At 38.4% G+C, this 87,388-nt stretch carries 77 protein-coding genes and 2 pseudogenes (1 of these 79 running past the window's edge); 43 read left to right on the forward strand and 36 right to left on the reverse strand.

Going from position 1 to position 87,388, the window contains the following annotated elements; genetic code table 11:
- The 3 genes from NXS10_RS04390 to NXS10_RS04400 all read right to left on the reverse strand — a co-directional run.
- Positions 1-2,332 carry the 5' portion of an HAD-IC family P-type ATPase gene (locus tag NXS10_RS04390; protein ID WP_259138080.1) on the reverse strand. The gene continues 2 nt to the left of window position 1, outside the view, so the window shows 2,332 of its 2,334 coding nt (coding positions 1-2,332); the start codon lies at positions 2,330-2,332; its stop codon straddles the left edge of the window (only 1 of its three bases is visible, at position 1).
- A gap of 74 nt (positions 2,333-2,406) precedes the next feature.
- Positions 2,407-3,081 (reverse strand): DUF1129 domain-containing protein, encoded by a 675-nt coding sequence (locus NXS10_RS04395; protein WP_259138082.1) that lies wholly within the window; start codon positions 3,079-3,081, stop codon positions 2,407-2,409.
- A 25-nt stretch (positions 3,082-3,106) separates the two neighbouring features.
- Positions 3,107-4,051 (reverse strand): magnesium transporter CorA family protein, encoded by a 945-nt coding sequence (locus NXS10_RS04400; RefSeq protein WP_259138084.1) that lies wholly within the window; start codon positions 4,049-4,051, stop codon positions 3,107-3,109.
- A 244-nt stretch (positions 4,052-4,295) separates the two neighbouring features.
- Between NXS10_RS04400 and uvrA the strand changes: the two genes are divergently transcribed.
- The 6 genes from uvrA to nusB all read left to right on the forward strand — a co-directional run bounded on the left by uvrA (position 4,296) and on the right by nusB (position 10,343).
- Positions 4,296-7,124 carry an excinuclease ABC subunit UvrA gene (gene uvrA / locus NXS10_RS04405; RefSeq protein ID WP_259138086.1) on the forward strand — a complete coding sequence of 943 codons (2,829 nt, stop codon included), beginning with the start codon at positions 4,296-4,298 and terminating at the stop codon, positions 7,122-7,124.
- A gap of 152 nt (positions 7,125-7,276) precedes the next feature.
- Positions 7,277-8,344 (forward strand): M24 family metallopeptidase, encoded by a 1,068-nt coding sequence (locus NXS10_RS04410; RefSeq protein ID WP_259138088.1) that lies wholly within the window; start codon positions 7,277-7,279, stop codon positions 8,342-8,344.
- A gap of 12 nt (positions 8,345-8,356) precedes the next feature.
- Positions 8,357-8,821: a deoxycytidylate deaminase gene (locus NXS10_RS04415; RefSeq protein WP_259138090.1), complete on the forward strand. Its 465-nt coding sequence runs from the start codon at positions 8,357-8,359 to the stop codon at positions 8,819-8,821.
- A 109-nt stretch (positions 8,822-8,930) separates the two neighbouring features.
- Entirely contained in the window at positions 8,931-9,491 is a 561-nt protein-coding gene (gene efp / locus NXS10_RS04420; RefSeq protein ID WP_259138092.1) for an elongation factor P, read from the forward strand.
- 32 nt (positions 9,492-9,523) lie between these two features.
- Positions 9,524-9,913: an Asp23/Gls24 family envelope stress response protein gene (locus NXS10_RS04425; protein WP_259138095.1), complete on the forward strand. Its 390-nt coding sequence runs from the start codon at positions 9,524-9,526 to the stop codon at positions 9,911-9,913.
- The gene (nusB, locus tag NXS10_RS04430; RefSeq protein WP_259138097.1) at positions 9,906-10,343 is read left to right on the forward strand and encodes a transcription antitermination factor NusB; all 438 of its coding nucleotides are present in this window, start codon (positions 9,906-9,908) and stop codon (positions 10,341-10,343) included. The genes NXS10_RS04425 and nusB overlap by 8 nt, the downstream gene beginning before the upstream one ends.
- A gap of 76 nt (positions 10,344-10,419) precedes the next feature.
- Here nusB and NXS10_RS04435 read toward each other — a convergent pair whose 3' ends face one another.
- Positions 10,420-11,385 carry a LacI family DNA-binding transcriptional regulator gene (locus tag NXS10_RS04435; protein WP_259138099.1) on the reverse strand — a complete coding sequence of 322 codons (966 nt, stop codon included), beginning with the start codon at positions 11,383-11,385 and terminating at the stop codon, positions 10,420-10,422.
- A gap of 12 nt (positions 11,386-11,397) precedes the next feature.
- Entirely contained in the window at positions 11,398-12,837 is a 1,440-nt protein-coding gene (locus tag NXS10_RS04440; protein ID WP_259138101.1) for a sucrose-6-phosphate hydrolase, read from the reverse strand.
- A 191-nt stretch (positions 12,838-13,028) separates the two neighbouring features.
- Between NXS10_RS04440 and NXS10_RS04445 the strand changes: the two genes are divergently transcribed.
- Together NXS10_RS04445 and scrK are read left to right on the forward strand one after the other, a co-directional pair.
- Positions 13,029-14,957 carry a sucrose-specific PTS transporter subunit IIBC gene (locus NXS10_RS04445; protein WP_259138103.1) on the forward strand — a complete coding sequence of 643 codons (1,929 nt, stop codon included), beginning with the start codon at positions 13,029-13,031 and terminating at the stop codon, positions 14,955-14,957.
- Positions 14,958-15,089: 132 nt separating this feature from the next.
- Positions 15,090-15,971 (forward strand): fructokinase ScrK, encoded by an 882-nt coding sequence (gene scrK, locus NXS10_RS04450; protein ID WP_259138105.1) that lies wholly within the window; start codon positions 15,090-15,092, stop codon positions 15,969-15,971.
- A gap of 40 nt (positions 15,972-16,011) precedes the next feature.
- On the opposite strand, the gene NXS10_RS04455 is transcribed toward scrK, so the two are convergent.
- Entirely contained in the window at positions 16,012-16,974 is a 963-nt protein-coding gene (locus NXS10_RS04455; protein WP_259138107.1) for an asparaginase, read from the reverse strand.
- 199 nt (positions 16,975-17,173) lie between these two features.
- Between NXS10_RS04455 and NXS10_RS04460 the strand changes: the two genes are divergently transcribed.
- Both NXS10_RS04460 and NXS10_RS04465 read left to right on the forward strand, forming a co-directional pair.
- Positions 17,174-18,574: a Cof-type HAD-IIB family hydrolase gene (locus tag NXS10_RS04460; RefSeq protein WP_259138109.1), complete on the forward strand. Its 1,401-nt coding sequence runs from the start codon at positions 17,174-17,176 to the stop codon at positions 18,572-18,574.
- A 178-nt stretch (positions 18,575-18,752) separates the two neighbouring features.
- On the forward strand, positions 18,753-18,947 hold the full coding sequence (locus NXS10_RS04465) for a hypothetical protein (RefSeq protein ID WP_259138111.1): 195 nt from the start codon (positions 18,753-18,755) through the stop codon (positions 18,945-18,947).
- Positions 18,948-19,134: 187 nt separating this feature from the next.
- Here NXS10_RS04465 and NXS10_RS04470 read toward each other — a convergent pair whose 3' ends face one another.
- Positions 19,135-19,446 carry a hypothetical protein gene (locus tag NXS10_RS04470; protein ID WP_259138113.1) on the reverse strand — a complete coding sequence of 104 codons (312 nt, stop codon included), beginning with the start codon at positions 19,444-19,446 and terminating at the stop codon, positions 19,135-19,137.
- A gap of 272 nt (positions 19,447-19,718) precedes the next feature.
- Positions 19,719-20,171, reverse strand: a complete 453-nt coding sequence (locus tag NXS10_RS04475) for a universal stress protein (protein WP_259138116.1) — start codon at positions 20,169-20,171, stop codon at positions 19,719-19,721.
- 171 nt (positions 20,172-20,342) lie between these two features.
- Between NXS10_RS04475 and NXS10_RS04480 the strand changes: the two genes are divergently transcribed.
- The 8 genes from NXS10_RS04480 (at position 20,343) to nagA (ending at position 31,294) form a co-directional block, all read left to right on the forward strand.
- The gene (locus NXS10_RS04480) at positions 20,343-21,557 is read left to right on the forward strand and encodes a pyridoxal phosphate-dependent aminotransferase (protein WP_259138118.1); all 1,215 of its coding nucleotides are present in this window, start codon (positions 20,343-20,345) and stop codon (positions 21,555-21,557) included.
- Between the two features lie 117 nt (positions 21,558-21,674).
- On the forward strand, positions 21,675-24,215 hold the full coding sequence (secA, locus tag NXS10_RS04485) for a preprotein translocase subunit SecA (RefSeq protein WP_259138119.1): 2,541 nt from the start codon (positions 21,675-21,677) through the stop codon (positions 24,213-24,215).
- Between the two features lie 96 nt (positions 24,216-24,311).
- Entirely contained in the window at positions 24,312-25,346 is a 1,035-nt protein-coding gene (locus tag NXS10_RS04490; protein ID WP_259138122.1) for a 3-deoxy-7-phosphoheptulonate synthase, read from the forward strand.
- Between the two features lie 4 nt (positions 25,347-25,350).
- The gene (locus NXS10_RS04495) at positions 25,351-26,397 is read left to right on the forward strand and encodes a 3-deoxy-7-phosphoheptulonate synthase (protein WP_259138123.1); all 1,047 of its coding nucleotides are present in this window, start codon (positions 25,351-25,353) and stop codon (positions 26,395-26,397) included.
- A 106-nt stretch (positions 26,398-26,503) separates the two neighbouring features.
- On the forward strand, positions 26,504-26,863 hold the full coding sequence (gene acpS / locus NXS10_RS04500; RefSeq protein WP_259138125.1) for a holo-ACP synthase: 360 nt from the start codon (positions 26,504-26,506) through the stop codon (positions 26,861-26,863).
- Positions 26,860-27,981 (forward strand): alanine racemase, encoded by a 1,122-nt coding sequence (gene alr / locus NXS10_RS04505; protein WP_259138127.1) that lies wholly within the window; start codon positions 26,860-26,862, stop codon positions 27,979-27,981. Before acpS ends, alr begins: the two co-directional genes overlap by 4 nt.
- Positions 27,971-29,989 (forward strand): ATP-dependent DNA helicase RecG, encoded by a 2,019-nt coding sequence (gene recG, locus NXS10_RS04510; RefSeq protein WP_259138129.1) that lies wholly within the window; start codon positions 27,971-27,973, stop codon positions 29,987-29,989. Before alr ends, recG begins: the two co-directional genes overlap by 11 nt.
- A gap of 156 nt (positions 29,990-30,145) precedes the next feature.
- Positions 30,146-31,294, forward strand: coding sequence for an N-acetylglucosamine-6-phosphate deacetylase (gene nagA, locus NXS10_RS04515; protein ID WP_259138131.1), 1,149 nt, complete (start codon positions 30,146-30,148; stop codon positions 31,292-31,294).
- On the opposite strand, the pseudogene NXS10_RS04520 reads toward nagA, so the two are convergent.
- The 17 genes and pseudogenes from NXS10_RS04520 to NXS10_RS04600 form a co-directional block, all read right to left on the reverse strand.
- Positions 31,282-31,440, reverse strand: a pseudogene (locus tag NXS10_RS04520) (mevalonate kinase); the annotation flags it as partial. The gene nagA and the pseudogene NXS10_RS04520 overlap by 13 nt on opposite strands.
- A 252-nt stretch (positions 31,441-31,692) precedes the next feature.
- Entirely contained in the window at positions 31,693-32,511 is an 819-nt protein-coding gene (locus NXS10_RS04525; RefSeq protein WP_259138133.1) for a transporter substrate-binding domain-containing protein, read from the reverse strand.
- 19 nt (positions 32,512-32,530) lie between these two features.
- A complete protein-coding gene (gene purB / locus NXS10_RS04530; protein WP_259138134.1) occupies positions 32,531-33,880 on the reverse strand; it encodes an adenylosuccinate lyase in 1,350 nt (449 codons plus the stop codon).
- 15 nt (positions 33,881-33,895) lie between these two features.
- Positions 33,896-34,663 carry an amino acid ABC transporter ATP-binding protein gene (locus NXS10_RS04535; protein ID WP_259138135.1) on the reverse strand — a complete coding sequence of 256 codons (768 nt, stop codon included), beginning with the start codon at positions 34,661-34,663 and terminating at the stop codon, positions 33,896-33,898.
- A complete protein-coding gene (locus NXS10_RS04540; RefSeq protein WP_259138138.1) occupies positions 34,650-35,339 on the reverse strand; it encodes an amino acid ABC transporter permease in 690 nt (229 codons plus the stop codon). The genes NXS10_RS04535 and NXS10_RS04540 overlap by 14 nt, the downstream gene beginning before the upstream one ends.
- Entirely contained in the window at positions 35,329-35,880 is a 552-nt protein-coding gene (locus NXS10_RS04545) for a GNAT family N-acetyltransferase (RefSeq protein WP_259138141.1), read from the reverse strand. The genes NXS10_RS04540 and NXS10_RS04545 overlap by 11 nt, the downstream gene beginning before the upstream one ends.
- 13 nt (positions 35,881-35,893) lie before the next feature.
- Complete coding sequence (locus NXS10_RS04550; RefSeq protein ID WP_259138143.1) at positions 35,894-37,219, reverse strand: MmgE/PrpD family protein; 1,326 nt, start codon at positions 37,217-37,219, stop codon at positions 35,894-35,896.
- An 11-nt stretch (positions 37,220-37,230) separates the two neighbouring features.
- Positions 37,231-37,434, reverse strand: a complete 204-nt coding sequence (locus NXS10_RS04555) for a hypothetical protein (protein WP_259138146.1) — start codon at positions 37,432-37,434, stop codon at positions 37,231-37,233.
- Between the two features lie 28 nt (positions 37,435-37,462).
- The gene (locus tag NXS10_RS04560) at positions 37,463-37,672 is read right to left on the reverse strand and encodes an aminotransferase class I/II-fold pyridoxal phosphate-dependent enzyme (protein ID WP_308445757.1); all 210 of its coding nucleotides are present in this window, start codon (positions 37,670-37,672) and stop codon (positions 37,463-37,465) included.
- A 309-nt stretch (positions 37,673-37,981) separates the two neighbouring features.
- On the reverse strand, positions 37,982-38,218 hold the full coding sequence (locus tag NXS10_RS04565) for a dehydroquinate synthase/iron-containing alcohol dehydrogenase family protein (protein WP_259138149.1): 237 nt from the start codon (positions 38,216-38,218) through the stop codon (positions 37,982-37,984).
- The gene (locus NXS10_RS04570; RefSeq protein WP_259138151.1) at positions 38,212-38,754 is read right to left on the reverse strand and encodes an iron-containing alcohol dehydrogenase; all 543 of its coding nucleotides are present in this window, start codon (positions 38,752-38,754) and stop codon (positions 38,212-38,214) included. The genes NXS10_RS04565 and NXS10_RS04570 overlap by 7 nt, the downstream gene beginning before the upstream one ends.
- Before the next feature lie 66 nt (positions 38,755-38,820).
- Complete coding sequence (locus tag NXS10_RS04575; RefSeq protein WP_259138154.1) at positions 38,821-39,966, reverse strand: amidohydrolase; 1,146 nt, start codon at positions 39,964-39,966, stop codon at positions 38,821-38,823.
- Between the two features lie 239 nt (positions 39,967-40,205).
- Complete coding sequence (locus tag NXS10_RS04580) at positions 40,206-40,964, reverse strand: amino acid ABC transporter ATP-binding protein (RefSeq protein ID WP_259138157.1); 759 nt, start codon at positions 40,962-40,964, stop codon at positions 40,206-40,208.
- A 20-nt stretch (positions 40,965-40,984) separates the two neighbouring features.
- Positions 40,985-41,665 carry an amino acid ABC transporter permease gene (locus tag NXS10_RS04585; protein WP_259138159.1) on the reverse strand — a complete coding sequence of 227 codons (681 nt, stop codon included), beginning with the start codon at positions 41,663-41,665 and terminating at the stop codon, positions 40,985-40,987.
- A 10-nt stretch (positions 41,666-41,675) separates the two neighbouring features.
- On the reverse strand, positions 41,676-42,368 hold the full coding sequence (locus tag NXS10_RS04590; protein ID WP_259138161.1) for an amino acid ABC transporter permease: 693 nt from the start codon (positions 42,366-42,368) through the stop codon (positions 41,676-41,678).
- Positions 42,369-42,377: 9 nt separating this feature from the next.
- Positions 42,378-43,253 (reverse strand): transporter substrate-binding domain-containing protein, encoded by an 876-nt coding sequence (locus NXS10_RS04595; protein WP_259138164.1) that lies wholly within the window; start codon positions 43,251-43,253, stop codon positions 42,378-42,380.
- A 24-nt stretch (positions 43,254-43,277) separates the two neighbouring features.
- Positions 43,278-44,279, reverse strand: a complete 1,002-nt coding sequence (locus tag NXS10_RS04600; protein WP_259138167.1) for a uroporphyrinogen decarboxylase family protein — start codon at positions 44,277-44,279, stop codon at positions 43,278-43,280.
- A gap of 473 nt (positions 44,280-44,752) precedes the next feature.
- Between NXS10_RS04600 and NXS10_RS04605 the strand changes: the two genes are divergently transcribed.
- From NXS10_RS04605 to NXS10_RS04625, 5 genes are all read left to right on the forward strand, one after another.
- Positions 44,753-45,658: a LysR family transcriptional regulator gene (locus NXS10_RS04605; RefSeq protein WP_259138170.1), complete on the forward strand. Its 906-nt coding sequence runs from the start codon at positions 44,753-44,755 to the stop codon at positions 45,656-45,658.
- 468 nt (positions 45,659-46,126) lie between these two features.
- Positions 46,127-47,119 (forward strand): PTS sugar transporter subunit IIB, encoded by a 993-nt coding sequence (locus tag NXS10_RS04610; RefSeq protein WP_259138173.1) that lies wholly within the window; start codon positions 46,127-46,129, stop codon positions 47,117-47,119.
- Positions 47,120-47,225: 106 nt separating this feature from the next.
- The gene (locus NXS10_RS04615; RefSeq protein ID WP_259138175.1) at positions 47,226-48,029 is read left to right on the forward strand and encodes a PTS mannose/fructose/sorbose transporter subunit IIC; all 804 of its coding nucleotides are present in this window, start codon (positions 47,226-47,228) and stop codon (positions 48,027-48,029) included.
- Positions 48,030-48,044: 15 nt separating this feature from the next.
- Positions 48,045-48,956 carry a PTS system mannose/fructose/sorbose family transporter subunit IID gene (locus tag NXS10_RS04620; RefSeq protein ID WP_259138178.1) on the forward strand — a complete coding sequence of 304 codons (912 nt, stop codon included), beginning with the start codon at positions 48,045-48,047 and terminating at the stop codon, positions 48,954-48,956.
- 78 nt (positions 48,957-49,034) lie between these two features.
- Positions 49,035-49,397, forward strand: coding sequence for a DUF956 family protein (locus tag NXS10_RS04625; RefSeq protein WP_259138180.1), 363 nt, complete (start codon positions 49,035-49,037; stop codon positions 49,395-49,397).
- Positions 49,398-49,424: 27 nt separating this feature from the next.
- On the opposite strand, the gene NXS10_RS04630 is transcribed toward NXS10_RS04625, so the two are convergent.
- Positions 49,425-51,695, reverse strand: coding sequence for a Xaa-Pro dipeptidyl-peptidase (locus tag NXS10_RS04630; protein WP_259138182.1), 2,271 nt, complete (start codon positions 51,693-51,695; stop codon positions 49,425-49,427).
- 113 nt (positions 51,696-51,808) lie between these two features.
- Between NXS10_RS04630 and gla the strand changes: the two genes are divergently transcribed.
- Positions 51,809-52,660: an aquaglyceroporin Gla gene (gene gla / locus NXS10_RS04635; RefSeq protein WP_259138184.1), complete on the forward strand. Its 852-nt coding sequence runs from the start codon at positions 51,809-51,811 to the stop codon at positions 52,658-52,660.
- Positions 52,661-52,699: 39 nt separating this feature from the next.
- On the opposite strand, the gene NXS10_RS04640 is transcribed toward gla, so the two are convergent.
- Positions 52,700-53,602 carry a sulfite exporter TauE/SafE family protein gene (locus tag NXS10_RS04640; RefSeq protein WP_259138186.1) on the reverse strand — a complete coding sequence of 301 codons (903 nt, stop codon included), beginning with the start codon at positions 53,600-53,602 and terminating at the stop codon, positions 52,700-52,702.
- 185 nt (positions 53,603-53,787) lie between these two features.
- Here NXS10_RS04640 and NXS10_RS04645 point away from each other — a divergent pair, with 185 nt between their 5' ends.
- Together NXS10_RS04645 and NXS10_RS04650 are read left to right on the forward strand one after the other, a co-directional pair.
- Complete coding sequence (locus NXS10_RS04645; protein WP_259138189.1) at positions 53,788-54,540, forward strand: CppA family protein; 753 nt, start codon at positions 53,788-53,790, stop codon at positions 54,538-54,540.
- Positions 54,531-55,454: a serine hydrolase domain-containing protein gene (locus NXS10_RS04650; RefSeq protein WP_259138191.1), complete on the forward strand. Its 924-nt coding sequence runs from the start codon at positions 54,531-54,533 to the stop codon at positions 55,452-55,454. Before NXS10_RS04645 ends, NXS10_RS04650 begins: the two co-directional genes overlap by 10 nt.
- Positions 55,455-55,519: 65 nt before the next feature.
- Here the strand turns inward: NXS10_RS04650 and NXS10_RS04655 are convergent, their stop codons facing one another.
- A complete protein-coding gene (locus NXS10_RS04655) occupies positions 55,520-55,957 on the reverse strand; it encodes a GNAT family N-acetyltransferase (RefSeq protein WP_259138193.1) in 438 nt (145 codons plus the stop codon).
- 51 nt (positions 55,958-56,008) lie between these two features.
- Positions 56,009-58,330: a formate C-acetyltransferase gene (gene pflB / locus NXS10_RS04660; RefSeq protein ID WP_259138194.1), complete on the reverse strand. Its 2,322-nt coding sequence runs from the start codon at positions 58,328-58,330 to the stop codon at positions 56,009-56,011.
- Between the two features lie 216 nt (positions 58,331-58,546).
- Between pflB and dinB the strand changes: the two genes are divergently transcribed.
- Positions 58,547-59,665: a DNA polymerase IV gene (gene dinB / locus NXS10_RS04665; RefSeq protein ID WP_259138197.1), complete on the forward strand. Its 1,119-nt coding sequence runs from the start codon at positions 58,547-58,549 to the stop codon at positions 59,663-59,665.
- A gap of 59 nt (positions 59,666-59,724) precedes the next feature.
- Here dinB and NXS10_RS04670 read toward each other — a convergent pair whose 3' ends face one another.
- From NXS10_RS04670 to rnhC, 4 genes are all read right to left on the reverse strand, one after another.
- A complete protein-coding gene (locus tag NXS10_RS04670; RefSeq protein ID WP_259138200.1) occupies positions 59,725-59,979 on the reverse strand; it encodes a hypothetical protein in 255 nt (84 codons plus the stop codon).
- 233 nt (positions 59,980-60,212) lie between these two features.
- Entirely contained in the window at positions 60,213-62,561 is a 2,349-nt protein-coding gene (gene recD2, locus NXS10_RS04675; protein ID WP_259138202.1) for an SF1B family DNA helicase RecD2, read from the reverse strand.
- Between the two features lie 60 nt (positions 62,562-62,621).
- The gene (gene lepB / locus NXS10_RS04680; RefSeq protein ID WP_259138204.1) at positions 62,622-63,215 is read right to left on the reverse strand and encodes a signal peptidase I; all 594 of its coding nucleotides are present in this window, start codon (positions 63,213-63,215) and stop codon (positions 62,622-62,624) included.
- Between the two features lie 18 nt (positions 63,216-63,233).
- A complete protein-coding gene (gene rnhC, locus NXS10_RS04685) occupies positions 63,234-64,139 on the reverse strand; it encodes a ribonuclease HIII (RefSeq protein ID WP_259138206.1) in 906 nt (301 codons plus the stop codon).
- 114 nt (positions 64,140-64,253) lie between these two features.
- Here rnhC and NXS10_RS04690 point away from each other — a divergent pair, with 114 nt between their 5' ends.
- The 11 genes and pseudogenes from NXS10_RS04690 (at position 64,254) to NXS10_RS04745 (ending at position 79,989) form a co-directional block, all read left to right on the forward strand.
- Positions 64,254-64,556 carry a cell division protein ZapA gene (locus NXS10_RS04690; RefSeq protein WP_259138208.1) on the forward strand — a complete coding sequence of 101 codons (303 nt, stop codon included), beginning with the start codon at positions 64,254-64,256 and terminating at the stop codon, positions 64,554-64,556.
- A gap of 2 nt (positions 64,557-64,558) precedes the next feature.
- Positions 64,559-65,080 carry a CvpA family protein gene (locus NXS10_RS04695; protein WP_259138210.1) on the forward strand — a complete coding sequence of 174 codons (522 nt, stop codon included), beginning with the start codon at positions 64,559-64,561 and terminating at the stop codon, positions 65,078-65,080.
- A 318-nt stretch (positions 65,081-65,398) separates the two neighbouring features.
- Entirely contained in the window at positions 65,399-66,766 is a 1,368-nt protein-coding gene (locus tag NXS10_RS04700) for a S8 family peptidase (protein WP_373317999.1), read from the forward strand.
- A gap of 86 nt (positions 66,767-66,852) precedes the next feature.
- Positions 66,853-68,709: an SH3 domain-containing protein gene (locus tag NXS10_RS04705; RefSeq protein WP_259138213.1), complete on the forward strand. Its 1,857-nt coding sequence runs from the start codon at positions 66,853-66,855 to the stop codon at positions 68,707-68,709.
- A gap of 9 nt (positions 68,710-68,718) precedes the next feature.
- On the forward strand, positions 68,719-69,315 hold the full coding sequence (locus NXS10_RS04710) for a hypothetical protein (RefSeq protein ID WP_259138216.1): 597 nt from the start codon (positions 68,719-68,721) through the stop codon (positions 69,313-69,315).
- A 94-nt stretch (positions 69,316-69,409) separates the two neighbouring features.
- A pseudogene (locus NXS10_RS04720) lies at positions 69,410-71,179 on the forward strand (SH3 domain-containing protein); the annotation flags it as partial.
- A gap of 125 nt (positions 71,180-71,304) precedes the next feature.
- Positions 71,305-73,650, forward strand: a complete 2,346-nt coding sequence (locus tag NXS10_RS04725; RefSeq protein WP_259138217.1) for an endonuclease MutS2 — start codon at positions 71,305-71,307, stop codon at positions 73,648-73,650.
- Positions 73,651-73,674: 24 nt separating this feature from the next.
- The gene (locus tag NXS10_RS04730) at positions 73,675-74,178 is read left to right on the forward strand and encodes a phosphatase PAP2 family protein (RefSeq protein WP_259138219.1); all 504 of its coding nucleotides are present in this window, start codon (positions 73,675-73,677) and stop codon (positions 74,176-74,178) included.
- A gap of 64 nt (positions 74,179-74,242) precedes the next feature.
- The gene (trxA, locus tag NXS10_RS04735) at positions 74,243-74,560 is read left to right on the forward strand and encodes a thioredoxin (RefSeq protein ID WP_259138221.1); all 318 of its coding nucleotides are present in this window, start codon (positions 74,243-74,245) and stop codon (positions 74,558-74,560) included.
- A 371-nt stretch (positions 74,561-74,931) separates the two neighbouring features.
- Positions 74,932-75,606, forward strand: a complete 675-nt coding sequence (locus tag NXS10_RS04740; RefSeq protein WP_259138223.1) for a DNA methyltransferase family protein — start codon at positions 74,932-74,934, stop codon at positions 75,604-75,606.
- Positions 75,607-75,609: 3 nt separating this feature from the next.
- On the forward strand, positions 75,610-79,989 hold the full coding sequence (locus NXS10_RS04745) for an Eco57I restriction-modification methylase domain-containing protein (protein ID WP_259138225.1): 4,380 nt from the start codon (positions 75,610-75,612) through the stop codon (positions 79,987-79,989).
- A 68-nt stretch (positions 79,990-80,057) separates the two neighbouring features.
- Here NXS10_RS04745 and NXS10_RS04750 read toward each other — a convergent pair whose 3' ends face one another.
- Positions 80,058-81,464 carry an amino acid permease gene (locus tag NXS10_RS04750; RefSeq protein ID WP_259138227.1) on the reverse strand — a complete coding sequence of 469 codons (1,407 nt, stop codon included), beginning with the start codon at positions 81,462-81,464 and terminating at the stop codon, positions 80,058-80,060.
- A 146-nt stretch (positions 81,465-81,610) separates the two neighbouring features.
- On the opposite strand from NXS10_RS04750, the gene NXS10_RS04755 reads away from it, so the two are divergent.
- Positions 81,611-82,558, forward strand: coding sequence for an AEC family transporter (locus NXS10_RS04755; RefSeq protein WP_259138230.1), 948 nt, complete (start codon positions 81,611-81,613; stop codon positions 82,556-82,558).
- Between the two features lie 17 nt (positions 82,559-82,575).
- Here the strand turns inward: NXS10_RS04755 and NXS10_RS04760 are convergent, their stop codons facing one another.
- A complete protein-coding gene (locus NXS10_RS04760) occupies positions 82,576-83,040 on the reverse strand; it encodes an ECF transporter S component (protein ID WP_259138233.1) in 465 nt (154 codons plus the stop codon).
- Between the two features lie 88 nt (positions 83,041-83,128).
- On the opposite strand from NXS10_RS04760, the gene NXS10_RS04765 reads away from it, so the two are divergent.
- On the forward strand, positions 83,129-84,394 hold the full coding sequence (locus NXS10_RS04765) for an aminotransferase-like domain-containing protein (RefSeq protein ID WP_259138236.1): 1,266 nt from the start codon (positions 83,129-83,131) through the stop codon (positions 84,392-84,394).
- Here NXS10_RS04765 and mutY read toward each other — a convergent pair.
- Positions 84,375-85,526, reverse strand: coding sequence for an A/G-specific adenine glycosylase (gene mutY / locus NXS10_RS04770; protein WP_259138239.1), 1,152 nt, complete (start codon positions 85,524-85,526; stop codon positions 84,375-84,377). The genes NXS10_RS04765 and mutY overlap by 20 nt on opposite strands.
- A 576-nt stretch (positions 85,527-86,102) precedes the next feature.
- Between mutY and rpsF the strand changes: the two genes are divergently transcribed.
- The 3 genes from rpsF to rpsR are packed head-to-tail and all read left to right on the forward strand — an operon-like array spanning position 86,103 to position 87,154.
- Positions 86,103-86,393, forward strand: a complete 291-nt coding sequence (rpsF, locus tag NXS10_RS04775) for a 30S ribosomal protein S6 (protein WP_259138241.1) — start codon at positions 86,103-86,105, stop codon at positions 86,391-86,393.
- Positions 86,394-86,404: 11 nt separating this feature from the next.
- Complete coding sequence (locus NXS10_RS04780) at positions 86,405-86,893, forward strand: single-stranded DNA-binding protein (RefSeq protein ID WP_259138243.1); 489 nt, start codon at positions 86,405-86,407, stop codon at positions 86,891-86,893.
- A 21-nt stretch (positions 86,894-86,914) separates the two neighbouring features.
- Positions 86,915-87,154 (forward strand): 30S ribosomal protein S18, encoded by a 240-nt coding sequence (rpsR, locus tag NXS10_RS04785; RefSeq protein WP_000068664.1) that lies wholly within the window; start codon positions 86,915-86,917, stop codon positions 87,152-87,154.
- The last annotated feature ends 234 nt before the right edge of the window (positions 87,155-87,388 follow it).

The following is an 87,388-nucleotide window of genomic DNA, read 5'->3' on the forward strand; positions in this document are numbered from 1 at the left end:
AACTTGTGACATGCTTTTTGAGCCATTTATCTGTCCCAAAAAAGATGAGGCTAGCTATCATTATAAAAATGATAAGAGGTGGAAAAATGCGGTTTGTAACTTTAATTTGTAAGAAAGGACTGAAATAATAAGCTGATAAGACAAAACCTAAAAAGGACCAAGAAAAGAGGAGTAAACTACGCCAGAAGTTAAGAGGCAGACTTGCTCTAAGGACAGAAAGTAGCGTTACAAGTCCTAGTATGTAGTAGGATAGTGCAGATTGTTCTGGTAAACTCCAACTACCATAATGCCCTGCAATGCGACTAAATAAGAGTCCAACTGTGATGAGTAATCCACTTGGGATAGCCTTGAGAACAGATAGTTGTAAGAAATCTTTTTCGACGAGTTTGTTGTTTTTTTCAAAGCTGAGTAGAAATGGTGGTAAACCCTCCATGAATTGATCAACTATAGTCACCTGTAGAGGGGTAAAGGGAAAAATCAGCACATCACTAAATAAAGGACTGATAAGGCAGAGGAGTGCTAAAGTAAAGGAATAAACTGTCTTTACGAGAAAAATCGGAGCGACACGTGCGATATTATTGACGACACGGCGACCTTCAAATAAAATCTCAGGGACATCGTTAAAATCTGAATCTAAAAGTACAAGATTTGCTACTTGGCGTGTGGCAGGATCACCTTCTGCCATGGCAATGGAACAATCTGCTTCGCGAAGGGCGAGGATGTCATTGACTCCATCTCCTGTCATGGCAACGGTGTGTTCTTGCTCTTTTAACTCACGAATAATTTGACGTTTTTGCTCAGGTGAGACACGCCCAAAGATAGTTGTTTCAGGAATTTTGGCAGATAAATCAGTCTCTGACAGAGTAGAGCAGTCAATATAGGACTGATAGTTATCAAAACCTGCTTTTTTAGCGATATTGGAAACTGTGATAGGATTGTCTCCAGAAATAATACGTAAATCAACATCTTGGCTTTTGAGGTAGTCAAGAGTAGAAGTCACTCCTTTTCGAATAGGATCAGAAATCATCAAGAGACCGAGTGGCACCAAGTCAGATGCAGGAGATTTACTTTTTGTTTGTAATGGTTTTTGACTAAGGCAGAGAACCAGTGTCCTTGCTCCTTGCTCTTGTGCTTCAAGTAGAGCTTTTGGGTGCGTATTTATCAAAAGATCTGGGGCTCCCAGATAGAGTGATCCGATGTTTGCAAAAGAAATAGCTCCCCATTTTCTTTGGCTGGAGAAGGGAATAGAGGAGATGATGTTGTTGTATTTTGTATCTTTGCCATAGACCTGTCGGATAGCACGAGCAGTTGGATTGTTGTCCTCACTTGCTGTGATGTAGGTGGATAAGTAGTCTTCGAAGAGTTCTAGCGACGTGTCATTTAGAGGGGTGACACGCTCCAGACGCATTTTTCCTTCTGTAATAGTACCTGTCTTGTCAAGACATAGTGTATCAACATGAGCTAAAGTTTCAACGGAATACATCTCTTGCACAAGCACTCTCTTTCGTCCAAGTTTGATGACTGCTGTGAGTAGAGCTGTGATTGTCAAGAGGGCAATGCCTTTTGGGAGCATGCCTAAAAGAGGTGTTGAAGTGTAGATGACAGCGATCTTAGTAGGAAGGTAGCGGAGATAGAGAGCTTCTAGGAGTAGTCCAATTCCAAAAGGAATGATGATTTTTCCTGTAAAGGAAGCCACACGATCCAAAGATTGGATAATACGAGACCCACCAGACTTGTCCTTTTTAGCTTCAATCATGAGTTTACTTGCATAATTGTCATCACCGACCTTTTGGACAATAGCCTGAATGTGTCCACTAATAAGAAAGCTCCCAGCGAGGATTTCGTTATCTACTGTCTTGGGCACTAGATCACTTTCTCCTGTTAGCATAGCCTCGTTGAGTTCGGCAAATCCGCTAACCACTTTGGCATCACTTGGTACTTGATCACCTGTCGATAGGACGATTAAGTCACCGAGTACGAGCTGTTTCGGAGATAGTTTTTCTGTTTGAGCATTTCGTATGACTGTCACTTGATCCTGACTGATGAGGTTTAGTCGATCAATCATTCGCTTGGCACGTATTTCCACGAGAATGCCAGAGAAAGCATTGATGATGATGACACTAAAAAAGATAGTCTCTGACCAAGCTTTAACCGCAAGTAAGGCAATGACGATAAAGAGATTTAAAAGATTAAACAATGTAAAGACGTTGCGTTTAATAATAAGCCAGTAGGTATTTTGTCTTTGTTTTGACATTTGATTGATATGTCCAGCAGCCTTTTGAACCTCGACTTCAGCTGTTGAGAGACCTTCTTTTGACCATGAATTTTTCATACTATTATTATAACACAAGACAATAAAAAAGCTAGAACTAGGAGTGCTTTATCCGTAGTCTAACTCTTAGAAAGCTATTTTAAATGTTGTGTAGGCGCCAAGCTATTTTGGACATTATATTTTTTTTGCATGTAATAGCGCAAACCAAAGGAAGCAAGTGAGATGGTAAAGAGCGCCCAATACGGAAGGTTACTATTGAGGCTAGCAGGGATGAAGGAGTTGATGACTGTGATAAGGGCAATCCAAACAAATATAGTTAGAGCAATCATTGCAGTAGACTTTATCCATCCTGGTCGCTCTTCTTTGGGTTTACCAAGATGACGGTAGACAAAGTGGTAAGTTGCATACATAGCACCCCCACCACCAAAGCCGACTGATAGGATAGAAAAGATACCGGAGTTTGAGGTTTTGGAATTAAAGAGAATCAGTAAGCCATTGATAAGGGCTATGATACCGATAAAAAGAAGTGAAGTGTCTAGCCACATGAGCCAAGGATTGGTATTTTTACGCGACTCTTGCTGTTTTTGATTCTCCTTTGGAGTAAAGCTACTTGCCCAAACTGTCGGTGCTCCTAAAAAGTTTCTAGCTGGGATGCCTTTTTCTTGATGTTCGAGGATACTTGGCACGATATCATCACAGATAGCATCAATTTCTTCTTTGGTTTTCCCATCTTGTGTGAGTTGCTTGACTGCGATGTGGATAAATTCTTGATTTTTTTTCGTGAGTTGAGAGAAGCGTTCTGTATTCATAGGAACTCCTTAAGATTTATAGTATTTAGAACCACTTTTTGCGGATAAAATAGGCCACAACCATCAGACTAAGTCCAGCCGCAATCAAAGCTACATACCAAAAGGCATAGGGCTTATCATTGAGTGGCAACCAGTTGTTTTGAAAGTTCATACCATAAGCGGAAAAGATAACGGTAGGAATGTCCAGCGCCATAGTCATCAGGGCTAGGGTTTTCATGATAGTGTTTTGGTTGTTTGAGATGATAGCCGCAGAGGTTTCAGTCATGGCATTCAAGACATTTTCATAAATGGATGCCATCTCAATCGCTTGCTGAGTCTCAATCAAAGTGTCTTCAAGCAAATCTTCATCTTCAATATACTTTTTCAGACTACTAGCATTGCCAGAAAGTTTTTTGACGATACGCTCGTTCATCTTGAGGGATGCTTTTAGGTAAACGATGGATTTTTCCAACTCCATCATATCAATCAGTTGTTCATTGCGTGTGGCATTTTCCATTTCAGCTTCTAGCTTGTCGCTTTGTCTGTCTATGGAACGCAGAGCGGTCAGGTAAAGTTCAGCATTGCGATAGAGAATTTGAAAAACAAAACGCGTTTTCATAAAAGTATAGAAATTGCGGACACGGTGGTTGAAGAAATGATCAAATAAGGTCAGTTTTTCAATACAAGTTGTAATCACAGCATTGTCAGTGACAATAATACCTAAAGGAATAGTGACATAGTAACTTTTATTGCTACGCTCTTCATAGGTTGGTACGTCTACAATAATTAGAGTATAGTCGTCCTCAACAGCGATACGAGAGGTTTCTTCAACGTCAAGAGGAGCTCTGACATCAGCAATATCAATCCCAAAGCGTTCAGCCACTTGAGCTGATTCTTCCTGCGAGGGGTTCACTAGATTAATCCAAGCGCCAGGCTCGAAGGTATCAATTTTAGTGAAATCTAGTGCGGTTGATAAAAACAGCTGCTTCATAGCGTCCCCCTTTAACCTTTTTTGCATACAAAGACTATTATACTAAAAAGTCGTTCGTTTGGGAACTGCTTTTTAGATGTCTTTTTAGTAAAAGTAGAAGACGTCATTAGGTTAAGACTGCATAGTGTTGGAGTGAGGAAGCTTTGGTAGATTTAACAAGTCATTGTCAGATTTTGCTAGTACTTTTTTAGCACCTTTTTGTTATAATAAAAAGGATAGTAGCAAAAGGTGAAAAGGAAAAATCATGCAAGATAAATTAGTCATTCATGGGGCACGAGCCCACAATTTAAAAAATATTGATGTTGAAATTCCACGAGACAAATTAGTCGTTGTGACAGGTTTGTCTGGTTCGGGAAAATCAAGCCTTGCTTTTGATACGATTTATGCCGAAGGGCAAAGACGCTACGTTGAGAGTTTGTCGGCTTATGCTAGACAGTTCTTGGGAAATATGGAAAAACCAGATGTAGATAGTATCGATGGTCTCTCTCCAGCTATTTCCATTGATCAAAAAACAACGAGCAAAAACCCACGTTCAACGGTTGGAACTGTTACAGAAATCAATGACTATCTGCGCCTTCTCTATGCTAGAATAGGTGTGCCTTATTGTCCAAATGGTCACGGTGCTATTACAGCCTCGTCTGTGGAGCAGATTGTAGATAAGGTTTTGGAGTTGCCTGAGCGTACACGGATGCAAATTCTGGCGCCAGTGGTACGTCGGAAAAAGGGACAACACAAAACGACTTTTGATAAAATTCAATGTGATGGTTATGTGCGGGTGCGTGTAGATGGAGAGATTTACGATATTTCAGAAGTACCTGAGCTATCAAAAAGTAAGCTACATACTATTGAAATTGTCGTTGATCGTCTCGTCAATAAAGATGGCATTCGTAGCCGTCTCTTTGACTCCATTGAGTCATCTTTGCATTTGTCAGATGGTTATGTCATTATTGATACGATGGATGGAAATGAGCTGCTTTTTTCAGAGCATTATTCTTGCCCAGTGTGTGGTTTTACTGTCCCAGAACTTGAGCCTCGCCTCTTTTCTTTCAATGCACCTTTTGGTTCCTGTCCGACCTGTGACGGACTTGGCAATCGTTTAGAGGTGGATCTTGACATGATTGTTCCTGATGAGACTAAGACGTTACGTGAAGGAGCGCTTGCTCCATGGAATCCTATCTCTTCTAACTATTATCCAACCATGCTTGAGCAAGCTATGGCGACTTTTGGTGTGGACATGGATACTTCCTATAAAGACCTGAGTGATGAGGAAAAAGGCCTCATTCTCTATGGTTCTGGAGGACGTGAGTTTCATTTTCATTATGTCAATGATTTTGGCGGTGAGCGTAACATTGATATTCCTTTTGAGGGAGTGGTCACGAATGTCAATCGGCGCTATCACGAGACTAATAGCGATTTCACACGCAATGTCATGCGCGGTTATATGAATGAATTGCCCTGTACGGTTTGTCGTGGCTATCGTCTGAATGAACAAGCTCTCAGTGTGCGCATCGGAGGAGTCGATGGACTAAATATTGGACAGCTCTCTGAACTCTCTATTGTTGATCATCTTGAGTTCATCACTCAGCTCAAACTGAGTGATAATGAAAAAACGATTGCGAGCCCTATTATCAAAGAAATCAAAGATCGTTTAACTTTTTTGAACAACGTGGGGCTCAACTATCTCACTTTATCTCGTAGTGCAGGAACCCTATCTGGTGGTGAGAGCCAGCGTATTCGCCTTGCAACACAGATTGGGTCAAACCTATCAGGTGTGCTTTATGTTCTTGATGAACCTTCCATTGGACTTCATCAGAGAGATAACGATCGTCTAATCACAAGTCTCAAGAAAATGCGTGATCTTGGAAACACCTTGATTGTTGTTGAACATGACGAGGATACTATGATGCAGGCAGATTGGTTGATTGATGTGGGACCTGGTGCGGGAGCCTTTGGTGGTGAGATTGTTGCATCAGGCACACCCAAGCAGGTGGCTCGTAACAGGAAATCGATTACAGGGCAATACTTATCTGGTAAAAAAGTCATTCCAGTTCCAGATGAGCGTCGTAGTGGTAATGGCAAATACATCACTATCAAGGGAGCTGAGGAAAATAATCTTAAAAAACTTGATGTCACATTTCCCTTAGGTAGATTTATAGCAGTGACTGGTGTATCTGGGTCAGGGAAGTCAACGCTAGTGAACGGTATTCTCAAAAAAGCAGTAGCACAAAAGCTCAACCGCAATTCTGATAAGCCTGGCAAATACAAGTCTATCTTTGGAATTGAGCATATTGAGCGTTTGATTGATATTGATCAAAGTCCGATAGGACGAACCCCACGATCCAATCCTGCTACCTATACAGGAGTATTTGATGATATTCGTGATCTCTTTGCCCAGACCAATGAAGCCAAAATACGTGGCTACAAAAAAGGGCGTTTTTCCTTTAACGTCAAAGGTGGACGCTGTGAAGCTTGCTCAGGAGATGGGATTATTAAGATTGAAATGCACTTTTTACCAGATGTTTATGTACCTTGCGAGGTCTGTCATGGAACACGTTACAACAGTGAAACGCTTGAAGTCCATTACAGAGAGAAAAATATCGCTCAAGTCCTTGATATGACCGTCAATGATGCAGTGGAATTTTTTAGTGCGATTCCAAAGATTGCAAGAAAACTTCAAACCATCAAAGATGTGGGGCTTGGTTATGTGACCTTGGGGCAATCAGCGACGACTCTATCAGGTGGTGAGGCGCAACGCATGAAGCTAGCTAGTGAACTCCACAAGCGTTCAACAGGTAAGAGTCTCTATATCCTTGATGAGCCAACAACTGGATTGCATACAGATGATATTGCTCGTCTCTTAACAGTTTTAGAGCGCTTTGTTGATGATGGCAACACAGTGCTTGTCATCGAACATAATCTAGATGTGATTAAGAGTGCGGACTATCTTATCGATCTTGGACCAGAAGGTGGTGTCGGTGGAGGGACTATTGTTGCTACGGGGACACCAGAAGAGGTGGCAAAAAATCTTGATAGTTATACAGGACAATATTTGAAAGAAAAATTACAAAAGTAAAAGAAAATCAAAAAATCGGATTTTTTACTTTATGAAATCTCAATTGCTTGGAAAGTCAAAAAAGACTAATACTGTTAGTTTTTTTTGATTAGCCTTTAGCCCTATTTCATGCTACAATAGAGCTATATGAGCACATCTAAGGAGGTATTGAGATGGTATTTGAGCAACGTGTGGGTAAGTTAGTAAAATCTCTTTCAGAAGCTGGTTGTGATGGTCTTTTAGTAACCAATCTAGCTAATATCTATTATTTGACAGGCTTTCATGGGACATCTGGTGTAGTTTTTATCAGTTCTAAACACCGCTTGTTTGTGACCGATGCCAGATATAGTTTGGTGGCAAAAGAAGTCATCTCTGGTTTTGATATTATTGAGTCGCGAGATGCTTTTGTGGAGATTGAAAAGCGGATTAAAGGAGATAAGATTGAAACACTTGGTTTTGATAGCGAAATCAGCTATAGCCTCTATCAGAGATTATCACAAATATTTAAAGACCATGTCCTAAAGGCGACAAATAATATTATTGAGACTCTACGCATGGTGAAAGATCATCACGAAATAGCTATCATCAAAAAAGCTTGTCAGATTTCAGATCAGGCCTTTCTTGATGTTCTTGATTTCATCAAACCCAATGTTACGACAGAACTAGAAGTTGCAAATTTCCTTGATTTTCGTATGCGTGAATTAGGAGCTTCAGGTCCTTCATTTGAGTTTATTGTTGCTTCTGGCGAGCGCTCAAGTATGCCTCACGGAGTTGCTAGCCATAAGGTTATTGGAAATAATGAGATGTTGACGTTGGATTTTGGCTGTTACTATCAACACTATGTCAGTGATATGACACGTACGATTCATATAGGATCAGCTAGTGATGAGGAAAAATATATCTATGATACAGTCCTTACAAGCAATCAAGCCTTACTAGATGCTGCTAGGAAGGGGATGACCTACCGTGACTATGATAAAGTCGCTCGTCAAGTGATTGATGAAGCAGGCTACGGTGATTACTTTACGCACGGTATTGGACACGGCATTGGCTTAGACATTCATGAGATACCTTACTTTGGGAAATCTGATAAAACCTTGCAAATTGGCATGACTTTGACAGATGAGCCGGGTATCTATATTGATGGAAAGTACGGTGTACGTATTGAGGATGATTTAGTTGTGACAGAAAATGGCTGTGAAGTTTTAACTTTAGCACCAAAAGAGTTACTCATCATCTAGTAGGAGGATATCATGACAGATCGTCTATCATGGCAAGATTATTTTATGGCAAATGCAGAGTTGATTTCAAAACGCTCTACTTGCAATAGAGCGTTTGTCGGTGCAGTATTAGTTAAGGACAATCGTATTATTGCAACAGGCTACAATGGTGGAGTGTCAAGCCTGGAGAATTGTAGTGAAATAGGACATGAGATGGAGGATGGACACTGCATTCGCACGGTTCATGCGGAGATGAATGCACTCATTCAGTGTGCAAAAGAGGGTATTTCAACGAATAATACAGAAATCTACGTGACGCATTTTCCGTGTATCAACTGTACCAAGGCACTTTTACAGGCGGGTATCACAAAAGTAACTTACAAAACTGCTTATCATCCACATCCTTTTGCCATTGAACTTCTTGAGAAGAAAGGTGTTTGCTACACGCAACATGATGTGCCCCATGTGCATTTGGGCAGAAAAGAGGAAAAAGTCTAATTTTAAAACGAGAATAGGTCATTCATCTGGCTTTTTACAAAAACATTTGAGAATAAAGTCTATTTATGGTAGAATGAGATGATTAAGATTTAACAAAGAGGTAATAATAATGATTGAAGCAAGCAAACTTAGATCTGGTATGACTTTTGAGACAGTTGATGGTAAGTTGATTAGAGTGCTTGAAGCTAGCCACCACAAACCAGGTAAGGGGAATACTGTTATGCGCATGAAGTTGCGTGACGTGCGTACAGGCTCAACCTTTGATACAACTTATCGTCCTGAAGAAAAATTTGAACAAGCTATCATAGAAACACGCCCAGCACAGTACCTTTATCAAATGGACGGAACTGCTTATTTCATGGATACTGAAAACTATGAACAGTACGAGATTCCAGTGGCTAATGTAGAGCAAGAATTGCTCTACATTCTTGAAAATGCTGAAGTAAAAATCCAATTTTATGGAACAGAAGTCATCGGTGTGACTGTTCCGACAACTGTTGAGTTGACAGTTACAGAAACACAACCGTCTATCAAGGGTGCTACAGTGACTGGTTCAGGAAAACCTGCAACTCTGGAAACAGGTCTTGTGGTAAATGTTCCAGACTTTATCGAAGTTGGTCAAAAACTCGTGATCAATACCCAAGAGGGTACATACGTTTCACGTGCCTAATGATAAGACAATCATTTTAGAAAGGATAGGCTATGACAACTGAAACTATCGGTGATATTGTTATCTCACCACGTGTCTTAGAAGTTATAACAGGTATTTCAGCTACCAAGGTTGATGGTGTCCATTCACTTCGTAATAAAGGTGTTGCAGATAGTCTTAGCAAATCAACTCTTAGCCGTGGAGTCTATCTCACCACAGATGACACAGGCGCTGTCGTTGCAGATATTTATGTATATCTGCAGTACGGTGTCAATGTTCCTGCTGTATCGATGGCTATTCAACAAGCTGTCAAGTCTGCAGTTCATGATATGGCAGAGGTTGTGATTACAGAGGTTAATATCCATGTTGAGGGTATTGTTCCAGAAAAAACACCCAAACCTGATATGAAATCGCTATTTGACGAGGATTTCTTGGATGACTAAAAGTGGTTTTATTGACTCAAGACGTGATTTACGTGAGCGTGCATTTCAAGCTCTCTTTAGTTTAGAATTTGAGGGAGATGTGCTAGATGCCATTCATTTTGCTTACACTTACGATAAGGCTCTTAGTGAAGAAAAAGAAGTTAATTTACCAGCTTTTCTGATGAATCTCGTCAAGGGTGTTTTAGATGAGTGTTCAGCTATTGATTGCACTATTTCAGAAAGTTTGAAGACTGGTTGGTCACTTGAGCGTTTGAGCTTGGTTGATAAGACACTTTTGCGGCTAGGTTTGTTTGAAATTAGCTATTTTGAAGAAACTCCAGGTCGTGTTGCTGTCAATGAGGTGATTGAGATTGCTAAAAAATATGCTGATGATACCTCCGCTAAGTTCATCAATGGTGTTCTTAGTCAATTTGTAATAGATGAAGCTTAAAAAACTTTAACTTTATAAAACGAAAGATAAGGAAAAAACTTGTCTCATCAAAAAAGCTACCTATTAGGTAGCTTTTTTAGCAGCTAGATCCAGCATGTAGAGTGATAGGCAGGACGTAGTCTTTAGCTGTTTTTTCTTTAGCTATTTTTTTCATCAAGACTTCAACGCAAAGTTCGGCAATTTCTTTGATAGGTTGTTTGATTGTGGTGAGTCTTGGATAATAGTCTTGGATAAATTGTGTTCCATCATAACCGATGATTTTTAAATCTTGTGGTATCCTTAACCCCAGTTGTCTAGCAATCTTTATAATAACCATGGCAGTCAAATCATCTGAAGCAAAGACACCATCTGGTTGGTAATTTGTTAGGGTAGTTTTTAATTGCATTTCTCGTCTAATGGTGGATAAATCATGCGGGATATGGATAATTCTGGCTTGTTTTTTGAGGTGATAGGAAAAACCAAGTTGGCGAAGACTTGTTGGTGAGTCAGAGTTATCATTTCCGGAAATCATGATGATTTTCTGGCAACCATTTTTTTGTAAGGTATTAGCCGCAAGGATACCTCCTCCAAAGTTGTCGGAAGCAACAATAGGGACATTTGGCGCCAGATTACGATCAAAAGCGACAATAGGGGCTTCAACTTGTTCATAGTCGCCAATTCCGAGATTGTGGCTACTGGAGATGATGCCATCAACTTGATTGGCTTCCAGCATTTCTAGGTATTCACGCTCTTTTTTTGGGTCGTTTTCGCTGTTACAAATAATGGTTTTGTACCCTTGTTTGAATAGTTCAATTTCTAAATGTTCAATGAGTTCTGCATAGAAAATATTGCTAATATTTGGAAAGATAAGTCCCACCAGCTGGGCAGATTTTCCTTGTAGACTACGAGCGAGATTGTTAGGCTTATAACCTAACTCTTGCATAGCATTTCGGACCTTTTGGATAGTTTTTTCAGATAAATATCCCTTATTATTGATAACACGTGAGACTGTGGTCGGACTAACTCCGGCCAATTTTGCGACGTCTGTCAATTTTGCAACCATATTTATTCCATCCTACTTATGTAACTCAAAGTATTTTCCAGAAACGTTGCCCCGTATCAAAGTGATTCCTGTTTGATGAGAAAACGGAAAGATACGGCTGGTGAGCACTTTTTCGCCTTTATTGATAAAGATTTCAATAATGGATTTATCGACAAAGATATTGAGAGTGCACTCTTGTTGAGCGATAGGACAGGTGCGAATATTTCCAAATGCTGTGGCGTATTGCTCCCCTGCTTGAGAGCGGTCAAGCTCAAACATTCCTGTTTTGGTGTCGATACAGAGTCGTAATCCTTTTTGATTTTTATCAGCAAAAAGAATGATTTCAGCTTTTGTTTTTGCTGGAACTTGCAATTCAAGTTCGTAGGTATTGTTGGTCGTTTGCTTGTCAGAAAAAGTCTCTTTGCTTTGTCTCAAGTTTGCCATAGTAGAGACTGGGTATTGGTAAAGCTTGCCATCTTTGATAGTCAGTTCTTTCACAAGACTCATAGCGCCTTGATAATCATATTTGTCAGTTGGATAGTCAATATCAGGTAGACCAATCCAGCTGACGATAAACGCACGTCCGTCTGGTGTATTGAAACCTTGTGTAGCATAAGCTTCAAAACCATAATCTAAGTTGTGGATAGTAGAAGGATTGATGAGTTTTGTTTTTTCAGGATCAAAACTGTCAGCTATTTTATATGTGTTAGGGTAGATGTTATCATAAGCGAGTTCTGCTTTATCCAATCCCTGTGGGCTGTAGATAAGAACAGGACGGTCATCTACAAAGATAAGATTTGGACACTCAATCATATACTCGCTGCCTGTGCCAGTAAAATCTAGATTACCGGCAAATATCCAGTTATGAACGTCATTGTTTATAGCCTTATATAATTTGATAAATCCTTTTTTGTCTAAGCTTTGAGCGCCAATGATAGCATAGAGTTGATCTTTATAGTTAAAAATCTGAGGGTCACGGAAATGCTCTGTAACATCAGAGGGTTGCTGGATGAGAACATCTTTGAATTTGGTGATATTGCCCTTCTTATCCATAAAGGCTCCGATTTGAAGAGGGTCACGTACCCAATTTTCATCTCGGACATTGCCAGTATAAAAGAGGAAAAGATTGTCTCCGATAGGATAAGCACTACCTGAGTATGCGCCGTGGCTATCGTGCTCTGTATCTGGTTTGAGTGTGATACCAGTTTCTCTAAAGTGAACCAAATCATCACTTTCAGTGTGTACCCACTGTTTGAGACCGTGGGCAGGACCAAAAGGCCAGTTTTGGTAAAAAAGATGGTACTTTCCATTAAAGTAAGAAAAACCATTTGGGTCGTTTAAAAGCCCTGTCTTAGGCTCAATATGATAAGTAGCATGCCAAGGTGATTTTGCCATATTTTCTTTTATAGCTACTATTTCTTCATCTGTCCAGTCCGCATAAGGGCGATAGCGCACCTCTGTTGGTAAATTCATAAGTTACTCTCCAAAAAATTAAAATCTTATATGCATATGGTAAACGTTTTCTCTTGAAAAATCAACATTTTACTGTTAAAAAAATAAATTTCTGCAAAACGCTTGACATATTGCCAAAAGGTGATAAAATAAAAGAGTGAGTTCGTGAAACGCTTTCACGACGAGAGGAAAAATTTTTAAGGAGATATTAAATGGATTACCCTAAAGTAGCCAAAGAGGTTATCGCTGCCGTTGGTAAGGATAATCTCGTTGCAGCGGCACACTGTGCAACTCGTTTACGCCTTGTTCTAAAAGATGACAGCAAAGTCAATCAAGTTGCTCTTGATGCAGATGATGATGTCAAAGGAACATTTAAAACAGATGGTCAGTACCAAGTTATCATTGGGCCTGGTGATGTTAACTTTGTTTATGCTGAGTTGATAAAAGAAACAGGTCTTAAAGAAGTTTCAACAGATGATTTGAAAAAAATTGCTACCGAAGGTCAAAAGACAAATCTATTGATGGCTTTCATCAAACTTTTGTCTGATATCTTCGTTCCGATTATCCCTGCCCTCGTTGCAGGTGGTCTTTTGATGGCACTTAATAACTTCCTGACTTCTGCAGGCTTGTTTGGTGCTAAGTCTCTTGTTGAGCAGTACCCAGCTATTGAGGGTATCTCAAATATGATTCAAGTCATGTCAGCAGCACCGTTTATCTATCTTCCAGTATTGGTGGGTATTTCAGCGGCTAAGCGCTTTGGAGCTAACCAGTTCCTTGGAGCAGCTATTGGTATGATTATGACAACACGTGACCTTGGTGCTTCTGCCGAATATTGGAACATCTTTGGATTACACGTCAGTCAAACGAATTACGCTTATCAAGTTATCCCAGTTTTAGCAGCTGTTTATATCTTGGCTCATCTTGAGAAGTTCTTCCACAAAAAATTGCCTTCAGCTGTTGATTTTACATTTACACCATTGTTATCAGTAATGATTACAGGATTTTTGACCTTTACTGTGGTGGGACCTGTGATGTTGCTTATTTCAAATGGTATTACAGATGTGATTGTATGGTTGTACAACACAACTGGATTTATCGGTATGGCTATTTTTGGTGGCACTTACTCGCTAATTGTTATGACTGGTCTTCACCAATCGTTTCCTGCTATTGAAACACAATTGCTATCAGCTTGGAGAGAAGGAACAGGTAACGGAGACTTTATTTTTGTTGTTGCTTCAATGGCAAACGTTGCACAAGGTGCAGCTACTTTTGCTATTTACTTCTTGACAAAGAATAAGAAAATGAAAGGTCTGACATCATCTTCAGGGGTATCAGCTCTTTTGGGTATTACAGAGCCTGCTCTTTTTGGGGTTAACTTGAAATACCGCTTCCCATTCTTCTGTGCCCTTGTAGCTTCAGCTGTTGGTGCAGCTTTTGCAGGTTTGACAAAAGTTGCAGCCGTTTCTCTCGGTTCGGCTGGTTTCCTTGGTTTTCTTTCTATCAATGCAAAATCGATTCCAATGTATGTTGTTGCTGAGTTGATTACATTTGTTCTTGCCTTTGCTTTTACTTACTTTTATGGTAAAACAAAAGCTGCAAACGTATTTGTGGCAGAGGTAGCAGACCTAGTTGCGACAGATGCAGCAACTGAACAACCTGTAGTTGTGTCGGTTGAAAAAAAGCTTGTTAAAGCAGAAACAATTGTTAGCCCGCTTGATGGTGAAACAGTTGCCCTGACTTCTGTTAATGATCCAGTCTTTTCATCAGAAGCTATGGGTAAAGGGATTGCTATTAAACCTAGCGGAAACACGGTTTATGCTCCTGTTGACGGTACCGTTCAAATCGCCTTTGAAACAGGTCATGCTTACGGATTGAAATCAGACGACGGCGCTGAAATTCTCATCCACGTTGGTATTGATACGGTATCAATGGACGGTGAAGGTTTTGAACAAAAAGCAAAAGCAGAGCAAAAAGTGAAAAAGGGTGATGTTCTTGGGACCTTTGACTCTGCTAAGATTAAGGCGGCTGGACTTGACGACACGACTATGGTCATCGTGACAAACACAGCTGATTATGAAGAAGTAACTCCACTAGCTAATGGGAAAATAGCTGTAGGAGACAACCTTCTTTCAGTGAAATGATCTTATCAAGAAAAGAGTTTGAGGTATAATATCCCAAACTCTTTTTGGGCTTAGAGAGTTCTTGCTTTATGGTTGTGTTTTCATTATAATAAAGCGTAAGGACAATTAAAATTAGAAGATTTGAGGAATAATATGGCAAAATTATACGGTAGTGTGGAGGCTGGTGGGACAAAGTTCGTCTGTGCTGTAGGAGATGAAGATTTTCAGATTGTCGAAAAAGTGCAATTTCCAACAACAACGCCTTATGAAACGATTGAGCGTACAGTAGCTTTTTTCAAACGTTTTGAGAAGGACTTGGTAGGTGTTGCCATCGGATCGTTTGGTCCGATTGACATTGATCCGAATTCTAGCACTTACGGTTACATCACGAAAACACCAAAAGAACATTGGTCACATGTGGATTTGGTAGGTCTCATTTCAAAAGAATTTAAAGTGCCTTTCTACTTTACAACAGATGTTAATAGTTCTGCTTATGGTGAGTCTATGGTGAGAACAGGTGTTGATAGTCTTGTTTATTATACGATAGGAACTGGGATTGGTGCAGGTGCTATTCAGCATGGTGAGTTTATCGGTGGTACAGGACATACTGAGGCAGGGCACACTTATGTTGCAGTTCATCCGCAAGATCTTGCCAATGACTTTGTTGGAACTTGCCCATTTCACAATGGTTGTCTAGAGGGTTTGGCAGCAGGACCAAGCTTAGAGGCGCGAACAGGTATTCGTGGTGAGTTGATTGATTCACATGCAACGGTTTGGGATATTCAAGCTTACTATATTGCTCAAGCGGCTGTTCAGGCAACACTTCTCTATCGTCCCCAAGTTATAGTATTTGGTGGTGGCGTTATGGCACAAGAACACATGCTCACTCGTGTACGTGCAAAATTTGAAAGCTTGATGAACGGTTATCTTCCTACACCAGATGTTCATGATTATATTGTAACCCCTGCTATTGCAGAAAATGGTTCAGCGACACTTGGTAATTTTGCACTGGCTAAAAAGATTGCAGAGCGCTAGACGGTGTATTAAAAGGACTGGGTTAACTCAGTCCTTTTAATTAGCCTTCAATATAATTTTTGAGCTCTTCTCCTTTGAGACCGACATTGAGAGCAATAAGAAGTTTTAGTCTAGCTTTTGGAGCGTTTAGTTCTTTGACAAACATAACTCCTGCTTTTTGTAGTCTTACGCCACCGCCTTCGTACGCATAAACAGGCTCAGCGATACCATTAAAGCATCGAGAAACCAACACAACGGGCACACCTTGAGCTGTGAGCTCTTCAATCTCAGTAGCAGCTCTAGGTGGCACATTACCTGCACCAAGTGCTTCAATAACTAATCCATCGATATTGTCTGCAGATAAAAAGCTGATGATACCACTATCACCCATACCTGCGTAAGCTTTGATGATAGGAACGGTTCCAGAGATAGCCTCTAAATCGAATCGCATGCGCTCCTCGGTGGATTTGAAAAAGAGGATATCATGTTTCATGATGATACCGAGTGGTCCGTGAATAGGAGTTTGAAAAGTGGAAACGTTTGTCGTATGGGTTTTAGTGACGTATTTAGCTGCATGAATTTCGTCGTTCATGACAACAAGAACACCTTTATGTCGAGCTTTATGATGACTTGCAACACGAAGAGCAGAGAGATAGTTGTAAACTCCATCACTTCCCAGTTCGTTAGCACTTCGCATAGCACCTGTTAGGATGACAGGAACATCAGGAAGAGACATAGTATCTAAAAAGTAAGCTGTTTCTTCTAATGTGTCTGTTCCATGTGTGATGACAACGCCATCGTAATGGTTAGCTACTTTTCTGATTTCATGGTAGAGGGCTAACATGTGTCTTGGTGTGATATGAGGACTGGGTAGATTGAAGAAGTCCTTTGACGTTACTTTGATGTGTTCTAAATGTACTGCAACGTGGTTCATTGGATTGTCATGTTCAGGTGTGACATGTCCATTGGTATCAGTGTGCATTGAAATAGTGCCTCCAGTGTGGAGAACAAGAATGTGTTTCATGATTATTTATCCTTTCATACTGTTTTTTTATTTTACCATAGAAAGAAAGCCTCTAACCACCCATTTGCCAAAAAAGATTTTGCTAGTATAAAAAGCAAAGCTCATAGAAAAGAAAATAAAGATGACAAATGTTACCTGAGTAGGTATAATAGAAAAAGGCAATATATGTTGATACTGATTGGAAAAGGGCAGAACTATTTTGGCAATTAAGGCAGTATTTTTTGATATTGATGGTACTCTTCTCAACGATCGTAAGAATGTGCAAAAATCGACACATCTTGCTATTTCGATTTTAAAAGAGCAAGGAATTATAGTGGGTGTAGCGACAGGTAGAGGGCCTAGTTTTGTGCAACCGTATTTAGAGAATTTAGGGTTAGATATAGCTATCACCTACAATGGTCAGTATATCTATACACGAGATAAGATTATTTTCATAAATCCGATTTCGCGTTCACTTGTTTACCGGGTCATTCGTTATGCTTCTGAAAAGCGATGTGATATTTCACTAGGGACGGCATCTGGGCTTGTTGGATCTGGTATTATTGGACTTGGAACGAGTCGTTTTGGACAATGGGTGAGTAGTCTAATCCCTCGTCGAATGATTAAAACGGTTGGGCGGAGTTTTAAACATTTGCTTAGGCGATTTAAGCCACAAAACACAAAGGCTCTCTTTACGCTACTAAGAGAACCTATTTTTCAGATTGTCATGGTTGCATCAGGAGAGTCTACAAAGAAGATAAAAGGAGAATTTCCCCATCTTCAGGTGACAAGAAGTAGCCCTTATTCGGTGGACTTCATTAGTCAAGGACAGTCTAAGATAAAAGGGATTGTAAAAGCTGGTAGCTACTTTGGCTTTGACCTTTCTGAGGTCATGGCATTTGGTGATTCTGAAAACGATCTTGAGATGCTATCTGGTGTTGGTCTAGGAATTGCGATGGGGAATGCTGATGATAAGATTAAAGCTTTGGCTGATTACACGACAGCTAGCAACAACAGTGATGGTATCGCTAAAGCCCTGTCTCACTATGGACTTATTCAGTTGGGCAATGAAACTCGCTTTGATAGTAAAGATGTAAACTTTAACAAGGTCAAAGATTTCCATGAGTTAGTGGACGGTGACACTAACGAAACACCAAGGATTTACGCTTCTAAAGAAGCAGGGTATAGAGCGGATTTCAAAGTGGAAGAAATCGTTGAGTTTCTCTATGCTGCTAGTCAGGGTGATAAAAAGACCTTTACACAATCTGTTTTAGATTTGCATGTTGCAGTGGATAAAGCAGCTAAGAAAGTGCAAGCAAAAGCACACCCAGAAACACCACTAGTCGGCGAAGTGGATGCTTTGGTTGATTTGCTTTATCTGACTTATGGTTCTTTTGTTCTGATGGGTGTTGATCCTAAACCTTTGTTTGATACTGTCCACGAGGCAAATATGGGAAAAATCTTTCCTGATGGTAAAGCTCATTTTGATCCTGTGACACACAAAGTATTAAAACCTGACGATTGGGAAGAACGCTTTGCACCAGAGCCTAAGATTAAACGAGAGCTTGATCGTCAGTTGCAAAAAGCACTCAATCGTAGCCAAAATCGCTCTTCTAAATAAAACAAATACTATAAAACGCCTCTGCAAGTAGCATAAGCGTTTTTTTGTTGTTCTCTTAATTAGGGTTGTTGACATCCATGACAGTGAGATGAGTATCACTGCTAAACTTGGTAACAAGCCTTGCTAAGTCCCTAAAGTTTATAGCAAAGTCTCAACAAAGACGTCAGTCAGATAAACAATGATAAAGTCTGTTAGAACAGGCATTTCAGACTCTGTCACCTACATCTTGTCAATCACCTATAGAATGTGTGATGATGAAGTGATAGCAATCATCTTTGTCGATATAGCAATCGTAAAAAGTCGCACGGTTAATCACATCTCAATCAGTGCTGTCTTTTACAGTGATTGGATAGTCAAGTTGTCGTCCGTATGAAAAAATAGGATAGTCTTAGATTGCTAAGGTACAAGAGAAAGTAGCTGTTTTCTAAAAGATGAGATGAGCATGAGGTGAGTATTGTTATTACAGGTTCTGGTGGGGTAAAAATGTCTGATGTAGTACATATTCTTTACGCTCGATAAGTTGAGTGTTAAAGAATATGAAGTTTCGTTTTCATGGGTGGTTATGATTTGCTTTTATCAGAAATGTTGCCTTTTTTATTTTTTTCAAATAATCTATTATACAGAAATCTCCCACAAAAAAATAATTGTCCCAAAAGATAAAACAATAATAAGATGGGCATAAAGCCAAGAAGGCATAATAAAAATTTGATATTCCATAGCAACGGTTGAACGATAAAGTTAAGCATAATCACTACTAGCCATCTCTGTCCCCAGGTCATCTTTCTTTTGATAAACCATTCTAAAAAATCCTCTCCAGAATGGATTCTAGTCTCTAAATACTCTTCTCGTATTTTTTTTACCCAAGCTATCATCCTGCCTATCCTCTTACTTTTCTCCGCTAATGCTGTCCTCTTCTGTCTTTAATGAAGAGATAGTACCATAATCAAGGTGAAAAATCAAATCTAGGAACGTGTATTTACTAAGATTAAAGCTTTTTAATGCAAGAGGGAATGGTAGAGTTAGAATTGGAAAACTAGTTTCACAGGAATTATAATCTCTCAAAAAGAAAACAAAAAAGATTCTACAATCCTAAAAGCCCCAGTTGCTAAACGAAACAGCTGGGGTAAAGTGGGAACAAAATGGATTAGAATGTCTTATCGCTATCACGTACAATGAGCAAGTCCACTTTGGCATGTCTGAGGATATACTCAGATGATGAACCGATAAGTAAACGTTCAAACGTATTGAGTCCTGTAGCACCGAGCATGATGAGATCGACATTTTCCTTGTCAGGAATATCATGCGACAATAAGGTTTTGGGATTTCCAAATTCGATGACTTGTTTAATGTTTTCAAGCCCTCTTTTGCGAGCTTGCTGCTCATAATCTGCTAGGACATCCTTAGATTCCTGCTCTAATTTGTCATAGACATAGGTATCAAATGTTGCCACACTTTGCAAGGCACGTGTATCCACGACGTGGGCTAAAATAAGTTCAGCCCCATTTCTAAGCGCGGCATTAACCCCTTTTTCAAAGGCCAATTCAGATTCGTAAGAACCGTCAATGGCAACCATAATATGTTGATAATGATGAGACATATTGTTTCTCCTTAACTTCACTTTGTATGTTTATTATACTCCTTTTTTGAAAAACTTGAAAGCGATTTACTCGATGTTTCTTAAATTTCTAATAAAAATTTTAGCAAGATTATGAAAAATCATTCTCTTTTGAGAAAATTTAGGATATAATAGGGAAAACGAGGTGAAGGTATGAAAGTATTTGATAAATCATCCAAATTAGAACATGTTGCCTACGATATTCGTGGTCCAGTTCTTGAAGAAGCTAATCGGATGCGAGCAAATGGTGAGAAAATTTTGCGTTTAAACACTGGAAATCCCGCTGAGTTTGGCTTTGAAGCGCCAGATGAGGTTATTCGTGATTTGATTAGGAACGCTAGGAATTCTGAGGGCTATTCAGATTCTAAAGGTATTTTTTCAGCTCGTAAGGCAATTATGCAATATTATCAACTTCAGGGTGTTCATGTCGATATTGAAGATATTTACGTTGTCAATGGTGTCAGTGAGGGCATCTCTATGTCTATGCAAGCCCTTCTTGATAACGGCGATGAGGTCTTAGTTCCTATGCCTGACTATCCTTTGTGGACAGCTTGTATCAGTTTAGCTGGTGGTAATGCTGTGCATTATATTTGTGATGAGCAAGCAGGTTGGTTTCCAGATGTGCAAGACATCAAGTCAAAAATCACATCGAATACAAAGGCAATTGTCCTTATCAATCCAAATAATCCAACAGGAGCTGTCTATCCTTGTGAATTATTAGAGGAGATTGTGGCTATTGCACGTCAGCATGATTTGATTATCTTTGCAGATGAGGTTTATGACCGCCTTGTTATGGATGGTAAAAAACATATCACGATTGCTTCTATTGCAGATGATGTCTTTACAGTTACGATGTCAGGCTTATCTAAGTCTCACCGCATTTGTGGTTTTCGTGTAGGCTGGATGACGCTTGCAGGTCCTAAACATCATGTTAAAGGCTACATAGAGGGGCTCAACATGCTCTCAAACATGCGTCTCTGTTCCAATGTTCTAGCTCAGCAAGTCATCCAAACGTCGCTTGGGGGATATCAGTCCTCTGATGAATTGCTCTTGCCTGGAGGACGTTTGTATGAGCAACGTAACTTCATCTATGAAGCGATTAAGGATATTCCAGGTCTATCTGCCATCAAACCTAATGCCGGACTTTATATTTTTCCTAAGATTGATACAAATAGGTATCATGTTGAAGATGATGAGGATTTTGTCCTTAACTTTTTAAAGCAAGAAAAGGTGCTTTTAACACATGGTCGTGGCTTTAATATGACAACACCAGATCACTTTAGAATCGTGTATTTGCCACGTATAGATGAACTCAGTGTCTTACAGGAAAAATTAACACGCTTTTTGCAACATTACAAGCGTTCATAGAAAGATTAAGGTTAGAGAAACTCTAACCTTCTTTTGTAAAGGACTCCACTTTCTTGAAAAGCTGTATCAATTGTGATAAAATGAAATGATTAAGTATAGTTATCGAAAGGAAAAGGAATGGCAAATCTTCTACGAAGTATCGTCGAAAATGATAAGGGCGAGTTGCGTAAACTTGAAAGAACAGCTAAGAAAGTAGAATCTTATGCTGATGCAATGAGCGCTCTTTCAGACGAGGAATTACAGGCAAAAACACCAGAATTTAAGAAACGTTATCAAAATGGAGAAAGTTTAGATGCTCTCTTGCCTGAAGCTTTTGCGGTAGTGCGTGAAGCAGCTAAACGGGTTTTAGGACTTTTTCCTTATCGTGTACAGGTTATGGGAGGGATTGTGCTTCATCATGGAGATATTCCAGAGATGCGTACAGGAGAAGGAAAAACGCTTACGGCGACTATGCCTGTTTATCTAAATGCCTTATCAGGTGAGGGAGTCCATGTTATTACGGTCAATGAGTACCTATCAGAGCGCGATGCAACGGAAATGGGTGAGGTTTATAGTTGGTTAGGTTTATCTGTCGGGATTAACCTTGCAGCTAAGTCACCGTTTGAAAAACGAGAAGCCTATAACTGTGACATCACTTACTCGACCAACTCTGAAATCGGATTTGACTATCTTCGTGATAATATGGTGGTTCGTCAAGAAGATATGGTTCAACGTCCACTTAACTATGCGCTTGTCGATGAGGTGGATTCTGTTTTGATTGATGAAGCAAGGACACCACTTATCGTTTCAGGTCCTGTTAGCTCTGAGACAAATCAACTCTATATCCGAGCAGATAAATTTGTTAAGACTCTCAATAAAGATGACTATGTTATTGATGTTCCGACTAAGACTATCGGTTTATCAGACTCAGGAATTGATAAAGCAGAAGATTATTTTAAGCTTAATAACCTTTATGATATTGATAACGTTGCTTTGACACACTATATTGACAATGCGCTCCGAGCAAACTATATCATGATTTTAGATATTGACTATGTGGTTAGCGAAGAAAAAGAGATTTTAATCGTTGATCAGTTTACAGGGCGTACAATGGAGGGACGTCGTTTCTCTGATGGACTGCACCAAGCTATTGAGGCTAAAGAAGCAGTTCCTATCCAAGAAGAGTCTAAAACAAGCGCTTCTATCACTTATCAAAATATGTTCCGTATGTACCGTAAGTTATCAGGAATGACTGGTACGGGTAAAACAGAGGAAGAAGAATTTCGTGAAATTTACAATATGCGCGTGATTCCAATTCCTACCAACCGCCCTGTTGCTCGTATTGACCATCCAGATCTCCTTTATCCGAGTCTACATGCCAAGTTTAATGCAGTGGTGGAGGATGTTCGTGCTCGTTATCAAAAAGGACAGCCAGTCTTAGTTGGTACAGTTGCGGTTGAGACTAGTGATTTAATTTCTAAAAAATTAGTTCAAGCAGGTATCCCTCACGAAGTACTCAATGCTAAAAACCATTTTAAAGAAGCGCAGATTATCATGAATGCTGGTCAGCGTGGTGCTGTTACTATTGCTACCAATATGGCAGGGCGTGGAACTGATATTAAGCTTGGTGAAGGAGTACGTGAGCTCGGAGGTCTTTGTGTTATCGGAACAGAGCGCCACGAGAGCCGTCGCATTGACAACCAGCTACGTGGACGTTCTGGGCGTCAAGGAGATCCAGGAGAATCTCAATTTTACCTCTCACTTGAGGATGAGCTCATGCGTCGCTTTGGTTCTGACCGTATCAAGGCTGTTCTTGAGCGTATGAATATGAACGATGACGACACTGTTATCAAGTCTCGTATGCTGACACGTCAAGTTGAGTCTGCCCAAAGACGTGTCGAGGGGAATAACTATGATACACGTAAGCAAGTTTTGCAGTATGATGATGTCATGCGTGAACAGCGTGAGATTATCTACGGTGAACGCTACAATGTCATTGTGGCTGACCGTGACTTGACACCAGAAATTCAATCCATGATTCAACGCACTATCAACCGTGCTGTTGATAGCCACAGTCGAGCAAGTAACAGTCGCAATGAAGCGCTTAAAGCTATTGTCAATTTTGCGCGTTCAGCACTTGTGCCAGAGACCTCTATTTCCGTTTCTGACCTACGTAATCTTAAAGATGAAGATATCAAAGAATTGTTATATGAACGTGCAGTGAAAGTCTATGATCAGCAGATTGCGAAATTATCAACTCCAGATGCGATACTGGAATTTCAAAAGGTGCTTATCCTTATGATTGTTGATAATAAGTGGACAGAGCACATTGATGCGCTTGATCAATTACGCAATGCTGTTGGTCTTCGTGGTTATGCTCAAAATAACCCAATTGTTGAGTACCAATCAGAGGGCTTTCGTATGTTCCAAGATATGATTGGGTCAATTGAGTTTGATGTGACACGTACCATGATGAAAGCGCAAATTCATGAGCAAGAGCGCGAGCGTGCAGAAGCGCATGCTACCACAACTGCGGCTTCTAATATCGCTGCTAAGGCACCAAGTGCGGCAAACGTTTCTGGTGAAAAACTTGATTTTACAAATGTGAAACGCAATGATCTATGTCCATGTGGTTCAGGGAAAAAATACAAAAATTGTCATGGGCGTAAGCAATTTTAGGGAGTTGCAGAAAATTCTAACAATTCATCCAAAACTCCTCCTAAAAATGGTATAATAAAAAACACTTTACAAGAGTAATAAATTAGAGGAGTTTCTATGTCATTTAAATCACTCAGTCCTAAAATCGATGTCAATGAGGTGCGAAGCATCTCAAAGTTAAGTCAAGAATCATTAGTTCAAAAAGAAAAGCGTGATCGAGAGTTAGAGGCCATCATCAAAGGTGAGGATGATCGTCTATTGTTGGTCATTGGACCATGTTCATCAGACAATGAAGAGGCTGTTCTTGAGTATGCGAAGCGCCTCGCCCAGTTACAAGAAGAAGTCAAAGATCGTGTGTTTATGGTAATGCGTGTTTACACAGCCAAACCTCGTACTAATGGGGATGGTTACAAAGGTCTTATGCATCAACCAGATACAGACGCTGCTCCTAGTCTCATCAACGGAATCAAAGCAGTTCGCCATCTTCATTACCGTGTCATTACAGAGACAGGGATGACAACAGCCGATGAGATGCTTTATCCAGAAAATTGGCCTTTGGTTGAAGATTTAGTGTCTTACGTAGCAATTGGCGCGCGTTCTGTTGAGGATCAACAGCACCGTTTTGTAGCTTCTGGTTTTGATGTTCCAACAGGAATGAAAAATCCAACATCAGGTAACCTTAAAGTAATGTATAATGGGATTTATGCTGCCCAAAATAAACAGACTTTCCTCTACAATAATGAGGAAGTGGAAACCAGTGGAAATCCTGTAGCGCATGCAATTTTACGTGGAGCTCTTGATGAAAATGGCAAGAACATCCCTAATTATTATTATGACAACCTTTTAGAGGCGATTGATTTATACCATAAACAAGGACTTGAAAATCCCTTTATCGTTATTGATACCAATCATGACAATTCAGGAAAGCAATACCTAGAGCAAATCCGTATCGTTCGTCAAACTCTTATCAATCGTGATTGGAGTGACACTATCAGACGCTATGTTCGTGGCTTTATGATTGAATCTTATCTAGAGGATGGGCGTCAAGATCATCCAGAAGTTTTTGGTAAGTCAATTACAGATCCTTGCCTTGGTTGGGATAAAACAGAAGCCTTAGTTCGTGAAATTTACACAACTTTAGAAAGCAAATAGAGGAATGGGAATACATCGAAAAAGTGCAACTATCAATATTGCACAGGTCAAAGAATTATCAAAACTTGAAGGGGAATTTCTGGTTCGTAAGAAAGCTCGCGATAAAGAGCTTGCAAACATCATTAAAGGACAAGATAATCGTTTGCTTCTCGTTATTGGACCATGTTCGTCAGACAATGAAGAAGCTGTGCTTGAGTATGCCAAGCGCTTAGCTCGTTTGCAAGATGAAGTCAAGGATAAGATTTTCATCGTTATGCGTGTTTATACTGCAAAACCACGTACCAATGGTGATGGCTACAAGGGGCTTATGCATCAGCCAGATACCTCTAAGTTACCTGATCTTATCAATGGTGTGGCTGCTGTCCGTCATCTTCATTATCGTGTGATTACAGAGACTGGCTTGACGACTGCTGACGAGATGCTCTACCCTTCTAACCTTGGTCTTGTGGACGATTTGGTGTCTTACCATGCTATTGGTGCACGTTCTGTTGAGGATCAAGAGCATCGATTTGTGGCGTCAGGGATTGATGTACCGACAGGAATGAAAAATCCAACCTCTGGTAATCTCAATGTCATGTTTAATGCTGTCTATGCTGCACAAAACGCACAGAATTTCATTTACCAAAATGCTGAAGTGGAAACAGATGGTAACCCTTTAGCTCATGTCATTCTACGTGGTGCACTAGATGAACATGGTGATAACATTCCAAATTATTATTACGATGATTTGCTCAAAGCAATCGCAAAGTACGAGGGTATGAGTCTGGAAAATCCATTCATCGTCATTGATACTAATCATGATAACTCTGGGAAACATTATTTAGAGCAAATCCGTATTGTGCGTCAGACTTTAATGAACCGTGACTGGAATGAAAAAATCAATCGCTATGTTCGTGGCTTTATGATTGAGTCTTACTTGGAGGATGGACGTCAAGATCATCCAGAAGTTTTTGGTAAATCGATTACAGATCCTTGCCTTGGCTGGGATAAAACGGAAAAACTCCTCCGTGAAATCTATGCAACGCTGAGTCATGATTCATTTGAAAGCTGATTTTGATGTTTGTGTAAGAGAAAAGGAAAGGCTAAGTCCCTAGTAGAGAGGTGATTTAGCCTTTATTGATTGATGGTGCATTTGTAAAAGCTGATAAGGAAATGTTATGATAGTTGGACATGGTATTGATTTACAGGAGATTAGCACAGTGTGGAAAGCCTATGAGCGTAAAAGAAGCTTTGTTTCAAAGGTTTTGACTTTAAAAGAACAAAAGCGTTTTATGGAGTTGAGTTCACAAAAACGTCAAGCAGAATATCTGGCAGGGCGCTGGGCAGCAAAAGAAGCCTTTGCCAAGGCGATGGGGACAGGTATCGGACAAATGAGTTTTCAAGATATTGAAGTCTTAAATGATGATTTAGGTGCTCCTTATATTGCCAGCTCTCCTTTTTCTGGAAAGTCTTGGCTCTCTATTTCTCACAGCGGCTCTTTCGTACAAGCGAGTGTTATTTTGGAGGAAATAAAATGATTTCAAGCATTCATAGACCAACGCAAGCTGTTATTGATTTGACAGCTATTGCGCATAATATTGATAGTGTTAAAGAGCATATTTCAAATGGGACATTTGTCTATGCTGTGGTCAAGGCAAACGCTTACGGACATGGTGCGGTTGCTGTCGCACGCTCAGTCGAAGCTCGTGTAGATGGTTTTTGCGTGTCCAATATCGATGAAGCAGTGGAGTTGAGGCTAGCAGGCATCACAAAAGAAATCTTAGTGTTAGGTGTTGTCACGCCCAATCAGCTAGACTATGTCAAAGAATACAACATCGTGCTGACTGTAGCCAGCCTTGACTGGATCGCTCTTGCTGAGCATGAGGGAGTATCGCTAGCTGGATTACGTTGCCATATCAAGATTGACTCTGGAATGGGGCGTATCGGTGTGCGTAGCAGTGCGGACGCTAATCGCTTGATAACTTCTCTAAAAGTTGCAGGTGCTTTGGTTGAGGGAGTGTTTACTCATTTTGCTACTGCTGATGAGTCGAATACGCAATACTTTGAACAGCAATTAGCTACTTTTAAACAAATATTATCGGAATTAAGCGATTGCCCTAAGCGCATTCATGCAAGTAATTCAGCGACAAGTCTTTGGCATAGTGAGACTATCTTTAGTGCTGTTCGTCTAGGTGTTGTCATCTATGGGCTCAATCCAAGTGGAAGAGAGTTAGCACTTCCTTATCCCTTGCAGCCTGCATTGGAGTTGACCTCTAGTATTGTACATGTCAAGACGATTGAAAAAAATGCGACGGTTGGCTATGGTGCGACTTATCGCAGTCAAGAAAAAGAAGTGATTGCCACAGTTCCAATCGGCTATGCAGATGGTTGGACGCGTGATATGCAAGGTTTTAAAGTGTTGGTAGATGGGCAATGGTGTGAGATTGTTGGGCGCGTGTCCATGGATCAGATAACGATTCGCTTGCCCAAAGTTTATCCTCTAGGTACTTCGGTCACTTTAATTGGTCAAAATGGTTATAAGGAAATCACAGCAACTGATGTAGCTGATAAACGGCATACGATAAATTACGAGGTATTATGTTTGCTGAGCGACCGCATTCCACGCTTTTATAAGGAACAGACACATGATAAGTGAGACATCTCCTCTGACATCTCTCAAAGGGATTGGATCCAAATCTGCTGAAAAGTTTCAGCAGTTGGGAATTGTTACGATAGAAGATCTTTTGTTGTACTTTCCTTTTCGTTATGAGGACTATAAGGCACGATCTGTCTTTGAGCTGCAAGATGGTGAAAAAGCAGTAGTGACAGGTACTTTAGTGACACCAGCTAATCTTCAGTATTATGGACGTCATAAGAATCGCTTGAGTTTTAAGCTGAAGCAAGGTGAGGCGGTGATAAGCGTTAGCTTTTTCAATCAACCTTATCTCAAAGACAAGTTACACTTGGGAAATGACCTAGCTATTTTTGGTAAATGGGATAGCAAAAAGACAGCTCTGACTGCTATCAAGCTCTTAGCGCAAGTCCAAGAGGACATGCAGCCTGTCTATCGTCTCACGCAAGGAGTCACGCAAGCAACTCTCGTTAAAGCAATCAAAACTGCCTTTGAGAGTGGCGTTTTAGAGGCTTTAGCAGAGACCTTACCTGCTATTCTCATTGATAAATACCGCCTCTTCTCACGCAAAGAAGCTATTACTGCCATGCATTTTCCCAAGGATTTAGCAGAATATAAACAGGCTTTACGACGTGTGAAATTTGAAGAACTTTTTTATTTTCAGATGAATTTGCAAGTCTTAAAAGCCTATCGAAAATCAGAACAGCATGGTTTAACTCTACTTTATAACCAGGATAAGCTAAATGCTAAACAGGCATCCTTATCTTTTTCACTGACAAGTGCGCAGCAACGTAGTTTACAAGAAATTTTATACGATATGCAATCACCTAGCTATATGAATCGTCTACTGCAAGGGGATGTCGGATCGGGGAAAACGATTGTTGCAAGTCTTGCTATGTATGCAGCTTATACAGCTGGTTTTCAGTCGGCTCTTATGGTTCCCACTGAGATTTTAGCAGAGCAACATTATGAGAGTTTGACTCAGTTGTTTCCAGAGCTTTCAATTGCTATTTTGACATCTGGCATGAAAAAGAAAGTTAAAGATACCGCTCTTGAGAAGACTGCAAATGGAAGTGTTCAGATGATTGTTGGTACGCATGCTCTTATTCAAGAGAGTGTTACTTATCATAAGTTAGGACTTGTTATCATAGATGAACAACACCGCTTTGGAGTCAATCAACGTCGCATCTTGAGAGAAAAAGGCGAAAATCCTAATGTTTTGATGATGACAGCGACCCCCATCCCACGGACGCTTGCGATCACTGCTTTTGGGGAGATGGATGTTTCTATTATTGACGAATTGCCAGAAGGACGCAAGCCTGTCATTACACGCTGGGTTACACATCAGCAACTAAGTACGGTTCTTGCCTGGCTCAAAAAAGAGCTAGAAAAAGGAGCGCAAGCCTATGTCATCTCGCCACTGATAGAAGAGTCTGAGTCGCTTGATTTGAAAAATGCAACCGCTCTGTATGAAGAATTGAGCCATTATTTCGAGGACAGCGCCGAGGTTTCTCTCATGCATGGGCGCATGTCAGCTGAGGAAAAGGACAGTATTATGCAGGCATTTAAGGAGCAAAAGAGTCAAGTTCTGGTCTCCACAACAGTCATCGAAGTGGGGGTCAATGTCCCCAATGCTACCATCATGATTATCATGGATGCTGATCGTTTTGGTCTTAGCCAGTTACACCAGCTCAGAGGACGTGTAGGGCGGGGCGATAAGCAGTCCTATACTATTTTGGTCGCCAATCCCAAAACAGATAGTGGAAAAGAGCGCATGAAAATCATGACGAAAAACACGGACGGTTTTGTTCTGGCTGAAGCAGATCTCAAAATGCGAGGCTCAGGTGAGATTTTTGGGACTAGGCAGTCTGGGATCCCAGAGTTTAGAGTAGCAGACATCATGGAAGATTATGCTATCTTGGAGGAAGCTCGGCGAGTGGCTAGTCAAATTGTCAGCCAACCAGACTGGGACAAGGAAAAAGATTGGCAAATAGTCCTTAAAAACCTCAAAGAAAAATCAATTTTTGACTAATCTATTCAAAAGAAATACAAAAAGAGACTACCTGTCTCTTTTTTCTTGTCTCAAAAATGAGAAAAGCGTATAATGAAATGATGTACGTTTTCATAATTTTTTGAAAATGAGAGTGTCAAAAAGTTTGCGATAAATGCTAAAAATGAGAGGTTTTTTATGTATTACGTTAAAGCAGATGCATTTTATTATCCAACGGTTGTCAAACCAGCAGGCTATTTGCAAGTTCAGAATGGCTGTTTTGGCGAGTGGGCTGCAAGTATTGGAGAAAATGAAGAAATCGTTGACTACACAGGGATGAGTATCGCCCCCGGTTTTGTGGATACACATATCCACGGCTTTGACGGATATGATGTCATGGACAATTCGGCTGAAGGACTCAAAAAGATGAGTGAATCGCTGTTGTCCACAGGAGTGACATCGTTTTTGCCGACAGCGCTGACCGCTTCTTTTGAGACACTAGAGGACATTTGCCGTACCATTACTAGTGTCAAAGGGAGTGAAAGAGGGGCTAAGATTCAAGGGATTTTTTTTGAAGGTCCTTTCTTTACAGAAAAGCACAAGGGCGCTCAAAATCCAGACTATATGCGAGATCCTAGTTTAGAGGAGTTTGTTGCTTGGCAAAAAGCAGCTGAGGGGCTCTTGACCAAGATAGCGGTTGCTCCAGAGCGTGAGGGAGTGTCGCACTTTATCAGAGAATTGACCAAGCAAGGTGTAGTAGTTGCCCTTGGTCATTCAAATGCGACCTATGCTGAGGCAAAAGCAGCTGTTGAAGCTGGAGCAAATGTCTGGGTGCATGCTTACAACGGTATGCGTGGGCTCAATCATCGTGAGCCTGGTATGGTTGGTGCTGTGCTTGATTTAGAAGATACTTATGCGGAGCTGATTTGTGATGGGCATCATGTACATCCATCTGCTTGTCATATCCTCATGCAGCACAAGGGTTATGACCATGTCGCCTTGATTACGGATTGCATGAGCGCCGGTGGTAGAGAAAATGGTGACTATATGCTCGGTGAATTTCCTGTTGTTGTCAAAGACGGCACTGTGCGCCTAAAAGATGGCGGTAATCTAGCTGGTTCTATTTTGGAGCTCAAAGACGCTGTTCAAAATATCATCAAATGGGGCATTGCAACTCCACATGAAGCTATTCAGATGGCGACTCAAGTGGCAGCAAAATCGGCTAAGATTGACCAATATTGTGGTTCCTTGAAAAAAGGCAGAGCAGCAGATTTTATCGTACTTGACAAAGACTTTAACCTCAAAGCCACTTACGTTGACGGCACTTGTGGTTACCAATCAAAGTGAATCTTTTCTTCAGCTGGATAAATACGACATTCAACCTCAATTCCTTGAAGCGGAATCGCAATGGCAGGATAGCCATAAGCAACGGAATGTTCACCCATCCAAATAATCTTACTATGCGCCTTACCGACGCTAATTTTCTTAGTCATGTTCTTCTCTTACAATTTTTAGTTTACACTCCGTTTTATCATTGTTCCACAAAAAAAACGACTTTTACTGGAAAATAAATGCCGCTATAAAAAAACAAACGAAGCTGGAAAAGTGCACTCAACTTCGCTTGTTTATGTCAGTATAATTGTAAAATGTAATAAGTCTAAACTTCATTAGTTTGAAAGGGAAAGTTTTAAAGAGTAAGCAACAAGAAATTTTTTATAAAACCATTGATTCAAAGTAAAATTTTATTAATCATTTTGATAACTTGCATCAATTCCTGAGAAAAATTTTTTTGAAAGCGTTGAAATAGTTCCGTCTTTTTGAAGTTCTGCAAGAGCATCATCAATTTTTTCTCGAAGTTTTTCATCTTCGCCCTTATTAAATGCAATGGCAATACTTTCTTCCTCAATTTCTCCATCAAGAATTTTTAAATCAAGACCTTTTTGATCAATTATAGCTGATAAGATTGTTTTTGCATTTGAATAACCATCTACTTGTCCATTTGTTACTGCAGAAAGTGCTGCTTCACGATCATCGTATGTTTGAATTTGAATTGTTGAATTGAAATTCTGGAGAACTTTGATTTGATTAGAACCAACAGTAGCTGCAATAGTAGCATTATCCAAATCATCCACTGATGTCAAATCAGAATCAGATTTTGTCACAACACCATATTGGAAGGTCGCGTAAGGTGTAGAGAAATCATAAGTTTTCTCACGTTCATCAGTGATAGCAATAGAGCTTGCTACAACATCTACTTTATGGCTAGTTAAAAGACCAAAAAGCCCATCAAAACTAGTAGTGGTGAAATCCACATCATAACCAATTTTATCAGCTACCGCTTTAATGACTTCTACGTCGAATCCAGTAAGTTTTCCATCATCGTCTTTATATGAACCAGGGAAACTTACACCTGTTGTTGCAACTTTTAACACAGGTGTATCTGATGAAGAGCTTGATTTAGAAGAACTATTCCCTCTCGAAGCAGTTTGATAACCAAAGTAAGTAATGATAGCAACAATAATAACGACAATAATACCAATAATAGATTTTTTACGCGGCGACATAATAAAACCTCCTTTTAAATTAAATATTTACTTGTGACAAAATGTGATCAACCTTAGATAGACTTTCTCCAATATTATTTTCTGGTATAGTCCAAGAATTAACTTCTTCTCGGCTAAAATTCGAGCTAATTTGTGAATTTTTGTATAGTAGATGAATAAAATCTTCGTGATTTTCTATAGACGTCATTGCTGCTTGATAAACAAGTTCATGAGCGGTCTGCTTCCCAATGACTTTACCTAATTCAAACATAATACGTTCTGAATAGGGAAGAATTCCCTGTATTTCAAGGTTCTTCCGCATTTGCTCAACATTAACATCAAGCTCAGATAGTATGTAAGTTAAGTTAACAATTTGTGCATCCAAATAGCTAGTGATTTCTGGTAAGACCACCCATTCATTACGCCAATGAATAGCATCGCGCTCACCATCAATTAGCATAGATTGTAACATAAGACTTACATCCGAAAAGACAGGTTGAGTTAAACTTGCAAGTCCTTCTATTAGAGCTGGATTGCGTTTTTGAGGCATTGTAGACGAACCAACTTCTCCTTTACGGAAAGGTTCATGAATCTCATTTATCTCAGTTTTCATGAGTGTAAAAAGTTCACGACCAATTTTCCCCAATGTCCCTGAATATATTCCAAGGGCTGTAGCAAATTCTGAAAATCTATCTCGCGAAGGTTGCCATGAAATATTTGGAACAGAGAGATTCAGTTCAGATAATGTCAGTTTTTCAATTTCAATACCTCTACCAGCAAATGCCGCATAAGTACCTACTGCACCACTAATACTACCAACAAATACACCATTATCTAAAAGCTGGTCTAGCCTTCTTTGATTTCGTAATAATTCATCCAGCCAGATTGCCAATTTAAAACCAAAAGTAATTGGAATAGCATGAATACCATGTGTTCGTCCCATCATAATAGTTGAACGATATTCCTTAGTCAGAATCGCTAATGTCCGAATTAACTTTTCAGAATGATTTTTGATAATATTGTACGCTTCTTTAGTTTGCAACATTATGCTAGTGTCAACAATATCTTGAGTTGTAACACCATAATGTACAAATTCTCCCTCTTCAGCTCCTACAGCTGATTGGAGTGCATGAATTAAAGCAATTAAAGAATGACGCTTTTCAGCACTTTCTTTTTGTAAGGATAAAAGATCAAAATTTTCTACTTTAGCTTTTTCAACAATCTTTTTTGCTGCTGTTTCTGGAATGACTCCCAGCTCACCTTCTACTTTGGCAAGAGCCGCTTTAACTTTCAATTGTTTAGAAATCTTATTTTCATCACTCCAAATTGCTCTAATCTCAGGAGTTGAGAAATTATTTTGCATCAATATAGAATCTAAAACACTAGTCACTTTTTCTCCCTCCTTCTACAATGCTGAACTTTCTAATGAACCACGATACAGCGAGCTAACGAAGGAGCGAACTCGATCGTGGCTACTATCATTAGATAACAACAAATTAGCCGGCCCTTGTGTTAAAATTTCACCATTTTCAATAAAAACAACATTATCAGCAATTTTTCTAGCAAACTCCATTTCATGAGTTACCAAAATCATTGAAATCTTCTCCTTTGCTAAGGCTGCAATAACTTGCAATACCCCATCAACCATTTCTGGATCAAGAGCCGAAGTTGGTTCATCAAAAAGAATTATGTCAGGTTTAAGCGCAATAGCTCTGGCAATGCCTACCCGCTGTTGTTGTCCTCCAGATAATGTTACTGGATATTGTGATTCAAATGCTGCTAATCCCACTTTTTCTAAAGATTCATGAGCAACAGCCTCTGCTTCCTTCTTAGAAAAGCGTCCACTTAAAATTAAAGGTTGGACAACATTTTGTAAGACTGTATAATTCTTGAAAAGATTAAACTGTTGAAATACCATGGTAGAGTGACTGCGGATATCATGAATATCACTTTTTGAAATTTTTCCACCAGTCACTTCTGTATTTCCAACTTTCAATTTCCCTGAAGAGGGTAGTTGGAGAAGATTTATAATTCTTAGCAGAGTCGTTTTCCCTGAACCACTCGGTCCAACAAAAGCTGTAACCGTTCCAGCTTCAATAGAAAGATTGATGGATTTAAGAATTTCTTTATTTCCTATCTTAACTTCTAAATTTTTCAACTCAATTAGACTCATCTACTGACCTCCTATATGGTGCTGCTAAATCTTTTTCGAAAATACTTTGCAACCAAGTATAGATGATAATCATAATCCAGTATAAAAGACCAACAGCTAGATATGTTTCAAAGTAACGTAGTGAAGTACCCGCGACCATTTTTGCATGTGCAAATAGTTCTGTTATTCCTAATGTGAATACTAACGATGTTTCTTTTAGTAAACTAACAAATGTATTACCAGTAGCAGGCAGGGCATTTAATGTTGCCTGAGGTAAAATAACATGTAGGAAAATTTTCCACCCAGGAATGTTAAGTGCTTGACCTGCTTCTACTTGCCCTTTATCAACTGAATTTACAGCTGCTCTAAAGATTTCAGCTAAATATGCTGACTGTTTTAAGCCTAGTCCGCCAATAGCTGCAGTAATAGCTGTCATACCTTGGAAAACCGGAAATAGTTGAGGTAGTCCATAAAAAATCAAAAATAATTGAACAAGGGTTGGCATACCACGAAATAAAGAAATATAAGCATTAGCAAAGTATTTCAAAAATTTGTGACCTGATAACTGAAACCATGTCATCAAAGCTCCTACTAAAATTGCCAAAATCATAGAAAAAATAGCAATAAAAATAGTTACTGGTATGTAGGCAGGTAATTTTAGAAATAATTCAAAGAAATATTCCCAACTAAAATTCATTTTTATTCTCCTTTAGTAGAGCTTGCAGATTTTCATTCTTAACTTTTGAAAGAGCATTTCTATTAAAAATTTTAATTAGATAAACTGTTTTATGGTCAGAAAATAGCTGTTTTTCATCTAAGTATTGAAATCCCATTTTTTCATAGGTTTCAATTAACCAAGGATGCTCTAGTGCTGTACCTAGAGTAACAGCAGGAGCCTTTAAATCCTTTATAATATACTCTTCAATAACTTCCGTAATCAAATTCTTAGCATACCCATGTCCCTGCATCTCAGGATCCGTTGCAATCCACCCTAAATGCGGTAGAGAGAATGGACCAGGATTTTCTGACCAAGGCAACCTTACAGAAATAGTTGAAACAATCCGATTATCAACCGTTTTAATAAAAGTTGGAGATGCTTGAATAGCTTGCGAAACTTCGAAAGTGCTGATTGTACCAGCTTTAAAATGAATTCCTAACTTTTCATTTTCAGCATACGCTTTATGGTATAAAGACGTTAGCTCTTCAAAAAAGTTATCAGATAACAATTGATATGTCATACCACATCTCTTTCTAGTAGTTTTTTGACAATCTTTCAAAAATTTCCGATGTATTACTAATTTCACCAGTCGTCACATAACGATAAAGCTCTTCTAAATGTCCTTTTGTTAGCCTTTTAAACTTAAGGTGAAGTTCTTTAGGTGACAAAGGATTATTAGGTGAACCTTTAGGATGTTGTTCTAACTGATCAAACTTGATTTTGTCAGCTTCTCTAATTACTAAACGTACTGGACGGGTAGTATTATCACCCTCTAAATCATTATGTCGTACCACTTTTTTAGCAAAATTAAAAAAATCATCTGAAGTTTCTTCTTCTGTGAAATCTGTCAGATCAACACTCCCTTTTTCTAATGTTAACCATAAGATATATTCAATTGAAAATTTTCCTTCAAGTTTAATATTAGGATATCGATATGTAAGCGCCTTATCTCCAGTAGAAGAAAAATGTACATCCACTTTCGAAATATTTGCCGTTCTTAATCCTAATTTGTGTGCTTTTTGAGCTAAATCAAATCCCCCATTGGCTACTGAACAAAACGGATATTGTTTAAACCACAGACCAGGAGATAAAATTTGTGAAGGCTCTAACCAATTTTCTAACAGCTTATCAACATCTAAGCGCTGTTGATTTATTATTTGAGTCCAACCTTTATCGGAAGAAAAAACATCATCATAAGCCGTCATACCCACTTTCACAAGTTCATAAGCTTGAACAGCATTCCTTGCTGCAAAACCTGCATTTAAAGGCTTACCATTAGTTCCTTCTTGATATAAAAAACCTGTTGCCTGACTAGTGGTTAGAGATAATAGACAAGTAAAGTCATTTATTGAAACTTTTTTATAATAGCCTATTGCAACAGCAGCTGCTATGCAGCCAATAGTTGCAGTCGAATGCCAACCTTGATTAACATGATGAGGATGAAATTGTTGTCCGAGTCTCCCAGCAAATTCGACTCCTTGAATGTAGGACTCTAACATTCTTTTAAAACTATCATTTTTATCGCTTACAGATAGAAGAGCTGAGAAAATAACTGCACTTGGGTGACCTCGGAAATTCGCTTGAACATCATCTAAATCTTCATAATGTGCTAGGTACCCTAAAATTAGTGCTAATTGAACTCTAGATGTGCTGTAGGACGTTAACAAAATTTGTTTAGTATCTTCACTACTTGCCAAATCCTTGACTATTTCTTGATTCTTAGGCGACTGTAATCCCGCAGAATAACTTGCAATATAATCTAAAAAGGCATTTTTGGAAACATCTAACGATTCTTTGTATTGTGAGGACTGACTAACATCCTTTTGAAGCACTTTTATGATTTGTTTAGTTACATTCATTCGTTTACTCCCTAACCATTCTCATTTACAAAATCGATGAGGCGACAAATTTCCTCTTCAATATATCCTAAATCAGAAACTAGACTTAATCGCAAATAGCCTTCTCCATTTTTTCCAAATGTAGAACCAGGAATTAAAGCAACTCGCTTTTCAAATAAAAGTGAATCAACAAAAGAAACATCGTCAGAAAAACGTTTAGGTAATTTAAACCACAAGAAAAAAGTTCCTTCAGAATCAACGACATCAAAACCTGCTTCCTTTAATGGTTACCTCATCTTCTGTGAGTTTTACTCCATATTCATCATCATAAAATTTGATAATTGCTTTCTTTAGGGTTGCTTTTCCGCCATAAGGTGGATATCCTTGATTAGTAACTCCATCTATCGCACTTTTTAAATGATTTATAATCTCTGGAAATGTTTCCTGATCAGGGTTCCCTCTTCCAAGGTTGATAACATTTTTACCTTATTGCTTTAATTTTCTGATTTATTCTTGCTGATAAGATGTAAAATGTTTCGACCTTACTTGAACTCGCTTTGCTCCTTCAATCTTCATAAATTAACCTCGAATTTCTTCTAAAGCCAAATGAGCTCTATTTAATTCCAAATCAGGGAAAACCGACTGAACTCGAACATCAGATTTTCGAGTAATGTAATCTGCAAGCTCATTTAGCTCATTATCCGCAGTTAAATCTAATTCTCTAAGTGTCCAAGGAAGTCCAATAGTCTTATGATAAGACTCAATCTCTTGACGTAAATGTTCTTATTTTTTCCCTTCAATGATAATTTGAAACAAATTTCCAAGAGCTACTGCTTCACCATGGGTCTTTTTATAATGTGGTTGAATTTTAACATAAGCATTATAGAAAGCATGGGCTAAAACACTTCGACCATCAAGATCAGAAATACCATCAACAGAAGCAGCAACGAGGAATATAGTATCAAATAAGTTAATTAAATCCTTTTCGCTAAGTTCCTCTAAATCAGTAATTTTCAGCATTTCTTCACGACATAATTCGATAAAAAACGTCCTATCCTTGAGGTAACACTATCCAGTTTATCATTTGTGATACGCTGTCTCATTTCATAGTATTTCGCTAAAGTATCACCAATTCCAGATAAAATATATTCTTTTGGTGCATTTATCAAGATATCTGGTTCTAGCAGAACAACATCTACAGCTTTTTTATGTCGAATATTAGCTATTTTTTCATGTTCTTTCGAATAAATAATACTTTTAGTAGTCATTGCTGCACAATTAGAAGGTACAGTTTGACTATTAAAAACTAGAATGGTTAAATTATCAGAGACAACTTTGGCGGTGTCAATCAATTGCCCTCCACCAAAAGCAAGTAGTGCATCATCATTTTGAAATTTTTTAGTCAATCTTTCGATTTCTTCAAAGGTACAATATTCACCAAAAAATTCAACTGGATAATGTTTTAAAAAGCCATCTGGTAAATACTCTTCAATAATTGGATAAACTGTTTCATCGGTTAATACAATCGGATTTTTGACACCATGACTTTCTAGCAATTGAGGTAATTGTTTTTAAATTCCTTTTTATTGATGTACTCAGCAGGACTCATGCGGATTGTTTTTTCAGGCATAGCTTTCTCCATAATACTCCAACAAATAAAGAGCACTTTCAACAAAATAATTAACTGCGACTGGCAAAGCTTCATCACGTACGATAAAATCATCATGGTGCCAGTCTGGTGCTTGCTCTGCTCCATTTGATCCTACAAAGGCGAATACCCCAGGGATTTTTTCTTGATAAGTTGCAAAATCTTCACCACCTGTTGATGGTAAGGTTTCAATAACTTCTGCAAACTTTTTAGAATTCTCAAAAATCAATGGTGTGATAGTTGCGTCATTAAAAGTCACTTTAGGTGAATTGCCCCAGATAATATCCACTTCTGCTCCAAATTGCTCCGCGGTTGTTTGAACAACTTTCGTGAATTTATCAATAACAGATAGGCGTACTTCAGGGTCAAATGTTCTAATCGTCCCTTCAAAAAATCCTTTAGCCGGCAAGACATTCCAAGTATTACCAACATCAATGTGGGTAACAGATAGGACTGCTGATTGAAACGGTGAAACTGTCCGAGAAATGATATTTTGAAGGTTATTAATAACGGTCGTGATAACAAGAACTGTGTCAACACCCAAATCAGGTCTTGCAGCATGGGCACTGATGCCTTTTACAGTCACTTCAAACTGTTCAACCCCCGCCATAATAGCGCCTGACCGTAGTCCAAGTTGCCCCGGTTTCAGATGAGGATTATTGTGGTAACCAACAATAGCTGAAACTCCCTCAATACCTCCAGCATCAATTACTTGATGACCACCTTGAAAATTTTCTTCTGCAGGTTGGAAAATCAAGCGGACAGTTCCTTTTATTTCTGCTTCACGCTGTTTTAAAATTTCTGCTGCACCTAATAAACTAGTCTGATGGAAATCATGTCCACATGCGTGCATAGCTCCATTAGTACTAGCATAATCAAGTTTTGTTTTTTCAACAATTGGAAGTGCATCAATATCAGCACGTAGAGCAATAATTGGGTTTCCTGAACCAATTTCAGCAATTACACCTGTCTTTAAAGGATAATTAAGCGGTTTAATGCCTAGTTCTTTTAAATAAGATTTAATATAATCCGTCGTTTCATATTCTTTTTCTGAAACTTCAGGGTGTTGATGAATATAATGGCGAACAGCAATTAATTTTTGATAAAAAACATCTGACAAAATTCTATTCTCCTTTCTCTCTCTAGATTGCTATTATCTTAACATCTCATTTAAAAGTTGCATACTCTATTTTAGTTATAGCATGCTATAATTAAATTTTATACACCCTTTAATCAGCTATAATTATTGGCTTTATTTCATATCAAACTATATAACAATACATTGATATAAATTTTCTATCATCTCTTTATTTTCATCTATTACAAAAAAGCATCGGTACGTTGCCATACCGATGCTTTTTAAATCACAGGATCTATATTAAACTCTGGAATAACACGTGTTAAAAATCGCTTGGTGCGTCCTTGCTTAGGTCTGCTGAAGAATTCTTGCGGACTACCTTCTTCGATGATATGCCCACCCTCCATAAAAACAATGTGTGTTGCCACATCACGTGCAAAGTTCATTTCATGAGTGACCACCACCATGGTGATCCCCTCTTGTGCTAGCTCTTTCATAACACCAAGAACATCTCCGATTAATTCAGGGTCAAGGGCAGACGTCGGCTCATCAAATAAAATGACATCAGGTTTCACAGCGATAGCACGTGCAATCCCAATCCGTTGTTGCTGACCACCAGACAGCTGACTAGGATAATAGTCTTTTTTGTCTAAGAGCCCAACCTTTTTCAGTGCATTTTCGGCAATTGAGAGGGCTTCTTTTTTTGGAATCTTACGAGCAATGACCAACCCTTCCAAAATATTTTCAATAGCTGTTTTGTTAGCAAATAAATTATAATTTTGAAAAACAAAAGCGGTTTTTTGACGAATTTCAAGCACTTCTTTACGACTGACTTTTGCTAAATTGTAGAACTTACCATCCAGCAGCAACTTACCAGAGTCCGCTTTTTCCAGATGATTAAGGGTTCGTAGGAAAGTTGTTTTTCCTGATCCTGATGGTCCCAAGATGACGATAACATCACCTTGATTCACTGTCAAACTAATATCCTCTAAAACGGTTTTATCTCCAAATGATTTTTTAACATTTTTAACTGATAGCATAGAAAACTCCTAACTTCATCTCAAACAATTTGAGCCCGTTTTTCTAAAAATTGAAAACCATATTGAATAAGCCCACAAATCACGATGTAAATAATGAAAATAACAAAATAGGATTCAAAATAATGATAGCCATAAGAAGCTTCAATCTTAGCAATTGCCGTAATATCTTTTACCGTCATCACAAAAACAAGAGAGGTTCCCTTGACGAGATTAATCACCAGATTACAAAGATTTGGTAGAGCTTGGGAAATAGCCTGCGGAAAGACAATTCTTATATAAGCTTGGCTGGTCGAAAGCCCAATTGTCCACGCTGCTTCTAACTGCCCCTTATCAACCGTTAAAATAGCAGAGCGGATAATCTCAGATAAGCTTCCAGTAGTCATAAGCCCAAAGATAATGTAAGCATAATAAATAGGATTAAGATCAAAGATATTAACACCTGTGGCTTTCAATAGCTGGTTAATCAAACTTGGAAAAAGACTATAAAAAAATAAAATCAGTAAAATAGGTGGTGTCGAGCGGATAAAGGCAAGATAAACAACTGAAAAAGCGGTAACACCTTTTATCTTGTAAATCCGTCCTAAAGCTAGAAAAAGAGCTGGAAAGAAGCTCAAAAGAATAGAAACAACCATTATCCCCAAGGTGACTGGAATCCCAGAAAGAGTTTTGACAAATGTTTCTAAAATATAAGAAAAGTCCATAAATCCCTCCTTAACCCTGTGTTGTATCTAATTTATTTTCGACGATATGTGTACAGACAGACAAGATTAATGCTAAAGCCCAGTAAATGATAGCAACCGCTGTATAGGTTTCAAGCGAATAATTGCCCAAATGTCGTGAAATGATTAAATTTCCAGCTCCCATTAAATCAACTAGACCAATCGTATAGGCTAAGGCAATATCTTTTGATAAGTTGATAATGGCAGTTGTGATATTAGGGAGTGCAATCCGAAAAGCTTGAGGCAAAAGAATTCGGATAAATGTCTGATAATCTGTCAAGCCGATACTAATCCCTGCCTCTAGTTGTCCTTTAGGAAGTGCTTGATAAGAAGATTTAAAAACTTCGGAAATACCAGCTGCAAATAGCAAGGTCATAGCTAAAATAACAAATACTGAACGAGACCAGTCATTAACATCGATACCCAACCACCATTCTAAAAAACGAGGGAGACCATAAAAAACTAAAAAAAGAAGAACAATAGGAGGCGTACATCTTAAAATAAAGACATATCCTCTTGCAAAAGAGGATAAGCTTTTTTCACCTGATAACTGCGACCAAGCAAGAAAGAATCCTAATAGACTTCCAAATAAAATCGTTAAGGCTAAAACCCATAAAGTCAGAGGTAGGGCGGACAAAATTTTAGGAAGAAATGTTACCACACGAGATGGGTTGTAAGAAACCATAGACACCTCCTAGTCTGTGACGTAGCTAAAGACATCTTCTCCAAAGTATTTTTTAGAAAGCTTTGCGATGGTACCATCTTTTTTCAATACCTTGATAGCTTTATCATAATCTTTAGCAAAGGCTTGATTAGTAGCATTTCTATGAATCAATGGATAAGTTTCGATACCTTTGTATGGGAACCATGTTAATTGATCAGCATATTGATGGTAGGCACCATTTTCATTTTTTACAGCTTGCTCAAAGGATAGTTTAATGGAGAAGTAGGCATCGTAACGTCCTTCAAGCACCCACGCATAGGCATCAGCAACTGAGAAACTTTCTGATTCTGTCAATTTAATCGGATTTTTGGCTGTTTTATTGTATTCTTGAATCACATTATATTGTCCATTTTGAGGTGAAATAGGAACGAGTTTTCCCCCACTATTAGCAAATGAATCAATATCTTTGTATTTTGTTTCATCCTTTTTACGAATAGCAAAGCCAATCACACTAGCACCGATAGCTTTGTTGGGGATAATAAATTTTTTAGCACGTTCTGGTGTGTACCACGCACCTTTTGTACCAATATCATATTTACCAGATTCAAGTCCGATGAGTAAATCTTCATCACTCGTTCCTGTGTATGTAAACTTATAGTTTTTTAATTTTTTATCAACAGCTTTTAAAACAGCAACTTCAAACCCATCACTCTTACCATTTTTATCAACATAATCATATGGGACATAATTTTGTGTATGGGCAACTTTTAGAGTCGTAACTTTGTTTACATTGCCAGATGCACTTTGTGCCTTTTCTGTTTTCCCTGTTAATTGACGTCCAATAGCAGTTGCTGCGATAATTGCTACGACAACTCCACTTGCAATAATCCATTTTTTCTTACTCATATACTCACTCCTTCTCCTAAAAACTTATAAGCTGACGGCTTCTTTCACCCAATCGATGCGTTCTGATGAAATATCACTTGGCACAGTACAATCTGCACCAATCACAACGCCATAACGTCCAGTATCATCAAGTAACTCTTTGACTCTTTTTTGAATATCTTCCTTACTACCAAGGTACAATAGACCTTTTTCAGTATTGTCAAAACCGCCAAGAACTGTTTTACCACCAAATAATTGTCTTCCTTGTGATAGACTGACACCCTCTAAATCAACCGCCCAGTTAATGACATCGGCAGGATAATCCGTGTAATACGTAATGTCGTTTGTTGCGCCTTCATACCCACATATATGAAGAATATTCGTACCACCAGCAGAAATAGCACGCTTCAAAACATGAAGTTCACCAGGTTTAATCACTTGTCTATATTCTTCTTTAGTTGAACGTTCATCTTGTATATTTTGGACGCTGAGGTAAATACCATCGACACCCGCTTCTTTAATCAAACGTTTTGTCAAAAGACCAATATCGCCAGCAATCACATCCAAAACTTTTTTCGTTAACGCAGCATCTTCTTTGATAAAGTTTTCAATAATTTTATCACCATTGTTTCCCTTTCCTGCTAGGTGCCATTTTAAATAAGTCACAGGGGCAAATATATTATAGAAAGAAGCGATATCTTCTGGGAAATCTTGACGAATTTGTTGAGCTAGCTCAACCTGTCGTGTAATCCAAGGATGATTTTCTCCTATAGAAATGATTCCATCTAATTCTTTGATAGAAGTGATACCTTGATGAATCTGTTCATTAGGGTATATAAAGAACCCATCACTCATAATCTTGACAAAATCTGGATTGACATCTGAGACGAATTTTTTATGCCCAGCAATATTTTTGTTAAAAATTTCGGAATTAAAACCGTCACCTCTTTCGTCATCTGTTGTGAAATGATACCAAAATCCGACAGGGACTTTGTCGACTTTTTCGTTTTTAAATGCTTTTAAAACCCATTCTCTCTTTGTTGTCATTTTCTCTATCTCCTTATGTTTTTTATATTACAGTTATGCGTCATTCATCAGTATTAAGGCAGCTGTGCTAAGAGCCTTAAACAGTTAAAGTATTGAATATCACTTTTTGAAATCGCTGAATTTACATTGTTAGGACTCGACTTTTCAAATAGAGGAATTCTCCAAAGGATAAGACAGGATAGAGTAATGATGAAAAGAATTAGTACTGATAACGAGACATTTCTTAGCTTTTCCTCTGTTAGTGACATAGGCAATTCCCTCCCAAAAATTTTATAAAGCTATATTACCAGTTTCCCTAATGCTTGTATAATCTATATTTTTTATCCCTAGATATAAAGTTCATTTATAGCGATCTGCTTATTTACTTGCTTTAAGTATTACTTTTTACCGTATTTTTAAGATGATCTCTATTGGAGAATGAAATAGGATTTGTTATTATAGTGATAATAATCTTTTTTATAAGGGGAATTTTTATGAAATTGCAACAGTGCCGTTATGTAGAAGCTATCGCTCGCCTAGGCTCTTTTAGCCAAGCTGCTAAGGAGCTATACATGTCTCAACCTAATTTATCCAGTTCCATTAAAAATTTAGAGCAGGAGCTAGGAATTCAACTGTTTATTAGATCCAATACGGGCGTTTATTTGACAGAAGAGGGTCATGATTTTTTGAAATCTATAAAACGTATTATTGGAGAATTGGATTTGCTTGGGTCACGCTATCAAGGGAAAATTAAAAAAAGTTTCACGGTAGCAGCGCATCATTATGATTTTCTATCAATTCCTCTAGCAAAAACTTCCCAAAACTTTAGTGAAGATTACCAAGCATTTCAAACGATTGAAACAACGACGAAAAAAATTTTAGACAGCATTGCTTGTTTTGAAGCTGACCTAGGTATTATCTATTTAGATGATGAAAATAAGCATATCCTAGAATCAATGATGAAACAGAAAGAATTGGAATTTCATTCCTTGGGTGATTTTCCAACACGTATTTTCCTCCGTCGTAATCATCCATTAGCGCATAAGAAAGTCATTTCTGAAGAGGATTTAAAAGGTTACAATCAAATTCGCTTTCGACAAGAACAGTCGGGGTTAAACTTTGACGAAGATGCTTTAAAGATTCATGATGAACAGTGTGTACTCTATAGCAATGATAGAGGAACCGTGATGAATTTACTCTGTGCAACAGATGCATACGCTTCTGGTCTTGGCATTGTAAACAGTTTTATTCGTGATTGTATTGTCTTGATTCCTTTGAAAGATAGCCCTAGGCATACTCTAGGATTTGTGAGAAATAAAAGAAAAAAAATATCTGATATTGAAAAATATTTCATTAGAGAGATTAGAAAAAGCCTTGAAGAATTTTCTAAAAATTTGTAGTTGTCTAGGTTAGTAGTGTGCTAAACCTCATCAGATGGCAACTCAAGTAGCTACAAAATTGGTTAAGATTGCTAGCTATTGCAGTTCTTTGAAAAAGACAGAGTGGCAGATGTTATTGTACTTGATAAGAATTTTAATCCCAAGGCAACTGATATAAACAGTGTTTGTGCTTATCAATCAAACTAAAATAAGGCAGTGTTCATCCCTGTCTTATTCTTTATCAAAAGAAGTATTCTGATTCTATAAATAATCTGACAATCTAATCCTTTAAACACAGAAATGGTGCATCAACTTCCATTAGTAAAATCATCAATAAAAAATAAAAAAAAATTGTAAAAGGGGTTGAAAAAACATTTGAAAAGGGTTACAATATATTTGTTCTAAAAATTTCTTTAAAAACACCTTAATCTTTTCTAAGAGGGAGAGGAATAAAGTGGCTTTTGAGAAAAATATTAAGGAGGAGAACAAATGGGTATTGGTATTATTATTGCCAGCCATGGTAAATTTGCTGAAGGTATTCATCAGTCAGGTTCGATGATTTTCGGTGAGCAAGAGAAAGTTCAAGTCGTTACTTTCATGCCAAACGAAGGTCCAGACGACCTCTATGAACACTTCAACAATGCTATTGCGCAATTTGATGCCGATGATGAGGTTCTTGTATTAGCTGACCTTTGGAGTGGGTCACCATTTAACCAAGCAAGCCGTATTCAAGGAGAAAATCCTGAACGCAAGATAGCTATCATCACCGGTCTTAACTTGCCACTGTTGATTCAAGCTTACACTGAGCGTATGATGGATGCAAACGCTAGTGTTGAAAGCATTGCAGCAAATATCATCAAAGAAGCTAAAGATGGTATAAAAGCATTGCCAGAAGATCTTAATCCTAAGGAAGTTTCTGGTGGAGCTGGCGCAGGGGATAAGACTTTGCGAGGTGCTATTCCAGAGGGTACTGTCATTGGTGATGGTAAATTGAAGATTAACCTTGCTCGTGTTGATACACGCTTGCTTCACGGTCAAGTGGCAACAGCTTGGACACCTGATTCTAAAGCAGATCGTATCATTGTTGCATCTGATACTGTTGCAAAAGATGAATTGCGTAAAGGTTTGATTAAACAGTCAGCTCCTGGTAATGTGAAAGCAAATGTTGTACCAATTGACAAGTTGATTGCAGCATCGAAAGATCCACGTTTTGGAGACACACATGCGCTTGTTCTTTTTGAAACACCTCAAGACGCTCTTCGTGCTGTTGAAGGTGGTGTACCGATTAAAGAACTTAACGTAGGGTCTATGGCACACTCAACAGGTAAGACAATGGTTAACAATGTGTTATCTATGGATAAAGCAGATGTTGAGACCTTTGAAAAGTTGCGTGATTTAGGAGTAACCTTTGATGTACGTAAAGTACCAAATGACTCACCTAAAAACTTGTTTGAATTGATTAAAAAAGCAAACGTACAGTAGAATGTATATACACAAAAGATAAGTACATTCTAGTTTAGCAACATTTCTTATTAGCTTTAATCTAACATACTTTGAATTTAAGTATTTAACGAAAGGATTTAGAATAATGTCAGTTATTTCTATTATTTTGGTGCTCATCGTTGCCTTTCTTGCAGGGCTTGATGGTATCCTTGACCAATTCCAGTTCCATCAACCGCTAGTATCATGTACTTTGATTGGTTTAGCAACTGGTCACCTAGAAGCAGGTCTTATGCTTGGTGGTGGTTTACAGATGATTGCTCTTGGTTGGGCTAACATCGGTGCAGCCGTAGCACCAGATATCGCCTTGGCTGGTACAGCTGCTGCTGTTATCCTTGTTAAGGGTGGTGATTTCACTAAGACAGGTATTGGGGTTGCGCAAGCCGTAGCTATCCCGCTTGCTGTTGCAGGTCTTGCTCTTACAATGATTGTTCGTACAATCTCAGTTGGTATCGTACACGGTGCTGATGCAGCTGCTAAAAAAGGGAATATTCGTGCTGTTGAAACAGCTCACTACACAGCTCTTCTCCTACAAGGGCTTCGTATCACACTTCCAATTGCACTTTTGATTGCTCTTCCTACTGAAACTGTTCAAGCAATGCTTAATGCTATCCCTGCTTGGCTAAAAGACGGTATGACTATAGGTGGTGGTATGGTTGTTGCTGTTGGTTACGCAATGGTTATCAACATGATGGCAACACGCGAAACATGGCCATTCTTCGCCCTTGGTTTTGTCTTCGCAGCTGTTGGAGACTTTACTCTTATCGCTCTTGGTACTATCGGTGTCGCTATCGCTCTTATCTACCTTGAACTTTCAGAAAAAGGTGGTTCAGGTAGTGGTTCAGGTAGTGGTTCAGGAGATCCAATTGGAGATATCTTAGAAGATTACTAGAGAGGGAGAATTATAATGGCTGAAAAGATTAAATTAACACAATCAGATCGTCGTAAAGTATGGTGGCGTTCTACCTTCTTACAAGGGTCTTGGAACTATGAACGTATGCAAAACCTTGGTTGGGCATACTCACTTATCCCAGTAATTAAAAAATTATACACATCTAAAGAAGAACAAGTAGCCGCACTTGAGCGTCACCTTGAGTTTTTCAACACGCACCCATATGTAGCCGCACCTATCTTTGGGGTTACATTGGCACTTGAAGAAGAAAGAGCAAACGGTGCAGAGATTGATGATACGGCTATTCAAGGGGTTAAAGTTGGTATGATGGGACCTCTTGCTGGTATTGGAGACCCAGTCTTCTGGTTTACAGTTCGTCCTATCTTGGGTGCACTTGGTGCTTCTCTTGCCCAAGCTGGAAATATCGTTGGTCCACTTATCTTCTTCTTTGGTTGGAACATTATCCGTATGGCTTTCCTCTGGTACACGCAAGAGTTTGGTTACCGTGCAGGTTCTGAAATCACAAAAGACCTCTCAGGTGGTATCCTTCAAAAGGTTACTAAAGGAGCATCTATCCTTGGTATGTTCATCCTTGCAGCTTTGGTTCAACGCTGGGTTAGCGTACACTTTGCACTAAGCCTTCCATCTACACAACTCTCAAAAGGAGCTTACATTGAGTTTCCAAATGGAGCAGTTACTGGTGGCAAATTGCAAGAAATTCTTGGACAATTCCAAGGTGGTCTTAGCTTGACACAAGAAAAAGCAAATACCCTTCAAGGACAATTGGATTCCTTGATTCCAGGTTTGATGGGTCTTCTTCTGACATTCCTATGTATGTGGTTGCTCAAGAAGAAAGTTTCTCCAATCGTAATGATTATCGGACTTTTCGTTGTGGGTATCGTTGCACACGTGATTGGTTTGATGTAAGGATATACGATGATACTAAAAGAAGGCCAAAAGCCTTCTTTTATGTTATAATAAAAGCATACTGCAAAAGGAGAGATTATGGTCCAATCATTAAATAGTACGGTTGAACTAACGACAACAGGGGTTTCTTATCTCGCTATGGGTAATAAAGTGGGTAAATTTTTATTAGGTAATAAAGGACTTGAGTTTTATAATGATAAAAATGTTAATGATTATATTCAAATCCCATGGAATAGCATTAATAAAATAGGTGCGAATCTTACTGGTCGTAATATTAGTCGCCACTTTGAAGTCTATACAAATCAAGGTAAATTTTTATTTGCCTCGAAAGATTCTGGAAAGATTTTAAAAATTGCCAGACAGCATATTGGCGATGAGAAAGTCATTCGCTTACCAACGCTCATTCAGACAATCGTAGCTAAATTGAGACGTAAAAAATAATACCTTGACATCTGTCAAGGTATTATTTTATTCATAAGGTAGGATAAGTTGAGATTTATCAAGATCAATGCTTAGTTGATAATCGCTGTTGTCACGGATAGTATGCTCAAAATCTGTTGTATAAAGAAGTAGTCTCAATGTGTCTCCTTTTACGAGTTTATAAATGGTTGGTTGTAGAGTAAGCTGTACGCTCATCCATTCATTAGGAACTACAGGTAAGATATCTAACAGTTTTTTTCTATTTTGAAGATTGAGTCTTGCTTTTGTCAACACACGAAAAGGACTTTGTTTGAAAGGAAGCTCACGAAGTGCTTCACGAGAAAAGTTTTGACCGTTATCAAGGCTATGCAGGTTGAGAATAGAAGGGGTATCAGAAAGGCGCTTTTTCATACCAAAATCAAGTAATTGCGCAGATAATATCCCCTTACAATCACTTGATTTTACTGACAATTGTAAGAGACATGTTCCATTTATGAATCTATCTTCTCTGATTGGAATATCGAGGACGATTTGATGGGCTTTGCCAGAAAATAAATCCACTTTAAAGTGATTAAACTGTTTAGCATAGGACTCAAAAGTCGTGTCATCGTAATGATTGTCAATTGTTTGTATACCGCCATTTAGCTGGATAGTGTTTTGTTTGTGACTACCAAAGCTACTCAGTGTTTGCCAGCATTGCTCAACATGGTTATTCTGCCAGATGATGGTATCCAGTGTAAAGTTATTGTTGATCTTGAGCAATTTTTGTGTCAGTAGAGCATTCATACTTTCTCGGAAATCAATAGATTGCCAGTTGTGCATATAAACGTGTTGTCCATGATGCAAGAAGAGGTGTTTCTTGATATGAGATGGTAAGGCATTGAAAATCTGATAAACGTGTTTAGGTGTAACGTTCCAGTCCTGCAAACCATGCGTAAAGACAACCTCGCAGGAAACATGAGAAGCATGAGGGAGATAGTTTCTATCATGCCAAAATTGATTATAGTCACCTGTTTCACGTTCAAGAGCAGTGGATTGCTCTTGAAGAAAGGACTGATAATGTTTGATATGACGGAGATAATCACCGGCTAGGAGATTTTTAGAATAGGTTAGCTCTGTCAAGACATCTAAATCCTCGCCAGGATAACCACCTGGACTAGAGACCAATCCATTTTCTCGATAATAATCATACCAAGATGAGATAGCAGATTCAGCAATGATGACCTCAAGTCCGTCTACTCCTGTAGTGGCAAGACCAGTTGACAAGGTTCCAAGGTAAGATTTTCCAGTAGTTGCAACCAATCCACTCGCCCAATCGGCAAGGATAAGTTGGTCACGACGATGGCTACTATAAGCTTTGGCACGTCCGTTTAACCAATCAATAACAGCCTTGAAAGAGTGAATTTGCATATAATCTCCACTAGTCATAAAGCCGTCAGATCCAGCTGTTCCAATACCAGAAACGTAGATATTGGCAAAACCACGAGCTAAGAAATAATCATTTAGAGTGTAGCTGTCAATATAGGAAAAGGTTTCCTCAGATTTTCCAGTGGGTAAGTCTTCATTACTGCTCTCTACTGGTCGAAATGTGTTCGTTTGAACAGATATAGTGTGTGGTGTCTTGATTGCTAAACTCCCTTCCATTTTATGGAGTTTTTTATCATTTGCAATGTTGTTTGTTCCTTGATGATAAGGGCTTGCTGTCATTATAGTGGGAAGTGTTGTAGGAGCGTTTGGGCGGATGATATGAACTTTGATGAGGTCTAATTGCCCATCTTTATCACTATCAAGAGGAGCTTCTACATAAACGACTTCTCTAATAAGATTGGTTGTGTCAAATGTAGCTAGGCTTTTTCCGTTAAAGAAATGATAGTGATTATCAGCTTTGAGCAATCCTTGGCTGACCAAGTAATCAATCAAGGTATTACCAGACTTAGTGCGACATGCTAGTAGATGATAGAGTGTCTGTATAAGAGTGTCTTCTTCAAATTGTAAGTTAATCGTATTCATAAAATTAAGACTATCTGTAAAGTCAACATTTGGAATAAAACCAAGTAACTGTAAGGCAATCGTTACTAGACGTTCACGATTTAAGTCTAAGTCAGACTCAAAAAACTGTAACAGGTCATGTTCTCTATCTGCAATCATAAGACAAAGAGCATAGTCTGTATCCTGATAGTGAAAAAGAGTTTGTCTGACAAAGTGTTCGAGGTTTTTCTTGTCCCAAAGAGTATCTGAAAGATGAAAACCAATAGTGTTCATTTCATTAAGTGCTGTCTTAGCATCCACAGGAATATAACTAAACTGATTATAGCGCATAGTCTGTCCTTTCTTACAGGAGTATTTTATTTTTAGAATAGCTTTACATTATCTATTATACTTGATAAAATAGTACATGTCTAAATAATAAATGTTGGAGGATACAAAGACGCATGGATGTTACATGGACTGTGAAATATATCACAGAATTTTTAGGAACAGCTTTTCTAGTTATTTTAGGAAATGGGGCTGTTGCTAATGTTGAACTCAAAGGAACGAAAGGTCATGCTAGTGGCTGGTTAACGATTGCTATCGGTTACGGTATGGGGGTTATGATACCTGCATTGATGTTTGGTAATGTCTCAGGTAACCACATCAACCCTGCCTTTACCCTAGGACTTGCAATATCAGGCTACTTTCCTTGGGCACAAGTTCCTTATTATATCATCGCTCAATTACTTGGTGCGATTGCTGGTCAGCTTGTAGTTGTTGCAACACACAGACCATACTACTTGCAAACAGAAAATCCAAATGCTATTTTGGGAACTTTCTCAACAATCGTTAGTGTGGACAATAATAAATCAGAAACACGCAAAGCTGCTCAGATTAATGGCTTTTTAAATGAGTTCTTTGGTTCCTTTGTCCTGTTCTTTGGTGCTCTAGCATTAACAAAGAACTACTTTGGTTCTGAAATTGTGCGTTATGCAACAAGTAATGGTATCGATCTTGAACAAGTTTCTGGTAAAATCCAAATTGGCTCTTACATCAATGCTGGTGAATCTGTGGCACACTTAGCTGTTGGTTTTCTTGTTTTAGCCCTTGTAGCATCACTAGGTGGTCCTACTGGTCCAGCACTAAATCCAGCACGTGACCTTGGACCACGTTTACTGCATTATTTCTTACCAAAATCAATTCTTGGTGAGCACAAAGGGGACTCAAAATGGTGGTATGCTTGGGTGCCTGTTGTTGCTCCTACTTTGGCAGCGATTTGTGCTATAGCTCTTTATAAAATACTTTATAAATAAAAGGAGGCATTCACCTCTTTTTATTTTGCATGTATGAAGTTAATGTTTATGGTGATTAGTGCCTATAGTCTCTTTGAAAGAAGAACGAATGAGCATGCAACCTGTAAAGATAACGATAAAGATAACCAAAAGTTTAAGACTGTTGAGATTGAGATTGGTCAAGAATAAAACAGCAACAATAACTCCTAAGATACCTCCAACGACTAAACCTAAAAACCCTTCCCAATTGACACGTCCACTTTTGATGAATTGACTACTAGAGGCAGTCATAATCATAGCAGCATCTAACATCATAACAGGCATAGCTACCGTTGGACTAAGTCCCATGAGAGAAAAGAAGATGAGCTCTGGAGCATAATTACCAAGACCCATAGTCATTAAAATACCAGTGATAAAGTTAAAGATGATACCTATAAAGAGCCAAACGCCGTGTAAACCATGCGCACTATTTGTAATATCAGCTCCAGGATTTGTTATCATGCGAAAGGCCATAAAAAGAGCTGCGATAATCAGTAGTCCTCCTAATATCCTCTGGACGGTTGGCGCATGCCATTTTTTTGTGATACGACTTCCAAAGAAAGCTCCTATAAAAGCTGCAGATGCCATTGCAATCAGTGTGAGAGGTTCTACTCTAACGACTAAAATAAAACATAACGACTGTAGTAACACTGGTAATACATGAACAACCGTCATAGTAGCAGGCAATTTACGGTCATCGTCAATGAGTTTTGTTAATTTAAATAACGTCGTTGATGTTGCAAAAGAACCAATTCCAACAGTGTCTAGCGCATCTGTGATAAAGCCTATCCATAACCCTGTAAAGAAACGTTTGAGCGGATTGATACGATGTTTTGTAATATAGTAGATAAGGTATAAAGAGATGCTTATCATAGCAATGAGCAAGATAAGTTGAATACTGTGCAATAATAAAGTCTCAGTCATGACATAACTATACAAAAAAATTCAATACCTGTCAATCTTAGTACCTTTTTGAGAATAGGTAGTATCTAGCAAGGAGTAGCAATTTGATAGAGATAATCTGAAACTATACTTTATTGGATAGAAAGCACAAACTTTCTTGTCAAATGCTTTAATTTTTTTTAGAATGTTAAAGGAGGGAATTTGAGATGATAAGTAAAGAACCTGTTTTATTTCACCAACCGATTCTTCGCGTGAATAATCGTCAAGAGAATATTGATTTCTACAAAAAAGTTTTGGGAATGACATGTTTACGCGAGGAAAATGCCCTGACCATTTTTACCGCTCATCAAAATACTAAGGCACGCTTTACGATTGAGGAATCACCTGCGTATCGTACTCGTGCTGTTGAGGGTGCGCATAAGTTGCAAGAGATTGTTTTAAAAGTGCCGAGCGATGACATTTTAGCACTTTTATCTCAAAAGATAGAGGTTGATAGTATCTTAAAGGGAAAGCACTATGCTTTTAGAGCGACCTCTCCAGATGGAGCCCACTTTTTGGTGCATGCTGAGGAGAACATTGCTGATTTAACTCAAGCAACCTATCCCGAATTATCGACCGTTGAGGACTTTGAAGGGGTCAGTGATTTCTCAGTAGAAAGAATTACTCTTGCAGTACCTAATCCAGATGTAGCTCGTGCTTTTTATGAGAACATCTTTGGAGGTCTCTTGTCTTTATCTCTTGTCTTTATAGAGGCAGAAGCTCCAGACTTGAAAGTCAGTCCTGAAACAACTTGGGATTTAGAGATTTTAGAGTTTAGAGTATCAGCATCTTATGATTTAGTGGCACTTTATCAGCACTTGCTAGACTATGATTTAGAAGTCTATCTAGATCCGAAGCAAAAAATCCTAGTAGTGTCTGATTCTAGTCGTATTGAAATTTGGATAAGAAAATGGAGATAATCAAATATATTCATCAGCAGATATCACAAGGTATTTACCGTGGAGCGAGTTTAGCTATCTTTGATAAGGGTGCTTGGTCAGATTTCTATATTGGAACGTTGGATGGAGATAGACCTGTTACTTCTGGTCTTGTGTATGATTTAGCGAGTGTTTCCAAGGTTGTTGGAGTGGGAACTGTTCTGATACAACTTTTATCTCGCAATAAGATAGCACTTGATGATAATCTTGTTGTCTATTATCCTGATTTCCATGATGAGACAGTAACGCTTAGGCAGTTAGTGACCCATACGTCTGGGATTGATCCCTTTATCAAAAATCGCAATCAAATGAGTTCGCCAGATCTAAAAAAAGCTATCAATAAGATTAAAGTGACAAAAGATAAACGCTTTCTCTATACGGATATTAACTTTCTTCTACTGGGTTTTATGCTGGAGAATTATTTTGAAGATAGTTTAGATACCATTTTTACAAGAGAGGTGTTTGTACCTTTTGGGATGACTGAGACATGTTTTGGGCCTGTTGAGCAGGCAGTTCCTACACAAAAAGGAAAAAAAGCAGGTATTGTTCATGATCCTAAGGCGGCTATTTTAGGTGTTCATTCAGGGTCAGCTGGCTTATTTTCAACTGTTTCTGATTTAAAAAAATACGCTGAACATTATCTGGTGGATACTTTTGCAAAAGGCTTGACACGAAATGTTGCTACTGAGGACAAAAAGCGATCTATTGCTTGGGACTTAGATAATGATTGGTTATTGCATACAGGTTATACTGGTACATTTGTGATGATTAATCAAATGAGTCAACAAGCTGTTATCTTTTTATCTAATCGAACTTATGACAAAGATAATCGTAAGCAGTGGATTAAAGATCGCAATCAGCTGATAGAAGTGATTAAAAAAGAATTGAGAAAATGAAAAGAACACTAACGTACGAGTGTTCTTAGAGTGAGAGATGTGAATGTCGACAAAAAGAAACTCATCTAGAGTTTCTTTTTCATATGAAGATGTGTTATCCCAGCTTCTTGAAAACTATCTCCAAAAGGTGTAAAGTTGAGACTCTCATAGAATGGAACTGCTGTCAATTGAGCGTGTAGATATAAATTCTTAAATCCTTGTTTTTGACTAAAGTCAAGAACGTAGGTTAACAGTTTACGACCGATCCCAAGTTGACGGTAATTAGGGAGGACAGCCATACGTTGTAAGATAATCTTTGAATATTTTTCATCAGGTAGCAGGCGACAGGTCGCCACTGCATGATTGCTTTCATTATAGTAGACAAAATGTAGGCAATAAGCTTCCTTGTCGTCAATTTCAACCGTATGAGGTACTTTTTGCTCCTTAACAAAAACAGCTTGTCTGATGCGCAATGCATCAAGGTAAGTCTCTGATAAGGTATTTCGTGTGTATCGTATCGTCATGTCGGTATTATAACAAAAGCCCTTGCTTGAAGCAAGAGCTTTTTGATGGAATTAAACCAAATCTTGAACAGCATCGTCCATAGAAAGAACTTCGTGGAAAACACGTTGAGTGAGTTCTGTTTTTTGTTCAGGAGTTAGGTATTTAGTATTGACACAGTAACCTGATATACGAACAATAACGTCTTCACCACTCATAATCTTATCATAGACATCTTTAAGATCCATAACGTTTAGGTTGACGTGTTGACCACCATTTTCAAAGTAACCATCAAGGATAGTGACAAGGTTAGTGACTTGCTCGTCAAAAGTCTTACCAAGTGCACGTGGAGAAACTTGAGTTGTCAATGAGATACCATCGTTTGCATGAGCAAATTCAAGTTTAGAAAGTGAATTTAAGTTTTGTAGCCATCCACCTTTAGCCTTATTGGAAGGGTTAGCACCAGGTGAGAAGAATTCGAGTTTAGAGAGGTTCACTGTTCCATCTTCGTTAAGGTAAACACCCTTGTGAACTGGGGAATTACCTGTTTGTTTAGAGTAAGCAACGTTTGATGTGATGGTAAGAAGTGAGACAGTTGCTTCAGCATCCTTGTAGAGTTTGTGTCTTGCAAGGCGTCCGTGGAAAGCTTCTAGCAACCATTCAGCGATACTATCGACACGATCATCATCTTCACCATAACGTGGGTAGTCACCAATAGTTTCATAATCGTAGATGTAGCCATCTGCATCACGGATAGGTTTTACCGTAGCATACTTAATCGCTGATAAAGAATCAACTGTATTTGCAAAACCACAGATACCAAATCCCATGTTAGCACGAACGTGCGTTGGTAGGAATGCCATTTGAACAGCTTCGTAGTTATACTTATCTGTCATGTAGTGGATGATATTCATCGCATCAACATAAGTATCTGTCAACCAATCAAGTGACTTTTCAAAATTAGCTTTTACAGTTTCAAAGTCAAGAACTTCATCACGAATCGGATCTACATCAAAGACTTTGTAGTCTTTATGAACATCATCATAACCACCATTGAGACCTGTAAGAAGAGCTTTGAGAACATTGACACGTGCTCCAAAGTATTGAAGATTATGACGTTTTTCCTCATTTTCGGGATCAAGTGGTGATACACAGCATGAAATACATGACATTTCACCGTAACCTTCCTTAGCCATAGTAGTGACTCCTTCATACTGGATAGAGGAGTGTTTGTGACTCATTGCCATACAGTATCTGCGGAAAGCATAAGGCAATTTATCAGACCAAAGAACAGTCAGGTTTGGTTCTGGAGCATTTCCAATATTATCAAGAGTATGAAGGAAACGATAGTCCATCTTAGTTACACGGTGACGGCCATCAGCCCCCATACCGGCCATAGATGTTGTGATGAAAGTAGGATCTCCTGAGTAAAGTTCATCATAAGCTTTAGTACGAGCAAATTTTACAGTACGAAGTTTTAATACGAAATCATCGACAAACTCTTGAATCTCAGACTCTGTGAAAGTGCCTCGAGCAAGGTCGCGTTCAGCAAAGACATCAAGAACAATTGGCACACGTCCAAGAGAAGTAGCAGCACCGTTGACAACACGAGCAGCAGCCATGAAGGCAATGTTAGTCCATTGGATAGCTTCTTTAGTGTCCATGGCAGGTCTACGCACATCGACACCATAAAGGTCACCGAGTTTAACAACTTCGCCCAGTGCTTGATATTGGAGGTTGATTTCTTCACGTAAACGAATCGTTTCTTCGTCAATTTCAGTCAGAGCGTTCCAGTCATTGACTTTTTCTTGCATGAGGTAGTCAGCACCATAAAGAGCAAGGCGAGCATAAACCCCAATGATACGTCCACGAGAGTAAGCATCTGGCAAACCAGTTACAGTGTGTGCGTGACGAGCACGACGAATGTTTGAGGTATAAGCACGAAAGATACCATCATTGACAGTTGTTGTGTATTTTGTAAAGATTTCATGCACTGCTGGGTCTGGTTCATATCCGTGTTCTTTTAGTGCTGTTTCAGCCATACGTATACCACCTTTTGGCATGAAGTTCAATTTGAACAACTCATCATTTTGAATACCGTAGATGAGTTCATTCTCTTTATCAATATACCCAGCTGGAATATCAGCGATTGAAGTAGCTCGTGTATCCATTGGGAAACGTCCCTCTGCTTCGTAGCCAGCTTTTGTTTCTTCGATAATCTTTTTGATGTGCAAAGAACGTTCGGTTGGTCCTGCTAAGAAGCTTTCATCACCATCATAAGGGGTGTAGTTTGCTTGTACAAAACGTGAAACGCTAGCTTTTTCTTTCCAATCGTTTCCTTTGAAGCCTTCCCAAGCTTTTTCAAAGACGTCAGTGTTTGTTTTTACTGTTGCCATAATGTTATGTTCTCCTTATTCTAGTAACACCATCTGTTACATTTACAAGTTTATTGTACCATAAGGTAAGCGTTTCCCAAAACAAAAGAAACGCTTTCTTTAACATTCTTTTATAATACAGTTATATAATCTATGGTCAACTGTATTATAAATATCTCCAAAATAGCCAAGTTATTTGGAAAATTGTATAATAAAAAAGAGAAATGGGAGGTGAGTATGCTTATTTTTCCTTTAGTCAATGATACGACACGAAAGATTATACATGTCGATATGGATGCTTTTTTTGCTGCAGTGGAGATGCGAGATCACCCAAGCTTAAAAGGCAAACCTGTTATTATTGGAGCAGATCCTAGAATGACAGGAGGACGAGGTGTTGTTTCAACGTGCAATTATGAGGCTAGAAAATATGGTATCCATTCTGCTATGTCTTCAAAAGAGGCTTATGAACGCTGTCCGCAAGCTGTATTCATTTCAGGAAATCATCATAAATACCGTTCAGTCGGAAGGCAAGTGCGTGATATTTTTAAGCGCTATACGGATTTGGTAGAACCTATGTCTATTGATGAAGCTTATTTGGATGTCACTCAAAATAAAATTAATAGTAAATCTGCTATCAAAATAGCTAAGCTTATTCAACATGATATTTGGCAAGAGCTCCATTTGACTTGTTCTGCAGGTGTATCGTATAACAAATTTTTAGCAAAACTTGCCTCGGACTATGAAAAACCAAAAGGTCTAACGCTGATTCTACCAGAGGATGCTCAGGATTTTTTAGCAAAATTGCCCATTGAAAAGTTTCATGGAGTAGGTAAAAAGACTGTTGAAAAACTACATGCCCTATCTGTTTATACAGGAGCGGATTTGCTAAGAATACCTGAAATGGAACTGATTGATCGCTTTGGTCGTTTCGGATATGATCTCTATCGTAAAGCACGTGGTATTAGCAATTCTCCGGTCAAACCTAATCGCAAGCGCAAGTCCATCGGTAGTGAGCGTACCTACGGGAAACTCTTATATGCTGATGAGGACATTAAAGTGGAGATTAGTCATAATGCTAGGCGTGTTGCAGAGATACTTGATAAAAATCACAAGTTAGGGCGTACGATTGTTTTAAAAGTACGTTATGCAGATTTTTCAACATTAACGAAACGAGTGAGTTTGGATGATTTGACAGCTGACTTTGAGGTGATTGAGCAGACAGCGCAGACGATTTATGATAGTCTGGAGGAAAATAATACTGGCATTCGATTACTTGGAGTGACGGTGACAGGACTTGACGACGCTTATCAGCGATTACAATTATTTGATTATGATGAAAAGCACCCCAATCGTTAGATGTTTTTAACAACTGGAGTGCTTTTTCTTAGTTTTCTGCATGAAGTAATGTTTGAGCTTTACGATAGATATATTATTAAGGAAATAATCGGCATAATAAGAGATATAATATTAAAGGAACTACCTAGGATAAGACTACTAACAACGAGAGCGATGACGTGCAATAGTGTAGGCGATACGATACTATAGGGCGACAAGTCAGGTGCATTATCGTCAATTAGAGAACGATTGCGAAATGCTAAATAAGTAATTGTGACATTAGTAACTAAACCTATCATCGTTAAAATAAGCAATCCGATATGTGTCGAAGCCAACACCGTTTGGTACTGACTAGCAAAAAGTGTTTTTAAAATTTAACTAGATTATGTAAGAGAAAAAAGTAGCTCACGATGAGATAGACCTTAAGGAAAGGATCAAGTGTGTTTATCCATGCGACAAAATTGTCTCCTGACTTGAGTGATTGGCGGATTTTTTCATATGAAATCATAAGAAAGCTCTTAAAAATATGACATATCCATTATAATTGAGCGAAAAATCAACATTTTCTTCAAGGTTTGAAAAAGAAAGCAATATCTTCTTGAGTCAGTCCAATCATAGGATCTATTATGGTAATATTTTCTTCAGTCAATCGGTACTGCGCTATTTTACTACTCTCAGACAAGTCATTTGACGGTTTGTCTTCTATGGATAATTCATCACCTAAGAAATGTTCAGCAAGATAGGTCTGTCTCTTGGTGCCTTGTGTACGAACAGCTGTATCAAAAGCTCTCAACTCACCCAGTAAAACGAGCTTACTTTTGGCGCGTGTGATTGCTGTATAGATGAGATTGCGCTCTAGCATGCGTCTGCTCTGATGTGTAATGGGGAGGATAACAACAGGAAATTCACTTCCTTGTGATTTATGGATAGACATTGCATAAGCTAGAGTGATTCTCGTCCAGTCTTTTCGTGCATAGATGACTTCCTGTCCATCAAAGTCAATGAAAAGTTCATCTTGTTTGGATTCTGTATACTTTTCAGGGATAAGGTCTGTGATATAGCCAATATCTCCATTAAAAACATTGTGCTCAGTATCATTAATGAGGTGGAGAACCTTATCGCCTTTACGGAAAGTTATTTCGTTAAAGGTAAAGGATGGAGTAGTAGCAGGGTTTAGCAAGTCCTGAAGCAATGTGTTTAGGTTATTGATACCAGCCTGTCCACGGTACATAGGAGCTAAGATTTGGATGTCTTGAGCGTCTATACCGTTTCTAAGCGCAGATTCTACAATCTTAATAACCATATTGGGAATATAGTCAGCCTGTGCTTCAAAGTAAGAACGGTCAGGCTTTTTAGCGGTAAAATCAGATGGCAAAAAGCCTTGTCGTATATGACTTGCTAACGTGATTATAGTGGAGTTTTCAGATTGTCGAAAGATTTTTTCAAGACGTACTTTTGGAAGTTCGGGAACTTTTAGCAAATCAGCTAAGACCTGTCCAGGTCCTACAGACGGAAGTTGGTCGCTATCACCTACAATAATAACCTGAGCATGTGATGGCAATGCTGAAAATAGCTTGTTGGCAAGCCAAGTATCAACCATCGAAAACTCATCAACGATGATTAAATTACAGTCTAGCTCTTCGTCTAGAAGTTGAAACTCTTGATCTCGATTTAAGCCAAGGTGACGGTGGATAGTAGCACTAGGAAGCTCGGTCAATTCAGTCATCCTTCGACTAGCTCTTCCAGTGGGTGCTGCTAAAATAATGGGTAAATCTTTTGGTTTATTTAAGTTAAGGTTATGGAGTTTGGCATAGGTTTGGATGATACCATTAATGATAGTTGTTTTACCTGTTCCAGGTCCACCTGTTAGTATAAAAACTTTAGAGCGTAGGGCATCGCCAATGGCTTGTTTTTGCATGCTATCATAGTTGATTCTCAACTCTTTTTCAACTTGTTGGAGATGCTTTTTAATGGTTTTATTATTTGCTGGTTCTTTGAGTTCAACGTTTAAAATACGTTTTAGTTGTCTTGTGATACCAACTTCTGAAAAATAAAGGCTGTTATCAAATATCTTTGTATCTATGTTCTGAATTTTGTCGTCATTGATTAATTGTGTCAACTCCTGAGCGACTAGGGTAGGGTCAATCTCAATATTGCGTGATTGCTCAAGAAGAGCTAATGTCTCATCAAGCAAAGCACGTGCTTCAACGTAGGTATCCCCTGTATTCAGACATATGCTTAGTAAGCAATGCAAGAGAGCTGCACGAAAGCGTTTTGGAGAATCATCTTCAATACCTACTTGCTTTGCTAACTGATCGGCTATTTTAAAACCAATACCCTGAATATCTTCGACGATTTGATAAGGATTTTTCATGATGACATCCAGAGCTGTCTCCTTGTAGTGGTCAAAAATCTGCATAGCATAGCGGTTGGAAATACCATATTCAGCTAATTTTGAGAGAATCTGTTCACTACCGTAATGACGTCTTAGTTGAGCGATAAATTGGTCTTTTTTCGCTTTTGATAGACCTGAGATAGACTCTAGTTTGTCTGGTTCTTCTAAAATAGCGTCAATAGGGTTACTACCATACAGAGAGACAATTTTTTCAGCTGTTTTTTTGCCAATTCCCTTAAATTGTTTACTTGAAAAGTAGTTAATCAGTCCTGAAGTGCTTGGTTTTTTCCGCTCATATCGACTAACATTCAATTGTTCACCGTACTTGGGATGGCGGACAAGGTCACCCCAAAAAGTATAAGTCTCTCCTTCCATAATTTCTGCCATGATGCCAGTGATGATAATCTCACCATCATCAAATAGACTATCGGTCTCTTCGATATTGAGGAGTAAAATCTTGAAAAAATTATGGGAGTTTTCAAAGATAATACGCTCGATGTTGCCTGTGAAAAAGTATTCCATGATATTTTCCTATTTTTAAATGCGAAATAAGAGGTCGACAATATCTCTCTCTTAGTCTTATTATTTAACGGTGCCTATGCGATTAAAAGGCCAGATACGAAACTTAACTTCTCCGATGATATTTTTCTTCGTAAATGTTCCAACTTCACGGCTATCTTTAGAGACGATACGATCATCTCCAAGAAGGTAATACTGCCCTTTTGGGACTGTTACAGTAAAGTCAGCACTGCCACTAGTATCTGTGGTAAAAGCTGTAGATTTTTCAGCTAAGCCTTGAAATAGAGCATTGTAAGAATAAGTACTTTGTAATTTATCCTTTTGAAATAGTCTTTGATAGGTCTTAAGATAGGGTTCTTTGACGATTTTACCATTGACTTTTAAAACATCATTTTGATAGCTGATGGTGTCTCCAGGAAGTCCAATAACGCGTTTTACAATAATCTTTTTTTGACCATTTTCAACTTCGGAAGCAACTACAATGTCAGAGCGATTGATGGATGTGTGTGATAACACCAAAAGTCTTTCATTGTTAGCAAGAGTAGGATCCATTGAGTGTCCGTCAACTCGGACAAACTGCCATAAGAAAAGTCTACTAAATCCAATAACAACAAAAATGAAGATAAAAACTCCCCATTCCTTTATAAATTTTTTCATAAATGATGTTCCCTTTTTCTAAGAATGTAGTAGTTGGATAGCTTTTTTAGTGTTAGCAAAGTGTAATTTAGCAGTTTCTTCTAATGCAAGCATACCCTGTTCTTTCAAAAGCTTACTAGCTATCTTATCTGATTTTGTGCTAGCACCACTTGGTAGAGATATCCCTACTGTTTGACTGAGTTGGCTGAGGTTCTCTAAAAAAAGCTGACGGGCTATAATAGAACTAACAGCAACAGCTAAAAACTGACTCTCGGCTTTTTCAATTAATGAAACGGTTTTATCAAAGTGATTTTTTTCCTGCTTTAAATAGCTGAGATAATTTTTTTGACTAGTAAAAGCATCAACGATGATGCCATCAGGTTGCAGTCCTTCTTGTAGAAGTAAAAAAATGGCTTGATTATGCAGTGCGACTTTGACAGACACAGCATTATAAGGTTTATTATCTCCCACGATTTCATTGTACTTGCGAGGAGATAAGAGTAGACTCTTGTGAGGTATCTTTTGCTTTAGTAGAGGTGCTATTTGGCAGATGGTATTATCTGGTAGTGTTTTAGAGTCAGCCACACCTAGTTCCCTCAAAAAAGGAAAATCATCTGGTGTCACAAAAGAAGCTACAACAGCTAGTCCGCCAAAGTAAGAACCGTTTCCAACTTCGTCAGAACCAATCAAGGATTGCGATTGTTGTTTGAAGTGTGATGATGTGTCTTCATTCAACTCTTCATGATAACCAAAAGCTTTTGCTAGTCTTACAGCATTTTTCCCTTGAAAAACAAGCTTTCCAGAGTGATAAAGTGATACACTACTGCCATCCACCCTTGCAAAAAAGGAGAGGTGTGGATTTTTATTAGGTAACTGATAGTCTTTTAGTTGCTTTATCACTTCTTGCTGTAAAGTCAAATCAGAAAGCATAACGACTGTATTCATAACTAGTATTATATCACAAAAAAAGAAGCCTGTAATGAGAAAAAGACACTTCTTATTATGAGAATAATTTACGAATACGTTGTTTTAGGGTATAATGGATAGGAGGTAATGACTATGACAGGTAAACAAACAGGAAAAAATCGTTATAAATTTGTTTTTGGGGATAAGCCACTCACCCTAACCACCGAAAAAGATAACCTTTTTATGGAAGAAGTTGAGCATTTAGCTCACGAAAAGTATGAAGACATTAAGCAAAAACTTCCATCAGCAGATGACAATACCATTGCGATTTTAATGGCTATCAATTCTTTATCTACGCAACTTGAGCGTGAAGTTGCATACGATGCCCTGAAGACTGAAAATGAAGAACTTCGTAAAGAATTGCTTGAAAAGTCAAAAGAAACTATCGGAGAATAGACATGTTAACAATGTTTCTTTTTTTGATTTTAGTATGGGCTTTTTACATTGGCTATAGTCGAGGTTTTGGGTTGCAAGTTTTTTACACTCTTTCAAGTTTATTAGCGCTTGTTGTAGCTAATTTGATGTTCAAAGAATTAGCAACTCATTTGACCTTATGGATTCCTTATTCAAATCCGACTCAAGAGTCTAGTGTTTCTTTTTTTCAGTCTGTTAATCTATTTGACCTAGATCGGGTTTATTACGCTGGTGTTGCTTTTGTAGGAGTATATGTGCTGGTTTACGGCATCGGGCGTTTACTTGGAATTTTTGCACATCTTCTTTCTTTTGAGCGATTTGATAGTAGATTTTTTGCTATCATAGGAGGTATGCTATCTGTAGGTGTCAGCGGTTTAAGTTTGGGACTTTTACTTTCTGTCTTGGCGACAGTTCCTATAGTTGGTTTACAACATTTCCTCTCAACCAGCATCTTAGCACGCTTTTTTATCTATATAGTTTCTTTTATAACCAATAGTTGGATATGATTTTCAAAGTTGAACATTAACGACTTAGCTCTTATAAAGTAGAGCTAAGTCGTTTTTTAGTCTTCATGAAAATTGAGTATACGTAGAAAGTATTAGATCGAGTCTATTTCGTGGAGATTAGATACTAAACAAAAAAAGTTGTAAAAAAATCGACAGTTTTTATTTCTTTTACGAATAAATAAATGAAGCAGAAAAATATCATATAGATTAAAAATGTTTCATAAAAATTACAAAAATAGTTGACATATGTTACAAAGAAAGGTAAAATAACTATGAAAGGGTTTTCACTTGATGGTCTAACTGAGATATAAGGTGACTATGATGAAAAAAAGATATTTAGCGTTAGCTAGCACAACGTTATCAATAGCGTTTTTCATGAGCAGTTCATCTGTTCAGACTCAGGCGGATGACGTTAAGTTAAATAAATACAATATTTTACTAAAGACAGAAGTATCAATGGATAATGTGGAAAAAGAGCTTGAAAAAGGAGGAATTGCAGTTGTCAACAAGATACCTGAGATAGGTTTTATGACAATTTCGACAGAGAAAAGTAAGCAGAATATTAAAGAAACAAATGATTACTGCATTGAAGAAATTGCAGAGGATGACACACGAACTGTAAAACCCAACATCTGCTATTCCTATAAAGGTCAAGTCTATACGAATAACTATTTTGATTTTTGGAAAAATCAATGGGATATGCAAAAAAGCATTAGTAATGGAGTCAAGTTTATTCACAAATCTACGGGAAAAGCAACGATTGGTGTTATTGATTCGGGGGTTACATATGACAACCCAGATATTTATTCTAACATTATTTCGGTAAAGAATTTTACGACAGATACCTCTACTGGGATTGTCGATGAACAAAATGTTTTAGATAAAACAGGTCATGCAACATCCGTTGTTGGTCAAATATCATCGAGTGGTAGCTACAGTGGGATTGCTCCTGGAATGAAGGTGAGAATGTACCGTGTCTTTGATGAGGAAAATGCGCAAGAGCAGTGGATTTTAAAAGCGCTAGTTCAAGCAGCAAAAGATGATGTTGACGTCATTAACCTAAGTTTTGGAGAATATCTACTAGAAAATTCTATGGACGAAAGTGATAGAACAGCCCTGATTAATATTTATCAGCGAGCAGTAAACTTTGCTTATAATCAAGGTTCAGTAGTGGTGGCTTCAGCAGGAAATGAAGGGATAAACTTAGATAATCAAACTGAATTGAAGTATCACTTCAGCAGTTTGAATGGCAAACATTATACTCAAATTGATGGTTCAGTTAAGGATGTACCGGCCGAATTAGATCATGTTGTTACAGTAGGCTCAGTAGATGCTAGTGACCATATTTCTAGTTTCTCAAATCGAGGTTCTAAGGTTGATATCTATGCAGCTGGCGGAGGGACTGGAGAATTGTCATCAGTAGGGTATGACAAATGGATAGCAGAAAGGTTATTTGAAAGGGATTGGGTAATTGTACCGACCTTAGAGGGAAAGTACACATATGCTTATGGGACCTCCATAGCAGCGCCCAAGGTATCCGCTGCTATAGGCTTAATTATAGAGAAATATCATTTAAAAAATCAACCAGATGAAGCTATCAAAATTTTGTATGACAATAGTCGGTTAAGTGATGACGAAAACGGTAATCAATTTAGAATGCTAAACATTACAAATTTTGTTCAATAATGAGTTGTTCTGGATTTGCTTTATGCGAGATTTCTGAATAAACTCTAAATTCGTTAGTTTAAACATATAAAATGGAGTACAAACCTATGAAAAAATTATTTAATATGACACAAGGACAGCGATTCTCAATCAGAAAATATTCTGTCGGAGTAACTTCCGTGCTCATTGGGCTGTTCTTATTGGGAATACCTAAGGGGGCATCTGCAGATGAGTTGACAAACACCAATGATGTAACGATTACAAAAGCGGTTGAAAGTTTGATTAATGAGAACAGTGGCACGACAACAGAAGTAGTTTCTATTGTTCAAGAATCACCAGCTGTTAATAAAGAAGTAGCACAAACTGCCAAAGAAACAGAGGGTAGTTCAAACAGTTCTGCTGTATCTGAGGACTCGCATGTAAATGCTGAAGCAACTAAGACCAACGAAGCTACAAACCTCTCAAATATGGTTACAAAAGAACAGACTACAAAAGAGATTGCTCCATCTGCACCATCAGTTGAACAATCTAGTCAAGAAATCAAAATAGAAAATAATAAGGACAAGCCATCTGATGTTGTAGAAACTCCAGCTTCTTATACAGACAATCAAAATACAGATGTAGCTACTGTAAAGGTAGATGATGGGGCAAATCTAGATGATAATTTAGCAGCTGTTGAAGATTTTTTAAACCAAAATCAAGATAATAAATTATCTGATGGTGTTAACACGAGAGCGGGACGAGTTATTGGTGATGATTATCCGGCTGCTTGGAGAAATAGTCCAAATTCTGTTGATTCTTGGGGGTATTATACAGGAAATTGTACTTCTTTTGTGGCTCATCGCTTGCATAATGTTAATCATTTTGAAATACCGAGAGCTATGGGGAATGGAGCGCAATGGGGTACGAGTGCAAGTCGTTTAGGATATAGGGTTGACAATACTCCAGCTGTAGGGTCAGTAGCCTACTATACTGACGGTGGCTATGGGCACGTTGCTTGGGTTGCTGATGTGATTGGAAGCAATATTCTTGTTGAAGAATATAATCGGTATTTAAATGGGCGGATGGATTATAGCTATCATACGCAAACACAGCCTATTTCTAGTGCAGCAGGGTTCATTCATTTCAAAGATTTAGGCGGTAGTGTTCCGACTCCAACAAGTACATCTCCTTCAACAGCACCGACAACTAGTGGTACATCTTTACCAAGTTCAGGCACTTACAGATTTACTAGTCGTAAGAGTATAAAATCTGAGCCTAAAATTTCTAGTGCAGAGATTGCTTACTATGATAGTGGAAGTTCGGTCAATTATGATAAAACATTAGTGTCGGATAATTACGAGTGGATTTCTTATATCTCTTACTCAGGTGCTCGCAGATACATTGCTATCAATCAGATAGCAACACAGCCGACTGCTCCAGCCACTCCAACCCCTGCAAATACAGCTGCTCCAGCAGGACACATTTCGATTACAAATAAAAACGACCAAACGGGTACATTTGATGTCATTGTTTCAAATGTTTCTAGTCCTAACGGTGTCAAAGAAGTCAAAGTTCCTACTTGGTCGAGTGAGAACGGACAGGATGATCTCATCTGGTATACTGCTGCTAAGCAAGGCGATGGAACGTACAAGTTGACTGTAAACCCAAGTAATCATAAAAATTCTCTAGGGGAATACAACATTCACTTGTATTATATTCAAAATGATGACAAGATGATTGGAATAGGAACGGCAACTACTATGGTAAAAGCAGTTGTGAGACCACCTATTCCTGATCAGGGGAGATATACCTTCTCAGGACGTGCTAGTGTAAAGGCTGAACCAAAAACATCATCGCCAGAATTGGCTTATTATGATGCTGGAAATAGTGTCAATTATGATAAAGTACTTTTATCTGATGGTCATTACTGGATTAGCTATATTGCAGTTTCAGGGAATAGACGCTATATTAGCGTATCATAGGAGATAATAATGAAAAAAGCACCTAAAATTGTTACGGGTTTGATATTAGCCTTAGTGATTCTCTTTTTTGCCTTTGTACTACTGATGGCATGTGGAAGTAAAAAAGTGGATAAAAGAGCTTCCTATGATAAGACAACGCAGACTAGTACATCCTCAATGAAGAGTACTAAAAAGAGTCATAAAGCAAAGGGTTCTTCAAAAACATCAGGTAGTTCCTCTGGTTCTTTGCAAGCCTCTTCTAGCGATGAATCAACAAATAACGATCTTAGTTCTGACTCCAGTGTGGGCACCACACCAGCGCAGACACCATCACAGTCTACTCCAAACCAAGGAGGTAATGACTCTCAAGAAAATGCTACTACACCTTCTAATCAAGGAGGAGCAGGATATTGGGAAGCTACTTCTGGTACTCTGACGTTAACGAAAGACACACCTGTCTATATAGAACCTGACAAGAATAGTAGTATTGCTTATGTTCAACCTCAAGGTGATATACAGTGGGACAACTATTCTTATGCTAATGGTGAATATTGGTATAGTTTTGTTCAAAAAAATCGTGATCAAGAAATCAGATTTTACATTGCTTACTCAGATGTAGGCCATTGATTAAGAAGGAAACTGAGATGTTCTATTCTTTTCTGAATATATTTAAAGTAAAACAGCTATACTTATCTTGAAAGGTGTAAGAGGTATATACATTATGAACAAAGTTTATTTTAAGCATGAAAAACAACGTTACTCAATTCGTAAATATGCATTTGGTGCGGCATCTGTATTGATTGGATGTGCTTTTATCACAAACGGTCAAATAGTACATGCTGATCAACAATTACAAAATGACTCAGTTGCTACAAAGACTGTCATTGATACAGCTACTAAAACAGACAACTTGACGACTGAGAAGTCTGAGTGGGAAAATACTAAAGTTGCTAACAATACGCAATCTCAATCTGCTGAAAGTATCTCAGCAACATCACCTACGGCTGGTATCATCAAGGAAGCGACTATTATTGTCACTTATCCAGATGGCTCAACAGATGAAGTTAAGGTTAACTACACTGTAGCTGAAACAGATGCGGATAAAAATGAGCCAACTGTTCGTACGCAAACAGTAAGACCGGGTCAAGTTCCGACGGCAGATTCTTTTATTACCAATAAAGATAGCCTACCAGCTGGAACAACCTTTAGTTATAAAGGAGAGGTATCAGAAGAAGCGACAGTAACATCATCTGAAAGCACGTCAACAATTGCTCAGCCAAATACATCTGAGACAGTTACAGAACCTGTAAAGTCGACTGAAGAAGCACCAGCGATTGCTACAACAGCCACTCAACAAAGTGCATCTGAGGCAGTAAAAGTGTCTGAAAAGACACCTACTAAACTGGATACTTCTGAAACAGCAAAAGTACCTGAAAAATCTGAAAAAACACCGATAACGACAACCAAAGCCGATTTCTCTAAGAAAGACAGTAAATCAACTGGAGAATCAGCAAAAAATAAAGTAGTCAAAGAAGTCATCACTGGGCCAGAGTTACCAGATCGTGGTCGCTACACTTTCACTGCAAAGACAGCGGTTTATACCACTCCAAGTACTAATAGTAGCGTTTCTTTTTACTTCGATAAAGGTAATGCGGTGAATTACGACAAGGTTTTAGATGCTGAGAATGCTCGTTGGATTTCCTATATCAGCTACAGTGGTATCCGTCGTTATGCTAAAGTTGGTGAACTGACTAAAGTCCTCGAAGAAACAACTGAATCTGAGAATGCAAAAGATAAGAAAACCACTCCAGTCCTTGCAGCTAGAGGGACTTACACTTTCACAGATACAGCAGAGGTGCGTAATGAAGCGAAGCTGTCAAGCCCAGTTCAATTTGAATTTAGAAAAGGTGAGAGTGTCAACTATGATAAGGTATTGACATCAGATGATTATAACTGGATTTCCTATATTAGCTATAGTGGTGTGCGTCGCTACGTTGCATTGAATAAGATTGAAAAGGCTACAGTAGAAACACCACAAAAAGAAGTAGCTCAATCTACTGCTCCAGTTGAGGTTGAAAGTGTAGCAGCAACGATTCCTACTTCAGGGATTTATCGCTTTACGGAACGTGTGGCTATCAAAAATGAACCAAAATCTTCTAGTCCAGCGGTTTACTACTATAACGCCGGTGATTCGGTTCGTTACGACAAAACGTTGATAGCAGATAACCAACGTTGGATTTCTTATATTAGCTATAGTGGTAGTCGTCGCTACGTTCCTATTGGGGAGGTAAAATCGGCTCCTACGACTCAAGTAGATCTCCCAGCTTCAGGAACTTATACTTTCAATAAGCGTGTCAATGTGAAGAATGATCCGAAAGCGACTAGTTCTGTTGTTTTTTACCTTGACAAAGGCTACACACTGAACTATGATAGACTTTTAACAGCAGATGGTCGTCGCTGGATGAGCTATATCAGTCGTAGTGGACAACGCCGTTATGTTGACTTGGATTAATTAAAAAGTAGTTTAGAGCTATTTTAAAGTGCTACAAGTAATCTTGTAGCACTTTTGTTAGTTTAGAGACCCAATTTATAATGATTTGCGGTATAATAGAACACATGAATGATAAGATTTTAGAACAGTTAGAATTTTATAAAGTTACAGACTTGCTGACACCGTATTTACAGACTATGCAAGGAAAGATGGAGCTGGATCAGATAAGACCAATGACAGATTATCGCCGTATCACAGCTAGTCTGGCTGAAGTGGAAGATATGTCACGGATTTTTATCCAATCCCATAGTTTTTCTTTGGGAGAATTGCAAGATGTATCAGAGAGTTTGAAGCGTCTAGAGCTATCTGCTGATTTAAATGTGGCAGAGTTGCAAGCGATAAAACGTATATTGTTAGTATCAAGTGAGTGCAAACGTTTTTATGATGAGCTTGAGAACGTAACAGTAGACTTCTTACAACCTTTATTTGAAAAATTAGATGTTTTTCCACAGTTGCAAGGTGCTTTACAAGCCATCAGCGATAGTGGTTTTGTCGAAGATTTTGCTAGTTCTGATTTGACTCGTATTCGCCGAAAGATTGCTGATAGTGAGCGTGCAGTTCGTGAGACATTGCAGGATATTTTGAAAAAGCATGGTGATATGCTTTCTGAACATTTGATTGTTAGTCGTGCTGGTCGTAGCGTTTTGCCTGTCAAAAATACTTATCGCAACCGTATTTCTGGAATTGTTCACGATATTTCTGCTTCGGGAAATACTGTTTATATTGAACCGCGTTCAATCGTTTCTCTAAATGAGTCGATTACGCAATTGCGTGCAGATGAGCGATATGAAGTGACTCGTATTCTTCATGAATTATCTGATTTATTGCGCCCACAGACAAATCATATTCGCAATAATGCTTGGATTTTGGGGCATTTAGATTTTGTCCGAGCAAAGTATCTTTTTATGAGAGAACATGATGCTATTATCCCAAATCTATCAGAAAACAAGGTTATCCAACTGTTAAATGTTCGTCATCCATTGTTAGAGCATCCTGTTCCTAATAGTCTTTACTTTGGGGAGCAGTTAACGAGTATTGTCATCACTGGACCAAACACTGGTGGTAAGACAATCATGCTTAAGACGCTTGGTTTGGCTCAACTGATGGCACAGTCTGGTTTACCGATACTGGCAGATGCTGGTAGTTGGGTGTCTATTTTTACAGAGATTTTTGCCGATATTGGCGATGAGCAGTCTATCGAGCAAAGCTTATCCACTTTTTCTAGTCATATGACACAGATTGTTTCTATTTTGGATAATGCTAACGAAAATAGTTTAGTGCTTTTTGATGAGCTTGGAGCTGGAACAGATCCCAAAGAGGGAGCGAGTCTGGCTATGGCAATACTTGAGCATTTGCGTTTAAGTGGTATTAAAAATATGGTAACTACCCATTATCCAGAACTTAAGGCTTATGGTATTGAGACAGCTTTTGTTGAAAATGCCAGCATGGAGTTTGATGCAACGACGCTTAGCCCCACCTATCGTTTTTTGCAAGGTGTTCCTGGGCGCTCAAATGCTTTTGAGATTGCAAGACGTTTAGGCTTACCAGAGATTATTGTCACGGATGCTGAAAATCAGACGGATAAAGAGAGTGATGTCAATCGTGTGATTGAACGTTTAGAAGAGCAGACTATTGAGAGTCGTAAACGTTTGGAGCGTATTCGTGAAGTAGAACAAGAAAACTTGAAATTTAACCGAGCTGTTAAGAAACTATATAATGAATTTTCACATGCTCGAGATAAAGAACTTGATAAGGTTTACCGTGATGCAAAAACAATTGTGGAGAAAGCAAAAGAAGAAAGTGACCGCATTTTAAAACAGCTCAATGCTAAGAGTCAGCTCAAACCACATGAGGTGATTGAGGCGAAAAAAGAACTTGATCAACTGGTAAAAGATCCTAGTTTATCACAAAATAAGGTCCTGAAAAAAGCTAAGAAAGCCAAGGCGCAAAGAGTAGCTCGCATCGGAGATGACATCATCGTAACGAGTTATGGTCAACGTGGTACAATCATCCGTCAACTCAAAGATGGACGTTTTGAGGCACAGGTTGGTTTGATTAAGATGACACTCAATTCAGATGAATTTACCCTAGTGCATTCTCAAAAAGAAACGTCAAAACCAATACAGAGAAAACAAGTTAAGGTTATCAAAAAAGCTAATCAAAAAGCTCCACGAGCACGTCTTGATCTAAGAGGTATGCGCTATGAAGAAGCTATGCAAGAGCTAGATCGCTTTATTGATCAAGCTCTTCTCAATAATATGGCACAAGTAGATATTATTCATGGCATTGGTACGGGCGTTATTCGTGAGGGAGTTACAAAGTATCTGCGTCGCAATAAACATGTTAGAAACTTTAGCTATGCTCCCCAAAATGCTGGTGGTTCAGGAGCAACTATTGTTACCTTAGGTTAAGTCAACTGATAAGAAGGAGTTTGTATGTTTGATTATCAAAGATGTTATGATAGTTGGACGATGCCTTTTAGGCGTCATCCTATGCTCATCTCCCTATTGCGTCTGTCCAATTTTCTTTTGACGCACTTGATGTACGTCATCTATCCCCTTTTGTTGCTACTTATTTATATTACTCAAGGATTTTCACAGTTATTTGGGATTATTGTCATTGTTCCAGCTATTAGCTTTAGCTTAGTATCTCTGTTTCGTCATTTTTATAACCAACCTCGTCCATATGAAACGTGGAACTTTAGTCCGCTAATCGCTAAGACTAGTCAAGGAAAATCAATGCCAAGTCGCCATGTTTTTTCAGCTAGTATGATTAGCATGTGCGTACTGCGCTTGTCTATTCCTTTAGGGCTTATATTGTTGAGTCTTTCTCTTGTTTTAGCATTTTGCCGTGTGATTGGTGGTGTTCACTATCCTAAGGATGTTTTAGTTGGTTATGTTTTAGGATTTTCTGTAGGCTTTCTTCTTTTTTTGGTGTAGCAATTAGTGGAAAAACCTCTTATTTTTGTGTAGAATAGGAGAATGATAAGATGGGAGGATTATTATGACTTACGAAATTACAGATGCAACGTTTGAACAGGAGACAAAAGAGGGTCTTGTCCTTATTGATTTTTGGGCAACGTGGTGTGGTCCTTGTCGCATGCAGGCGCCTATTCTTGAACAGCTAGAGACTGAATTTGACGAGGATGAACTCAAAATTGTTAAAATAGACGTTGATGAAAATCCAGAGACGGCACGTGCATTTGGCGTTATGTCAATTCCGACATTGGTATTTAAAAAAGAAGGTCAAGTCGTTAAGCAAGTTGCAGGTGTGCATACCAAAGAGCAACTTAAAACGATTATCGCAGAGATAATAGAATAAAAAGATCGCTAAAACGAGCTTAAGACTAAAGACAAATCTGTTAGCATTTTCTTTCTAGCAGATTTTTTCATTTTAGAAATAGAATAGAAATAGAGAAATAGCGTGTGAGCGCAAGCGATGTTTCATAAAAGAGTCTCTCAATATAGTCGCTATCAAGTAAGTGTTTACAGTTTAGATGATTTGGTTCAAAGAGTGACTTCTTTATCAAAATCATGACAAAAAGTTTTCTTATTTTGCCTAAAAAGAGTTTTTAGAATGGATAGGAGATAAAATAAATAAGGATAAGCTGTGGCTTATCCTTATTTTCTATGTTTTTTGAGTCTTGTTTGGTATAATGAGGGTACTACCGAAACGTTTATAAGGAGAGAAGATTGGAGACACTGATAAGATCAAAACTTCGTGTGCAAAAGCACGGCGAAGTATTCACTCCAGCATGGATGGTACAAAAAATGTTGGATACACCTGGAGTGAGGGAAGCTTGTGAAAATGTTTCGGCTACTTTTTTAGAACCTGCAGCTGGTGATGGGAATTTTCTACTTGCACTATTAGAGAGAAAACTACAGGCTGTCATTGACCAATACGACAAGCGAAATTGGAAAACAAAGTCATTGCTTGCGCTGTCATCAATCTATGGGATTGAGTTTTTAGAAGACAATTTAGAAGTAGCTCGCTCAAGAATGTTTTTATATTACCTTGACTGGTACGAAAAAAACTTTGGAACAAGGTTGAGCAGTAAGAGTGATATGTATCAATCAGCTCACTATCTCATTCACAAAAATATCATTAGAGGTAATACGCTTACTAAAAAACATCCTGTAACGGGTGAGTCGATAATGTTTAATGAATGGCAAATGGTTAAAGGACACCCGAGTACCGTGAGAAAAATTCCATTTGCATTTGCTGAACTCTTTGGTGAAGAAGTGGAACATGATAGTAGCGTTGTAGAAGGACAACTAAGCTTGTTTGACTTTGATGACGAAGATGATGAATCTAAAGAAGAGATTAAAGAAATAAACATTCAGAAAGTATATCTATTAGGAGATTAAGATATGATTTCAAATTTTGAGTTTTTAACGATTGATTTGGATACTGCAGAATTTTATACAACTGCTAAGACGGCTGAGGAGAATTATATTCAGGAAGATTATGAAACGACTTTGTTTAAGATAAGAAAAATCGCTGAAAATACAGCGTGGTTAATTGCTGATCGAGAATATAGAGATATTCCTGAAAGAACCAACTTCAACGGTGTATTGAAAATTGTCAAAGAATATATTAAAAATGATAAAGTTGTTGTTGATAATTTTTACAAGATAAAACAACTTGGAAACGATTCGTCCCACAATATCAATCCCAAAGATGCAACGAAAGAAAATGCACTAGATGCTTTACATAGACTCTTTTACATTTTAGTTTGGTTTATGATAAAGTATGTTGATCCTAAAGTTAGTTCGGACTTGTATGACCAATTCTTAGAGCCAAGGGCACAAGAAATGTATCAAACTGCTGAGAGGAAATTTATTTATATTCAGACGGTTGATAATCACAGTGGGTTGTTCAATGCTTATGAAGGGACACAAAAAATCGGAGAAAGTTCTATTTCAGAAAAAGATTTAGAAGCGGACTGGTCACCAAACAGTGATTTCTTACGAGGAGAAGCCTCAAAGCGTATCAAACAATACATGACAACCGCAGGTCTTTCTTTCACACTTGGTTGGGTAGAACTTGCCTTTAAAAAGTCAACAAAATCTTGGTTCCATGACTACGATGTGCATAATGTTTTAAAGCGTTCTGGAATTAACCATCCTGAACATCTTGAAGAAGGAAAAGAATGGTTTGAAACGGATTTAGAGACTGCTAAAGAAGCTATTAAGGCTGTAAAAGAAGGTCGTGAATACCTTCAACAGATTGTCAAAGAAACACCAGAAGCCAAAACCAAAATTGAACTTCGTCCTGAACAAAAAGAAGCCGTTGCTAAAACACGAAAAGTCTTTAAAAAGAAAAAAGGAAAGAGAATGCTTTGGAATGCCAAAATGCGTTTTGGTAAAACCATAGCTTCTTTACAATTGATTAAGGAAGAACAGTTCCAAAAAGTACTTATCATGACACACCGTCCTGTTGTATCCGATTCTTGGTTTAAGGATTATCGTAAATTAAAAATGGACGAAGAAGGATATGAGTATGGTTCTGTTAACGAAGGTGCTCACATCACTTCTTTGAAAAAAGGTGACAAGCCATTTATCTATTTTGCTTCGATTCAGTTGCTGCGTCACAACAATGGCGAAACAAACCTAAAAGATTTCACAGATGTGGATTGGGATTTGATTATTATCGATGAAGCGCACGAGGGAACTCAGACAGAACTTAGCGAAAATGTTCTTAAACAACTTGTTAAAGAACAGACTAAGATTTTAAATCTTTCTGGAACCCCCTTTAACCTTATAGACGAATTTGATGACGATCAAGTTTATACATGGGATTACACCATGGAACAACAAGCTAAGGTGAAGTGGGCATATGAACACCCTGATGAGCCTAATCCATACGACGCATTGCCAAAAGTATTGATGTATACTTTTGAAATGAAGAATAAGGCGAGATTTATGGATGAGAGCAAGTCCTTTAATTTCCGAGAATTTTTTAGAACAGATGGCAAAGATCATCTTGTCTATGAAAAAGAGGTCAGGGCTTTCCTAGATAATATCACAAATAGAGATAGCAAGACCAACTATCCATTTTCAACCCCTACTTATCGCAATGAGCTTCGTCACACACTCTGGATTATGCCAGGTATCAAAGAAGCCACTGCTTTTGAAGATCTACTGAGAGAACATCCTATCTTTGGTAAAGAGTATAAGATTGTCAACGTTGTTCGTGGAAGCTCTACAGATAACGGTGTGACAAATGAAGCTGATATTGAAAAAGTGAGAAATGCGATCACAGATGATCCTTCAAAAACAAAAACCATTACATTAACCGTTCGCAAATTAACAGTAGGGGTCAATGTACCAGAGTGGACAGCAGTTATGTTCCTATCTAATACGAGTAGCGCCATAAACTATCTCCAAGCTGCTTTTCGTGCCCAAACGCCTTATTCGCATGAAAAACTAGGTAAAAAAGAACGCTGTTATATCTTTGACTTTGCCCCAGATCGTGCTTTGACAGTTATGGCAGAAAGTGCTCAAATCAGTACAGGTGTCGGCAAGAAAAACACTTCTGATCAAAAACAAGCCATGACAAATCTTTTGAACTTCTTGCCAATTCTTGGAAGTTCAGAAACGGGTATGAAAAATTACAACGTTGATAGCATGCTGACACAGCTGAAAAAAGTTTACGCTGAAAAAGCAGTACGTTCAGGCTTTGATGACGATAGTTTGTATAATGATAATCTACTAACTTTAACGGCTGAAGATGCTAGCATGTTTAATAAATTAAATGCTATCGTTGGAAAAACACAAAAACAAAATAAAGATAAGATCACTATTAATGAAAACGGCTTGACTGATGAAGAGTATGAAGCTGGCGAAAAAGCGAAGAAAAAACCAGCCAAAGAGCGTACAGAAGAAGAGAAAGCTCTTATCAAAAAAATCAAAGAAGCTAAGGATAACAGGAAAAAACTTATCTCCATTCTTCGTGGGGTATCAATCCGTATCCCTATGATGATTTACGGAATGACAGTTGATTTTGATGAAGATATCACTATTAAAGATTTCATTGATAAAGTCGATGATGAGTCTTGGAAAGAATTCATGCCAAAAGGCTTCACCAAGAAAATGTTTAGTGAAATTACGAAGTATTATGATGCTGAAGTCTTTATCGAGGCAGGGCGCATTATTCGCAGACGTGCCAAATCTTTTGATGCGCTAGACTTTATCGAGCGTGCTGAAAACATTGCTGACTTGTTTGCTTCCTTTAAAAATCCAGATAAAGAAACCGTTTTGACACCGTGGCGCGTGGTGAATATGCAGACAACAAAAAGTGTTGGTGGACTTAATTTCTACGATGATGATTTCATATCAACGACTGATGGAGCAAGATCAAATCTCCATTGGGTCGAAAAAGAGAACACAAGTGAGATTTATCACCCAGATACCAAAATCCTAGATATCAACTCAAAAACAGGACTCTATCCGCTCCATGCAGCGATTAGCCTTTATTATCAAAAAGTCAAGGCAAACGATGATAACCGCTTTGAAGCAGATCAAGTCTATCAAGATATCCTAGCTAATAATGTCTATGCTATTGCGAAAACACCCATGGCAAAAACGATTACCGAACGAACATTAGCTGGTTATAAAAACTACAAGACAAATGTCGTCTATATTGAAAACTTGACAGACATTCTAAAAGCAGATATTGAAAAAGGTAAAGAAAAAGTAGAGGAGGCATTCAACCAAGTGAAATTTGACGTCGTGATCGGAAACCCACCGTATCAGGAGAGTGATGGGGGAGCACAGGCGAGTGCAACTCCTATTTATCATAAATTTGTTGAATTGGCTAAAAAACTGGAACCAAGTCATATTAGTCTTATTATGCCGAGTCGTTGGTACACTGGTGGTAAGGGTCTAGATAATTTTAGAGCAAATATGTTGTCAGATATAACTATTCGTGATTTATTTGATTTTCCAAATCCTGATGATGTTTTTCCAAATACAAATATTCGTGGTGGAGTTTGCGTAGTGCATTGGGATAGCAACTGGGATAATCGAACTGATTTAACCCGAGTAGTGACTATGGAAAATGGTCAAGTAATGGTAGAAGTACAGAGGAGCATTGCTATAGAAGATGTTGATGTATTCATTCGTGATTCTCGTGTTTTAAAAATTCTTTCTAAAATAAAAGCGGTACATCAGCATAAAGGCGATATTTCTGAAATCGCGTCGCCGCTGAAGCCGTACGGCTTCCGCGGCTTCTTTATCAGAGATAAGAGGTTTTATGCTGAACCTACCAATTTGGCAGACCCTATTGTGTGTTATGGGAAAGGGGTGGTGGGCTTTGTGGAGCGGGCGGAAGTCACCACTAAGCCTGAATGGATTGATTGCTGGAAAGTATTTACCGCTCGTGCAAATAATATTGGTACAGAACTTAATGATGATAATTTTAACACGATTATTGCAGGTCCGGGAACGATTTGTACGGAGACCTATATTGTATTGGGGGCTGATTTAAACTTAACAGAGCAGGAGGCACATAATTTATCAAATTATTTGAAGACTAAATTTTCTAGATTGTTACATGCTACAGCTAAATCAAGTCAAGATGCTGCTAGAACTACTTATAAATTTATCCCATTACAAGATTTCACATCTAACTCGGACATTGATTGGACACAATCGGTATCTGATATTGACCAGCAACTATACAAAAAATACGGACTTTCTGATGAAGAAATCCAATTTATCGAAAGCAAAGTGAAAGAGATGGAGTAGAACCCTTATCGATTTCAAAAAGAGCGTCCGATTTTCGGACGCTCTTTTTGAAATCATTTTTACCCTGTCTATACCTTTTTAAATCGCAATTGACTATAAATACCGAAGAGGACAATCCAGATAAGAGAACCAATCGCCCCGACAATGGTGTCTGTTTGTAAAAACAGAATCGTATAGACAAAGAGCATAAAGGCGATTGTTAGAGGGTTTAGAAACTTATAAGCTGGCATGAGGTAACCATCTGCCATAAAGTCACTAGACTCACGGTATTTGAGATGGGCAATCATCGTTAGAATGTAGATAGCGATATAGACTCCTGATGAAGAGGCGGTGATGAGAGTAAAGGTGTTTTTAATAGCAGGTATCATGCTGATAAGAGCAGACGCTGCGATAACAACAGCTGAGAAGATAATCGCCTTACTTGGGACGCCTGCCTGTGATAGCCTGTTGATTTTTGTCTGATTCATCCATTTGGCTGGTGATTCAGTGGCTAGCTGATAGAGGTGGCGACCAGTTGAGTAGAGCGTTGAATTGAGAGCAGAAGCTGCTGAGGTGAGGACGACAAAATTAATCAGAGCAGCCGCCCATTTGAAACCAACTAACTGAAAGACCATGACAAATGGTGAGTTTTCTAAACCACTAGTTCCACTAGAAAAAGCACGCCAAGGGATGATGGTCATAATCGCAATCAAGGCTCCCACATAGAAAATGACAATGCGCATGGGAATCTCCTGAATCGCCTTTGGCAGAACCTTTCGTGGATTGGCAGTTTCAGAGACGGTAATACCGACAAACTCGATTGCCTGATAGGCAAAGAAAACCATTTGGAAAGAAACGAGAAATTTCATCCAGCCGTTGGGGAACCACTCAAAATGATGGAAAATATTGTTTAGACTGACAGCACCTTCAGGCGTTTGAAATCCAGTCACTAGCATGATAATAGCTGTGGCGATTAAGGCTAAAATAGCGGTAATCTTAATCATAGCAAACCAAAACTCCGTTTCCCCAAAAACCTTCACAGCGATGAGGTTGACGGCAGTTAGGAGTGCTAAAAAGACAACCTGAATGATCCAAGAAGGCCAAGTAGGAAACCAGTATTGCATATACTTGGCAACAGCAGTAATCTCAGCCATTCCTAAAAAGATAAGAGAAACCCAGTAAGACCAACCTGCAAAATAGCCCCATCCCTGTCCTAAATAACGTGTAACAAAGTTGATAAAGGTATGCTGATCAGGATCTTGATAGAGCATCTCTCCCATGGCTCGCATCATAAAGAACATGAAAGCACCGGTAATGAGATAAACCAATAAAATAGACGGACCAGTGAGGGAAATGGAGCTACCTGCTCCTAGGAAAAGCCCAGTTCCAATTGTACCTCCGATGGCAATGAGTTGGACGTGACGGCTTTGGAGACCACGAACCATCCCATTTTTCAAATGTTCAGTATCCGTGTTTGTTCTTTGTTTGTTTGACATGAGTATTCCTTTTCTATATATTTTAGCCTCTATTATACTAAATATTGTGGGTAATTTCAATTTCACGCAAGAACGGTTTTGATTGACATCATAAAAATTTACGGTACAATAGAATGGTTACAATAATGTGAAAAGAAGGTTATGAGATGATTTTACTAACATCCGTTGAAAGTATTATTCCGATAGTCTTTTTAATTGCTCTTGGATTTTATCTTTATCAAAAAAACTGGTTTGGAGAGACTTTTGCGGCAAATATTTCAAGATTGATTATGAATGTCGCTCTGCCAGCCTCTATATTTGTATCGGTACTTAAGTATCTGACTTTTTCTAAGCTTATCCAAGTAGCGCCAGGTCTCCTCTATACTTTTGGTTCTGTTATTATCGGCTATATCATTGCCTTTATAGCAGTCAAGCTTTTTAAGGTTCGCTCAGGACGTCGCGGAGTGTTTATCAATACGGTTGCAAATGCTAACACTATTTTCATCGGGCTTCCCCTTAATGTCGCTCTTTTTGGTGATAAAGCTCTCCCCTATTTTTTGGTTTACTATATCACAAATACGGTCTCAACATGGGCGTTCGGTGCTTTACTGATTGCGCGTGATAGCAAAGAGGGTTATAGCAAGCAATCAGGTGGTTTTGATTGGAAAAAACTCCTACCTGCACCTCTGATTGGATTTTTAGTGGCACTCGTTTTCTTGCTGTTTAGCATTCCAGTGCCTGACTTTGCGACCAACACGCTGACTTATCTGGGCAATCTAGTCACACCACTATCTTTGATTTACATTGGGATTGTGCTCGCTAAAGCTGGATTATCCAGTATTACCTTTAATCGTGATACGATTTTAGCTCTGATTGGACGCTACCTTGTCTTGCCTCTTGTGACTGTTGTTATTTTAGGGTTGTTTGGTAAAGGGCTTCCAGCAGATGAGTACAAAACTTACGTTGTCCAAGCCTCCGTCCCAGCACTCGCTGTTTTGCCGATTCTTGCCAATGAAGCAGGCGGAGATGTTGAATATGCAACTAACATTGTTACCACCTCAACACTCTTATTTGTTGTCGTGATTCCAATTGTCGTAGCTCTCTTAGGTGTTTAAAAAGGATAAGCTCTTGCCTATCCTTTTTTTACTAAAAACTGATAAGCTAAATAACCAACAAGCATGCCAAAGAAATTTTGAGCAAGGTTTCCCCATATGCCAAAAAGAGCAGCACCCAACCCTTGTCCAAGAATTAAAGAGCCTATCACATACCAACCAACCATGACAAAACTTGCTAAACCTAGCCCTAAAAAGCGTTTCTTTCCAGTCCAGCCAGCAAAGTACCCTTGCAAACCATGAGCAATCAGGCTATGAACCATCCATTGAGGATAACCTGCTAAAAGGTCAATAAGAAAACCAGATAAACCACCGACAATAGCACCAGATTTACTTCCAAGGTAAAAGCTTGTAAAGTAAATGCCTGCATCAAGTAATGTGAGAAAGCCTGTTGGTGTTGGTATCATGACAAATCGCCCTAAAACTACAGATAAAGCAGTTAAAATAGCAAGTAAAGTCAATGTTCGTGTACGATTAGACGTCATAAATATCTCCTACAATTTTTAATGACTTGATTGTAAATGAAATCTAAATAAAGTACAATAGACAAAAAAAGAAAGTGTGTGGGGACAGATGACAAAATCTGATGCGATAAAATCCTATATCATAGGGGAAATTAAAAAAGGAAATTTAACAGCAGGTGACAAACTCCCCTCTATACGTCAGCTAGCTAAGCAGTTCATGTGTAACAAAGATACGGTACAAAAGGCTCTCTTAGATTTACGTTATGAGCATTACATTCATGCGATTGAAAAGTCTGGTTATTATGTTTTTGAAAATCCCTATCAAAAAGTTGAGCCCCTAGATTTACCTGATTCTGAAATTGCTAATATAGCTTACGAAGATTTTAGGATTTGCCTCAATGAAACCCTGATTGGACGTGAAAGTTACCTTTTCAACTATTTTCATAAACAAGAAGGGCTTTCCGAATTGATAAATGCAACGCATCAATTATTTCTTGAGGGAGACGTTTATACTAAGCGTGAGCAGATTGTTATTACAGCTGGAACACAACAAGCGCTCTATATTTTAACCCAGATAGCTTTTCCAAATGGCAAAATGGATATTTTACTAGAGCAACCGACCTATGATAGGATGGTTGACTTAGTAGGTCAACTGTCGCTTTCTTATCAGACGATTTCAAGGACGCTAGGAGGCGTGGACTTTGAGCGCTTGGAAGCCTTATTTAAAACAAAGTCTATTAAGTTTTTTTATCTCATGCCGAGACTACAAAATCCCCTAGGGACATCTTATACACCTGAGGATATGGAGCGCTTGATTTTTTTAGCAGAGAAATATGATGTATACTTAGTTGAGGATGACTATATGTCTGACTTTGCTGAAAAGGCACCACTTCATTATTATGATACATTTGATCGTGTCATTTACCTTAAATCGTTTTCTAATACCATTTTTCCAGCACTTCGATTGGCAGTTGTTTGCCTTCCGACTTGTTTAAAGAAAGCTTTTATTAATTACAAGAAACTGATGGACTATGATACTAACTTGATTTTACAAAAAGCGCTAGCTCTTTATATTAATAATGGCATGTATGCTAAAAACACCCATTATCTCAAGGAACGGTATCACAATCAGATTGAAGAAGGAAAAGCGTTAGTGAGTTTTAGGGAAAATCTTCCTGCACACTGTGTCCGTTATAACCATGTTTTATTAGATATATCAGCTGTGCAACAAAAAAGTAAGAAAACAAAACTCATCAGTTTGTCAGACTCTTTAGTAGATTTTTATATCAACCCAAAGGAACAGTGTGTTGTGCAAATCTCTAGTGCTGATAAGTTAGAACAAGTCTTAGATTTAATCAGAGATGACTTGTCTTAAAATAGCTTGCCATTAGTTTTTTCTGTGGTGTTGCAAGGGGATAGTTTTTTAAATCTTTTTGTGGCACCCAAACTAGCGTTTTGTTATCAGCTAGTTTATCATTAGTGACAGTACCTGTGATGATTTCCATCAGCCAACGTCTATGGCTAAAGGTATGTGTGATTAGTGGAAATTTTTGCTCTAACCAGTTGGGCTGCAAGTGATAGTCTTTTTCAAACAGCGTTTTTTGGGATAAAGTAGACGATTCTTTATTTTCTATTTCAAATAAAGAAAGTTGCTGTGCGACTATTTGTGTTTCTAAAAGTGGAAAGGACCAAAAGCCAGCTAAGAGACGATTACTCTCGTTTTTTTCGAGTAAATATTCTCCCTTATTGTTTGTGATGACAAAAGCTTGAATCTGTATAGGTTTAGGTTTTTTCTTAGGTTCTTTGATAGGGTATTTTTTCATAGTACCATGGAGATAGGCTGCACTGAAAAAGCGAACAGGGCTTTCCTCTGGACGAGGGTTTTTAGCAGATTCAATGTCAGCACCTAAGTCCATGAGAGCTTGATTAAAATCTCCAGGTCTTTTGGGGTCAATCAATGTCTCGGTAATAGCTTGAAAGATTTTTCGATTTTTAGGATTACCAATATCATAATTGACTTCAAATAGACGTGCTATTACACGCATAACATTACCATCCACAGCTGGTTCGACTAGGTCAAAAGCGATACTAGCAATTGCACCAGCTGTGTAAGGACCAATGCCTTTTAGTTTAGCGATATCTTCATAAGTGTCAGGAAAACATCCGTCAAAGTCAGTCATGATTTGTTGCGCTGCTGTCTGCATATTACGAACACGAGAGTAGTAACCTAAACCTTCCCAAGCTTTGAGGAGTTTCTCCTCGTTGGCAACTGCCAAATCAGATATGGTTGGAAACCATTCTAAAAAGCGTTTATAATAAGGAATAACTGTGGCTACTTGTGTTTGTTGGAGCATGACTTCAGAAATCCAAATATGATAGGGATTTTTTGTGTGTCGCCAAGGCAGATCACGTTTTTCTCTATCATACCAAGCAAGCAAATTTTTTCGAAAACTTTCAATCTTTTGATTATCCCACATTTCGATATTATATTTTTTAAAATCAATCATACTTTTATTATAGCAAATATCTCAGGTAACAAGGTTTTGGGACTTTTTCAAAGAAAATCCTTGACAAAAGAAAACGCTTACTTTATAATTGAAGTATGAAGTAAGGGTAGGCACAGGAGATGTTCATATGATGAATCAAAATAAATCTCGGTATAAAAATGGTGATTTTATTTGAGGTAGGCAAAATGGGAAAGCTTTACAAATGCTGATAAGGTAGGGAATATGTAGATTGATGTTTTGTTATAGGAGGTGGTGCATATGTTGATGCTAAACAAAGGGCGCTATCGTAACGGTGATAAGTGGATTTCCTCCTTATGATAATATTTTTAAAGTTCATGGTTAAGTATAGCTGTGGGCTTTTTAGTGTGATAATGTGCAAACTCTTGAAGTACCTTCTATGTAACATCTCAAAATAAATAACGCTATTAGGTTTTTAAAAAAGCAAATATTCGCTAATGTAGATATAAAAATACTTGCATTTATCCTTAAAAAAAGATATAATACCAAATTGTGAGTAAACCTCACTTACCCCTAGCTTGACTTGGGGTCATTAGACCAAAAGGAGGAAAACTATCAATGGCTAAATACGAAATTCTTTATATTATTCGTCCAAACATTGAAGAAGAAGCTAAAAATGCTTTAGTAGCACGCTTTGATGCTATCTTGACAGACAATGGTGCAACTATTGTTGAATCAAAAGACTGGGAAAAACGTCGTCTTGCTTACGAGATTCAAGATTTCCGTGAAGGTCTTTACCATATCATTAACGTTGAAGCTGATAACGCTGTAGCTCTCAATGAATTTGACCGTCTGTCAAAAATCAATACTGATATTCTTCGTCATATGATTGTTAAACTTGACGCATAAGAGGTGTCCTCATGATAAATAATGTAGTACTGGTAGGTCGTATGACACGTGATGCAGAGCTTCGCTACACACCTAGTAACCAAGCTGTAGCAACATTTACTCTGGCGGTTAATCGTAATTTTAAGAATCACAATGGTGAACGTGAAGCAGATTTTATCAATATTGTGATTTGGCGTCAGCAGGCTGAAAATCTTGCAAATTGGGCTAAAAAAGGTGCATTAATCGGTGTGACTGGTCGTATCCAAACTCGAAATTATGAAAATCAGCAAGGTCAGCGTGTTTATGTCACGGAGGTTGTGGCTGATAATTTTCAGATTTTGGAAAGTCGTGCAGTACGTGAAGGCAATGCCGGTGGCTACAATGGTGGCTTAGATAATGCTTCTTCATCATCTAACTACTCAAATCCATCTCAAAGTACACCAAATTTTGCTAGAGATAGCAATGCACCATTTGGCAACTCGAGTCCGTTAGACATATCTGACGATGATTTACCATTTTAATAATATAAAGGAGAAAAAGATATGGCTCAACAACGTCGTGGCGGTTTTAAACGCCGTAAAAAAGTTGATTATATAGCAGCTAATAAAATTGAATATGTTGATTATAAAGATACTGAATTGCTTAGTCGTTTTGTATCAGAGCGTGGAAAAATTTTACCACGCCGTGTAACAGGTACTTCAGCTAAAAATCAACGTAAAGTAACGACTGCTATCAAGCGTGCACGTGTTATGGCATTGATGCCTTTCGTGAATGAAGATTAACTTTGACCAACGGTCTTTCCGTTGGTTTTTATGTATCTGATTATTAACTATACCACCAGCTAGTAGATTTGTTACATTCTGTTGTGCATAGAGGATGTTATCAAGTCTAAAAAACATTTCCCATTTTCATTGACAGGTATATCAAAATTTGATAGACTAATGGAGCTGTCGGACGTCCTGTATTTTGTTACTTTTTTTGGAAAAAGTTTCAAAAAAGGGTTGACAAGGCTTAGG

The organism is Streptococcus sciuri (genome assembly GCF_024814375.1).
Classification (GTDB): domain Bacteria; phylum Bacillota; class Bacilli; order Lactobacillales; family Streptococcaceae; genus Streptococcus; species Streptococcus sciuri.

What these genes read in the sequence shown, in the direction of transcription:
- uvrA (WP_259138086.1), top strand. Translation starts at nt 4,296, where the DNA reads ATGCAAGATAAATTAGTCATTCATGGGGCACGAGCCCACAATTTAAAA.
- NXS10_RS04415 (WP_259138090.1), top strand. Translation starts at nt 8,357, where the DNA reads ATGACAGATCGTCTATCATGGCAAGATTATTTTATGGCAAATGCAGAG.
- NXS10_RS04620 (WP_259138178.1), top strand. Translation starts at nt 48,045, where the DNA reads ATGGCTGAAAAGATTAAATTAACACAATCAGATCGTCGTAAAGTATGG.
- NXS10_RS04445 (WP_259138103.1), top strand. Translation starts at nt 13,029, where the DNA reads ATGGATTACCCTAAAGTAGCCAAAGAGGTTATCGCTGCCGTTGGTAAG.
- NXS10_RS04440 (WP_259138101.1), bottom strand. Translation starts at nt 12,837, where the DNA reads ATGAATTTACCAACAGAGGTGCGCTATCGCCCTTATGCGGACTGGACA.
- NXS10_RS04625 (WP_259138180.1), top strand. Translation starts at nt 49,035, where the DNA reads ATGGTCCAATCATTAAATAGTACGGTTGAACTAACGACAACAGGGGTT.
- NXS10_RS04410 (WP_259138088.1), top strand. Translation starts at nt 7,277, where the DNA reads ATGGTATTTGAGCAACGTGTGGGTAAGTTAGTAAAATCTCTTTCAGAA.
- NXS10_RS04425 (WP_259138095.1), top strand. Translation starts at nt 9,524, where the DNA reads ATGACAACTGAAACTATCGGTGATATTGTTATCTCACCACGTGTCTTA.
- NXS10_RS04565 (WP_259138149.1), bottom strand. Translation starts at nt 38,218, where the DNA reads ATGCTGAAAATTACTGATTTAGAGGAACTTAGCGAAAAGGATTTAATT.
- NXS10_RS04710 (WP_259138216.1), top strand. Translation starts at nt 68,719, where the DNA reads ATGAAAAAAGCACCTAAAATTGTTACGGGTTTGATATTAGCCTTAGTG.
- NXS10_RS04455 (WP_259138107.1), bottom strand. Translation starts at nt 16,974, where the DNA reads ATGAAACACATTCTTGTTCTCCACACTGGAGGCACTATTTCAATGCAC.
- NXS10_RS04540 (WP_259138138.1), bottom strand. Translation starts at nt 35,339, where the DNA reads ATGAATTTTAGTTGGGAATATTTCTTTGAATTATTTCTAAAATTACCT.
- trxA (WP_259138221.1), top strand. Translation starts at nt 74,243, where the DNA reads ATGACTTACGAAATTACAGATGCAACGTTTGAACAGGAGACAAAAGAG.
- rpsR (WP_000068664.1), top strand. Translation starts at nt 86,915, where the DNA reads ATGGCTCAACAACGTCGTGGCGGTTTTAAACGCCGTAAAAAAGTTGAT.
- efp (WP_259138092.1), top strand. Translation starts at nt 8,931, where the DNA reads ATGATTGAAGCAAGCAAACTTAGATCTGGTATGACTTTTGAGACAGTT.
- NXS10_RS04615 (WP_259138175.1), top strand. Translation starts at nt 47,226, where the DNA reads ATGTCAGTTATTTCTATTATTTTGGTGCTCATCGTTGCCTTTCTTGCA.
- rnhC (WP_259138206.1), bottom strand. Translation starts at nt 64,139, where the DNA reads ATGAATACAGTCGTTATGCTTTCTGATTTGACTTTACAGCAAGAAGTG.
- recD2 (WP_259138202.1), bottom strand. Translation starts at nt 62,561, where the DNA reads ATGGAATACTTTTTCACAGGCAACATCGAGCGTATTATCTTTGAAAAC.
- acpS (WP_259138125.1), top strand. Translation starts at nt 26,504, where the DNA reads ATGATAGTTGGACATGGTATTGATTTACAGGAGATTAGCACAGTGTGG.
- NXS10_RS04690 (WP_259138208.1), top strand. Translation starts at nt 64,254, where the DNA reads ATGACAGGTAAACAAACAGGAAAAAATCGTTATAAATTTGTTTTTGGG.
- rpsF (WP_259138241.1), top strand. Translation starts at nt 86,103, where the DNA reads ATGGCTAAATACGAAATTCTTTATATTATTCGTCCAAACATTGAAGAA.
- NXS10_RS04750 (WP_259138227.1), bottom strand. Translation starts at nt 81,464, where the DNA reads ATGTCAAACAAACAAAGAACAAACACGGATACTGAACATTTGAAAAAT.
- NXS10_RS04490 (WP_259138122.1), top strand. Translation starts at nt 24,312, where the DNA reads ATGTCATTTAAATCACTCAGTCCTAAAATCGATGTCAATGAGGTGCGA.
- NXS10_RS04535 (WP_259138135.1), bottom strand. Translation starts at nt 34,663, where the DNA reads ATGAGTCTAATTGAGTTGAAAAATTTAGAAGTTAAGATAGGAAATAAA.
- NXS10_RS04395 (WP_259138082.1), bottom strand. Translation starts at nt 3,081, where the DNA reads ATGAATACAGAACGCTTCTCTCAACTCACGAAAAAAAATCAAGAATTT.
- NXS10_RS04745 (WP_259138225.1), top strand. Translation starts at nt 75,610, where the DNA reads ATGATTTCAAATTTTGAGTTTTTAACGATTGATTTGGATACTGCAGAA.
- NXS10_RS04590 (WP_259138161.1), bottom strand. Translation starts at nt 42,368, where the DNA reads ATGGTTTCTTACAACCCATCTCGTGTGGTAACATTTCTTCCTAAAATT.
- NXS10_RS04465 (WP_259138111.1), top strand. Translation starts at nt 18,753, where the DNA reads ATGATAAAGTCTGTTAGAACAGGCATTTCAGACTCTGTCACCTACATC.
- nusB (WP_259138097.1), top strand. Translation starts at nt 9,906, where the DNA reads ATGACTAAAAGTGGTTTTATTGACTCAAGACGTGATTTACGTGAGCGT.
- NXS10_RS04600 (WP_259138167.1), bottom strand. Translation starts at nt 44,279, where the DNA reads ATGACAACAAAGAGAGAATGGGTTTTAAAAGCATTTAAAAACGAAAAA.
- NXS10_RS04605 (WP_259138170.1), top strand. Translation starts at nt 44,753, where the DNA reads ATGAAATTGCAACAGTGCCGTTATGTAGAAGCTATCGCTCGCCTAGGC.
- mutY (WP_259138239.1), bottom strand. Translation starts at nt 85,526, where the DNA reads ATGATTGATTTTAAAAAATATAATATCGAAATGTGGGATAATCAAAAG.
- NXS10_RS04630 (WP_259138182.1), bottom strand. Translation starts at nt 51,695, where the DNA reads ATGCGCTATAATCAGTTTAGTTATATTCCTGTGGATGCTAAGACAGCA.
- recG (WP_259138129.1), top strand. Translation starts at nt 27,971, where the DNA reads ATGATAAGTGAGACATCTCCTCTGACATCTCTCAAAGGGATTGGATCC.
- NXS10_RS04730 (WP_259138219.1), top strand. Translation starts at nt 73,675, where the DNA reads ATGTTTGATTATCAAAGATGTTATGATAGTTGGACGATGCCTTTTAGG.
- NXS10_RS04755 (WP_259138230.1), top strand. Translation starts at nt 81,611, where the DNA reads ATGATTTTACTAACATCCGTTGAAAGTATTATTCCGATAGTCTTTTTA.
- alr (WP_259138127.1), top strand. Translation starts at nt 26,860, where the DNA reads ATGATTTCAAGCATTCATAGACCAACGCAAGCTGTTATTGATTTGACA.
- NXS10_RS04760 (WP_259138233.1), bottom strand. Translation starts at nt 83,040, where the DNA reads ATGACGTCTAATCGTACACGAACATTGACTTTACTTGCTATTTTAACT.
- nagA (WP_259138131.1), top strand. Translation starts at nt 30,146, where the DNA reads ATGTATTACGTTAAAGCAGATGCATTTTATTATCCAACGGTTGTCAAA.
- NXS10_RS04585 (WP_259138159.1), bottom strand. Translation starts at nt 41,665, where the DNA reads ATGGACTTTTCTTATATTTTAGAAACATTTGTCAAAACTCTTTCTGGG.
- scrK (WP_259138105.1), top strand. Translation starts at nt 15,090, where the DNA reads ATGGCAAAATTATACGGTAGTGTGGAGGCTGGTGGGACAAAGTTCGTC.
- dinB (WP_259138197.1), top strand. Translation starts at nt 58,547, where the DNA reads ATGCTTATTTTTCCTTTAGTCAATGATACGACACGAAAGATTATACAT.
- NXS10_RS04700 (WP_373317999.1), top strand. Translation starts at nt 65,399, where the DNA reads ATGATGAAAAAAAGATATTTAGCGTTAGCTAGCACAACGTTATCAATA.
- NXS10_RS04495 (WP_259138123.1), top strand. Translation starts at nt 25,351, where the DNA reads ATGGGAATACATCGAAAAAGTGCAACTATCAATATTGCACAGGTCAAA.
- NXS10_RS04595 (WP_259138164.1), bottom strand. Translation starts at nt 43,253, where the DNA reads ATGAGTAAGAAAAAATGGATTATTGCAAGTGGAGTTGTCGTAGCAATT.
- NXS10_RS04705 (WP_259138213.1), top strand. Translation starts at nt 66,853, where the DNA reads ATGAAAAAATTATTTAATATGACACAAGGACAGCGATTCTCAATCAGA.
- NXS10_RS04400 (WP_259138084.1), bottom strand. Translation starts at nt 4,051, where the DNA reads ATGAAGCAGCTGTTTTTATCAACCGCACTAGATTTCACTAAAATTGAT.
- NXS10_RS04435 (WP_259138099.1), bottom strand. Translation starts at nt 11,385, where the DNA reads ATGGTTGCAAAATTGACAGACGTCGCAAAATTGGCCGGAGTTAGTCCG.
- NXS10_RS04695 (WP_259138210.1), top strand. Translation starts at nt 64,559, where the DNA reads ATGTTAACAATGTTTCTTTTTTTGATTTTAGTATGGGCTTTTTACATT.
- NXS10_RS04470 (WP_259138113.1), bottom strand. Translation starts at nt 19,446, where the DNA reads ATGATAGCTTGGGTAAAAAAAATACGAGAAGAGTATTTAGAGACTAGA.
- NXS10_RS04480 (WP_259138118.1), top strand. Translation starts at nt 20,343, where the DNA reads ATGAAAGTATTTGATAAATCATCCAAATTAGAACATGTTGCCTACGAT.
- NXS10_RS04765 (WP_259138236.1), top strand. Translation starts at nt 83,129, where the DNA reads ATGACAAAATCTGATGCGATAAAATCCTATATCATAGGGGAAATTAAA.
- NXS10_RS04475 (WP_259138116.1), bottom strand. Translation starts at nt 20,171, where the DNA reads ATGTCTCATCATTATCAACATATTATGGTTGCCATTGACGGTTCTTAC.
- secA (WP_259138119.1), top strand. Translation starts at nt 21,675, where the DNA reads ATGGCAAATCTTCTACGAAGTATCGTCGAAAATGATAAGGGCGAGTTG.
- NXS10_RS04545 (WP_259138141.1), bottom strand. Translation starts at nt 35,880, where the DNA reads ATGACATATCAATTGTTATCTGATAACTTTTTTGAAGAGCTAACGTCT.
- gla (WP_259138184.1), top strand. Translation starts at nt 51,809, where the DNA reads ATGGATGTTACATGGACTGTGAAATATATCACAGAATTTTTAGGAACA.
- NXS10_RS04650 (WP_259138191.1), top strand. Translation starts at nt 54,531, where the DNA reads ATGGAGATAATCAAATATATTCATCAGCAGATATCACAAGGTATTTAC.
- NXS10_RS04725 (WP_259138217.1), top strand. Translation starts at nt 71,305, where the DNA reads ATGAATGATAAGATTTTAGAACAGTTAGAATTTTATAAAGTTACAGAC.
- NXS10_RS04580 (WP_259138157.1), bottom strand. Translation starts at nt 40,964, where the DNA reads ATGCTATCAGTTAAAAATGTTAAAAAATCATTTGGAGATAAAACCGTT.
- NXS10_RS04610 (WP_259138173.1), top strand. Translation starts at nt 46,127, where the DNA reads ATGGGTATTGGTATTATTATTGCCAGCCATGGTAAATTTGCTGAAGGT.
- NXS10_RS04640 (WP_259138186.1), bottom strand. Translation starts at nt 53,602, where the DNA reads ATGACTGAGACTTTATTATTGCACAGTATTCAACTTATCTTGCTCATT.
- pflB (WP_259138194.1), bottom strand. Translation starts at nt 58,330, where the DNA reads ATGGCAACAGTAAAAACAAACACTGACGTCTTTGAAAAAGCTTGGGAA.
- NXS10_RS04780 (WP_259138243.1), top strand. Translation starts at nt 86,405, where the DNA reads ATGATAAATAATGTAGTACTGGTAGGTCGTATGACACGTGATGCAGAG.
- lepB (WP_259138204.1), bottom strand. Translation starts at nt 63,215, where the DNA reads ATGAAAAAATTTATAAAGGAATGGGGAGTTTTTATCTTCATTTTTGTT.
- NXS10_RS04655 (WP_259138193.1), bottom strand. Translation starts at nt 55,957, where the DNA reads ATGACGATACGATACACACGAAATACCTTATCAGAGACTTACCTTGAT.
- NXS10_RS04645 (WP_259138189.1), top strand. Translation starts at nt 53,788, where the DNA reads ATGATAAGTAAAGAACCTGTTTTATTTCACCAACCGATTCTTCGCGTG.
- NXS10_RS04525 (WP_259138133.1), bottom strand. Translation starts at nt 32,511, where the DNA reads ATGTCGCCGCGTAAAAAATCTATTATTGGTATTATTGTCGTTATTATT.
- NXS10_RS04550 (WP_259138143.1), bottom strand. Translation starts at nt 37,219, where the DNA reads ATGAATGTAACTAAACAAATCATAAAAGTGCTTCAAAAGGATGTTAGT.